Here is a 112,773-nt window from a genome sequence, read left to right on the forward strand (position 1 = left end):
CCCCCCACTCCGCCCCCACCCCCCCCCCCCCCCACACCACCACACACACCTACCACCACCCCCAACAGCTCGCCGCGCGCGCCCCCCCCCGCCCCCCCCCCCCCCCCCCCCCCCCCCACCGGCCTTGGGAGGATTTAGCGGGCTGCGGTCCAGCCCTTGTAGTCCTTCAGGTTCTCGGCCGTGATGAGCTTCGGGTCGAGCAGGACGGTCGGCTCCGCCGGCTTCTTGCCGGCCAACAGTTCGGCCGCCATCGTCAGCGACTGGCCGGCCATCACATAGGGATCCTGCGAGGCCGAGGCCTTGATCATCGAGGTGCCGGAGGAGAGTTCCTTCTCGATATCGGGCGCGCCGTCGACGGCGGTGAAGATGAACTCCGAGCGGTTGAGCTGCTTGGCGGCAAGCTGGGCGCCGATCGCCGTCGGATCGTTGATGGCAAACACCGCATCGATCTTGTCGAAGCGGGTGAGCAGCGACTGGAACACCTTCAGGCCGCCGTCGCGCGAGCCTTCGGCATTCTGGTCGTCGGAGAGGATCTTGATGTCGGGATGCTGCGCCAGCACGTTCTTGCAGCCCTTCACCCGCTCCAGAATCGACGACGATGCCGGTCCGTTGAGGATGACGTAGTCGCCCTTGCCGCCGGTGTGGTCGACCAGGTATTGGCAGGCCTCTTCGCCGGCCTTGACGTTGTTGGTCATCACGGTCACGTCGGCGCCCGGCGCCGAAACGTCGAAGGCGGCAACGACGATACCCGCAGCCTGTGCCTTCTTCACCGCCGGGGCGATCGCCTTGGCGTCGACGGCATTGAGCATGATCACGTCGACACCGGCGGCGATGAACGAATCGACCTGCGAGACCTGCTTGTTGAGGTCATAGTCGGCCGACACCGAGGTCACCTCGACCTTTGGGTTGATCTTCTTGGCCGCGTCCTCGATGCCCTTGATGGTGGCGACGAAGAAGGGATTGCCGAGCAGGCCGACCGAGATGCCGACCTTATTGAGGTCCTTGGCCGAAGCAGGCGCGATGGCGAGCGACGCGAGTGCGACGCCGCAGAGCAGTTTGGCGATGGTCTTCATTGCTTTCCTCCGATTGCCCCGCGCCTCTCACGGTGCGTTACATGAAACCGGTCGTTGACGCCGGCGACTAAGGTCAATCACGTTCTTGCTCCTGCCTGGAGCCTGTAGCGGTCGAGGGCGACCGCCACGATGATGACCAATCCCTTGATGATGTACTGCCAGATGTCGGAGACACCGGCCAAGATGAGCCCGTTGGAGAGCACCGCGATGATCAGGCCGCCGATCAGCGTACCCCAGATCGAGCCGACGCCACCGACGAAGCTGGTGCCGCCGAGGATGACAGCGGCAATGGCGTCGAGTTCATAGGACTGCCCGAGCTGCAGCCCGTTGGCGGCATAGAGCCGGGCCGCCGACATGGCGCCGCCAAGGCCGGCCAGCAGGCCGGAAATGCCATAGACGAAGAGCAGCACCAGCGGCACCTTGATGCCGGTCAGCCGCGCCGCTTCGGCATTGCCGCCGACGGCATAGATCCAGGTGCCTAGCACGGTGCGCTTGAGCACCAGCCAGGACAGCACCACCACCGACAGCGCGATGATGACCAGCCACGGAATGCCGAACAGCGAACCGTTGCCGATGAAATCGAACGGCAGGTCCGAATTGAACACCGTGGTGTCCTGGCCGAGCAGGCGGGCGACGCCGCGCACCGCGGTCAGCGAACCCAGCGTGACGATGAAGGGCGGCAGCTTGATATAGGCGATGAGCAGCCCGTTGATGAGGCCGAAGCCGAGGCCGACCAGAATGGCCGCCGGCACACCGAGCAAACCCCAGTCGGGCACCAGCGACACCATCACCGCCACCATCGCCGATGCGGCGAGGATGGCGCCGACGGACAGGTCGATGCCCCCGGTCAGGATGACGAAGGTCATGCCGGCCGCCAGCACGATGTTGATCGACGACTGCTGGGTGACAATCAACAGGTTGGTCTCGGTCAGGAAGCGCGGGTTCAGGAACTGGAAGCCGGCCGCCAGCAGGATCAGCACCGGCAGCATGCCAAGGGCAGCGAAAGCCGTGCGCAACCGTCGGCTCGTGCCGGTGGCCTGGCCGCCTGCGCTGATCTCGGTCGCCTTGTCGGTCATTGCTGAGCCGCTCCCGTTGCAAGTTCCATGATTTTCTCCTGGCTTAGCGGTTCGCCTTGCGATGCCGTCACCTCGCCCGATATCGTGCCGTCGCGCATCACCAGCACGCGGTCGGCAACGCCGATCACCTCGGGCAGTTCGCTGGAGATCATCAGGATGGCGATGCCCTGTTTGGCGAGATTGTCGATCAGCCGGTAGATTTCCGATTTCGCCCCGACATCGACGCCGCGGGTCGGCTCGTCGAGGATGACGACCTTCGGCTCGGTTTCGAGCAGGCGGGCGAGCAGCACCTTCTGCTGGTTGCCGCCCGACAGCGAGCCGGCATTGGCCTGCACCGAACTGGTGCGGATGGAGAGACCGGCAACGGCCTTGGAAGCGCGCCTTTCGGCGGCCGCGAAGTCGCGCAAGCCGCCGGCGCGCGAATCCCGCGCCAGCACGCCCATGCTGATGTTGTCGGAAATCGACATGTCGAGGAACAGGCCGAGTTCCTTGCGGTCCTCGGTCAGATAGGCGATGCCGGCATCGAGCGCCTCGCGCGGCGAGCCGATGGTTACAGGTTTGCCGTCGAGTTCCAGCGTGCCTGACACGCGCCTGTCGGCGCCGAAGATCAGCCGCGCAAGCTCGGTACGGCCGGAACCGACCAGACCCGCCAGCGCCAGCACCTCGCCCTTGTGCAGGTCGAACGAACAGTCTTTCAGGAGACGGCCGTCGGACATGCCACGCACCGAGAGCGCCACCGCGCGCTTTTCGTCCGGCGGCCGATGATCCTTCTTGTAGAAAGCCGACAGATCGCGGCCGACCATCATCGAGACGAGGCGCGAGGCGCTGAGGTCGGCACGTTCGAGCGTACCGACATAACCGCTGTCGCGCAGCACGCTGACGCGATCGGCAAGCTGGTAGACCTCTTCCATGCGGTGACTGATGTAGATGATGGCGATGCCTTGCGATTTCAGCGTCGCGATGACCTCGAACAGCCGGTCGGTCTCGCGCGAGGTCAGCGACGTCGTCGGCTCGTCCATGACGATGATGCGCGCATTGGTCGACAGCGCGCGGGCGATCTCGACCAATTGTCGCTCGCCGAGCGACAGGCTGGAGACCATGTCGCGGGCCGAAAAGGAGACGCCCAGACGCGCGATGATCTCCCTGGCGCGCCGGGTGCACTGGTCACGATCGACGATGCCGAAGCGTCGCGGCTCGTTGCCGAGGAAGATGTTCTGCGCCACCGTCAGATTGGGCGCCAGCGACAGCTCCTGATAGATCACCGCGACGCCGCTGGCGCGCGCCTTGATCGGATCGCCGGTCGCGGCCGGCATGCCGTCGATCAGGATCTCGCCACCGGCATCCGGCCGATAGGCGCCTGAAAGCACTTTCATCAATGTCGACTTGCCGGCGCCGTTCTCGCCCATCAAGGCGTGCAGCTCGCCGGCATGGACGCTCAGCGAGACATCGTGCAAGGCACGGATGGTGCCGAACGTCTTGGAGATGTGGCGCATCTCCAGCACCGGCTGGCGCACCGTCTCGGCCTTGGCAATCGCACTCATCGCGCGCCTCCCGCCACCGCACCAGCGACGCCCCGGTCCATGGTGGCGGCACGCCAATTGCCGCGATAGCCTGCCAACCCGGTGAAACGCGACGCGCGCACCGGCTCCGGAACTTCGGCGGCGAATTCGCGCCCAACGCTCTCGAAGGCGAGCGCCGCTGCACCGGTGGCACTGCCCTCCAGCGTGGCGCCCTGCAGGAAAGCCTGGTCGGGACGCAATTGCGCCAGCAGTCCGGCGAGCAGACCGCCCGTATTCAGCCCGCCATCGACGATCACCGTGTTGTTCGAATGGATGAGGTCGAGGCAGAGATCGACCATCAGCGCGACGTAGAGCAGCGCCGTAGCCGCGCGTTCCTCGACATTGGGCGCGCGCCCCGCCAGTCGGCCGGAATGCCCCGTCATCGGCCCGCCCGGCGCGAAGCTCGGCAGCGCCATGATGCCGGCATCGATCACCCGCTGCACCGCCGGGCCGGCGATCTCGCCTTGCCAGCCGGCGCTGATGGTTGCGAATTCACGCCCGCCCATGAAGCGGATGGTCGGCACTGGGCCGCCGCCGACATCGACATTGACCAGCATGTCGCGATCCCGGTCGAGCGCGTCGAGGGGACAGGACGGATTGAGCACGACGACCCAGGTGCCGGTAGAAACGACGGTGACCGGGCCAAGCTCCTGCCGGCGATAGGCATGCAGCGCCGCATTCGAGTCATGGACGCCGTTGTGGATGGCGATCGGGCTTGCCGCAGCGCCGAGGCGCTGCTCGCCGATAACGGTGCCGGCGCGCTCGAAGGCAGGCATCCGGTCACGCCAGCCCTGCGCGTCGACCAGCGAGGAAAAATCTTGGCGGCGCGGCGCCCACAAATGCGAATGGCAGCCGAGATAGGATACTTCCGAGACCGCCCGTCCGCCAAGGCGCCAGCTCCAGTATTGCGGATAGCCGAGGATCGATTTCGACGCAGCGAACGCGTCCGGATCGACCTCCTGCAGCCACAGCATATGGCGGCCGTAATTGAAGCCGAGCGGCAGCCGCGGCGAGAACGTCTCGGAAAAGTCAGGAATGCGGCGGTCGATCCGCGCGGCAATCTCGGCCGGCGGCTCTTGCTCGTAATCGAGGAGAGGATGCGTCAGCGCCGCCTCGTCCACCAAGGCAAAGGTGCAGCCATGGCCCGACACCATGACCCCTTCCACTCCATGACCATCGACCGCATCGGCAACGGCGCTGAGCGCCCAATGGTGGAGCGCCGCCTCGTCGAGCACGCTGAAGCCGTCTTGGCGCACCCATTTCGGCTGTGTCCGGCGCTCGTCGATGATCCGCCCGTCCTGGCCGAAGACGAACAGCTTCGAATTGGTCTTGCCGAAATCGAGGACAGCCACCTTCACTGGATGGCTCCCGAGGCTATCCGCACCATGACGCCGGCATCTTCCAGCATGCGCGCATCGGCGTCGGAGAGGCCGTCATCGGTGACCAGCGTGCCGATGCGGGAAAGCGGCAGCGCGACATTGCGAGCGTGGATCGACAGTTTTCGGCTGTCGGCCAGCACCACGATCTGGTCGGCGCAGAGGCTGAGATCGACGATCGAGCGTACCAGCAGCGGGTGCGATTCCATCACGCCTTCCTGGCCAAGGCCTTGCGCGCCGAGAAAGAATTTGGAGGCGTAGAAGGGCACGGCCTGGGTGAGCGAATGGATGATGCCGGGTTCGCGATGCAGATCACCGCCCGCAACCGTCAGGCTGCAATGGCCGTGGTCGCTGAGATAGGCCGCCAGCGGCATCGAGTTGGTGTAGAGGCGGATGTTGCGCTCGGCGAGCTTGACCCCGAGATGGAAGCAGGTCGAGCCGCCATGCACGATGACGGCGTCGCCGTCCCGCACCATGGTCGCCGCGAGCGCGGCGATCTGCCGCTTTGCCTCGACCGCAAGGTCGCGGTTCTCGTCATAGGGCCGGGCGTAGGCGACACCGGCCTGGGAAGCGCCGTCGAGCGCCGAGATGCCGCCATAGACCTTCCGCGCTTCGCCGGCTTCGTCGATCCTGTCGATATCGCGCCTGACCGTCGCGGCCGAAACGCCAAGCCGTTCCTGCAGCTCGCGCACCGAAGCGAACGGACGATCCCGCAGCAGTTCGACGATCTGACGCTGGCGGCCGGAGTCGCTCAATTCTTTCCTCCCGGATGCCATTTCCATGGCAGTTGGCGCAACTTACTCAACATTAGCCGGATTGCAAGCGGGTTTTGATGATACTAGATCACTATTGACGTAGATCACTCGTATCTGCGATATCAGCGCCAATTCGACCCCGGCAACGGGATTTCGCGCAGGACACGGCCGAGCCGTTGGAGGAAAAGCGCCATGGCGACCCAAGCTGACGCGCAGGAACTGGCGGCCTTGCGGGCGCTCTCGGCCAGCATCGGGCAGAGCCCGCATCTGACCCAGGCGGCAGGCGGCAACACCTCGCTGAAAGCCGGCGACACGCTGTGGATCAAGGCCTCCGGCACCTGGCTGAAGGACGCGCTGGTCGATGACATCATGGTGCCGGTGGCGATGGCGCCGTTGCTGAGAGCCGTCGAACAGCGCGATCGCGCCGCCGACCAGCCGCAGGGTTTCACCATTGCAGCGCTCAACCCGCGCGGCCTGCGGCCGTCGATCGAGACCACGGTGCACGCCCTGATGCCGCAGCGCGTGGTTCTTCACGTCCATTGCGTCGACACCATCTCACTTGCCGTGCAGGCCGATGGCGAGGCCGAGGTCGCCAGGCGGCTCGATGGCATCGACTGGGCCTATGTGCCCTATTTCCGGCCCGGCCTGCCGCTTGCACGCGGCATTGCCGAAAAACTGCGGCCTGGTGTCGACGTGCTGATCCTTGGCAATCACGGGCTGGTCGTCGCCGCCGAAACCGTCGCCGGGGCGGAGCTTCTGCTGCGCCGTATCAGGTCATTGCTGGCCCGGCCGGCGCGCGCGACCGCCGCACCCGACCTCGATGCCTTGGCGGCGCTTGCCGGCGACAGCTTCTACAGATTGCCGGCCGATGTCGAAGCGCATGCGGTTGCGCTCGACCCTGAGAGCCGCCGCATGGCGCAGGCCGGCAGCCTCTATCCGGACCACGTCATCTTCCTCGGCCAGGGCTCCATCGTGGCGAAACCGGGCGAGGCGGTGGCCGATGTCATTGCACGACTGGACACGTCGCCTGCGGCGATCCTGTTTCCCGGCGCAGGCGTGCTGATGCGCGGCGACGCCAGTGCCGGCGCCGATGCCATGCAACGCTGCCTCGCCGACGTGACCGCGCGGATCGACGTCGCAGCGCGGCTGAACTATCTCACCGCTTCCGAGAATGACGAGCTGGTCAACTGGGACGCCGAGCAATATCGCCAGAAGCTCAACGCGGCTGGCGGCTAGCATGGACATGATGCCACTTGTCATCGGCATCGACCTAGGCACATCAGGTGCGCGCGCCGTCGCCATGCGCCCGGATTTTTCCATAGCCGGGCATTCGGCCGTTCCACTCGACAGGTTTGGCCACGATGACCGAGCCCCCACGGCATGGTGGCAAGCGGTCAAGGCGGTGCTGACGGACCTGCTTTCCGGCATCGACCGCACGGCGGTCCGCGCCATCGCCATCGACGGCACCTCCGGCACGCTGCTGCCGGTCGACGCCGCCGGGCGGCCGCTGGCCGAACCGCTGATGTACAACGACAAGGTCGATGACGACGACATTCTGGCCGCGATCGACCGCACCGCGCCGGCTGCAAGTGCAGCGCACGGAGCGACATCCGGCCTCGCCAAGGCCCTGCGCTTCCAGCATCTGCCGGGCATTGCGGCGGTGCTGCATCAGGCCGACTGGATTGCCGGAAACTTCTCCGGCCGCTTCGACGTCAGCGACGAGAACAATGCCCTGAAGACAGGCTATGATGTCGAGGCCCGCCGCTGGCCGGAATGGATCGCCGCGACCGGAATGCGCGTGGAGTTGCTGCCGCGCGTGGTCGAGCCGGGCGAAGTCACCGGCGCCCTCACCGCGGAAGCCGGGGAACTGTTCGGCTTGCCGCGCGATGTGGCCGTCGTCGCCGGAACCACGGATGGCTGCGCCTCGTTCCTGGCGACCGGTGCTGCCGCGATCGGCGACGGCGTCACCGCGCTGGGATCCTCGCTGACCATCAAGATCCTGTCCGACCGGCCGATTTCGGCGCCGCGCTTCGGCATCTACAGCCACCGGCTCGGCAACGCCTGGCTGGCAGGCGGTGCGTCGAATTCCGGCGGCAAGGTGCTGGCTCAGCATTTTCCGCTCGCCCGTATCATCGAACTCAGCGCAAAAATCGACCCGGAGACCGACACCGGCCTCGATTACTATCCGCTTCCCGCCACGGGCGAACGATTTCCGATCGCCGATCCGGCGCTGCCGCCTCGCCTTGCACCCCGGCCGGCGGACGACGCCGATTATCTGAAAGCGATGTTCGAAGGCATCGCCGCGATCGAAGCGCTCGGCTATGACAGGCTTGCCGAACTCGGCGCGCCCGCGCTGATATCGGTCAGGAGCGTCGGAGGCGGGGCGGCGAACCCAGCCTGGACGGCAATCCGGCGGCGCAGGCTCGGCGTCGATTTCCTGCCCGCGCTTTCCGACGAGGCCGCCGCCGGCACGGCGCGGCTGGCGCTGATGGGTGCAAGCCGGGCAGGACTCCTATGAGCGCGAAAACGATCGAACGTCTCGACGGCATCGGGCCGCTGGCGGAGCGCTACGACGTGTTCCTGCTCGACCAGTTCGGCGTGCTGCATGACGGCACACGGCCCTATCCGGGCGCGGTGGCAGCGCTGTCGGCGCTGAAGCGCGCCGGCAAGACCGTGGTGCTGGTTTCGAACTCCGGCAGGCGGGCACGACCCAATGAAAGCCGGCTCATAAAACTCGGCTTCGAAGCGGGAAGCTGGGATCATTTCGTTTCTTCCGGCGAGGTGGCGTGGCGATCCTTCAGGGAGATGGCGATGTCGGGGAAGCTGCGCCCAGGGACAAAATGCCTGCTGATCAGCCGTGAAGCTGACCGCTCCGCGATCGAGGGCCTGCCTTTTGTGCTGACCGGGTCCGGCGATGAGGCCGAACTGGTAATGATCGCGGCCAGCGAGGGTGACCGCTTTGACCTCGACCATTATCGCAGGCTATTCGCGCCGGCTGCAGCGCGGCGGGTGCCGTGTTTCTGCACCAATCCCGACATCATCATGCTGACGGCCGTTGGCCCTCGCTTCGGCGCCGGCCGTCTGGCCGATCTCTATGAAAGCCTGGGCGGCAGCGTTACCCGAATAGGCAAGCCCGACAAGGCGATTTTCGACGCCGCGCTGGCGCTGGCCGGCGAGCCGGACCGTGGCACCGTGGTCTGTGTCGGCGACAGCGTCGAACACGATATATCGGGGGGAAACAGCACCGGCATCGCCACCGCGCTGGTGCTGAGCGGAATACTGGCGGACACACCGGATCTCGCCGCTGTTTTCGACGAACAGCAGGCCTGGCCGGACTACATCACGGAGAGCTTCAGCTTCCGCTGACCGCTTCCAGCATGCGCCGCGCGCTCTCCTCGTCGGTGATCAGGATGGTTGGGGCGATGAGGGTCATGGCGCCGAGCAGGGCTTCGGTTTTCTCCTCGCCACCGGAGGTGAGGATACGGATCGGCGCCTTGCGCAGACGATCGACATCCACCGACATCACGTGGCTGTTGACGGGATGGTCGACCAGATCGCCATTGCGGTCGAAGAAATGGAACAGGAGGTCACCAACGGCGCCACGCGCAAGCAAGGCCTCCCGATCCGCCTCCTTGAGAAAGCCGCCACGAGAGAAGGTGGTGGCGGAGGCGATCCCGCCGACGCTCAGCAGAACGGCATCGAGCACGTCGGCCATTTCGAAAATCTCCTGCAGGCCGCAGCGCTCGATCAGTGCGATCTTGGTCTCGACGCTGTCGACGACGGCTGGTGTCGGCATCAGATAGCCGTCGCCCTGGAATATCTGAGCGAAGCGCCAGGCGAACTCGGCTGGGTTGACCCGGCGCACGACGCCGACACCGCCAAGCAGCGAAATCACCTTGAAGTCGGTGAGCGACTTGGCGCTGATGAAGGGCAGGCTCGAGAACAGCGTCTGCCCCCAGCCGACGCCGACCCGCATCCCGGACTTCATCGTGTCCGACAGGAAACTGCCGGTCTTGGCGCTGATCGCTGGTATCGGATCAGCGTTGGGTGCCGAAAGCGGCGCCACCAGCGCCTGCTGCAGCCCGAACGTCTTCTCCAGCGCGCGCTCAAGCCGCACGATTTCCGACAATTCGCTCTCGATGGTGATCTTCACTTCGTTGCGCGCCCGGGCATCCGCCAGCATGCGCACGATGGTGACGCGACCGACGCCGAGCACGTCGGCGATCTCGTTCTGCGTCATCTGTTCGACGAAATACATCCAGGCGGCGCGAATCCTGAGGCGATCCGTCCGGCTTTCGCTGGCGACCTGCTCGGTTGCCTCGCCTCGACCGTCTTCGCTTTCGCCCTGTCGTCGTCTGCCCAAGTCTGTCTCTCCCCCTGCGGCGACGGACGAGCGCGCTGCCGCCGATTCTGCATGCTGGTCTAGTATCGCCTATTGATCTACCAATCGATAGGAACAATGTAGAGAGTGGCGGCTGCCCCGGTTGGCGGCTATCCGCAGCAAATTTCAAGGCGATCCGCGATGCTCCGACAAATCTCCGAAGATGTCCGCGTCAATCTGAAGGACCGGCTGCGGGAAGTCCGCGAAATCATCCGCCAGAGCCGCCATGACGGCAGCGGCGATGCCAGCATCCTGCGCGAAGCAACCAGCCATCTGCCGCCGTTTCCAGGCAAGGGCATCGAAGGCCTGCTCAGCCATGCCGCGAGTGCCGTCGACGAAGCGCTGTCGATCGCTGAAGCTTTCGTCCCGCATGAGCGCCCGATCAAGGTGGACGGCACGACGGTGAAGGGCCTCGGCACCTATTTCCCGGTCGGCAACGAGGATCGCCAACTGGACGCCGAACGCCTGTTCCGGCGCGATATGTATTATCTGACCAAGGCGGTTCTTGCCGGCCTGAACATCGACAATGCCCGCATCCACGAAGCCGATTTCGCGGCCGTCCATGCCACGATGCGCAAGCGGCATGGCGATCTGCTGGCCGCGTTGGCCGCGCCAGGTGCCGGACTGCAGGCAATCGCGGCCACCTGTTCGGCGCTGCTGGTCGAGTGCCTCGGCCAGCGTCCGGTCCGCTTTGCCGAAACGATGTCCGAAACGCCGGCGGTGGTGGGCAGCAGCGCGCTTGACGTAAGCTGCCTGGCACCGCTCGCTTTGGCCTGCGGCCTGGCGACCGCCGGCAGGGACGGCGCGCCGGAGCCGGATATGCTGGAGATCGCGATACTGGCGGCGGATATTCGCCACGACCGCATCGTTCAGGCCTGCGCCAAGGCAAACCCGATCGCTGAACTGACACCGGTGTTCGCCACCTTGCTTGCCCATCTGCCGTAGTTGGCCGGCCTGGGCTAGCCTTCAGCGGCCATGGCCATGATCGCTTTCTTGGCGCGCTGGATGGAAGCCGGGCTCATCGAGAGTTCGGTCAGCCCCATCTTCACGAATGTCGCAATGAGATCCGGACGGCCGGCCGCCTCACCGCACATGCCGACCATGATACCGGCGGCGACGCCGGCTTTTGCCGTCATTTCGATCGCCGACATGACGGCTGGATTGGTGACATCGTTGAGCTTGGCGACGGTCGGATTGAGCCGGTCCGCGGCCATGATGTACTGGGTCAGATCGTTGGTGCCGATCGAGAAGAAAGCGACCTCCTTGGCCAGCGTCGGGGCGATCAGCACGGCGGCCGGGGTTTCGATCATTACGCCGAGATCGAAGGTCGCATGCGGCACGCCTTCGGCTTTCAGCTCGGCCGTGCATTCGTCAACCAGCACGCGCGTCTGCCTGACCTCCGAGAGGTCGGACACCATCGGCAGCATCACCTTGATGTTGCCGTGCACGGCTGCGCGCAGCAGCGCCCGCAGTTGGCGCTTGAAGATGTCGGGCCGGTCGAGACACATGCGGATGCCGCGCCAGCCGAGGAAGGGGTTTTCCTCGTCGGGAAATTCGATGCCGGCAATCGGCTTGTCACCGCCGATGTCGAGCGTGCGTACAATGACCGGATAAGGCGCAAAAGCCTTGGCCAGCGCCGCATAGGTCTCGGCCTGCATGTCTTCCGAGGGCAGATGCATATGGCGCATGAACAAAAGCTCGGTGCGGAACAGGCCGATGCCCATGGCACCAGCCTCTTGCGCCGCTTCGATTTCCTCGAGTGAGCCGATATTGGCCGCGACCTCGATGATCCTGCCGTCGGCGAGCTTCGGCGTCACCGTCTTGAAGATGGTCAGGCCGGCGCGCTCCTTTGCCGCCGCTTCGACGCGGCCGGCGAAATCGGCACGGGTCGCCTCGTCGGGGTCGATGATCACATGGCCGGCATTGCCGTCGAGCGCGACGTCTCGCGCGGTGCGCAAGGCATTGACCTGGCCGCCGAGGCCGAGCACTGCCGGAATGCCGTGCGAGCGCGCGATGATGGCGATGTGCGAGGTGGCGCCGCCATGGCCGCACACCACGCCGCCGATACGCTTCAGCGGCGCGCGTGCCAGATCCCAGGCGCCGATGTCATCGGCAATCAGGATAGCCCCTTCGGGTATGTTTTCGAGGCTGACATCGTCTTGGCCCAGCAACACCAGGCAGATCTGCCGCCCGACCGCATGAACGTCATCCGCCCGCGCGTTGAGATAGTGATCGTCGACCGCGCTGAATTCGGCGGCAATGTTGGAGGCGGCGGTGATGACGGCGGAGACCGCGTCATTGCCGCCCTTGATCAGGCCCTCGGCCTCACCAGTCAGGCTGTCGTCGGCGGCGATATCGCGCAGCGCGGCGACGATGCCGCGGTCTCCAGCCGACAGGCTGTCCTGCGCCAACGCATGGTCCATGCGCGACTGGACCGCGCTGACAGCAGCGCGGAACCTGTCGATCTCGCCGGCGATCTCCTCGGCCTGCAACAGGCGGCCCTGTCCGGCAATATCAGGCGGGAAATGCGCAAAGGCCGGGCCGATGGCGAAACCTTCGCTCGCGGCCACGCCGCGCAAGCCGTTTGCTCGGCCAAGTACCGCCGGCGCGGATTCAGCCAATGCAGCGGGTAACACTTCCTGCCCGGCATCATTTGCCGGGCTCTGCGGCTCAGCTTCATCATCCAGGCCGGCCCTCGGATTTTCGAGATAGCCGATCAGCGCCTCGATGGCCTCGATGGCGTCGGCGCCGTTCGCCCGCACGGTGACTTCCTGGTTCTCCTTGACCGCCAGCAGCATCAGCTTGACCGAACTCTTGGCGCTGACCGCCTTGCCGTCCTTGACCAGCTCGACATCGGATTCGAAACCCTTGGCGAGCTTGACGAACCGGGTGGCGGGACGGGCGTGCAAACCTTCATGCACTCTGACGATGGTCGAGCGTTCCATGGCAAATACTCTGGTTTTGGGCGCCACTCCCAATATAGGCCGTGGCGCGAATGCTGTCAGGCGGCGATGGTGATGATCGCGCCGGTCTTCAGGGCGGCCACGAGCGCTTGCGGGTCGACCTGCGATGCGCAGATTTCGCCCGGCCTCTCGGCCTCGGTGGCGCCGTTGAACGAGATGACGACATGGCCCATTTCGAGCACCTTACTCCAGGCGCTGGAGCCAACCGCGGTGATGGTCGCTGAAACCGGGCCGAGGGTGATCGAAGCGCCCTTGGCGGGCGCTCCGTCACTCGGTCCTTGCTCCGTCTTGTGGAGCACCGAAACCTCGGCAAGCTCCGGCGGCGAGCCATCCGCAAACAGGATGACCACGCCCCCTTCGGCAAGGTCCGCCACTTCGGGTCCGATGGCAGTGACCCGTGTTCTCAATAGAACCGTCATATGGCGAACCTCATTTCTCAACTTTCCCTGGAGCAGTGAACCGCTCCATCTCTTTGTTTTGACGCAATTTCCAAGGGAAACCGCTATGCACTTTTCCAGGGAAAACCATTTCAGGTTTTCCCTGGAATTGCCTTAGAACACGATCAGGCTGACGACCCAGGCGATCAGCACCGAGACCGGGCCCATGATCTGGCGGCTGATCAGCACCGCCGGAACACCGATTTCGATCGTCTTCGGCTTGGCCTCACCGAGCGCCAGGCCGACGGGGACAAAATCGCAGCCCACCTGGGTATTGTAGGCAAACAGCGCCGGCAGTGCCATCGCCGGCGAAATTGTGCCGTTGGCGATCTGCGGGCCGATGATGGCGACGCCGATGACCTGTGCGATGACCGCGCCTGGCCCGAGGATGGGCGACAGGAACGGCAGGCCGCAGATCGCCGAGATGATCAGCAGGCCGACGATGTTGTTGGCCAGCGGACCCATCGGCTGCGCCAGCACATCGCCGATGCCGGTGTAGAGGATCAGACCGATGAGCATGGTCACGAAGGCCATGAACGGCAGCACGTTGCGGATGACCTGATCGATGGTGCGGCGGCCGGCATTGAAGAAGATGCCGACGATACGTCCCATGACCCGGCCGATCGTGCTGATGAGGCCGATCAGCCCACCCTCGCTTGGCAGCGGCTGTGGTGCCGCGGCCGCATTGTTGCTTGAACTCATCGCTGCTGCTCCCCCTGCAGTCGTGACCGTTTCGGATCCGTCCGCCATTGTGATGTTGGCCGGCTTCACGCCCGAAACGTAGATGTCCTCGGTGATGAACTGGGCCAGCGGCCCCGATTGACCGACCGGCGTCAGATTGACGGTCGGAATACGCTTGCGCGGATAGACGCCGCATCGTGCGGTGCCGCCGCAGTCGACGACGACAACCGCCATCTCGCTTTCGATCGGCGGCGCCCTGAAGCCGTCGACGGCTTCGCCACCGGTCATGTCGGCAATAAGCTGCGCCACCGGGTGAATGCCACCACCGGTGACGGAAACCACCTTGCTGCGCTGTTCGGTCGGCTCGATGACGAGCGGGCCACCCCAGCCGGTTTTGCCTTGGGTGATCCTTACGGCTTTGTATGTCTTGGCCATGATGTCCTCCCCGCCCTTACAGCTCGACGCCCTGGCGGCGTGCCATGATGGCGGTGATGCGTTCGGTCAGCATGCCCTTGAGCAGGATGACGACGAGGCCGACGATGGCGTACCAGATCGCCACCTTGACGTGGTAGCCGGCGACGACGACGCCCTTCTTTTCCAGCTCCAGCAGCGCGACGAGAATGCCGCCCCAGACGAAATACTCGCCGGGATTGATGTGCGGGAACAGGCCGAGCGGCGGGTGCACATAGGACACGGCCGCGTCATAGAAGGCCGGCTTGTGCTTTTCTTCCAGGAACGATCCGAACGTATAGGCCATCGGATTGGTGAGGAAGAACACCGCCAGCAGCGGCAACAGCGTGTAGCGCGTCAGCGCGATCCGGCCGGCGCCGCGCGCCAGGCCATGCACGCGCTCTTCGCCGACCAGTTCGGTGACGGCGTAGAAGGCCGTCATCAGCACCACCAGCGTCGGGATGATGCCGGTGACGAAGCCGGCGAAGACCTCGCCGCCCTTCTGGAAGATGCCGATGAAGTACTTGCCGATGGCGGTCAGCCAGCCGAGCTGCTCTTCCTGCTGGACGTCCTTCAGCTTTTCCTTGAACTGATCGACGGTGATCGGTCCGCTGTCCGCTTGTGCGAGGACAACGAGATGGTCGGAGGCATGCTCGACTGCGAGCTTGCCATGCAATGCGGCATCCGAGACCATGGCACCTGCGACATGCAGATTGTGCACGGCCATGTCGGCATGCTGCGCCAACAACGAAAATACAGACATTTCTCCTCCTTATGCCACCCGCCGGTTGATCCCAGTCGGTGCGCGGCGTCCTCTATCCCTTTGATTTAGAGCCCGAAATCCTCCGGCCCTAAGCCCTTGCTATGTTCAAGCCGGACAGGCCCGGCTTCTTCCCCGGCTCCGACCGTGTCTTGTCGATCTGCTCGATCGCCCGTTTCACGGCCTCGGCCACACCGGGTTCCCCCTCCCCCATGATTGCAGGGTTGGACCGGAGTTTATCGAGGGGAACACCCTCGAATTCTTCATGTCTTTTGAATTTGGTGAAGACGGAACGGCCGCTCATCACCATCAGGCGGCGCACGACCAGATCAGGCGTCACCACGACGAGCGCGATGGTGCCCTTGGCCAACCGGCCGCGAAAATTGCCGGCTCCGACGAAGCCATCCTTGTACTGGTCGGTGACGCCCCTGAAGACATCCGAATAGTGCCGCATCTGCAGCCAGACGCCGAGCGACTGCAGCGCCCACACGATAACCAGCAGAAGCAGTCCCCACTGCCAAATCGCCATTCGGTTCTCCTCCCGAAGCCTCAGTTGAACCGCACCTTGGACCGGCGCGTGACAACAGCAAAGTGAGAACATTTGTTTCCGAGAATGTCAATATGTATGATATTGGCCTCGGCTGCGGTCATCTACAAGGGCGCTGACCGATTTCGGCCGTGGCGCTGTTGTGCTAGGCTGACGGGAAACAGGATACGAGGAACATGGAGCTGCCCTTCAGGGACGAGCTGGCCTTGATGCCGGATCTTCGCCATCGGCTGCGGCAGCTGCGCTGGTTCCGCGCCACCTTTCGCGGCAGCGCCAAGGTGGTCTCGGACACGTTCGGCGTGCGCTTCGAGATCGACGAGGCCAAGCTCACCAGAGCCTTTCTCGACTGGGTCGAGATCATGGAAGCGCAGAAGCGCTTCGCCGCGATCGACCGCGCCGACTTCATCGTCTTTGCCGCCGGCCTCGTGCTGCGCGAGTTGATAAAACAGGCGCCGGCAAAAGAAATATCCGGCCTCACCCAACTGATCGAGACGGAAACGAACGCCGGCACGCTGGAAATCGTCCGCTTCTGGCCGGAGGGTTTCCTCTACACCAACTACTGCGTCTCGGTGATTTCGGCGATCCACGAGCAGGAATTCGGCACGGCACCCGGCATCGACAAATGCGCCGACGATTTGCGCACATGGTGGTCCTATCGCGAGAATGTGACCGAGATGCCGGCCTATGCGGTGGCTTTCCTCGACCGCTTTCTCGGCGCCGAACCGAACTGGATCACCCCAGATCGCGCGCAGTCCCGGCAAGCCATGCAACGGGCGCTCGGGTCTTCCCGTGCGAGCGATGCGTTGCGCCAGCTTTGAGCCCACTCTTCGCGCCCTCAAAAACGCACCCGCTATTGAACATTTGACTTTTTGCCGATAGCGATGTGCGAAAACTGACTCGAGAGGGAAACGCGTGGCGCAACCAAGGCCTATTATTTTCGATTGCGACGGCGTTCTTGTCGATAGCGAGCCTCTGGCCGCCCGCGCCTACGAGCGCGTCTACGAAAAGCACGGCATGCCCGGCGTCAACACCAGCATCATCGCCCAATGCATCGGCATGAAGCAGTCCGATATCATCGCCAGGATCAAGGATTTGACCGGGCACCAGTTTCCGGCGGCGGCGGACGGCGACATCTGGGCCGAGACCAAGGTGCTGTTCTCGCAGGAATTGAAGCCGACACCGGGAATCGCTGCGTTCCTCGGGACGCTTGCGGGCGACCGCTGTGTCGCCTCGTCCTCCTCCGTCGAGCGCATAAACCACAGCCTTGCCGTGACCGGGCTGGCGCGTTTCTTCGGCGATGCGATCTACAGCTCATCAATGGTCAAGAATGGCAAGCCGGCGCCGGACATCTTCCTGTTTGCGGCGGACAAGATCGGCGCCAATCCCGTTGACTGCATCGTCATCGAGGACTCGCCCTTCGGCATCCAGGGCGCGGTCGCCGCCGGTATGACCGCGATCGGCTACACCGGTGGCGGCCATACCTATGCCGAGCACGCTGCGCGGCTGACGGCTGCCGGTGCCGATTTCGTCTGCGCCGACTGGCAAGAAGTTAACCGGCAATTGTCCGGGCTTGGCGTGCCGGCCTAGGCTCTTAGCGAATGGGCAGTCCAAGGCGGACCCATTGGTCGGGCGGAATCACTGGCCCGACACGGAAATTGAAGGACAAGACCTTCGTTGCATCGGTGTCGACCTCGCACCGAAAACCCAGATGATACCATGTGGTTGTGGTGCGGAAGGCGACATCCGGAGCATCAAGGATATTGCCGGCCTTCAGCGGAACACTTGGGATCAACTCGGGGAAATAGGAGGCGTCCAGCAATTGCTGCTGCAACGCGCTGGCGCAAAGTTGGGCGGCCCGCTTGCCGCGAGGCACACCGGCCATCGAAGTCGTGGCCGACGTATCGCCGGTCGCGCCTTGCGAATAGAGTCTGTGAACACCCGGAAGGCCGGAATAAGTCCGCGACTTGGCAACGGCCACCTCCTTCGAGCTTGGCTTCCCGGCGTCCCCGCTTCCGGATTTCGAAACCTTTGACGGGCCGGGTTTCGGCGTATTTGCGGGTTTGGGTTTCGGCGCTTCTGCCGACGTGGGAAGCTCGATCTCACCTTCGCCGGCAGCCAATGGCGTTGGTGACGCTTCCGGCTCTTGTTTGTCTGCCAGCTGTTTGTCCATCTCCTGGGTCGGAGTTTCCGGCTTCTCCGTATCCTGTGTGGGCTCGGCCGATTTGTTCTCTGCCTGCTTCGGCGCAACAGGCGGCTTCGACGCGTCATCCTTGGTCGGCGACGGCGAGTTGTCCTGAGCGCTGCCCCCATCCAGGGATTTCCTCGGGCCGGTATCCTTGTCGCCGAACTGAAAAACGGGCTTCAGGACCTCGACTGGCGACGGCTTGCTCGGTTGCTTTTCCGGCGGAGATGGCTTTTCGACTTTCGGTTCCGGCGGTTTTTCAACCTTGGGTTCCGGCGGCTTTTCGGCTTTGGCTTCCTTTGGCGGTGGTACCGGAGCAGGTTTAGGTTTCGGCTGCTCGGGCGGAGGCACGAGCGCGACATTGACCGGCTGCTCCTCCTGCGGCTGTTGGGGAGGCACCGGCAGGCCGTAGATCAGGAACGCCGCGATGAGCGCATGCAGGATCAGCGATGCGGGCAAGGCCCACAGCAAAGTCCGACGCCGCTGACGTGTCTCGTCCTTCATCCTGACCGATGTGGAATGAAATAGCGGCGGCTTCAAGCATAAGGACTGCATTGGCGCAGTTTGACCGCTGACAGCTTGGTGATCTGGATGATCACACGCAGAAGGATCAGCCCAGAATCCTATCCAGAAACCGGTCGTCCAGCCGCGTTTCGCCGAACCAGTTCAGCCGGTTGATGCTGACGAAGCCGGCGTCGATCACCGCGTTTTCGTCGCCCGGCTGGCTGGCGTGAGCCCGACCGCGCGGGACCGTGATGACAGTGCGCCCGCCATCGCTCTCCACGATCTCGGCCGTGCGGGCGATCTTGTCGCGGCCAATGCGTGGCTGGCGGATTTCGGCCGGCAGCGCCGTCGGTAGGTTGACGCTCAGCCAATGGCCCTCCGTCGACCAGTCGGCGCGCGACTGCCAAAGCGAGGCAATCAGCGCTCCCAGCCATTGGTCGTCGCCATCGGTGAAATCAGGATCCTTCACACGCGAAAAGCCGATCGCCGGCACGCCCCAGAAGGTCGCCTCCCGCGCAATCCCGAGCGTGCCGGAATAGGCAAGGTCCTCGGCAACGTTGCGCCCGTTATTGACACCCGACAGCACAAGGTCCGGTTTCTCTGCGTCGGCAAACAGCCACGTCATCGCGCTCACCACGCAATCGGCGGGCGTGCCGGAACAGGAATACCAGCCCGGCCTGACATGCCGCATCGTCAACGGTCTGGCGATCGTCAATGACGAACCGGCAGCGGTGCGCTTGCCGTCGGGCGCGACCACCCACACATCGTCGCTCAACGCGCTTGCGGCTTTGACGAGACGGGCAAGCCCCGGCGCTTCGATGCCGTCGTCGTTGCAGACCAGGATTCTCATCGTTCTCTTGCCTCCGGCACCGGGATGCGCTGGCCGGTGCGGCATTGCGTGCGCAGCGACGGAATGTGGTTTTTGAGATCACCGAGAAGCTCGGCCGCGCAGGAGTGACCGAGTGCCGCGGGACGCCCGGCCTTCTCCCAGATGTCGACATTGCCCGACAGCGTAGGATGGGTCGGCATGCGCACCCAGTCCGCCCGGCCGGCCTTGTGCAGCAGATCGCCAGGCGAGCCTGACGGCAGATGCCCGGTGAGCAGCACCGGAAACCCTGCCTGACCGGCGCGCGGCAGCAGCCGTGACGACGGGCCGGCCTCGCCCATGCCGTCATCGGCAAGCAACGGCAGCGACGGCAGGGGATCAGCATCGGTCCAGTCGGCTGCGTCTTGCAGGCGGGCAAGCAGGAGTCCGGAAACGCCCGGCAACAGAGACGCGGTGGCGCCGATCTGCACTTCCAGCGATGAGCGCATGCCGGCATGGATGGCGAACGGCCCCGGCAAGGCCGCGATCAGCTCCAGCGACCGCCCCGAGAGTGGCGTCGGCAAAAGACATCCGTCCGAATGCCTCGCAACCCACTGCGAGATTTCGCGCGCCCGCGCCGCACCTGGCACGGGATCCGCGCCATAGGAAGCATCAAGAACAAGCAGGTCGCAGTGCGGGATCGTGTCCATCACAAAGACATTGCTGTCCGGCACCACATCGGCCGAATAGGCGACGCGGCTTTCGCCGTCGTCGACGGCAAACCAGACGCCGCCGACCACATGTCCCGATCGTCCCGTCCGGATCGTAAGATTGCCGCTCTTCAGCATGTCGCAAGGTTCGAACAATTCGATGCGATCTTCTGGAAAAGGGAACCGCCTGAAATCCTCGGGCTCAGCATAGCCGGCAAGCGTCGCCGGAGCCTCGTCGCGGGTCTCAGCCGTCATGAAAATCGGGCCGGCATAACCGCGCGCCAGAAGCCAGCTCAGCGCGCCGATATGATCCTCATGCGCGTGCGAGACGAACAGCGCGTCGATGTCGGCGATCGACCCGTTCAGCGCCGGATAATAGTCCGCGCCCGACGCGCCGACCTTGATGCCGACATCGAGCAGGATGCGATCGTTGCCGCTGCTGACAGCGAGGCTGGTGCGGCCTTTTTCCCCAAAACCGCCGAGCAGATCGAGCATCATCACGATGCTGCCCCTATTGCCGGGATCAGCCAGCCGGACCGTATCCGAAGACGCGCCCGGGCTCCGCTCTCCAGCACAACCGGGTCGGGCTGTTCGAAATGCAAGGTGAGGTCGGGACTGGTCAAAGGCGTGAATTCGATCCGCGCCGAACCACCCTGATAGATCACCCGTTTGACCAGGCCATCGAAGCCGGGACCGTCCGGCGACACGTCGAGATCGGTCGACCGGCAGCAGATCTTTGCCCCAGTTCGCGGCCGCTCGCCAGCCCGGCAGCGGACGACCAGTTCAGCGCCGAGAATCCGGACCTTGCAATGGCCCCTTTCTTCCGCGCTCAACACATCCGCGGGCAACAAAATGCCTTGGGAAATGAAGGACGCCACCATTTCATTTGCCGGCTCATGATAGAGCTCGGGCGGCGTCGCGAGCTGGGCAAGTCGCCCGCCGTCCATCACCGCGATCCGATCGGCCAGCGCCATCGCCTCGGCTTGATCATGGGTGATGTAGACGATGGTGGTGCCAGTGCGCTTGTGGAAGGACGCGAACTCGTCCTCCATCGAGGCCCTCAGATGCACATCGAGATTGGCGAGCGGCTCGTCGAACAGCACCAGCGAGGGCGCGGCGACAAGGCAGCGTGCGAGCGCCACGCGCTGGCGCTGGCCGCCGGAAAGATTGGCCGGCCTGCGCTCGCCCAGCCCTTGCAGATTGACCAAAGCGAGTGCGTCTTCAACCTTCTGGCGCGCGACCGCTTTGTCCAGCTTCGCCACCTTCAGCGAATAGCCGATGTTTTCGGCGACCGTCATGTGCGGCCACAGCGCATAATTCTGGAAGACGATGCCGACGCGCCGCTTTTCCGGCGCGACGCTGCCGCCCTTGCCCGAAACGACCTCGCTGCCGATGCGGATTTCGCCTGACGTCACTTTCTCGAATCCCGCGACCAGCCGCAGCAACGTCGTCTTGCCGCAACCGGAGGGGCCGAGCACTGCCAGGAATTCGCCGTCGGCGACGTCGATCGACACATCCTTGACGGCATCGAAATTGGCGAAGCTCTTGGTCACATTGTCCAGGCTCAATCGCGCCATGGCAGCACTCCGCTGGGAAGGTAGGGGGCAAGCAGATTGGTCACCAGCATCAGCACGAAGGTGACCGCGACGGTGATGACGGACATCGCCGCCGCGTAGTTGGAATCGCCGCCCTGCTCGAAGGAAAACATCACCACGCCGATCGTTTCCGAGCCTGACGACCACAGCAGCGCCGAGACGGTGAGCTCGCTGAGCGCCGTCATGAAGATCAGCAGGCCGCCGGCGATCGCCGCCGGTGCGACGAGCGGGAAGATGATCGTGCGCATGCGTGTGAACAGCCCGGCGCCCGCCACTTGCGCCGCCTCCTCCAGCGCCCGATCGATCTGGTGATAGCCGCTGATGGTCGGCCGCAGCGCCAGCACCAGGAAGCGGGCGAGATAGGCGTAGAGGATGATCCAGACGGTGTTGTAGAGCTGGATGCCGGTCAGCGGGATCGGCCGCAGGAACAGCAACAGCGAGGCGATCGCCAGCACCACGCCGGGCAAGGCATAGGGCAGCTCGACCGACAGATTGAGCAGCCGAACCCAGCGCTGCTTGCCCCAGGCGATCAGATAGCCGATCGGCACGGCGACTAGGACCGCGAAGAAGGCCGCCGCGATCGACAGCCAGAAGCTGTTGAAGAAGGCGCGGCTGGCCGCATCATGCTCGAACAGCACGAAGCGATAATTGTCGAACGTTGCCGTCTTGGCCGTGAGCGCGATGCCATAGCCCGGCACCAGCGATGTCAGCACCAGCCCGAACAGCGGCAGGATCAGCACCACGACGATCAACAGCCACATGCCCGCCTGGACGGCGGGCCGCCAACGGCCGAGCTCATAGGGCTCGGCCGCCAGCGAGGTGGAGCTGATGCGATAGTCGCGGCGGCGGCTCATGACCTCCTGGGCGAGGATGCCAGCCATGGCGATGACGCCGATCAGCACCGACAGGAAGGCGGTTTCGCCGAGCACGGCGGGACCGCCGCCGGCCAGCCGTTGATAGATCAAGGTCGGCAGCACGAGATAGTTGGCGGGAATGCCGAGAAAGGCCGGAATGCCGAAATTGCCGACGCAGGAGACGAAGGCCAGTGCGGCGGCCGCCATGATCGACGGCGTCATCAGCGGCAGCACGATGGTGACCAGCACGGTGAACCAGCCGGCGCCGCCGGCCCGTGCCGCTTCGACCAGCTCGCGCGGCAGCTTGCGCAGGCCGGCACGCACCAGCAGGAAGACCAGCGGGCCATACTGCACGCCGAGCAGCAGGATGATGCCCGAGGTGGAGTAGAGCGGGTTTTTGGTACCGAGCGGCGGTGCCGCCCCGAACAGTTTCAGGAATGGACTTGCCGGGCCGAACAATTGCAGCCAGGCCAGCGCCGTCACCTGCGGCGCGATCATCAAGGGCATGACGTAACAGAGCACCATGGCGCTGCGAGAGCGGATATCGGTCAGGGTGACGAGGACGGCCACCAGCGTTCCCGACAGCACCGCAAGCAGGGTGCCACCGATGCCGACGACCAGCGTGTGCCAGGTGGCGATCCAGGTCGCCGGGCTGGCGAGACCCGCTTTTATCGCGACGGTCGAGAGCGTGCCGCCGGGCGCCACGATCTCCTTGATCAGGCGCAGCATCGGCAGCAGCGAAAGCAGCACGATGACGACGGCCACCGCCGCCGTCAGGGCCATTTCCTGGCCCCGGCTTTCCCTGATCCGTGTTGACATGATTGTTTTTCCTGGGATCGATCGGCCGATGCGATCGGGTTTCGCCCGTCAGGGATGCCGCTGGGACGGCATCCCGCCGGGAATGCCGGCTCAGCCGCCGAACAGTTCCGAGAACTTCGCCTTGTCGGCGTCGGTCGTGGCGACGATTGCCTTGGTGTCGAACGGCATCACCTTGACCTTGACGCCTTCCGGCAGCCATTCGGGGCGGCCGACCGAAGCACGCGCCGGCAGATAGCCCATCGAAAGCGCCAGCTTCTGGCCGTCATCAGAAAGAATGAAGTCGACGAACTTCTTGGCGCCGTCCACGTTTTTGGCGGTCTTCATGATGGCAACCGGCTCAGTGACCGCCGGCACGCCTTCTGAGGGGAACACGAATTCGACCGGCGAGCCTTTCTTCTTGGCGTTCATCGCCATGAAATCGACCAGGATGCCATAGGGCTTCTCGCCTGATGCCACCGACTTCAGCACGGCGCCATTGCCGCGCACGCTGAGGGTGTTGTTGGTCTTCAGCTTCTGGAAGAAGTCCCAGCCATAGTTGGCGTCGCCGACAAAGCCCGAAAGCAGGTAGGCGGCCGCACCCGAATAGAGCGGGCTCGGCATGACCAGGCCATCGGTATAGGCCGGCTTGGCGAGATCGGCCCAATGCTCCGGCTTTTCGGCTGCGGCGGTGTTGTAGACGATGCCGGTGGTGATCAGCTTGCTGCCGAAATAGGTCTTGTCGGCGTCATAGGCATCCGCCTCGATGCCATCGAGCTTTGCCTCGGGATAGGGCAGCAGCCGGTCGTCCTTCTTCAACAGCTCCATGGAGACCGCGTCGGCGATCAAAAGCACATCGGGCTGCGGGCTGCCGGCGGCAAACTCTGCCGCCAACTTGGTCAGGATGTCGCTGGTTCCGGAGCGATAGATGGTCACGTCGATGCCGGGCTGCGCCTTCTTGAACGCATCCACGGTCTTGGCCGCGTCGGCTTCCGGCTGTGATGTATAGAGCGTCAGCGTTTCGGCGTTTGCCACGCCGGCAAACAAAGTTGCCGCGAGCGCCAGCTGGCTGGCCAGCAGCTTGATGAAATGCGTCTTCATGAGACCTCCTGTCTTGTCTGTGCATGACCGGTCCGGCTCCTGGCCGGTCCCCGTCTCTTCCTCCCTGCACGGCGCATATGACTGGTGGATGACACAGCGCGTGAAACCCACAAAATATGTTCATATGTACAATGTCAATTACAAATGAACAGGATTGTGCGACAATCGCGCGCCGGAGAAAGCCGGTATCAGTTGACATCAGGCCGGCGTTTCTCCGATGAGGCACCGGTCAGGCCACGGCTCATGAGGGACAGGAACCGATGACCACCGAAAAACCCCGACCGGCTCGCCCGGGATTGCCGATGGTCTCGTCGGATCTCAACGTCAAGACGGCTTGGCTCTACTATGTCGAAGGTTTCACGCAGGAGCAGATCGCCGAAAAGCTCGATGTCTCCAGGGTGAAGGTCATGCGCACGCTGGCCGCCTGCACCGCCGAGGGCATTGTCGTCACCATGATCAACGCGCCGACTGCCGGGCAGGTCGCGCTCGAACGGGAACTGGAAAAGCGCTGGGGTCTCAACGCCGCCGTCGTCATCCCGACGCCTTCGGTGCATGACCATCTGGAGAAGGCGATCGGCCATGCCGTCGCGGCCTATCTCGGCGAACAGATGCAGGACGGCATGACGCTGGCGATCGGCGGCGGCGCGACGCTGCATGCCAGCCTCGGCTTCCTTGCACGCCGGCAGTTGAAGCGCGCCTCGGTGGTGGCGCTCGTCGGCAGCCTGCCGCACTCGCAATGGATCAATCCATCCATCGTCGCCGCCAAGGTCGCCGATGTCTTCGAGGTCGACAGCTATCAGATCACCGCGCCGGTGATGGTGGACAACTCCTCGCTGCGCGATCTGCTGTGGGCGCAACCGACCCTGCAGGATGTGCGTCAACGCGCGGCCGCCGCCGACATCGCGCTGCTTACAGTCGGCGACATGTCGCCCGACGCCACTATCTTCCGGCACGGTATCGTGCCGTCGTCGCTGATCGCTCCGCTGAAAGCGAAGGGCGCGGTCGCCAACATGCTGTGCTATTTCGTCGACGCCGCCGGCAGGCTGGTCGACCACGAGGTCAACAAACGCGTCATGGCCATCGATCTTGATGTGGTCGGCCAGGTGCCGAATGTGGTTCTCGCCGCCGGCGGCAAGCGCAAGGTTGCGGCGATCCTCGCCGCGCTGAAGGCCGTCAGCACCAATGTCCTGATCACCGACAGCGATACGGCGACGGCACTGTTGGCCAGGAGCGGCTGAGCCGGCTCTCGGTTTAGATAAGCCCGCGCTCGCGCAAAAAATCCTCGACGCCGACATGGGTCATGGATTCGAATTCGGCGACCGCCTCCGCCACCCGCTTGCGCTGCGCCGCCAGCAGGGTGAACACCTGCTTCATCTCGCCGGAAACGCCAAAACGGCTCCAGCGCTCGGCGATGTGCGTGGGCAGGCCGATGTCGGCGCAGAACGCATCCAGGCTGTCATAGCCGAGGCTGGCGACAAGCTGCCTGGTCTCCTCCGCCGACATGCGCGGCTCGAAGGCGTGGTCGTGCAGGCGCTGCGCCACCAGCTTGATATCGGATGGCGACGCGCCCATGACCTTGCCGAACAGGGTTTTGACGTCAGATGGGTCGAATGCAGGCATATTTGGCCTCCCTGGATCGCAGTCCAGATAGAACATGGGTCAAGGGTCGGCGCCTGACAAGTCGTTTCTGTTTTAAGCCGGCGCATCATTCGGCGCCGGCTTCTGCTTGGTGGATCAGACCAGCAGGCCCATCGGATTTTCAAGGAGGTTCTTGAAGGCGACCAGCAGTTCGGCACCCAGCGCGCCGTCGACGGCGCGATGGTCGGTCGACAGCGTCACCGACATCACGGTGGCTATTCTGATCTCGCCGTTCTTGACCACTGCCCGCTCCTCGCCGGCACCAACGGCCAGGATGGTCGCATGCGGCGGGTTGATGACGGCGGCAAAGTCCTTGATGCCGAACATGCCGAGGTTGGACACCGCCGTGGTGCCGCCCTGATACTCTTCCGGCTTCAGCTTGCGGCTGCGCGCCCGGCTGGCCAGATCCTTCATCTCGTTGGAGATGGTGGACAGCGTCTTTTCGTCGGCATGCCGAATGATCGGCGTGATCAGCCCGCCCGGGATCGACACGGCGACGCCGACATCGGCATGCTTGTGCTTGACCATGGCGCTTTCGGTCCATGAGGCATTGGCATCCGGCACTGCCTTCAGCGCCATGGCCATCGCCTTGATGACCATGTCGTTGACCGACAGCTTGTAGGCGGGCGCATCGCCCTTATCGGTCTTCTTCACCGGGGCTGCGGCGTTGATCTGCGTGCGCAGCGCCAGCAGCGCATCGAGCTCGCAGTCGAGCGTCAGGTAGAAATGCGGGATGGTGGTCTTGGCCTCGACCAGCCGCCGCGCAATGGTCTTGCGCATATTGTCATGCGGGACGAGGTCGTGGGAGCCCTGTTCGAACAGTTTCAGCACCTGTTCGTCCGACATTGCCTTCACCGCAGGCGCAGGAGCGCCAGGAGCCTTGGCGGCAGGCGCCGCCTGGGCAGCACCTCCACCGGCAATCGCCGCGTCGACATCCGCCTTCACCACCCGGCCATGCGGGCCGGTGCCGGCAATGCTGGCAAGGGCAAGACCCGCCTCGCGGGCCAAGCGTCGGGCAAGCGGTGTTGCACGGCCGGCCGATGGCGATTCGCCAATCTCCCCCCTTGTGGGGGAGATGCCAAGTGGCGGCAAAGAGGGCAGGGCAGAGGGGGGCGTGACAGCATGCGACGCCGGCGGGACAGCGCGCCCCTCTGTCGGCTTCGCCGACATCTCCCCCACGGGTGGGGAGATTGGCGCTTTGTCCTGCTTTGTCGCAGCGACATCAGCCCCATAAGCCTCATCGTCAGCATAGATCCACGCGACGGCAGCGCCGACCGCAATATCGACACCTTCCTTGCCGCTGACATCGCGCAGGACGCCGCTGGCCGGCGCGTCGATCTCCATCGCCGCCTTGTCGGTCTCGATCTCGAACAGCACATCGCCCTTCTTGACGTGCGCGCCCTCCTCGGCGAACCAGCGCGAGATCTGTCCGGTCGCCATGTCCATGTCGACCTTGGGAAGAATGACTTCGGTCGGCATTTCTCAGCGAACCCCTTTCACGAGGTCGCGCGCGGCGGTGATGATGTCGGGAACCTGCGGCACCGTCGCTTTCTCAAGTTCCGGATTGTAGGGGATCGGCGTTTCGGCGCCGCCCAGCCGCACGATCGGCGCATCGAGATAATCGAAAGCCTCGCTCTCGGCGATCATGGCACTGACTTCGGCGCCGATGCCCAGCGTCTTGACCGCTTCGTAGACGCATAGCAGCCGCGACGTCTTCTTGACGCTGTCGATGACGGTCTGCTTGTCCATCGGCCGGATGGTCCGGAGATCGACGACTTCGACGTCGATGCCTTCGTTCTCCAGCGCGGCAGCTGCGTCGAGCGCCTTCTGCACCATGATCGAGGTGGCGACGATGGTCAGATCCCGGCCCTCGCGGCGGATATCGGCCTTGCCGATCGGCACGGTGTAATAGCCTTCGGGCACCGGTCCCTTCATCTTGTAGAGCAGCTTGTGCTCGAAGATCATGACTGGATCGGGATCGGCGACCGCCGCCAAAAGCATACCCTTGGCATCATAGGGCGTCGCCGGCTGGATGACTTTCAGACCCGGCACATGGCCGAGCCAGGCCTCGAGGCTCTGGCTGTGCTGAGCCGCCGCACCAGTCCCGGAACCGGCGGGAAAGCGCATCACCACGGGAACCGAAACCTCGCCGCCCAGCATGAAGCGCATCTTGGCCGCCTGGTTGACGATCTGCTCCATGGCAAGCGTGGCGAAATCGGAAAACTGGAACTCGAAGATCGGCCGCATGCCGGTGAGAGCAGCGCCCACCGCAACGCCCGCGCCACCCAGTTCCGAAATCGGTGTGTCGATGACGCGGTCAGCGCCGTAACGTTCGACCAGGTCGCCGGTGACCTGGAAGGCGCCGCCATAGACACCGATATCCTCGCCCATCAGGAAAACGCGTTCGTCCATGTCCATGGCGATCGCCATGGCTTCCTGGATCGCTTGGGCGTAGCTCAGTTCACGCACCATCGCGTCCATCACGCCTGCTCCGTATACACGTAATTTCCGGTCTCGCTGATATCGGGCGATGGGCTCGCATTGGCGAACTCGATGCCCTCGGCGATCTCTTGCGCCACGGCATCGCGAATGGCCTCGATGCCCTTGTCGTCGATGAAGCCGAATTCCCTGAGCTCGCTTTCGAACAGAGTGATCGGATCGCGGTTCGACATCCAGTCCTCGATCTCTTCCTTGGTGCGATAGCGGTTGCGGTCGCTCTTGGAATGGCCGCGATGGCGGTAGGTCTTGGACTCGATCAGCGTCGGCCCCTCGCCGGCGCGGGCTCGGGCGATAGCCTGATGAGACGCCTCAGCGACCTCGGAGAAGATGTTGCCGTTGACGATGACACCCGGCATCGAATAGGCGGCGGCGCGCTCGGCGATGTTCTTGACCGCGGTCGAGCGGGCCGTCGATGTCGACATGCCATAGCCATTGTTCTCGCAGACGAAAATGACAGGCAGCTTCCAGACCGCCGCCATGTTGAGCGCCTCGTGGAAAGCGCCTTCATTGTTGGCGCCATCGCCGAAGAAGGAGACCACGACCTTGCCGGTCTTCATCATCTTGGAGGACAATGCCGCCCCGACGGCGATCGGGATGCCGCCACCGACGATGCCATTGGCGCCGAGATTGCCCTTGCCGACATCGGCGATGTGCATCGAGCCGCCACGGCCCTTGCAATAGCCTGTGGTCTTGCCGAAGAACTCGGCGAACATGCGCTTGACCTCGGCACCCTTGGCTATGCAGTGGCCATGACCGCGATGCGTCGAGGTGATCTGGTCATCCTCGGCAAGCGGCATGCAGATGCCCATGGCGCTGGCTTCCTGGCCGATCGACAAATGCATGGTGCCGTGGATGAGACCGCGCGTGTAGCACTCCTCCGCGCCCTCTTCGAAGCGGCGGATCAGGTACATCTTATGGAGCACCTCCCTGAGCTGCTCGGCGCTGTAGTGGCGGTAGACGAAGGGCAGATTGGCGCGACTGTCAGTGACGGCTTTGCTGGCTGTGGCCATGATCACGCTCCCACGGACCCATAGACGAGCTTGTCCTGGCGGGCGCGCAGTTCGGCGATCTTGGAGCCCGCCGCGGGCGCTGCATTCGCGTAGGTTATGAGCTCGCCCTTCTTGATCGGCGCGGTGACCGAGCCGCCCTGCAGCAGGCCGCAGGGAATGGCCTTGGCGGCGCGCGCCTCAGGCGTCGTCATGATCCAGGCACGATAGCAATATTCGCCGATCGCATCGAGCTTCTCGCCGGGCTTCATGTCCTTCTTGGCCACGGCGGCGACTTCGGCCACCGGTTTGGCCAGCGGCACCATGTCGGCCTTGCCGTAGAGCACGACGCGCGCGCAGGTCAGCGGCACTTCGAGCGAGGTCAGGTGATAGGGACGATGGAAAGTGAAATACGGGCCCTTGCCCATCTTCAAATCTTCCATGCGCTCGGAGATGCGCGGATGCGACATATCGGCAACGACGAAGACGCCGGGCGCGACACCCTTGCCGATCGAATAGTCGACGACGCCGACCCTCGACAGCACGCCGCCATCCTTCTGCGGCACCAGCACCTTGGACAGTTCGCCAAGCGTCGCCGCCGGGCCATGCATGCCGGCCTTGTCTGGAATCAGGCCGGTGGCATTGGCGATTGTCGCCATCTCGACCATGGTCTTGGAGCCGTCGACGAATTCGACCAGCATCCGCACATTCATGTGCCGGCGCTTGGCTTCCTCCTCATAGTCGGGGGGAATGGCGTCGATGTTGAGCGGATTGTTCTTGCCCTTGCCTGCGGCAACGATCGGATGGCCCATGGCCGAAACGAATTCGATGAGTTCCATGCAGGAGGACGGCTCGTCGCCGGCGCCCAGCGAATAGGTGACGCCGAGCCGGTCGGCCTCGCTCTTCAGATAGGCGCCGATGGTGACGTCGGCCTCGACATTCATCATCACCAGATGCTTGCCATGTTCCATGGCGCGCAGCCCGATCTCGGCGCCGACGGCGGGAACCCCGGTGGCGTCGATGACGACGTCGATCAGATCGTTGTTGATGACCAGATTGGCGTCGTTGGTCACCGCGACCTTGCCGGCTTCCATCGCCGCCGTCATCGCGGACGCGCTCGAGACTTCGCGCGCGTGCCCGGTTTCCTGAAAGGCGATATCGACGGCCTTGCTGGCGGCAGGCAGGTTCAGTTCGGAAATGGCGCCGATCTCGATGCCCGACATATGGGCGACACGAGTGACGATGTCGGTTCCCATCTCGCCCGAGCCGATCAGGCCGATACGGATAGGCTTGCCCGACTTGGCGCGTTCCTCGAGATCGCGGGCAAGGCCCGTCAACGAAACATTGGAAGCCATACCGCTCGTTCCTCCCATAATGCAGGCTTGTTCGATTGCCTGACGGGTATTGAACATCTGTATTTCTGTCAAGACTAATGTCCAGATTCTCGTGCTTAAAACCACTTTCCCGGCAGCCCGAACCACGGAGGAAAACGAAGCTGGGAACCGCGCGGCGCGCAAAGACAGGTTCGCTCGCAGTCGCGCTGGAACAACGCCAGCGCGGAACGCTTTTTGGGATTATGGACGGCTGTGAAATAAAAATACCGGAATATAAAACTATAAAATTTATCTTTCATGGCGTGTTCTCGCGTGCTAGCGTCGCGTCACGACTGGAAATGGAGTGCGCTTCCTGGGGTGGCATTTTCCGGTCTGTTCCAAATAGGTCTGCCAAGGGACAGCGGTCGATGAAGACGAAAACGCCTGGCGGGAAGGCTGTGTCCGGAGAGACTGAGGTGGCCAGTGCGCTGGAAGCCAGGTTGCGTGAGGGCTGGCTGGATTTCGCCCGGACCGAGCAGGCAATTGCGCGATACCTGCTCGCCAACATCCATGACATTCCCTTTGAAACTGGCGCCACCATTGCCGTCGGCGCCGGTGTAAGCGAGGCAAGCGTCACCCGTTTCGTACGGCGTCTCGGTTACATCGATCTCAAGGAAATGAAGCGTGGCCTGCGCTCCGCACCGAAAGCCGGAGGCCCGGGCCTGGACAGTGCCGAGTTGCGTTTCCGCATCGGCGGCGAAAAGCGGGAGCGGTTGGCTCGCAGCCTGGAGATGGAGCAGCAGGCCTTGACCGCGGCCTATGGCCTTGCCCAGGGCGAGATGTGGTCCGAAATTGTTCATCTGCTGAGCACCTGTGATCGCGTGAACTGCGTCAGCTTCCAGGCAGTGAAGGGATTGGGGCTCGATTTCGCGACGCGTCTGCGCTGGGTGCGGAGCGATGTCCGCTTTGCCGAAGGTTTGGGCGGCACGTTCTCGGAAATCCTCACCGACAGCGGCGAAAATTCTTGTGTCCTGCTGATCGACACAGCGGAATACGCCGCGATGAGCTTTCGGCTTTGCGCCCAGATCAAGCGCCGGAAGATTCCTCTGATCATCGTTACCGACAAATACAGTCATTGGGCATCTGAATACACAAAACTGGCGCTCGAAGTATCGACGCGCGTCGACCTGTACTGGGATTCGACGGCCGCGATAAGTTCGGTTCTGAACCTCCTCACGCATTCCGTTGCCGAGAAACTCGGCAAATCGGCCGAGACGCGGATGAATGAGCTGGAGGATATCGCCGGGATCCTGCGGACCTTCCACAAGCCGCCACGGCGCGTCGCACGGCACATCAAAGAAGAAGGCGAAGAATGACGATGCATCACCCGTTGCTGAAACCGTGGACAGTCAGGGCAAGCGCATGAAGTTGACGGAATACGCCGCCTATGACGGCGTTGGTCTGGCCGATCTCCTGCGCAAGCGGGAAGTTACGCCGCGCGAACTGGGAAACTGCATCCTTTCAGGGATCGCCGCGGTCAATCCGCAGCTCAATGCCGTGATCGAAACCTATGCCGATGCGATCGAAGCGCTCGGCGAGGATCCCGGACCCGCACCTTTCCACGGCATGCCGACATTGACCAAGGATTTCCCCATCGAAGCCGGCCGGCCGGGAGAGTTCGGCAGCGTTCTTGCCAAGGGTTTCATCTGCGGCGACGATCACGCCTTCTGGGTGAAAATGCGATCCGGCGGCCTTGCCAATATCGGGCGCACCACCACGTCGGAATTCGGCATAGCGGCGGCAACCGAATCCTCCCTCTATGGTGCGACACGCAACCCCTGGGATACCAGCAGGGGTGTTTCGGGATCGAGCGGCGGCGCAGCGGCAGCCGTTGCCGCCGGCATCGTTCCCTTCGCGCAAGGCGCCGACGGTGGCGGCTCCATTCGCACCCCCGCCGCCTTTTGTGGTGTCGTCGGCCTGAAGCCGTCTCGTGGCCGGATCAGCGGTGCGCCGGAATCGAATGCGCCAATGCTGGGTCTCGCCATTTCATTCATGCTGACACGCTCGATCCGCGACACGGCGGCTTTGCTTGATCTGGGGTCTGGTGCGCTTCCCGGCGACAGCTATGAGATCGTCCCTCCAACCACCAGCTATGCCCAGGCGATCAAGACGCCACCAAAGGCTTTGCGCATCGCCCTGTGTACAACGTCCTGGTCCGGCTATCCGCTCGACGCCGAGGTGAAGGCGGCAGTTCTCGAAGTGGGCAAGAGGCTGGAGCAACTGGGCCACAAGGTCGTCGAAGCCGGGCCTGTGTTCGATTATGAGCGCTATCTGGCGGCACAGAAAGTGATCTGGGCAGCTTCTACGGCGCAGTCGCTCGACGAGTTGGCGGGCTTGCTGCGACGGCCAGTCGAAGAGGCCTGCCTGCAGCAGACGACACTTGCTGTCTATCGCCATGGCCGAACGCTGGACGCGGCAAGCCTGATCGCGGCCCTCGCTGTTTATGACCAGATCACGCGGACGGTTGGCGAATTCCTGGCCGTCCATGACGTGCTGGTGACGCCGACTTGCGCGATCTCGCCGGAGTTGCTCGGCACGTACAACCCGGATCGTCCCGGCCGCGACATCGATACGGTGTTCGCCGATCTGGCGCCGAAGGAGACGTTCAGCGCGCTCTTCAACGGCACTGGATCGCCGGCGATATCTCTGCCGCTCGGCTGGACGCAAAACGGCCTGCCGATCGGCGTGCAGTTTGTCGCCGCATTCGGACGCGACGATCTGCTGCTACGGCTAGGTGCGGTGCTTGAGGCCGACTACGCCTGGCACCAGCGCAAACCACCTGCCCACATCACCAAGACTGCTTGAACCAACAAGGACTGCTTGAACCAACAAGCATGGAACCGCCCCGGGAACATCATCAACGAAAATGGGAGATTGTCATGGACCGCAGAGTATTCCTCAAAAGTGCGGCGTTTGCCGGCTTCAGCATCGCGACGTTGCCGGCCACATTGCTTCGAGCCAATGCTGACGGCAGCAAGATACTGCGTATGGCCTATGGGGCCGAGGTTCTCACCCTGGACCCGATCAAAACCACTTACGGAGCCGATATCCTTATCCAGGGCATGATGTATGCACGCCTGCTGCATGCCAATGCCGATCGCACAGAAGTCGGCCCGGGCCTTGCCGAGAGCTGGGACATCGCGGATGACGGCAAGACCTATACCTTCCACCTGCGCGAGGCCAAATTTTCCGATGGGTCGCCGATCACGGCCGAGGACGTGGCGTTCAGCTGGAACCGCATGCGCTTCCAGAAGGATTCCGCCTATGCGGCGCCGTTTCAGCCCCTGACCAAGGTCGAGGCAAAGGACGCCAGGACAGTGGTGATGACGCTCGACCGCAAATTCACGCCCTTCCTGACGCTGACCGAAATCTGGAATACCGGCATCGTGCCGAAGGCAGCGGTCGAGAAAATGGGCGACGACGCTTTCGCCAAGGCGCCGGTCACATCAGGGCCGTTCAAATTCGTCGAATTGAAGCCGGGAGACCGCGTGGTCCTTGGCCGCAACGAGCATTATTACCGCCAAGGCGAGCCCAAGATCGACGGCGTCGAATTCCGCTATGTCCCGGACGACAACACCAGGGTCTCGATGTTGCAGGCGGGCGAACTCGACGTCTGCCTCGCAGTTCCGGCCCCGCGCATGGCCGAGTTGAAGGCCGCCGGCTTCCGGGCCGACCCTGAACCTTCGAGCACCACCTATGACATGCTGATCAACCATTCGGCAGAACCCTTCAACGACCTCAAATTCCGCCAGGCCGTCAGCTATGGCATCGACCGCACGGCCATCAATGCCGCGGTGACGCTGGGTCTCGGCACGCCGGCCAGTTCCATCATGAGCCCGACGCTCGATTTCTTCGACAAATCGCTGCCAGTCATTGCCCGAGACGTCGAAAAGGCCAAGGCCCTGCTGGCAGAATCCGGCAAGACCGGAGCCAGTTTCGAACTCATCCAGAATGCCGGAAGTGCCGACGAGGAAAAGGCGGCGGTGCTGATCCAGGCGCAGTTGGCGGAAGTCGGCATCACCGTCAACATTGCCAAGATCGATTCAACCCAGGCATGGACCCGCCTCGCCGATGGCGAGTATCAGGCGGAAATGAACTGGTGGTACAACGAGACGCGAGATCCCGACAACGCATTGCGCTGGTGCGTCTGGGGCGCGGGCGACAACAAGTCCTACTACACCCGCTACAACAACGAAACGGTCGACAAACTGATCGATGAAGCCTCGGGCGAGGCGGACAATGCCAAACGGGCCGAGCTCTATGCCCAGATCCAGAAGACCGTGGTGGACGAGGTGGCGCAGGTGGCGCTCTATCACCCGACGTGGCTCAACGCCTACGCCCCGAGCGTGAAAGGGTTGGTCCTGAACGTCGGCCTGCAATTCTCGTCCATCGGCGGGACCAGCCTGGATTGATCGGCACAGGATGCGAGACGGGGACGAGACACTTCGTCCCCGTCTCGCATCGATTTGACACCAGGATCCCGACCATGAATCGATTCTCCTTCGTGCTTAGACGGCCGATACAGTTGATCCCCGTGCTGCTGGGTATCAGTGTGATCACCTTCCTGCTGCTGCAAATGACACCCGGCGATCCGGTTCGCCTCATGCTTGGCCCCAAGGCCAGTCAGGAGGCGATCGAATTCGTGCGGGCGCGATACGGTCTCGATCAGCCCATCCCCGTGCAGTATTTCTATTACGTGCTGAATTGCCTGCGCGGCGATTTCGGTCAGTCGATCGCCTTCCGGGGTCCCGTCAGCGGCGTCATCGCGGCACGGATCGCGCCAACGGTTTTCTTGATCCTCTACGGCCTCGTGATCTCGCTGCTGTTGACATTCGCGCTCGCGGTCACCGCTGCCCGGCAGCGCGGACGGTGGATCGATCACCTCATCCGTCTCGTCTGCGTCGCGGGCGTCGGCGTGCCGTCCTACTTTGTCGGCCTGCTGTTGATCATGGGCTTCTGCCTGCGGCTGAAGATTTTCCCGGTATCCGGTTACGGACCGACCTTTATCAACAATCTGTGGCATCTGTTCTTGCCGGCCCTGACGATCGGTATCGGGGTGACGCCGATCCTCGCGCGCAATCTGCGCGCGACCTTCATTCAGCAGCTGGACAAGGATTACGCGATCGCCTGCCGCTCCAGGGGCCTGCCGGAAAGCTATATCTTTTCCCGACATGTATTCTGGAATTCCCTGTTGCCGACGGTCAATCTGCTGGGCGTCGTGGTCGCCTTCCTGATCGGCGGAACGGTCGTTGTCGAAAATGTCTTCAACATTCCAGGGCTCGGCAACCTGCTCATCCGCGGCGTTCTCACGCACGACCAGTTCGTCGTCCAGGCGGTGGCCCTGCTGCTTGCCGTAGGTGTCGTCATTTCGAATTTTGCCGTCGATGTCTTGACCGCCATTCTCGACCCAAGGGTGGAATTATGAGCGATGTGATGCAGGGCAGCGGCTCCTTGGCCATGGCGCGTATCCGGACGATGCCGGCAACCTTGATCATTGGCGGCGCCATCACCTTGGCCTGGATCGTCGTGGCCATTTTGGCGCCGGTGCTGACCAGTTTCGACCCGATCAAGGTCGATGTGATGCAGGCGCTGAAACCACCTGGCGCCGAGCATTGGTTTGGCACCGACGCCATCGGCCGCGATGTCCTGGCGCGGACACTGTTTGCCGCACGCTACGATCTCGCAATGGCCTTCTTCGGCGTCGTCGGTCCGATCATCCTGGGGACGATCATCGGCCTTATCGCCGGCTATCTGGGTGGCCGGATCGATGCCGCGCTGATGCGCATCCTCGAGGTCACCGTATCATTTCCCTATTTCGTCCTCGTGATCGCCATCGTGGCCGTGCTGGGACCCGGCCTCAAGAGCTACTTCATCTCGCTCACCTTGGTGAACTGGGTCAGCTATGCGCGACTTGTGCGGAGCCAGGCGCTGGTGCTGCGCGGCGTCGATTTCGTGCTGGCGGCACGTGGCATGGGTTTTGGGCATTTGCGCATCATGCTGTTCCACATCCTGCCGAATGCCATCGTCCCATCGATCGTCTTCGTCATGACCGATGCCGTGCTGGCCATCGTGCTCGGATCATCATTGGGTTTTCTCGGCCTCGGCGTACAACCGCCGACGCCCGAATGGGGCGCCATGATCGCGGATGGGCAGACCTACCTGACGACCGCATGGTGGATTGCGATCTTCCCAGGCATCGCCATCTGCCTTCTGGCGCTGGGCCTCTCGTTGACCGCTGATGGTCTCGCCCGCCTCCTGAACACGGAATCCTGAGATGAGCGACCTCGTCAGCGTCGAGAACCTCACCATCGACTTCGCCACCAATTTTGGCGACGTCCACGCCCTGCGCGGCGTCAGCTTTTCACTAAAAGCGGGAGAGGTCCTTGGGATCGTCGGTGAATCCGGATCGGGCAAGACGGTGGCCTGCAGAGCCATCCTCAAGCTGATTGCCGGCAACGCACTGGTGAAGTCGGGCCGGATCATGTTCGAGGGCAGCGATGTCCTCGCCATGAAGGATGCCGAGCTGGGCCGGCTGCGCGGCGGGCAAGCGGCGATGATCTTCCAGAACCCGTCGACGCATCTTGATCCGATCATGACGGTCGGGCGTCAGGTGGGCGAAGCGATGGTGGTCCATCAGGGCATATCCTGGCGGCAGGCCAATGCGCGGGCGGTCGGACTGCTCGAAGACATGCATATCAAGGACGCGTCAAGGCGCGCGGGCGCCTATCCTCACGAGCTGTCCGGTGGCATGCGTCAGCGGGTGATGATTGCGGCGGCCCTTGCCTGCGAACCGAAACTGCTGATTGCCGACGAGCCCACGACGGCACTTGATGTCACGGTGCAAGCTCAGATACTCGACCTGCTCCGCGGCATCCGGCGTGAACGCAACCTGTCGGTCATTCTGGTCTCCCACGACCTTGGCGTGATCGCGGAAATGTGCGACCGCGTCGTCGTCATGAAGGACGGTGCGGTGCTGGAAATCGGCTCGGTCGATCAGATCCTGCGTGACCCCGCCCATGAATACACGAAGCGCCTGATCGCTTCCCAACCCTCGCTGATGAAGCCGACCACGCATGCCTGCCCCGTGGCGACGGAACCGCATCTCCTGGTGAAGAACCTGTGCGTGAACTTCTACCCTGGGCAGAGCCTTGCGGCCTGGGCGACGCGCAAGCCGCCGCAAATCGTGCGCGCCGTCGACAATGTTTCGCTGGCATTGCGGCGCGGTGGGGCGCTGGGGATCGTCGGCGAGTCCGGTTCCGGCAAGAGCACCATAGCCCGGGCTATTGCAGGCCTTGTGCAGCCGCAACAAGGAGAGATCGAGGTGGACGGCCAATCGCTCGATCGCGCACTGAGGCAGCGCCGACCGGAGCAGGTTCGCAAACTGCAGATGGTGTTCCAGGACCCGTTCATGTCCCTCAACCCGGCGTTTACGGTTGCGCGAACTCTGGCCGAACCGCTGCGGCAACAGAACATCTGCCCGGAAAGAGACATCCCGGAGCGGATCCGTGAGCTGATGGAAAAAGTGGAATTGCCACGCCAGTTGCTGGACCGACGCACCACGCAGCTTTCCGGCGGCCAGCGGCAGCGCGTCGGCATCGCCAGAGCCCTGGCGCTGGAGCCCGAGATCTTGATCGCCGATGAAGTCACCTCCGCTCTGGACGTCACCATCCAGGCCCAGGTGCTCGGCCTCTTTGCGCGGCTGCGCCGCGAATTGTCGCTGACGCTGATCCTGATTTCCCACGATCTGGGCGTGGTGCGTTATCTCTGCGAGCACGTTGCGGTCATGCAGCACGGCAAGCTGGTTGAATACGGCAATACGGAAGACGTTCTGGATCGTCCGCAGCAGGCCTATACCCAAGAATTGATCGCCGCTATCCCGAAACTCTCGCGTCGAACGAGCAGCGGAATCCAACCAGGAGACACCCCGCTACTGGCCGCCGGAAGCAAATGCTAGACTAAAGCCTTCAGGGCCGAGCGTGATCGAGCACGGCAGCGTCAGCACCCAGGCAAGCAGCAAATTGCGTCGTGCGTTGCCGGAACGATGGCGGCGAACGGTTCCGGCTGCAATGGGGCGGCGCTGCGCACGCCGAAGCGGGCAGGAACCACTTCGCGCTGCCCGATTGTTCCAGCGGATGATCCGGTCTCGGAATGCCCGCCTCGCTGGAACTATATCCACCATGTCCCACTCCAGATGCATTGCAACAAAGAACTGGGAAGAACGCTATGGCCGCACGATGAACCCTGTGTGACGCCGGCGAACCGCGTTGATGCACAGGCCTGGCCGAAAAGCGGGTGGGCGACCTATTTGGCAATCTCGAGCAGGGACGATACCAACAGCTCTCGCTCGTCTTTCGACAGGACATCCGAATCGAAGAGGTTCATGCTGCGCAATCCCTCGATGGCGAGATAGCAGATCAGCAGCGATTTGAGATCCGGCGTTTCGCCCTTCAGCCGCTCGAAAAGCTGCCGCTTGAAGGTCTTTATCGGCATCATGAAATCGGGATCCTCGGCGATGGCCGAGAAGATCCAGGACGCCGACGGCTGCTTTTCCTCGCAATCATTGGCCGACAGCCTGATGTAGACGGCCAGGGGATTTTCGTCCTTGTCATTTGTGCGGGCGGCTTCCAGCGCGTGCTCGAACTCACGCAGATAGCCTTCGACCAAACCTTGCATCAATTTGGCCTTGGTCGGGAAGTTGTAGAGGAGCCCTCCTTTCGACACGCCGGCACGGCTGGCGACGGCATCCAGCGACAGGCTGCCTGGTCCGGATTCCCGGGCAACATCAGCCGCCGCGGCGAGAATCTTCTCGCGCGAATTCGGTCGTTGGGCTCTCATGGTGCCTCCCATCGCAAGCTTAGGCCCAATTGACAAGACCGTCCAGACGGTACAGTAAGACCGCCATTATTTGAAATCGGGACCCGCAGTCGATATGTGTCCCGATATCCGCGCTTCGCGCCGGATTTTCGACTGAGGGGACTTCCTTGTTCAAGCGCATACTCCGTATATTTATCATTGTTCTGGTTTTGGCCCTGCTCGTCGTCGTGGTCGGCGGCATCGTCGGCTTCAACTTCCTGCGTGACAACGGCATCAAGCAGTACTTCGCATCGATGAAGCCGCCGGCAGCAACCGTTTCGACAACCATCGCCAAGCCTTCGGCCTGGACGCCGGGCGTCGAGGCGATCGGTACGGTCAAGGCCGTGCGCGGTGTCGACCTGACGGTCGAGACCACCGGCATCGTCAAGGACATCCTTTTCCATGCCAACCAGAAAGTGGCCGACAATGCGGTTCTGCTGCAGCTCGATGACGCCGTCGAGCGCGCCGATCTCGACGCACAGAAGGCGCAGGCCGCGCTCGATCAGACATCGCTTGCCCGCGCCATCGAACTGACCAGGCGTGGCGTTGGCTCCGACTCGACGCTGGACACGGCGCGTGCGGCGGCCTCGGCCTCGGCGTCTCAGGTCACCAAGCTGCAGGCCGTGCTCGAGCAGAAGCAGTTGACGGCGCCTTTCGGCGGCACGGTGGGCATTCCGAGGATCGATATCGGCCAGTATCTGGCGCCCGGCACCGCCGTGGTGACATTGCAGGATCTCGACACGATGCGGGTCGATTTCTCGGTTCCCGAACAGCAACTCGCCTTGCTCAAGATAGGCCAGACGATTCGATTGGGCTTTGGCGGTGAGGACAGGCCATTCGCAGGCGCCATTCGCGGCATCGACCCGAAGATCGACTCGTCCAGCCGGCTGGTGAACATCCGGGCGGAAGTCGCCAATCCCGATGGCAAGCTGACCCCCGGCCAGTTCGTGCAGGTGCGTGTCGAGCTGCCCGAAGAGCAGAACGTGCTGACCCTGCCGCAGACGGCACTGACGACAAGTCTCTATGGCGACTACATCTTCGTGGTGCAGCCAGCCAAGCCCGCCGAGGCGGCGCCAGCTGCCAAGCCGGAGGAAAAACCCGCCGCGCCGGCAGCCGACAAATCGGCTGATGCCAAGCCTGCGGACACCAAGCCGGCCGATGCCATGAAGCCGGCGGCTGATGCTGCCAAGCCCACCGCCGATGCGGCAAAGCCGACTGACCAGGCTCCCGATGCGGCCAAGCCGGCGGCGGAAGGTGACAAGCCCGCGCTCGTGCTGTCGCAGGTGTTCGTCAAGCCCGGCCGCCGCAATCAAGGCATGGTCGAGATCGTCGAGGGGCTGAAGGCTGGCGACGAAGTCGTCACCGCCGGTCAGAACCGCCTCTTCAACGGCATGTCCGTCGTTGTGGACAACACCATCGACCCGACCAAATCGGCAAACAAGCAGGCCGACCAGCAATGAGCATTTCCGATCTCTTCATTCGCCGGCCTGTTCTTTCGACGGTCCTTGGCTGCATGATCCTGCTTCTGGGTTTCCAGGGCATCTTCAACCTGTCGATCCGGCAGTATCCGAAGGTCGACGAAACGGCGATCACCATCACCACGGCCTATCCGGGCGCCAGCGCCGATCTGATCCAAGGCTTCATTTCCGCCCCGATCGCGCGCGCCGTCGCCTCGACCGAAAACATCGACTACGTCACCTCGTCCAGCCGCCCGTCCTCCAGCACCGTGACGGTGCAGATGAAGCTCGGCTCGAACCCCGACGTCGCGCTGACCGAAGTGCTGTCCAAGGTCCAGGGCGTGCGCGGCACCTTGCCGGACGCATCGAAGGACCCTGTCATCGTCAAGGGCACCGGCCAGCAGTTCGCGATGATGTACATCTCGATGCAGAATCCGAACATGACGAAGGAGCAGCTGACGGAGTATATCGAGCGCGTCATCAGACCGCGCATGTCGACGGTCGAAGGCGTCGCCGACGTGCAGATCTTCGGCGCCCAGGAATACTCGATGCGCGTCTGGATCGATCCGGTCAAGCTTGCCGCGCGCGGCGTGACAGCCTCCGAACTGCTGACGGCGATCAACAATTCCAACTTCCTGTCGGCGCCCGGCAACACCCAGAACGAGTATGTCGTTTCCTCGATCACCGTGCGCTCGACATTGCAGACGCCGGAGGCCTTCGCCGAGCTGCCGCTGCGCTCGACTGACGGCAATGTGGTGCGGTTGCGCGACGTGGCCCGCGTCGAACTCGCCGCCGAGAACACCGACACCAGGGTCTCGTTCAACGGAAAGCCCGGCACCTTCCTCGCCATCTTCCCGACGCCGGCGGCCAATCCGCTGACCACGGCGGCGGCGCTCACCAAGCTGGTGCCACAGATTCAGGAGACACTGCCGAAGGGAATGACGATCGAGGTCGTCTACGACGCGACCGGGCAGATCAGCGCCTCGATCGAAGAGGTGTTCAAGACCATCGCCGAGGCGGTTGCCATCGTCATCGTCGTCATCCTTCTGTTCCTTGGCTCCTTCCGGTCGGTGATGATGCCGATCATCACCATCCCGTTGTCGCTGATCGGCGTCTGCTTCCTTTTGTTTGCGGTCGGCTACTCGATCAACCTGCTATCGCTGCTGGCCATGGTTCTGGCGATCGGCCTGGTCGTCGACGACGCCATCGTGGTGGTGGAGAACATCCATCGCCATATGGAAGAAGACCACATGTCGCCGATGCAGGCCGCGTTCAGCGGTATGCGCGAAATATCGTCGGCCATCGTTGCCATGACCATGACGCTGGCCGCCGTGTTCGCGCCGCTGGCCTTCACCGGCGGCCTGACCGGCGCGTTGTTCCGTGAATTCGCGGTCACGCTCGCCGGCTCGGTGGTGCTGTCGGGTGTCATTGCCATCACCATCACCCCGATGATGTCGGCACGCCTCTTGAAGTCCGGCACGCCGGGCCGTTTCCAGCGCATTGTCGACGGCACCTTCGCGCGCGTCGAGCATGTCTATGAACGGGCCGTCACCGGATCACTGAACTATCGCCCATTGACGCTGATCATCGTGCTTGCGCTTGTCGGCGTCACCGGCTTCATGTTCACCAAGACCTCAAGCGAACTGGCGCCGGAAGAAGACCAGGGCTTTCTGCTCTCGATTGTGACGGGGCCGCGTTATGCGACCTCCGATTACACCGAGACATACGTCAACCAGATCCTCGGCCTGGTGAAGGATATTCCCGAAACACGGGCGCAGTTCTCGGCCGTGGCCTTCGGCGGCACGACAAACAGCGCCTTCGTCGGCTATGCCTTCAAGGACTGGGCGGAACGTAAGCGCAATTCGAAGGAACTGCAGGCCGACATTACGGCCCGTATCGCCAAAGTGGCCGGTGTCGAGGCCTTCGTCTTTGCACCGCCGACGTTGCCGGGCTCCGGCGGCGGCCTGCCCATTTCCATGGTGGTGCGATCGACGGGCGCTTCCTCGGAGGTGTACGAGGTGGCCGAGCAGATCAAGAACAAGGCGCAGGCCTCCGGCCGCTTCATCGTCGTGCAGAATTCGATGGCCTATGACGCGCCGGAGGTGACGGTGACCATCGACCGCGACCGCGCCGCGGCGCTGAACCTGCCGATCGCCGATATCGGCCGCACGCTGACCTTGCTGGTCGGCGGCGCCGAAGTGGCGCAGTTCGACCGCGACTCCAACAGCTACGACATCATCCCGCAGGTGCCGCAAGAGTTTCGCGACAACCCCGACAAGCTCGGCGAATACTTCGTGCGCAGCGTGACGGGCGAGATGGTGCCGCTATCGGCGGTGGTCAAGATTTCGACCAATGCGGCGCCGGCGGCAATCGAGCAGTTCAACCAGCTGAATTCGTCGACGATTTCGGCGCTCCCGCTGCCCGGCGTCACCACCGGCGACGGGCTGAAGGCGCTGGAGGACATCGCCAAGGAGAGCCTGCCCGACACCTTCTTCCTCGACTATTCCGGTCAATCGCGGCAGGAAAAGGAACAGGGCAACACCATCCTGATCGCTTTCGCGGCCGCCGTGGTCGTCATCTATCTGGTGCTGGCGGCGCAGTTTGAAAGCTTCCGCGACCCGCTGATCATCATGATGGCGGTGCCGCTGTCGATCTTCGGCGCGATCGTGCCGCTCAATCTGGGCCTCGGCACGCTCAACATCTACACGCAGGTCGGCCTGATCACACTGATCGGTCTGATAACCAAGCACGGCATCCTGCTGGTCGAGTTCGCCAACCAGCAGCGTGAAAAACATGGCATGCGGCGGCGCGACGCCATCATCGCCTCGGCCAAGGTGCGCCTGCGGCCGATCCTGATGACGACAGCGGCGATGGCGCTCGGCGTGGTGCCGCTGATCACGTCCAGCGGCGCTGGTGCCGCGGCCCGCTATTCGATGGGCCTGGTCATCTTCACCGGCATCCTGGTCGGAACCCTGTTCACGCTCTTCGTCGTGCCCATGTTCTACACCTTCATCGCCAGCAAGGATCTGCCTCATTTGGCGGAGAAGCCGGACCCCAAGCTGATGCCGGCACTGCCGAGCTAGGGCGGTCGAGGGAGTCCCGCCCGGAAATGTGCAGGACAAATCGATGGAGGCAAAAGAAAGAGGCCGGGAATTTCCCGGCCTCTTTCTTTTTGGCTGGACTCGATACCCCGGTTCGAGCTTTGCTCGATACCGCCGGTTTGCGCTGTACTCGATACCACAGCGTTTTCCGGCGGGAGCCTTGAACAAGGCGCGACAGCATGCTGACACGCCACCGTTTCCAGCCTGCTACTTGACGATGACGATGCTGGTGTTGGTCGCCCCGAAGGTTTCGACGAGCTGGTAGAAATCGGCGGCGTTGTCGGGGTGCAGCCGCACGCAGCCATGCGACGCCGGCTGGCCGAGGCGCTTGATCGCATAGGTCGCGTGCACCGCATAGCCGCCGCTGAAGAAGACCGAGTGCGGCATCGGGGCGTTGTCGTATTTCTTCGAGTACCACATTTCATGCATGCGGGTCGGCTTGAACGAGCCGGTCGGCGTCACATGGGCCCGGTCGCCGGTGGAGACTTTCCAGGCGAAGGTCGGCCGGCCGTCGACGGAGACTTCCATGATCTGCTGCGAAAGCGAAACGCGCGCCACGATCTTGTTGGCGGCGTGCGCCGCACCCGAGCCGGCGCCGAGCAGCAGTGCTGCACCAGTCAAGACAGCGGCGGTGATGTTGATGAGCTTGGCGGAAATGGCGGTATGCATGATGAAGTCCCCTCTCTCTGCCGGTTAGGCCGGCTCCAATTCGATGGCCGCTTATCCCAACGTCATGTTTCGAGGAGATTTCGCAAAACACTCGTTTCTGTTTCGAATCTGTTTCCACTAGTTAACAAACGCCTCCTTATAAGCCTGGCTAGAACGGGCTCGGCAGGCCCGCCCAGCCAAGACCATGAGTCGGGAACATGAGTATCCGCCCCCAAACGAAAGTGCGAATTGGCGTCATGTGAAAGAACAACCGTCGGCATCGAAACCAACCTGCAACAAAGCGCGGCTCCTAGCGGCATGATCCGGATACGGGGTGCGAGCAAAGTTGACGCAACGAAAACAGCCGGTAACGAACATGGGAACGAAATCGAACGCGCTGTCCTGGCTTCTCAGGATCAGCATCGCGGCAGCGGTCATCGGCGGCGTCGGCACGGTTGCCGGCACCCCGCTGACAAGCCTCGGCGCGATGACATCAGGCGAGATTTCGACGCTGCATGCCGCACTGTTTTTCGCCACGGTCTGGATTGTTTCCAGCCTGCGCATCGCCCGGCTCAAGGCCCTCTGGCGGGTCGGCCTTAGGCTGACGGGTTTGCGCGGCGCCTCCGGCAACTTGCTGCCGAGAGGACCGAAGGCCCGCGCCGCGACGGGGGGCTCCGTGGGCGGCGCGGGCACTTCGGGGGTATCCTGAAGCGACCCGCAACAGGTTCATTTCTAGAGAATTGGCATTTTTGGGGAACTGCGACGATGAAAACGAAATTCGCTGCTTCGGTGCTGTCCGCACTGCTTTACGCGCAAGGCCTGCTCGGCTTTGCCGGTCTTGCCACCATGCTTCTCAGGGACCGCGCCCATGCAAGCGAACTCACCATGGGCAGTGACATGCCGGTGGGGCCATCGCTTTTGCTGGTACGCTGAGTATCAAGAGCATCGGGCCCAGAGATGGAAAATCCGATGCCCGAAAAAAGGGATTGCGCCAGTACCCGGCAGTCAGTCGGCGAATTGCCGCGGCGGATCGAACCGATAGCCGGCGCCACGTATTGTGGTGATGGAGTCGGTGTCGAGCTTGCGGCGCAGCCGCACGATGCGCGAATCGATCGAGCGATCGAAGGCGTCGGCGTTTTCGGCCGGTGCCGCGGCGATGATGTCGTCACGCGTGAGCACCTTGCGCGGACTGGCCAGGAACAACCTGAGCAGCGCCACCTGGCCGGGCGAGAGCTGTTCCTCGGAGCCGGAGCGATGCATGACCATGGCCGATCTCAGATCGACGGTCGCGTTTTCCAGCACGATCAGTTCCTGGGTGCCCCTGCCGCGGCGCGAAAGCAGGCCGCCGACACGGGCGGCCAGTTCACGGACATTGAGCGGGCTCTCGACGACGTCGGCCGCACCAAGCTCCAGCGCCAGCACCTTGTCGACAAGATCGGCCGGCCGGCAGATGAGGATAAAATCCGGTCCGCCCTCGCCGCCTCCTCCTTGGCCGCCATAACGTCTGAGCAGGTCCCGCCCCTCCGCCTGGCTGAGGCTGTCGCCGACGACGACGACGTCGATGCCCTTTCCCGACAGCAGCGATTCGGCCTCCCAGGGCTGGCGCGCCTGATGCACGTCGTGGCCGCGCCGCTCGAGATGGTCGGCGAGTTCGGTCGCCACCACTTCGGCTACCGAAACGAGCGCAATAACGGATCGTGCGGCCATCTTTTCCAACCGTTCCCTGGCAACCCGGATATGAGTGCTGGACATGATGTTTATACCCAATCTACTTTCCACTGAAAGTGGGAGCGAAAGCATCGTGCGGGCAAGAATTGTCATCGTCGAGGATGAGCCCGACCTCAGGGACGCGGTCGCAGAATATCTTGGCGCATCCGGCTATGACGTGGCCACCGCTGAAAGTGCTGCCGCGGCGCGCAGCCTCGTTGAAACGCAATCGTTTCATCTCGCCATTCTCGACATCGCCATGCCCGGCGAGGACGGCCTCTCGCTCGGCCGCTGGCTGCGTTCGAAACTGCCGATCGGCATCATCTATGCGACCGCGGCCGGCACCGCGCTCGACCGCATCGTCGGGCTGGAACTCGGTGCCGACGACTACATCGTCAAGCCCTACGAATTGCGCGAAGTGCTGGCCAGGGTGCGCAGCGTGTTGCGCCGGGTTCCCCAGCCGAAGGAGCTCCAGGACAACAAGGCCGGGACGGATCGCCGTTCCGTTACCTTCGGCCCCTTCCAGGCCGATCTCGACGGCAGGCTGGTCACCGGCGCCAATGGCGCGGTGATCGACATGGCCAAGAGCGAGTTCGACGTGCTGGAGATTTTCCTCACCCGCGCCAATCGGCTGCTGACCCGCGCCGCTATCTCCGAGGCGATCGGTTTCACCGAAGATCCGGAATCGTCACGCGCGGTCGACATTCGCATCATGCGGCTACGCAAGAAGATCGAGGCCGATCCCGCCAATCCGAAATTCCTGCGCACGGTGCGCGGCGAGGGCTATATCTTCTCGCTGCCGGCCGGCGACGGCAACTGAGCACCGGGCCAGAAGGATTCGGTTGCTCGCCAGCCGAAATTGGCACGACTCCGAATTGGCGCGACTCCGGAATGACGGCACAAGATGATCGCTGAAGCAGCAAGCACCGATATGCAAGGGTTCAGGCAGGGCGCGGCGATGGCGGCCGTGCGCGTCGTTCGCCGGCTTCGCGAGGCTGGCGACTGGCAGCGCGAGATGGACGGCATACTGGAAACGCTCTGCCGGGCCATGGATTGCCAGCGCGGCATCCTGTTTCGCTTGCGCGAACTGCCCGGCCAGGGCTTCGCCCAATCCGTCGCCGCCTATTGGATCGACCCTCTTTTCGGCGGCGAACTGGCGTCGCCAACCGTCATCATGCAATCGATCGTCAATTCCGACCCCCTGCTGGAGCGGCTTGCCGAGGACGAACGGCAAGGCAAGATCTTCGCCGGCCATACGCGCGACCTCGAAGGCTTCCTGAGGACCGATTTCGAGAAGCAGAACATCAAATCGTTCCTCTCGGTCTCGGTCTTCGCGCATGGCCATCTCTGGGGCACGCTGGCGGTCAATGACTGCGTCAACGAGCGTGCATGGACGGACGAGGAAGAGGCGACGCTGCATATCATCGCGCTGGCCATCGGCGACGCCATCGAGCGCTCGCCCTCCGACGCCCACGCCAGCGAGGTCATTCGCCGCACCATGCTGCAGGCCTCGCTCGACGCCATCGTCGTCATCGACGAGACCGGCTCGATCATCGAATTCAATCCGGCTGCCGAGAAGATGTTCGGCTTCCAGCGCAGCGACATCCTCGGAAAGGACCTGCTCGATACGATCGTGCCGATCTACTACCGCAAGGGCTATGCTTCGGGGGCCGAATACATGTCCGGCCGCGGCGCGCCGATGGTCGGCCAACGGCTCGAGACGGTGACCCAGAACGCCGCCGGCGAAGTGTTCCCGATCGAGCTGACGGCGACCGAGATGCGGGTTGCCGACCGCCGCCTGATCTTCGGCTCCATCCGCGACCTGCGCGACAAATTGCGCGCCGAGGAGGAGATCGGCCGGCAGCGCGAGAAGCTGCACCAGAACGAGAAGATGGCGGCGATGGGTTCGTTGCTGGCCGGCGTCTCGCACGAGCTCAACAATCCGCTGGCCGTGGTGGTGGCGCAATCGACGCTGCTGCACGAATTCGCTTCCGACCCGCAGACCAAGGTGCGCGCCGAGAAAGTCCGTGCGGCCGCCGAGCGCTGCGGCCGCATCGTCAAGAGCTTCCTGTCGATGGTCCGCCTCCATCCCGCGGCACAGGCCGAGACCGACCTCAACCAGGTGATCCGGTCGGCACTCGAAGTGACCGCCTATGGCGCGCGCTCGAGCGGCATCACCATCGACACCGATTTCGCCGCCGGCCCGCTGCTGGCCATGGCCGACGCCGACCATGTGACGCAGGTGGCGGCCAATTTCCTCATCAACAGCCAGCACGCTTTGGCCGGCATTGCCGGCGACCGGCTGATCAAGGTGCGGACGTTCCGCAGCGACCGCGGTCATCCCTGCTTCTCGGTCGAGGACAATGGGCCCGGCGTGCCGGAAACGATCCGCGGCCGCATCTTCGAATCCTATTTCACCACCAAGCCGGTCGGTGTCGGCACCGGCATCGGCCTGTCGATCTCGAAATCGATCATCGAGCGGCACAATGGCAATGTCTGGTTCGAGGAAGTGCTCCCGAGAGGCGCGCGCTTCGTCGTCCAGCTGCCGGCCATCGTGGCCGGCCTCGCCACCGCCGGCGACAACCAGCCGCGATCGAGCGGCCTGCGCCATGCCTTGATCATCGACGACGAGCCGGATGTCGCCGGCTCGCTCTCCGACATTCTCGAACTGATGGGCATCAAGTCACGGATCGTTCCTGTCTGGGAAACGGGCGCCGCCACTTTGAGCGGCCACATGCCGCCGGACATCGTCTTTTCGGACCTGCGCATGCCCGGCGTTAGCGGCATATCGATCTATCGCGAGTTGCTCGCCGAAAAGCCTGATCTGGCACGGCGTTTCGTGCTGGTCACAGGCGACCTGATCGGTGCGAAAGCCGAAATCGAGGCCCTGCCGGCACAGCAGCGGCCGCAGATCCTGGAAAAGCCGTTCAGCACACTGGACGTGCGCAGCGTGCTGTCCGCCATTGCCGAACAGGCGGTCTTGAAAGGATAAAGAAGAGGCCCCCGGGGGCGGGGGCCGAAGAAGAGCGCACTGGAGGGAGCGCTCGGGGAGTCCAGAGCATGATCCCAAAGCGGGAACGGTTTCGGATCATGCTTCGACAAAATCAGAAAATATTCGGCGTATCGGCCAAGGGTGCGGCATTGGCGATCATGCGGACGGCGCGGCTCTTGTGTGTTCCGGACTGTTCGGCGATGGCGCGCAGGCAATCGATACTCTCGGCACCCCATGCCTGGCCCTTGCAGGCGAAGTCGGTCACCGGCACCGGCAGACGCGCGGTCCTGGTCGTCGTCTGCGCGCCGTCGATGAGATTGGACGGCGGATTCAACGAAGCGAAGGCCGGCCCGATTGTCGGCGTGAACGCCATGCCGACGAAGGCGCAAGCAGCCAGCACCATGAACATCGCCATGGGGTGGTTGCTGGCCCGCTGGCGCAGCGCCAGTTTCGGACGGCGGTCATTGCGTTCTGGAGCCTGAAGGCGGCTCTCGCCGCGGATCGTCTGGATTTTCGCATGCATTGCCTTCCCCTTCGCTGAGTTTCTTTTGGCGGTGAAATGAACTTATCCGCACTTTGTAACGACGATGGGGTGGCGAAGGACTGGCACTGTAACGAGTTCGAAACAGCATTCGGGCGAAGTCGGGCAAAATCGGGCATAGCTTCGACGGCGCTCGGGCTCGAGGCGCAACCTGACCGATCTTGCCAAACAGTTTTTCGAAAAGACCAGGCTCAGGCCGGAGCCTGAATCTCGGCAATGATCTTGTGCGCGGCGATACGCCCGGCAATGATAGCGCCCTCGACATATCCCGGAAACGACGGCGAGAGTTCTGAACAGGCGAGATACACCGGGGGTGCTCCGGCAAGGATCGTTCGCTCGGCGTCTGTCGCTGTAACATCGACAACAAGATCGCTGTACGCGCCGCCGCTCCAGCGATCTCCTGTCCAGTCACGCAAACTGAAATCGATGACGTCGCCGGCACTCGGGCCAAAGGCTGCCGCCAACCGGCCGGTCACCTCCGCACGCAGTTCCGGCTCGCCGAGGTCGCGCCAGCGCAGCGCGAGCGGCCCGCCGACGAACACGACGAGCGCGGCATGCTCCACATCCTTGCCGGCGTCGCAGGCAAACAGTCCTGGCGGATCGAGCCACATCACCATGCCGTTCAAATCCCGCCCGCGCCAAAACGGTTTGGCATAGCGCACCAGGATCTTGATAGCCGCGCCGCTTTTCCAGGCGCCGAGCGCCCGCCCCAGTCCGGCCGGCAAGGCGGGGGCAAAGGCGAGCTCCGTCACCGTCGCCGGCGGGACGGCAACCAGAACCGCACGCGCCTCGACGGCACCCCCGGCCGAAACGACAAGAACACCTTGCGAACTGTGCTCGATGCGCGTGACCGGCTCGCTGAGCCGCAACCGATCGCCAAGGTCGCGGGCCAGATCGTCGGCCAGCGAATGCATGGTTTCACGCACGAAATATTGCAGCTCCGGTACCTCGTTAGTGACGCGTCGGTCATTGTCGATCAGATACCAGAGAGGAATCCGATCCAGCGCCATGCACCAGAGACCTTCGATCATCGAACGGAAGACGGCCCTGGCATCGGCCGAATCGCGCTGGCGGGCAAGCCAGTCGGCAACGGTCAGCCCCGCAATCGAGACGTCGTCCGGATCGATCCCGTTCATGCGCTCGCGGATTGCCATTGCCGCGTCATAGATCCGCTCTGCTCTTTGTACGGACATCGTCGGCTGGGTGATGAAATCGCCATCGACATAGGTTTCAACCAGCGTCTTGCCGCGCGCCTCGATCAGCGCCATCAATTCCGGCATGTCCTCGCACAGGAACTGGCCGCCACAATCGATCCGTTCGCCAAGTCCGTTCAGTCGGGACTCGACGCGTCCGCCGACGCGGTCGCGTGCTTCGAGCAGGATGAAATCGATGCCGGCCTTCTTCATCTCGAGCGCCGCCGACAGGCCCGTGAAACCCGCACCGACGATGACGACATCGGTTCGCTCGAATTCGCCGCCCTCATCCGTGAAGGTCTTCAGCATCCACCCAACCGCATCCGGCTTCCACAGACGAAGTATGTCCTTGTCGACATATGCCGGCGGGCCGCACACGCCATGCCGCAGGCTTGTCTCTAACCTATCGTTTTCTCGAGCATATTGAGCCAGTTGCGATAGGCGATTTTTTCGATCAGTGCGCGGCCGAAACCGCGTGCCGCCAATGCATCGATCAGCTTCGGCAGGCCGGCGACATCCCCGATGACGGCCGGGATCATGGCGCCGTCGAAATCGGAGCCAAGACCAACGCCATCCTCACCCAGCGCCTGCAGCAGCGAATCGATATGCCGCACCATGATATCGAGGCTGGTGTCGGCATTCATGCGACCGTCCTCGCGCAGGAAGCCTGTTGCGAAGTTCAGCCCGACCATGCCGCCGGTTTCGCGGATCGCGCCGAGCTGCCAGTCGGTCAAGTTGCGCGAATGGCCGCAGATCGCGTGCACGTTGGAATGGGTCGCGACCAGCGGCGCATCGCTGAGCGCCGCGACATCGCGAAAGCCCTTCTCGTTGAGATGCGACAGGTCGATCATGATCTTCAACTGGTTGCATGCCTTGACCAGCGCCTTGCCGGCATCGGTCAGGCCGGGTCCGGTGTCGGGCGAGGACGGGAAGCGGAACGGCACGCCGTGGCCGAAGGCGTTCGGACGGCTCCAGACGATGCCGAGCGAGCGCAGGCCGGCTTCATGCAGCACGTCGAGCATGGTGAGCTCGGGATCGATCGCCTCGACCCCTTCGATGTGGAACACCGCGGCGATCGAACCTTGCGCCATGGCATTGCGCACATCGCCGGCGCTGCGGCAGACGGTGAGCGCTCCGGTCCGTTCCAGCCTGAACAGGATCGAGGCCATGGCGATCGTCGAGGTCAGCGCCTCATTGCGCGGAACCTCGGGCGGCAGCGGTTCGGCGACGCTCGGCGCCAGGGGCACGGCGCCGCGCCTGGATTTCTCGACAGGCGGCGGAAAGATGGCGAACATGCCCCCGGCGAAGCCGCCGGCTTTCGCGCGTGGCAGGTCGATATGGCCGCCCGATTTCCCCTCGATGAACAGTTTTTCGACGTCCGTGTCTTTCGACTGATAGAGTCTGAGCAACGTATCGTTGTGGCCGTCGAAGACGGGAACGAGATCGGTTTCGGTCATTGGGGGATCATTCGGTTCGTTTGTCGGCGCGGCGGCTAGGATATATCCTATCTACTTAGGCAGGATGCGCCACCCGCGCAAATGCCAAAGCCGCCCCGGCAGGATGGCAGCCGCTTGCCGCGCCGTTTCCAAGCAACGAAATCCCTACCGCTTCAGCACGTCGGCCCATTCCTGATGGCGGCGGAACTGGGCGTTGGCGAACGGGCAGAGCGGGATGATCTTCTTGCCTGCCGCACGCGCATCCTCGACGGCGCGGGTGACGAGCCGAAGCCCGGCACCCTGGCCGCGAAAGACGTCCGGCACTTCGGTGTGGTCGATGATGATCTGGTGCTCACCGATCTTGGTGAAGGTCATCTCGGCCTCGGCGCCATCGGGTCCACGCAGGACATAGCGGCCCTTGGAACCGCGATCCTCAAGTTCGATCTCAGGCAGTTGTTCAGGCATCGCTATGCTCCTTGGGCAGCATCGGCAAAGAACCGCCGTGCCGCCTCGATCTCGTTTGGCCGCACCTCGTGCCCGCCATCGTGCCATTCCACTGTGACATCGGCGCCGTCGGCACGCAAATAGGCCTCGAGCCGCGTGGTCAGGTTCGGCGGACAGATCGGGTCGCGCTTGCCGGCGGTCATCAGGATATGGCGGCCGGCGAGGCTGCCCTTGACCTGCGGCTCGAACGGGATCAGCGGATGCATCAGCACCGACGCGTCGAACAGCGCTGGAATCGCGAACACCACGGAGGCCAGGACATTGGCGCCGTTGGAATAGCCGAGACCCAGCACGGATGACGGCTTCGCTGCTTCGACATGGGCCTTGACGAAGCCCGCCATCTTATCCGTCGCCCGCGCCAGATCGTCCATATCGTAGACGCCCTCGCCGGTGCGGCGAAAGAAGCGCGCGGCACCCTGTTCCAACACATCACCGCGCGGCGAGATGATGGTTGCCTGGGGCGCGAGATCGCGCCCCAGCGACAGAAGCTGGTTCTCATCGGCCCCAGTGCCATGGAAGACGAACAGCAATGGACCGCCCGGCGAACCGGGCAGCAGCTTGTGGATGTAAGCGTCCTTGCTCATGACCTCAGCCTTCCAGGCTCTGCAGATGCTGTTCAAGATACGGCCGCAGGTGCTGATGCTGCGACGGCAGCTTCAGCGCTTCGCCCAGATGAGCGGTATCCTCGTCGCGATCGAAACCCGGCTCGTTGGTGGCGACTTCGAACAGCACGCCACCCGGTGTGCGGAAATAGATCGCCCAGAAGTAGTCGCGATCGATCACCGGCGTCACCCCATAGCCCGTGTCCATCAACGCCTTGCGCACCTCGAGCTGCCTGGCGCGGTTCTCGACCGCGAAGGCGACGTGATGGACGGAGCCGGCACCGACATCGGCGAAGGCCGTGCTCGGCAGCGATTCGATGTCGATAACATCGGCGCCATTGCCGTTCTTCACCGCCAGCCGCCTGAGATTGCCGGACTTGTCGACTTCCTCATAGCCCATGAACTTCAGCAGCTCCTCAGTGGCGCCGCCATCCTTCAGCCTGAGCGATACCGAATGGAAACCGCGGATCGCCTGGTCGACCGGAACACCGCCTTTCGCCCAGGGCGCTCTGCCGTCGCCCTTGCCCTCGACCAGCGCGAAGCCGTCACCATCCGGTCCGGCAAAAGCCAGGCGCTTCTCGCCGAAGGTCTCTTCGCGCGAGAGGCCGGTGACGCCCTCATCGGCAAAACGTTTTTCCCAATAGGCAAGCGTGCCTTCCGGCACCGAGTAGACGGTGGTTCCGACTTCGCCGACGCCATGCCGGCCCTTGCCGATGTCGGGGAAAGGGAAATAGGTCATCACCGAACCCGGCGTGCCGGTCTCATTGCCATAATAGAGATGATAGACGTCGGGCGCGTCGAAATTGACAGTCTTCTTAACCCGGCGCTGGCCGAGTTTCCTGGTGAAGAAATCGTTGTTCTGGCGGGCATCCCTGGCCATCGACGTGACGTGATGCAGGCCCTTGATCTGGTCGAGCATTGTCTTGCTCCTTCCCTTGGTACTTGTGCGGCCCTCGCCGCTGTCCATGCCAATATGAGGACCCGAGCAGTTTACGCAAAGGCGGCAAACACAGAATGGACTGTGTCGCAAAAGTGAACGATGGAACAGAGTTCGTTCACCAATTGGCTCGCAGAGTCGGGCTTGCGCCGTGGCCAGAATTCGTTTCCATGAACGGCATTCGACATTCCGGGACAAAGGTATCGTGAGTGACTGGAAAAGCCAGGCGGCCCAACATTCTCCTGATCACATGCGATCAGTGGCGTGGCGATTGTCTGTCCGCAGCCGGTCATCCGGTTGTGCAGACGCCGAACGCCGACGCACTGGCCGGGGAGGGTGTGCTGTTCAAGCGGCACTATGGCGGCGCGGCGCCCTGCTCGCCCGCCCGCGCCTGCCTCTACACCGGTCTCTACCAGATGAACAACCGCGTCTGCCGCAACGGCACGCCGCTCGACGCGCGCCACGGCAACATCGCGCTCTCGGCTCGGGCCTTGGGCTATGATCCGACGCTGTTCGGCTACACCGACGTCTCGCTCGATCCGCGCCTGCTGGCCCCGGGCGATCCGCGGCTGCAAAGCTATGAAGGCGTGCTGCCCGGCTTTACGGTGCGCCAGTTGCTGCCGGAGCACCAGAAGCAATGGCTATCCTGGCTGGAGCTGCAAGGTGTCGACGCCAGCGCCGGCTCCCCCGACATCCACCGTCCGCTGGCCGACGGCGCCGGGACCACCATCAGCGACGCGCCGCCCGTCTACCGCGGGCAACAAACCCCGGCGGCCTTCCTGACCGGCGAATTCACGCGTTGGCTTGGCGAACAGGAGCACGCCGCGCCGTGGTTCGCGCATCTTTCCTTCATCAGCCCGCACCCGCCCTTCATTGCCCCGGAGCCCTACAATACAATGTACGATCCGGCTGACGGCGCGGCCTTCCGGCGCGCGGCAAGCTGGCAAGAAGAGGCGGGAAACCATCCCTACCTTGCCTATGATCTCGGCCGGCAGAAACAGATAAAATTCCGCCCAGACGCCAGAGGCAAGGTGCTCGACTGGAGCGAAGACGATTTTCGCCGCATCCGCGCGATCTATTACGGCATGATTTCCGAGGTCGACGCGCAGCTCGGTCGCGTCTGGCAAGCGGTTAAGGCCGCAGGCGCGTGGGATGACACCATCATCCTTCTGACCTCGGACCATGCCGAGATGATGGGCGACCATTTCATGCTGGGCAAGGGCGGCTATTTCGACGGCAGCTACCACATTCCGCTGATTGTCCGCGATCCGCGCCACGGCAAGGCTGCCGGCGGCCGTGTCGACAGCTTCACCGAAGCGGTCGACATTTTGCCGACCCTTCTCGACCTGCTCGGCGAAAAGCCCGCGCCGCATCTCGACGGCGCCTCGCTGAAGCCGTTCCTGAGCGGAGAAACCCCTGCGGCGTGGCGCGATGCCGCGCATTGGGAGTTTGACTTCCGCTCGATTGCCGCGGGCGAGGCCGAAAACCATTTCGGCATCGCCGCACGTCAATGCAACCTCGCCGTTATCCGCACGGAACATTTCAAGTATGTGCATTTCGGCGGCAACCTGCCGCCGCTGCTATTCGATCTGGAAAACGATCCGGGCGAGCTGGACAATCTCGCGGCCGACCCCAGTCATCTCACCGTGCGCCTGGAATTCGCCGAACGGCTGCTCGCCTGGCGGGCCGAACATCTCGACCAGTCGTTGGCACTGGCCGAATTGACCGAGAACGGCCTAGTCGGCCATGCCGCTGGCCTGCCACCTGGCCACACATAAATGAAGCCCGCGCTGTTGCCAGCGCGGGCTTCATTTGGCTGAACAGAATTACCTTACGATCATGCGCTGCTGATCGCGCTGTTCGGCATAGCTGCCCTTGTCATAGGCGGTTTGAGCCTCGAGCTGTTCCTTGGTGAAGGTCGTGTACAGGTATTTGTTGCCGTCCTTGTCGGTCATGAATTTGAGATTATCCATGCCGACCGCGACTTCCTTCTCGCCAATGCCAAGGAAGCCGCCGACGTCGACGATCACCGCGTCGGCCTTCTTGTCGGGCGCAAGCACGACATCGCCGATCTCGCCGACCCTGGCGTCGTTGGCGCCGTAGACAGTCGTGCCCTTCAAGTCATCGGCACGAATCTCGCCGACCGGCATCTCGGTCAACGTCGACTTGTCGATGGCGGCAGTCTGTGTCTGGTCGGGAGCCGAGGCGTCAGGGGTGGTCGCTGCCGGAGCTTCGGCGGTCTTGTCTGCCGGAGCGACAGCAGGAGCCGTGGTGTCAGAGGGCACAGCTGCCGGAGCGGTGGCCGCAGGCTCATTGGAAGCCGTCGTTGCCGGCGCCGGATCATAGGCCTTGCGGTCGAAATCCGGCTGCGCCTGCAGCTCTTCCTTGGTGGTCTGGGCGACCAGCCAGCGGTCGCCATCCTTCTCGGCCCACTGCGCCTTGGAGAAGTCATAGGTGACGTTCTTGGCGCCGAGACCAAGGAAACCACCAACGCCGATGACAAGGGACTCGGCCTTGCCTTCCCTAGTCAGCACGATGTCATTGACGTCGCCGATATTCTGCGCGTCGTCGCCGGTGCCGTTATAGACGTCTTCACCGATGATGTTGGTGGCAAGGTTACCGTCCGCGCGCTTCACCGGTTCCGCCGGTGCGGCGTTCATGTCGGCCGGCTTTTGTGCCGTATCCGTCGTAGCGGGTGCCGTCGGTGCGGCCGCGTCAGTCGATGCCGCAGGTGCAGGGGCCGGACTGTAGGGCTGGCTGTCGAATTCCGCCTGAGCGGTCAACTCGTCCTTGGTCGTCTGGGCTACCAGCCAGCGGTCACCATTCTTTTCGGCCCACTGCAGCTTACCGTACTCGAAGGCGACGCTTTTGGCACCGACGCCCAGAAAACCGCCAACGTCGATGACAACGGATTTCGCCTGCCCATCCTTGTCGAAGACGACGTCGCTGACCTCACCTATGTTCTCGGCATCATCGCCGGTGCCGTTATAGACGGACTCTCCTATGATGTTGGTGACTATGCTGCCCTCTGCGCGGACCGCTGCGGCGCCTGTCTCCTGAACGGCGGGGCTCTGCGCGGGCGCTGGGGTCGTCGCACTCTGCGCATAAGCGCCGGTGGCGATCAGCGTTGCGAGTGCAGTGGTGGCTAAAAGATTGCGGATCATGATAGTCTCTCCTCGTGCCTGATCTCATGCGCCGCGTCTTCGTTGGAAAATCGGACGCGGCATCTACAGGTTCACAACGTTGTGACCAGTCTGTTGTTCCGACAAAACCGCTGCCGTCCGGGAATCGAAACCACAGAAATATCGGGCCGCCGGGCCGCCCACGCGTAGCTAGGGAACCTTTCCGTGGCCGCCGCGTTTCAGCCATCGGCTGGGTGTGTCCCGGCCACTTTTGGCTGACATGGTGGAGCGGGGCATGAAATTCGCAGCGGTGCTGAACCGGGATGGCGGCACTTTGCGCACCACCGACCTCGCCGCATTCTCCAACCGGATGCATCAGACGCTGGAGACGGCCGGTCACTCGCTCAGCATCGAGATTGTCGCCGGCAAGGACGTGGTGGAAACGCTCGACAGCGCGGCGTCGCGTCGCTCGGTCGACATCGTGCTGGCGGGTGGCGGCGACGGGACCATTTCCGCCGCGGCTGCCCGGCTGATGGGCACGAAGAAGGCGCTAGCCATATTGCCGGCCGGCACCATGAACCTGTTCGCACGCGGGCTGGGCATTCCGCAGTCGCTCGACGGCGCGCTGAAATCCTTCGCCGACGGCGAAATCATCGCAGTGGACGTGGCGACGGCCAATGGCCAACCTTTCGTGCACCAGTTCTCGATCGGCATGCATGCGAAGATGGTGCAACTGCGCCAGAAGATGGAGTTCGGTTCGCGGTTGGGAAAGATCCGCGCCTCGGCCAAGGCGGCTTGGGCGACGATCAACAATCCACCTGCGATGAATGTGACGCTCAGCATCGGCGAAGCCGAAATGGCGGCCCGCATCACCGGCATCGGCGTCACCAACAATTTGTTCGGCGAAGGCCATTTGCCCTACGCCGACAATCCGGCGGGCGGCGTGCTTGGTGTCTATGTCACGGTGGCGAAGCAGCGCGCCGAACTGGTCAAGTTCTTCTTCAACGTGGCGCGCGGCAAATGGCGCGACAACGAACATGTCGAAATCCACCAGACGAACAGAACGGTGCTGAAAATCCATTCGAGCAGCCGCAAGTTTCGCGCCGTCATGGACGGCGAACTGGTCAGGCTTGACCGTGAAACGGTAATCGAAATCCAGCCTGGCGCGCTGAATGTACTGGTGCCGACGAGCGCGGCCCAATCGAGAGCCGCATGATACGATACGTTGCAACGAACAAATCGGCTTTAACCAGCAGGAGCCTGCTCGGTGGTGCTAGGTGTGGGGACATGCTGTTCATCACTGGTTGGCGCCTTGATCAACACACCATAGATCTCGGCAACGCCCCACGCGGCAAACACCAAAAGCAATGCGGCGATCAGGATTCGAAATCCATGCCAGCCCCATCGCCCCTGCCGCGCCTTGTTTTCTGGAATGATCTTGGCCATGCTCGATCCCTGTCTCATACTGCACCAACTGGCGCGCTCGGCAAATCATGGTCGGGTAACGGTTCCTCGCTAGGATGGTTCCGGAAATGCGCCCTGGCCTTGCACCAGCGCAAGCATGGGGCGGCGAAGACCGGGACGAGGCAATTAGGGTGACTGGCAAGACGCAAACAACACCCGATCTGCCGGCCGAAGTTGCGCGCGCAGTCAAGGATGTTGACCGGCTCGCTGTGCTGCACGGGTTGGAGATGCTGGATACGGCGCCCGACCCCGATTTCGACCGGGTCAGCAGCCTTGCCGCGGCGGTGATGCAGGCGCCGATGGCCCTGGTCACACTCGTCGACCTCGAACGGCAGTGGTTCAAATCCTGCTTCGGCCTGGACGAGACCGAAACGGCGACCCACGTCTCGTTTTGCGCCCATGCGATTTCCGCCGGCGACGAGCCCATGGTGGTCGTGGATGCAACGACGGACCCCCGTTTCAAGACCAACCGGCTGGTCACCGGAAAACATCATGTCCGCTTCTATGCCGGCGCGCCGATGATCGTGGCAGGTGCCCGCATCGGTACTCTGTGCGTGCTCGACCGCGAGCCGCATGGTTTTCCATCCCGCGCCGAGCTCGACCAGTTGAAGGCGCTCGCCAGCCTCGCCGCCAGCCTGTTCACCCTCAAGGATGCAACCCGCAGCGGCGCGATCGCCGAGGCCGCACTGGTGCGCGAGGAAAAACGACGCGCCATCGCACTCGATGCGGCGTCGCTCGCCAGTTGGGCATGGGACATCCGCACCGATATCATCGAATGCGACACATTGATGTCGGAGCTGTTCAGCCTGCCGCGCTCCAACCGGCTGCGCGCACGTGACATCCTCGCCGCCATCGATCCGCGTGACGTCTACCAGACCGAAACCCGCTTTCGCGACGCCCTGACCGGCAGCGACGACTATTTCGGCGAATACCGGGTGAAGGGCTTTCATCCGCCGCGCTGGCTCGCCACGCGCGGCCGTGTGATCGAGCGTGACGGCGACGGCAAGCCGACATTGATCTTCGGCGTCAACTACGACATCTCCGAGCTCAAGCTCGGCGACGAACGGCAACGGCTGCTGCTGCGTGAGCTCAACCATCGCGTCAAGAACACTTTGGCGACCGTCCAGGCGCTGGCAACCCAGACCGTGCGCCACGCCCGCCAGCCAAGCCAGTTCCTCGAGGCCTTCGGCGCCAGGCTTCAGGCCTTGGGCATCGCCCACAATCTGTTGTCGGACCGCGAGTGGCGTGGCATCGGCATCAGTGAACTCGTCCAAATCGAGGTCAAACCTTTCGAAACGGCCGAGCAGCCGCGCATGACGATCTCCGGCGACGACCTGCTGCTGTCGCCCGACCAGGCCATCGGGCTTGGCCTGATCCTGCATGAACTCGCCAGCAACGCGCTGAAATATGGCTCGCTGTCGGTGCCGTCAGGCAGGGTCGACCTCGGCTGGAGGATGCAAGGCAGGAGGGATGCCCGGCGTCTTGTGCTGACCTGGCGCGAAAGCGGCGGCCCGCAAGTCGCTCCGCCGGATCGGCACGGCTTCGGCTCGATCCTCATTCGCCGCAGCCTGGCCAAGGTCATTTCCAGCGAAGTGACCCATGAATTCCGGCCGGAAGGCGTGTTTGCCGAAATATCGACGCCCCTCGAAGAGCTGTCGAAGTGACCTCCCAACAGCTCTACTTCCGCTCGCTCTCATCCGGATCGTCGGATTTCACGTTCTCGCGGTAGATGGCGTAGGCCGCGAGTGCCACGGCCGGCCCCAGAATGACGCCGAGACCGCCTTTTCCCTTAAGCAGGCTCGGCAGCACGGCGAGTGCGGCGGTGATGCCGATCGCCTTCATGTCGGCATTGCGGCGCCGCGCCCGGCGCCGGGCGCGCGAGCCTGCCGATATCCGGTAGACCAGCAGGACAACCCCGGCAAGCACCAGAAAACCGACGCCGAACCCCAGTGCCGCGGCAAGCGGCCCATAGCGCATCGCCGTCCAGATATAGGCGGCCCCGACAAGAAAGCCGAGACCGCAAAGTGCGGCGGCCATGGCGATCACATAGACGATTGCCGCCGTGCGCGCCCGGTATATGGCGGCCACGGTCTCCCCCGAGGCGAGACCCGAGATCAGGGTTGCCAGCATTCCCATCCGAAGCGCGACTAGCGACGCGCGATGAGCGCGAAAAGGAAGCCGACGCCGGCGGCGATCGCCAGTGACGTCACCGGCTTTTCGCGTACACTTGCCATCATCTGCGCTTCGATGTCCTTGGCATTGCTGCGCAGGCTATCAAAGGCTGCTTCGCCCTGCGCACGCAACTGCTCGACCCCTTCCGTGGCTGCGCGGCGCGCGGTGCCATAACCATGCTCGCCGGTCTTGGCCAGTTGTTTGGTGAGCTTGTCGATGTCGGCCTTCAACTGCCTGATGTCGGCTTCCAGGTCCGCATTTGCACGGGCGTCGTTTGCGGTCTTTCCTGCGGCAGTGGCCATGGCTTAACTCCTTGTGATTGCTTGGTTTCAAACGCGCTGCCCGCCGCAAGGTTCCGGCATTGGGGACAAAGTAGCCGAAAACGCATCGGCGCGCACCCGGTCCGTCGGCTCCGGCAAGAGACGCTTCCTCAGATTAATGGCCGGCGCGCTTCACCCAGCCCTTCCCAGCCGGCGAGCCGCTTGAGGCCTTCATTGTCGGAGACCACGCAGCCGCCGTCGCGCCAGACGATCAGCTTGCGATCCATCAGCTTGCGGATCGTCTTGTTAGTGTGAACCAGCGACAGGCCGAGCGTATCGGCAATGTGCTGTTGCGTGATCGGTATCTGGACAGATTGGTTGCCATTCAGTCCGACGACCTTGGCGCGGCTGCCGATGAAGGCGATGAGATAGGCAGCGCGCTCGATCGCACTGCGGCGCCCGAGGCTGAGCAGGTTCTCGTCCAGCATCCGCTCTTCACGCGATGCGATCCAGGTGATGTCATAGGCCAGCCCGGGATGATTGCGGTACAGCTCATGCAGATATTCGCGCTCGAAAACACACAGCAGCATCGGCGACAGTGCCTCCACGGAATGCTGCATCTCGCCCATCACACTGCCTTGCAGGCCGATCAGATCGCCGGGCATGAGATAGTTGAGGATTTGGCGGCGGCCGTCCCGCAACAACTTGTAGCGAAACGCCCAGCCGGAGAGCACGGTGTAGAGATGGGCGCTATGGCTTCCCTCCACCAGCACCGTGCCACCCTTTTCGACTGCGAGTTCGCCCTTCTTGAATTTGCTGATGAAGGCCAGTTCCTGTTTTTCGAAATCGCGGAAAATCGGCAACGGCCGCAATGGGCAGTTCTCGCAAGGATATTGGCGGCTGGAGAAAGCGCTATTGTTCTGGACTGACATTTCGACCCCCTTCGAAAGCCCGCTCTTGGAGGAGCGCGTTTCCCGTTGCAAGGATTGAGATTCCGCCCGCTTGCCACATGTCTTTTTTAAATGACAGCAAGCGAATTAGCGATCATGACTCCGGCGTTTCAAGGAGTCTTTGCCTGTGCCCACATTGCTTGACGGATTGCGGATTCTGGTCCTGGAGGACGAATTTCTGATCGCCATGGATGTCGAGCAGCTTTGCCGCGACCATGGCGCCGATGAGGTGGTGATCGCCCGTGACCTGACCGAGGTCGATGGCCGCGAGGTCGCCACGCGATTCGATGCAGCCATTGTCGACTTGATGCTGGGCGGTGTCTCGACGATCGATTTCGCCTCCGGCCTGCGCGCGGCAGGCATACCTTTCGTGTTTGCGTCGGGCTATTCGGATGCAGAGGAGATCAAGGCATCGTTTCCGGGCGTCAGGCTGATTGGCAAACCTTATTCGGGTGAAGACCTCGTGCAAGCGGTCGCCGCGGCCTGCGGACGCGCTTGAGACACGATCGCGGTCAGCTTGCCGGCGAGCTCGTTACCTGGGCCGAAATTGCGTCCGGACCATACTCGTCCTCGCCTGATATTTTCAGGATCTCCTGCAAGCGCGTACGGGCTCGGCTGACGCGGCTCTTGATCGTCCCCACCGCGCAACCGCAGATCTCGGCGGCCTCCTCGTAGGAGAAACCAGACGCGCCGATGAGGATGATGGCTTCGCGTTGGTCCTCCGGCAATTGTTCCAGCGCCCCACGAAAATCCTTCAGGTCAAGCTGGCCGTGCTGAGCCGGATGAACGGCAAGCCTGGCCGTCATGATACCGTCGCTGTCCTGCACTTCGCGCCCGCGCTTGCGCATCTGCGAATAGAACTCGTTGCGCAGGATGGTGAAAAGCCAGGCCTTGAGGTTGGTGCCGGGCTGGAAGCTCTCATGCTTGTCCCAAGCCTTGACGAGCGTTTCCTGGACGAGGTCGTCGGCTTTATCGGCATTTTGAGTCAGCGACACGGCGAACGCGCGCAGACTTGGGATTGCCCCAAGCAGATCGGTCTTGAAGCCTTGGGAGACCGCGGCCATGCCTCAGTCCTTCTTCTGTGCGGGTTCAGCCTGTTCCAGCTGGCTAAGCAACTGGGAAAAGCGATCCGGCACATCGTCGGAGACCAGCGCGTCGTAATATTGTTTGAGTTTGCGTCCGATTTCGGAGTTCGGTCCAAGAGCATCACCAGAACCGTTCCGGCGCCTGCTCTCGGCGCCAGCCAGAATATCTTTCGTCATATCCTTCATTTTGCCCTTGTATTCCCAGCGCTCAAGCCGCTCTTATCATACTCAACACAACGCAAGCGGCGCCCTCGTCTGGTTGCCCATCCCGACCACAAACGCCACTCCCCGGCTTTTGTTCCGTCGAGGCGGAACTTTTTCAAAAAATCCGCGTTAACGTCAGGGCTTGCAGTCAGCTTGACCTATGCAATCACGTCATTCTGAGGGAGACGTCTTACCATGAGCTTATCCGCCACCATCGCACCACATCTGCCCTTCCTGCGCCGCTTCTCGCGGGCTGTTTCCGGGTCGCAAGAGAGTGGTGATGCGCTGGTAGCCGCGATGCTCGAGGCCATCATCGCCGATATCGAGATATTTCCCGAAGCATCGAGCGACCGCATCGCGCTGTACAAGGTTTTCGCCAAGCTGTTCACATCCGTCGCCATCCGCGTCCCGCAGGAGCAGGCGCAATCGGCGTGGGAACAGCGCACCGCCGCCAATCTGAATGCGATCGCGCCGCGGCCTCGTCAGGCCTTTCTGCTCGTGGCTGTCGAAGGCTTCAGCGAGGACGAAGCGGCTGAGATCCTCGACGTCGGCGACCAGGAGTTTTCAGAGCTGCTTGCCCAGGCGAGCAACGAGATATCCCGTCAGGTGGCAACCGACGTTCTGATCATCGAGGATGAACCACTGATCGCCATGGATATCGAAGAAATGGTAGAGAGCCTCGGGCACCGCGTCGTTGGAACGGCGCGCACCCATGCCGAGGCAGTGATGATGTTCGGCAAGACACGGCCGAAGATGGTGCTGGCCGACATCCAGCTTGCCGACGGCAGTTCCGGCATCGAGGCCGTGAACGAGATCCTGTCATCGACGTCGGTGCCGGTCATCTTCATCACCGCCTTCCCCGAGCGCCTCTTGACTGGCGAACGGCCGGAACCGGCCTTTCTGGTCACCAAGCCGTTCAATCCCGACATGGTCAAGGCGCTGATCAGCCAGGCACTGTTCTTTGACCGCCAGGCGAAAGCCGCCGCATAGTCGTGAATTGGGGAAGTGGTAATCGTGCCGCCTGATGCACGCGGGCGGCGACGGTGAAATTCCTGCGCGCTTCCTGCTTGAACGATTTGCAAGCTCGGTCTTTTTCGGCAAAGGGTGGGAACAAACCGCAGCCACCCACGTTTTTATCGCACCATTCGAAGGAGATGCATCATGCTTTACTGGGCGCTCGTATTTCTCGTCGTTGCGATCATCGCCGGCGCGCTTGGTTTCGGCGGCATCGCCGGTACATCTGCCGGCATAGCGCAGATATTGTTTTTCATCTTCCTCGCTTTCCTGGTCATTTCGCTTCTTGCGGGCCTGTTCAAACGGGCTTCATAACAACGAACGGCCGAACACTGGAAGCCGCACCCCTCAAACGGTTTCCAGCCACCGCCGGGCGGTGTCCTAAAGGACGCCGTCCGGCGGACCGTTTTTTGGCGGCGGGTTCGGGAAACCTGTTTGGAACCCATTCACCGGTGAGCCGTTCAGCCTGAATTGGGTGGACAGTTTGGCCGATGGGTTCCAGGACCGGAAACAGGAAGGACGACGTGCAAAGCGATGAAGTCATCGCCCTCCATCCTGCCGAAAGCGGCATGCAGCTCGGCCGCGCCCTTCTTCACGCGTTGCACAATGCCGGCATTTCCGTTCTCTACCAGGATCGCGAGATGAAAACCGTATGGGCGCGCAACATGCGTGCGCCCTGGGTTTCGGACACCACCGACAGCATCGGTATTCTGCCGGAGGCGCAGGCCGACCGCATCGGCGCGGCCAAGCGCGACGTCATTGCATCCGGCAACCCCCAACGTCTCGAGATCAGCGTTCCCGTCGAGGATGGCAGCCGCTGGTTTGAGGTCTGGATCGATGCCGACCACGGCGACGGCGGCACGGTGCAAGGCGTCGTCACCACAATGGTCGAGACGACCGAGCAAAAGCGCCGCGAGCAGACCCTGACGACGCTGTTGCGGGAGGTAAGCCATCGCTCCAAAAACCTGCTGGCGATCATCCAGAGCATAGCCACCCAGACCGGTCGCTACTCCGACAGCATCGGCGATTTCCTGACACGCTTTCGCGGCCGGCTGCAATCGCTGGCTTCGTCCCAGGATCTCGTGACCTCTTCCAACTGGCGGGGTGCAGCACTTCGCGAACTCGTATCGGGCCAGGTGGGCCGCTACGGCGGCGATCCGGTTCGCAGCCTGAGATTTCAGGGGGCAAACCCCTATCTCAATCCCAACGCTGCCCTGCATATCGGCCTTGCGATGCATGAACTCGCCGTCAATTCGGTGAGCTATGGCGCCCTGTCGCGGCCCGATGGATTCGTCGATGTTACAGCTAACCTGACCGCCGCCGACACGGGAACCTCCCTGTCCCTGACATGGGCCGAGGCAATCGGAGCCAGTGATGTTAGGCGTAGCGAGAAGCGCTTCGGCAGCGTCGCACTCGAACGGGTCGTGCCGACATCGCTGAACGGAACGGCGACGCTCGAAATCGCGGCTGGCCGTCTCGAGTACCGCCTTGTCGTTCCGCACGGCAATTTCGAGACGGATTGAGCGACCCGAGCTTCCTTAACCAGCTGTTCACCATAAAAGCAGATGCTGTTTTTCCCAGATACCGCTGGAACTTGTTGCATCACCGAACATTTCCGCAGCAGGATTGCAGCATGGTGCGGGAGGAATGCCTTGACGGTTGCCGACATGAACAGACTGGAGCAGGCCGCCCGGATTTCCATGGGCGAGTTTGAGGACTCCGAGGCATCCGCGCCACCGCTGGCCCCTGTTCCCAATGGGGCCTTGCGCCTTGTCGCGCTGGGCCTGCTGGCCGTGATCGCGGTGGTCGCCCTGTACCAATTGGTCTGAGGCCAGCTCGTTTCGGCCGGTGACAGAATCGATTGTCGCCCTCTTACTTCCCTGCCCGGCCCAGCGAGCCAGGAACTTTGGCGAATGTAGACCGTTACTATGGCGAGAGGACTTCCCGCCATGGAACATATCGCTGCATTGCTGCTGGTCATCGGTTGCTCGAACACGATGGCCGACTGCCGTGAACTCCAGGTGCCCAGAAGCGTTTTCGCGAGCGCCGAGCAATGCGTGGCCGAACGCCCGTTCGCCTTGGGCGACGTGCAAGGGCAGGCTGACAACATCGTCGCCAAATGCCTTGCCGTCGATCCGGCGCTTGAAGACGACTATGATAAGATCGTCTGGAATGTGCGCGCCGATGGTACGCTTGACGCGTCTTTGGCAATTTCCAGCCTCGTAATGGCGTCGAACGCGGCACGCCCAGAAAAAGACTATCTTCACCAACAATAGATTGCAGCAGCAAAGGCCGTCATTTCATGCTAAATGGCAGCTGGAGCTTTACCAAGTGAGGACAAAAAGTGAGGAGTGACTCTATGCGGAAGATGATTATTGCACTGGTTGCGGTGGTTGCCGTCAGCGGCTGCACCTCGACCGAGCAGGACGTGGTTGGCGGCGGCTTGATCGGCGCCGGTGTCGGCGGCTTGGTCGGCGGCGGCAAGGGTGCGCTGATCGGCGCGGCCGTTGGTGCCGGTTCCGGCCTGCTGGTGCGCAATCTGCGCAACGGCTATTGCCAATATCGCGATCATCGCGGCCGGATCTACACGGCTCGCTGCAACTAATTCGGCGATCATCGAAACGTCGATCCGGAGGCCGGTCCGCTGGCCTTCGGATTTTTCATGTCTGGACGCTTGATCCTTTTCGGGTGAAGGTCGCGCTCAGTTGGCGAGTGGAATTTTGATTTCCACGTTCAGCCCATTGGCCTGGTAATCGCGTTTAATCGTACCGCGCAGTTCGCGCGTCACGTTGAGATCGATCAGCTTGGTGCCGAATCCGGTCTTGGCTGGCGCTTCGAGTTTCGTCTGCCCGTTTTCGCGCCAATTGAGAGCCAGCGTCCTGTCGCGCCCGCGCCCTTCGACCGACCAGTCCACTTTCAGCGCGCCGACGGAATTGCCGGCTTCGCCGTATTTCAGCGCATTCGTCGCCAGTTCGTGGAAGGTCAGGCCGAGCGCTTGCGTCGTGGTTTCGTCGAGCAGCACCTGTGGTCCCGACAACAGCTCATCGGGTAGCTCCTTGCCGAACACCTGACCCAGCTCGATGCGCAGGAGATCGCCAAGATCGGCCTTCTGCCAGCGCGAGCGCGTCAGCATATCCTGGGACGCCGCCATCGCCTGCAGCCTGGCCGAGAAGGATGCGGAAAACTCGTTGACGTCGGTAGCCCGCGACGCCGTCTGGCGCGCGATAGCCAGCACCCTGGTAATCGAATTCTTGATGCGATGCTTCATCTCCTGCAGCATCAGGTCTTTTTCGATCAGGCTCTTTTCCGTCGTTTCGTGCAATCGCGACGCTGCCTCATAGGCCCGCTCCTGATAGCGCGCCACCAGCGCGATGGCGCCCGCCAACAGCAGGCCGAACAGCCCCAGCATCACCGGAATGGCGCGCGACGACGGCTGCGAGAAGGCGCTTGTCGGCCGGAACAGGACAGTCCACGGCCGTCCGGCGACGATGATCTTTCGGGTGACCAGCAGCCTGTCGCCGAAAGTCGACGCCGGCGGCGTCTCCGACCGGAACAGCAGATTATCGCCGTTCACGGCACCATCGCCATCATAGATTTCGGTGTTGACCGGCAGCAACGGCGACCGGCTGAGCGCGGTCTGGAACAGATCGCGAGCCCGAAAGGCCGCATACAGAAAACCGGCCGTCGAGGATCTCGAAGCATTGATGACGTCGGGAGCGGTTTCGACATTGAGCCGCACGAAAACGAAGAAGCCGGTGAACGTCTGCGCGGCGCCCGTGTCCTGGCCCAATTGCACCAGCCCGCTGGCGTGCTGCTGGTCGTCGGACATCGCCTTTTCGATCGCCACACGCCGCGCCGGTTCGCTGAACATGTCATAGCCGATGCCGGCTTGATTGGATGGATCCAGCGGTTCGAACAGCACGATAGGGGTGCGCCAGGGTTGAGTGGTATCCGGATAGATTGGATGACTGTCGCCATAATCGTGCAGCATATCGCGTTCGACCGTCGCCTCGTCGCCCGCCTTTGCCAGCCTGAGGAAGCCGATACCGCGCAAGCCGGCGAAATTCTTGTCGACATCGAGCGCGTTGAAGAACGCCTTGAACTCATTGCGAGAAATATCGCCATTGCGGGCGTCGAACAGGGCCTGCGTTGAGCGCAGCAGCGACAGATGCAGGTCGATGCGGCTCTCGATCCGGTTGAGCGCATCGTCGGCAGTCGCCTCGAACTTGATGCGCGCGGCTTCCTGCGTGGCGAAATAGGCAAAACCTGCCATCACCATGCTGATCAGCGCGACGGCGATAAAGGCGATGATCGGAAAAAGCTTCTTCAACGGATCGTGCGGTCCCTGAGCAATGTCGGACCTTTATGGGCAAGTCGCCGTGCCAACACAATGCCAAGGCCAAGCCATCCTTACGGCTGGCATATCACGTGTCCGGCAACCGCGATCTGGCTCGATCTCAGGCCGCTATCTTCAGCGCGCCCGGTCCGGGAATGGCGCCCGGCGGGCATTTGCCCAGAATGATCATCCCCAGCACCTCGTCCTGGGTGACATCGGTGGTGCGGGCGGTGCCGACGACCTGGCCGTTCTTCATGACGCAGACCCGGTCGGCAAGCTCGAACACATCGTGGATGTCGTGGCTGATCAGGAAGATGCCGATGCCGTCGGACTTGAGCTGCTTGACCAGTTCGCCGACCTGCGCCGTTTCCTGCGGACCAAGCGCCGCCGTCGGCTCGTCCATGATCAGGATGCGGGCGTTGAACAGGATCGCACGCGCGATCGCCACCGATTGCCGCTGGCCGCCCGACAGCTTGATCACCGGCTCCTTGAAGCGCTGGAACCGGGGATTGAGCCGACCCATCACCTTGCGCGCCTCGGCCTCCATGGCAACGTCGTCGAGCGTGCCCCAGGCGGTCATCAGCTCGCGGCCGAGGAACAGATTGGCGGCGGCATCGACATTGTCGGCCAACGCCAGCGTCTGGTAGATCGTCTCGATGCCATATTTCTTGGCGTCGCGTGGATTGGAGATCGATGCCTCCTCGCCGTTGACGAAGATCTGGCCCGAATCGCGCTTGTAGGCGCCGGACAGGATCTTGATCAATGTCGACTTGCCGGCGCCATTATGGCCGAGCAGCGCCACGACCTCGCCGGGGAAAAGATCGATCGAGGCGTCGTCGACGGCGCGGATGCCGCCAAACGCGATCGAGATGTTCCTCATGTCGATCAGCGCGGTGGCTGCAGGAGCAGTCTTGTCAATCATGGCATGCCCTCCTAGACGCGCTTGCGATAGACGGTGTCGAGCCACACGGCGATGACCAGTACGGCCCCGACGACGATGCTCTGCAGCGGCGAGTCGACGCCGAGCAGCACCATGCCGGACTGCAGCGACTGCATCAGCAGCGCGCCCAGCATGGCGCCGATGATCGTTCCCGATCCGCCGGCAAGCGACGTGCCGCCGATTACGGCGGCTGCAATGACCAGCAGTTCGTCGAGCGTTCCAAGCACGTTGGTGGCCGAATTCTGCCGGGCCGAGGAGATTGCCGCGGCGATCGTGGCCAGCACGCCCATGATCATGAACACCTTCATGGTGATCCAGCGCGTGTTGATGCCGGCGAGATTGGCCGCCTCGGGATTGCCGCCGATGGCAAAGACATAGCGGCCGAAGCGGGTGCGGTTGGTGATGAAGGTCATGACCAGCCCGACGGCGACCGCCATCAGCACCGGTATGGCGATACCGTGGGCGATGAACAGGCCGCCTTCGGGAAGGGTGATGTTGTTGGCGGCCGCATATCTGTTCACGATGCCGATCGGCCAGGGATAGGAATTGGCGAGCCAGACCGCGCCCATGATGGCGCCGCAGGTGACGACTCCGAGCAGCGTCTCGGCCCAGATCGGACGTAGCGGAAACCGGAAACGCTTGCGCTGCACCCGGCCGTTGAACAGCCCAAACACCACGGCGAGGCAGGCGACGATCCCGACGACCCAGCTCCAGGTCGCGCCGATCGATCCCGCCGGCCCGCCGCCCATCAGCTGAAAGGTGGCGTCGAGCGGCGCCACGGTCTGGCCTGACGTGACCCACCAGGCCGCACCGCGCCAGACCAGCAGGCCACCCAGCGTCACGATAAAGGCGGGCACTTCGAGATAGGCGATGACGAAGCCTTGAAAGGCGCCGATCAACAGGCCAAGCGCCAGGCCGATGACCAGCGCCAGGACCCAGATCCACGGATTGCCGAGTTCGAGCCCGACAAAGCGCACCAGGAAATGAACCTGAGCAAATCCCATTACCATGCCGATCAGGCCCTCGGCGGAACCGACCGACAGGTCGATGTTGCGCATGACGATGACCAGCACCATGCCGCAGGCCATGATGGCAACCGCGGATGTCTGCACCGACAGGTTCCACAGATTGCGCGGCGTGAGAAAGGTGCGGCTGTCGAAATCGAGCGGGTTGACGCCCAGGCGCAGGCTGGAAATGACATGCAGCCCAATCCAGATGACCAGCAGCGCACCGATCATGCCGAGCATGCGGGTGTCGATCTCGGTCGCCTTCAGGAACCGGGCGACGGCCCCGAGTTCCGACGCGCGCGCCGTATCGGCCTGTGGGTTGGACGTCGTATCGGTCATGATTTCCTCCCACCGACTGGCCGTCTGACGCGCATGCCGGAGCCCAGCCTAGAAGCTATCCGCATGATGCGGAAACACAAAAGTTTTTGAGAAAACGCCGCGGCTTTTGGGCCGCGGCGTTGAGAATGCAGGCACAAGCCAGCTTTTAGTTGCAGGCCGCGACGGTGCCGGCAGCGACGCCCGTGCAGACTTCTTCCTTCTTGATCCAGCCAGCGTCGATGACGAGGTTGAGATTGTCCTTGGTGATGGCAATCGGGGTCAGGAACAGCGACTTGACGGTGTTGCCGCCCGGCGTCGTGAAGTCCTTGGCGCCGGCAATGTCGCCGGTCTTCTTGCCGTCTGCGAGCTGCGAAGCGATCTCGGCGGCGGTCTTGCCGAGCTCACGCGCGTCCTTCCATACCGAAACGGTCTGCGTGCCGAGCGCGATACGGTTCAGCGCGGCGTGGTCGCCGTCCTGACCCGAGACCGGCACTGTGCCGGCAAGGCCTTGCGCCGTCAGCGCCGCGACGACGCCACCGGCGGTGCCGTCATTGGCCGCGACCACCGCGTCGACCTTGTTGTCGTTGGCGGTCAGGAACTGTTCCATGTTCTTCTGGGCGTTGGCGGGCAGCCAGCCATCCGTGTAGGCTTCGCCGACATTCTTGATCTTGCCGCTGTCGATGGCTTCCTTGAGCACTTCCATCGAGCCCGAGAACAGGAAGTCGGCATTGGGATCGGCACCGGAGCCCTTGATGAAGACGTAGTTGCCTTCCGGCTTGACCTTGAACACTTCGCGGGCCTGCATGCGGCCGACTTCCTTGTTGTCGAAGGTCAGATAGAAGACGTCCTTGTTTTCGATCAACCGGTCATAGCCGACGACCGGAATGCCTTCGTCCAGCGCCTTCTGCACCGCAGGGCCGATGGCCGAGGCGTCCTGCGCCAGGATGATCAGCGAATTGGCGCCCTGCGAAATCAGGCTTTCGACATCGGTGAGCTGCTTGCCGGGATTGGACTGCGCATCGGCGGAGATGTACTTGTCGCCGGCGGCCTCGATCGCCGTCTTCATGGCGGCCTCGTCGGTCTTCCAACGCTCTTCCTGGAAATTGGACCACGAAACGCCGACGACCTTGTCCTTCGCCTGCGCGACAGACGCGAGCGTCAGCGACATGGCGGCACCCGCCAGGATGGCGGCTGTGAATCTTTTCATATTATCCTCCCTGCGCCGCGTATGGCGCGACCAAACTGACCCGAGGGCCGGCACAGAAGCCCTATTTTTTCGAGCCTCGAAAAAACACTGGGCCAACGTCCGAACGCTGTCAACATCGATTCTGATGGATTTTGATGTCATTTCGAGTTTTTTTCGAGTCTCGGAATAAATAAATGACAGGGCGTGCAGCTTCTGCCAGTATTTACCTGCGTCACCGACAGCGTTCCAGGGCAGGAAGAACCGCGGCGACCGGGAGGACGTGAAAGAACATGTCGGTCGGAATCCGCCACGACGATCTGCGTCGCCGCAACCGGGCGATGGTAATTGCGGCCGTGCGCCAGGCCGGACAACCGTCCCGCACCGAAATCGCCGCGACCACAAGCCTCAGCCATTCGACCATCTCGGCGATTTCCTCCGACTTGATCGTCGAAGGCATCCTGACCGAAAGCAAGCCGAGCGAGGCCGGCTCGCTCAAACGCGGCCGGCCGCAGGTCGGCCTCAGCCTCAATCCGGAAGCGGCCGCGGTAATGACCGTGGTGCTGTCGCTGAACTTCCTCTCCGTCGCCGTCATCGACTATGCCGGCCAGGTAGTATCCGAGGAACAGCGCCGGCTGGACACGCTGACGATGTCGCGCGAGTCGCTGATCGGTGAATGCACGGCAATCGTGCGGCGCCGCCTGGCAGATCCCGACCTGGACGTGCGCAGCATCGCCCGCATCGCGCTGGCGATCCAGGGCATTACCGACACCCGTGCCCGCGCCATGCTGTGGTCGCCGATCACGCCGCACACCGATATCGCCTTCGCTGACATATTCGAAGACGCGTTCGGCATCCCCGCCATAATGGAGAACGACTGCAACATGATGGCGGTGGCGCTGCGGTGGCGCGACCCCGATCGTTACCGCGACGATTTCATCGCTATCCTTTTGTCGCACGGCATCGGCATGGGCCTGGTGCTGAAGGGCGAATTGTTCACCGGCACCCATTCCTCGGGCGGCGAATTCGGCCACATGATCCATCGGCCGAACGGCGCGCTCTGCCGCTGCGGACGGCGCGGCTGCGTCGAAGCCTATGCGGGCAATTACGCCATCTGGCGCAACGCCAGGCAGATGGGCGAGGATGCAGAACCCGTCGCCGATGTCAGCGACGCCGACATGCGCGCCCTGGCTGCCGCGGCCCGCGAAGGTGACGGACCCGAACGGGAAGCCTATCGCAAGGCTGGCGAAGCGCTCGGCTACGGCCTCGGCAGCCTGTTCGCGCTGATCGATCCGGCGCCCGTTGCCATGGTCGGCGTCAGCGCGGCCGCCTTCGACCTGATAGAGCCGGCACTGCGCGAGGCGATTGCCCAGACCGCCGGTGGCCAGCACTCAAAATCGATTTCCTTCGACACCGAGCCGAACGAACTGCCACTGATCCGCGAAGGCTGCGCCATGCGGGCACTGATCTTCGTCGATCAAGAGATTTTTGCGCCGGGCGTGCAGGCGAGAGGGAGCGCCGGAAAGAGCGTGGCGTGAGGACCAGGGTCAAAATTGCGCGGTCCGCAACATCTACCGCTCCTTGAAAGCGCGCGCGAAGGAATCGCGCATCGGCCGTACGAGATACTCGAAGAAAGTCCGTTCGCCGGTGCTGATGAACGCTTCTACCGGCATTCCAGGGTAAAGCTGCTCCGCTTTCACGCCGGGCGGCAAGTTGGCGGCAATCTTCAGCTTGGCGCGGAAATAGGGTTCATGCGTAGCCTGATCGATAAGCCGATCTGCGGAAACCTGTGTCACCATGGCTGAAATCTCAGGGGTGAGCCGCATGTTCAACGCTGATAGTCGCAGTCTTGCCGGCTGGCCGACACGAACCTGGTCAATGTCTTTCGGCGGCAGCCGTGCATCGACGATCAAGCCCGATGCCGTAGGCAGAATCTCCATGATCTTCTCGCCGGGGGCAATCACGCTGCCCTTGGAATTGTAGGTGGACGATACCACGATGCCCGCCGCCGGCGCCTTGATCGTCGTCCGCCGCAGCACTGCCTCGGATGCCCGCATCTGTTCGTCAATGTCAGCCAGCGAAGAACGTACCTCGTCGAGTTTCGTCAGGGCTTCCTCCACGCGTTGCGTGGTCAGGCGCTCTATCTGCTCCTGGGCTTCGACGATCTGGGTGTTGGCCGATGCAAGATTTGCCTCCAGCGCCCCTGCCTGCCCGACGAGATCGGCCTCGCTACGCAAAAGCTGTGAATATTCAGTGCGATTGGTGAGGCCCTTGTCCAAAAGGCTGGTCTTGATGCCGAGTTCTTTCTTCACGACTTCGGCCTGTTGCTCAATGGCCTGTTTCTGGGCCTGCAATCCGACAACAGACTGGCGATGCATGGCAACCCGTTGCCTGAGGATCGATTGTTCCGATCGAAATCGGGCGAGCCTGGCGTTGAATTCCTTCTGCTGTTCTTGAACCAGGACCTCGAAATTGTGTTGGAACGGTGCCGGCGCAGCCTCTGTGATTGGCGCAAGCCGATCCAACCCGTCGCGTTCCGCCTCCAGCCGCGAGGCGCTGGCCTTCAACGCGATCGACTGTCTCGTCAGCCGGTTGAGTTCGGCTTGCGCGGCTGTTCGATCCAGCAGGATCAGTTCCTGGGCCTGTTGCACCCGATCACCCTCATGGACGAGCAACTCTTGGATGATGCCGCCCTCGGGATGCTGGATGAGGATGTTCCCGCCTGTCGCCGAGATTGTGCCTTGCGTGATGACCGCGCCGGACAACGGTGCACTGACCGCCCAATAGCCAAAGCAACCCATCAATATCGCCATTGCCGCGTATCCGGCGAATGCCACCCGGCGAATGTCGGTGCGTGCTGTGCCTTCCCGGACGAGGCTCTGTGCTGTCATCTTCTACGATCCAAAGCGGACACTATGAGGGGTGCCGCGGTTCGTCGTTGCAAAAGACCCTGTCACCGCCATGCTGCGCTGTGGGGCAAGGCCGATGCCGGCGATTGGCTGCCGCATCACGTCGCCGCTTGGACCGAAGGCTTCGATCACTCCGCTGCGTAGAAGCATCACGCGGTCGCAGGCTGCGGCGACCGAAGGGCGGTGCGTTATCACGATTGTCGTAACGCCCGCCGCTTTCGCGGCGGCAAGCACTTCTTCGAGCGCGGCTTCGCCGCTGCCGTCGAGATGGGTACTGGGCTCATCCAGAACGAGAACATGCGGATTGCCGTAAAAAGCGCGCGCCAGCCCGATCCTTTGGCGTTCGCCGCCCGACAGTGTTCTGTCCGACGAACCTATTCTGGTCTGATAGCCGTCTCGCTGCTCCAGTATCAGCTCATGCGCCCGGGCATTCTTTGCTGCCTCGACGATAGAGGCGTCATTCGCATCGGGTTCAAAGCGGGCGACATTTTCCGCGATCGATCCGGGAAAGAGCTCCACCTCCTGAGCGAGATATCCGATATGCCGGCCAAGCTGCTTCTCGTCCCAGGTTCTGAGATCGGCGCCATCAATCCTGACGCAGCCGCTGGTTGCCTGAATCGCACCGACAAGTAATCTTGCCAGGGTGGACTTGCCGGCTCCGCTCGGACCTATTATCGCCACCGCTTCGCCTGCGCCGATGCGGAAGTTCAGTCTCTTGATGATGGGTTCGGTGCCGGGTGTGGCGTTCGGCGCGACAAAGATGAGGCCCTGCACGACAATTTCGCCGGACGGGTCCGGCAAGGTCAGTTTTTGCGCATGCGCCGGATGGGCGGAAAACGCCTTGTCCAAACGCTTCCACGATCGTCTGGCGTCGACGATCTGCCGCCATGACCCGATCAGTTGGTCGAGCGGCTGCAGCGCACGGGACGACACCAGGGAAGACGCGAAGATCATGCCGGCCGTCATCTTCCCTTGCAGCACGAGCCATGCTCCGACACCCAGTATTGCTAGCTGAAGCATCATGCGTACGGCTCGCGACGTTCCACTGAAAATCGCGTTGGCCATCGACGAACGGTCATGCAGGACTAGCGCCTCCGCCACGTGCCTTCCCCACACTCGCGCGGCGTTTTGGATCATGCCCATGGCGCGCAGCGTCTCTGCATTCCGGGCAAAGGCCTGCTCCGACAGGCTGGCAACAGCCGAGCGTTCCGCCGACAAGGCATCATTCTTGCCGATGGCAAACTGATTTGCCACGACCAGCGCAAGCAACAGACCAGATCCCGCCAGCGTAAGCCAGAACAGCAAAGGATGGATGAGGTACAGCAGGGCGAGGAAGAACGGAGCAAACGGCAGGTCGAACAAGACCGCCGCGCCACGTGACCTGATGAAGGCGCATACCGAGGCAAGGTCGCGCAGTGGAGGCAGGGCTGCTCCCCCGGCGTACTTAGCCTCCAGCGAGACGGCGAATGTCCTCGCGCCCAGTCTGTTGTCGACAATGGCTGCAACGCGCTGCGTGTAAACGGAGCGGACCGCATCGAGGAGACCGAGAAAGGCGAGTGCGAGAACCGCGATAGCAGAGAGGTAAAGAAGCGTCTCGACGCTGGAGGAAGGCAGGACGCGGTCATAGACCTGCAACAGATAAAGGGGGATCACCAATAGCAGGATGTTGATGAGGAACGAAAAAACACCGACATCGGCGATGGCGCGCCTCAAGACTGCCCGCAGATCAGACCGTGCAATCATTCCCGCGCTCCTAACGGCTCATGGCCCCAACATAAGGGCGTCGCTTAGACCGAATGGTCGCCGGCGATGTCCAAGGGGTGGTGCTGCAGGTCGTCCAGCGTATAGGCGCGGATGTAGTCGATCTTCATCTCCGCTGGCGTAGCCAGATGGTCAGGAGGCTGGCCGGCAATGCCGCCCACCGCGAGATTGGCCAGCATATACATGGGATCGTGCATGTCGGCCGGCGTCGCTGCTTGAGCGACCTTTACACCATCGTAGGTCCAGACAAGCTCATCCTTCGTCCAGAGCAGGCCATAGGTGTGGAAACCGTCGGTATCCGCAACGTTCACCGTTGACGAAACCTTCGTGTGCGCTCCCGTCTCATTGGAATGCGCCGTCATGTAGAGCGTGTTCGGGTCCTGGCCGCGCGTTTCGACAACGTCCAGCTCCGGCGGCCACGATCCGTCCTCCGGAAGCAGCCAGAACGCCGGCCAGGCTCCGGCTGTTTCAGGAAGATCCGCCCGCATTTCGAAATAGCCGTAGGTTTGCGAGAAGGTGTCGTGGGTCGTCAGGATCCCCGAGCTGTATTCGTAGTTGTTGATCAGAGGCTTGATGTCCTCCGGCGCCTGCGCGGCGGTGATGGTGAGGACGCCGTTCTCAACGCTGAACGGATGGACCGAACTCGTCGGGCCATAATTGGCGTCGATATACCACTGCAACTCACCATTGCTGCTCAACGTGCTGCCGTTCGGCGCTCCCCACCAGAAATTGGAATTCCAGGTGCCGTCCTGCCCGTCCCGAAGGCTCAGCGTGTTGAAATCGTCGGAGAAGGACAGCGTCATTGCGGACTTGTCTATCGGAAGTTCGAACTGGGTGGGCTGCAGCTTGTCGATGGTCGTATTCTTGAACACCAGGATTTCGTCGGATCCGAGGTTCAGCATCACGTTCGATTCCACTTGGACCATCTGTGAACGGACGGCATCGAACGAAGTGAAATCGTAGCCGTTAAGGCGGAGCGCATCGGTCGCACCGAAATCGAAGATAAGATCGCTTCCATTACCTTTGGAGATGGCGAAAGTATCGGCGCCATCGCCGCCGATCAGGACATCATTTCCCTTGCCGCCATCCAGCGTCTGGTGACCTGACCCGCCCTTGATGATGTTGTCCAACGCATTTCCGAACGCAAATCGGTTGGTGCCGGTAACGACGAGGTTCTCGAAATTGTCAGGGAGCTTGTAGCTCATCCATGTGTCGATCGTGTCGATCCCTGCCCCAGGATCCTCGACCACCTTGTTGTTGGTGGAATAGAGATGATAGTAGTCGTCGCCGGCGCCTCCGTGGATCGTGACAGTGACGCCGGTGTCTCCCCAGAAGGAGTCGTTGCCGGAGGTGCCATGCAGTTCCGGTCCAGACCCGGTGGCCGAGAACCAATGAGTGGAAGCGCCGGTGTAGGCAAGAGGGATGCCTTTGGCGTTTAAGACCGTGCTCATCAGAAATCCTTCCTCATGGTGTCCGACCTGGTCAAAGGTCCGGCGACCGCTCCCAAAGCAACGCTGCAAGGAACGAGATCGTTCCACGGAATCGTCATTCGATCCGAGACCGCAATAATCGGAAGGCGGATAATGAATAAGGAGGTGATGGCTCAATGTAAATTGAAGCAATTTAGTAAAATCGTATATTTATGCAGAACACACGTCGTTTAACGAACGTATATCTAAGTTAACTCAAATTTATTCTTGCATGGCTTTCTGGTCGGAGTCTGCGGGCAAGATGGCGACGTACCGCCAAGAGCGGTCATCCTCATCAGGTTTCGAATGACCGCATTTGGGCCAAAGCGTCACGTGCTCGCTCCCCATCGATGAGACGAGTGCAACATTCCACTCTTCGCGGCTGTTGGCGACCACGTGCTAATCGAGTTTTCCCGGTCACGATCTATCGGGACGGAACAGCCACCTAGTCTTCCCTGATCGCGTAACCCGCCCCACGGATGGTGCGGATGACATCAGGCATGCGGCCGTTGTTGACCGCCTTGCGCAGCCGGCCGACGTGCACGTCGACAGTGCGTTCGTCGATGTAAATCGTCTCGCCCCAGACATTGTCGAGCAGCTGGCTGCGCGAGAACACGCGGCCGGGGTGGCGCATCATGAATTCGAGCAGGCGGAATTCGGTCGGCCCGAGCCGGATCTCGCTCTTCTTGCGATAGACCCGGTGCGACTCGCGATCGAGCACGATGTCGCCGACCTTTAGCACGCTGGACAGCACTTCCGGCTTGGCCCGGCGCAGCAGCGCCTTGACCCTGGCCATGAACTCCGGCGTCGAGAACGGCTTGACCAGATAGTCGTCGGCGCCGGTCGACAGGCCGCGCACGCGGTCGCTTTCCTCGCCTCGCGCGGTCAGCATGATGATCGGCAGCCGCTCGGTCTCTGGGCGCATTCGCAGGCGCCGGCAGAGTTCGATGCCGGAAACCGCCGGCACCATCCAGTCGAGCACGAGAAGGTCGGGAACGTTCTCCTGCAGCCGGATTTCGGCCTCGTCACCGCGCGTCACCACCTCGACCTGGTAACCTTCGGATTCAAGATTGTAGCGGAGCAGCACGCCTAGCGGCTCCTCATCCTCCACCACCATGATGCGTGGTGCGATCATCGGCTGGTCACCCCTGTTATGCCGCTGGCGCGGACATTGCCGTCTCGTCCTGCTTCGGACGATTGGCTGGCAGCTGCGTGCCGGTCAAAACATAGTAGGCATTTTCGGCGATGTTGGTCACGTGGTCGCCGATCCGCTCGAGGTTCTTGGCGCAGAACAACAGGTGCGTGCACGCCGTGATGTTGCGGGGATCTTCCATCATGTAGGTCAGCAGCTCGCGGAACACCGAGGTGTATTTGACGTCGATGCGTTCGTCATTGTTTCTGAGCGTGGCAAGCGCTGCCGGGTCGGCGGCGGCGTACTCGTCGACGACCCCCTGCACCTGGATCAGCACCAGTTGCGCCATCGCGTCGATCGAATGCGAAAGGTCGTGCGGCGTGACACTCAGCCCGACAGTGCCGACGCGCTTGGCGATGTTCTTGGCAAGGTCGCCGATGCGCTCAAGGTCGCCGGCCATGCGGATCGAACCGACCACCGCACGCAGATCGTTGGCCATTGGCTGGCGCTTGGCGATCAGCGTGATGGCGCGATCGTCCAGCTCGCGCTGGCGTGCATCCATGATGGCATCATCGGAAACCACGCGCTGCGCCAGCGCATTGTCCGAATTGAGCAAAGCCCTGGTCGAGCCACTGACCATCGAGCGGGCGAGATCGCCCATGTCGCGGATCAGCTGGCTGATCTGCTCCAGATCCTCATCGAAAGATGCGACGGTATGTTCACCCATGATCTTCGTCCCTCGTATGCCTGAGCTCAGCCGAACCGGCCGGTGATGTAGTCCTGGGTGCGTTTGTCGTCGGGGGTGGTGAACATCTTGTCGGTGGCGCCCTCCTCGACCAGATAGCCTAGATGGAACATCGCGGTGCGCTGCGACACGCGCGCTGCCTGCTGCATCGAATGGGTGACGATGACGATGGTATAGTTCTGACGCAGTTCGTCGATCAGTTCCTCGACGCGAGCGGTGGCGATCGGGTCGAGCGCCGAACACGGTTCGTCCATCAGGATCACCTCGGGTGACACGGCGATGGCGCGTGCAATGCACAGACGCTGCTGCTGGCCACCGGAAAGACCCGTGCCAGGTTCTTGCAAACGGTCCTTGACCTCGTTCCAGATCGCCGCCTTCTTCAGGCTCGACTCTACGATCTGGTCCATGTCGGCCTTGCGCTTGGCCAATCCGTGGATGCGCGGACCATAGGCAACGTTCTCGTAGATCGATTTGGGGAACGGATTGGGTTTCTGGAACACCATGCCGACGCGCGCCCTGAGTTCGACGACATCGATGTTCTTGTCGTAGATGTCTTCTTCGTCGAGCGTTATCTTGCCGGTTACCCGTGCTGAATCGATGGTGTCGTTCATGCGGTTGAGGCAGCGCAGGAAGGTGGACTTGCCGCAGCCGGAGGGGCCGATCAGCGCCGTCACCTGGTTCAGGCGGACGTCGAGATCGACGTCGAACAGCGCCTGCTTCTCGCCATAGAACACGCCGACCTTGTCGCCGCGCATTTTGATTACTTCGTTCGACTTCATCTTGTCGCCCACTGCGTTTTCAAGGGACTGTTCGGTCATGATGTTCATACCAAGATGCCTTTTTTCTACCAGCGCCGCTCGAACCGACGCCGAAGCACGATCGCGGTGATGTTCATGGCCATGAGGAAGACGAGCAGGATGATGATGGCGCCGGACATACGCTCGACGAAGGCGCGTTCGGCCTCGTTCGCCCACATATAGATCTGCACCGGCAGCGCGGTGGCCGGATCGAAAGGCGTCGTCGGTGGATCGGCGACGAAGGCGACCATGCCGATCAGCAGCAGAGGCGCGGTTTCGCCGAGCGCACGCGCCAGACCGATGATGGTGCCGGTGAGGATGCCGGGCGCGGCAAGCGGCAGGATGTGCTGGAACACCATCTGCATCTTGGAGGCGCCAAGACCGAGAGCTGCCGAGCGGATCGACGGCGGCACCGCTGCAAGTGCGGCTCGCGTCGCGATGATGATCGTCGGCAGCGTCATCAGCGTCAGCACCAGGCCGCCGACGAAGGCGGCAGAGCGCGGCATGCCCAGGAAATTGATGAACACCGCGAGGCCGAGCAAGCCGAAGACGATTGACGGCACTGCGGCCAGATTGTTGATGTTGACCTCGATAAGGTCGGTAAAACGGTTCTTCTTGGCGAACTCCTCCAGATAGATGGAGGCGGCGACGCCGATCGGCAGCGCCAGGAGCAACACGATCACCATCATATAGAACGAGCCGATGATCGCCACGCCCATGCCCGAGGTTTCCGGGCGGCTGGAGGCGCCGTAGGTGAACAGGCCGCTGTTGAAGTGCTCGGCCATCGCGCCCTCGGCCTTGAGCTTGTTCATCCAGGTGATCTGCTGGTCCGAGACCTTGCGTCGCGCTTCCTCGACGCTGAGGTCGATCTGACCCTTGAAAGCCGAGTCGAGATTGGCGGCGGCGAGGATGTTGACGTCGCGCGTCGTGCCGATCACGGACGGATCGGCGGCAACGATGTCGCGCAACTGGACGCGGGCGCCTTCCGACAGGAAGCCCTTGAGCTGCTTGATCGCCGGCTTGTCGTCGGGATTGATGCCGAGCTTGGCCACCAGCGCGTTTTCGGCGAGCTTGCGATAATTCGCCTTGATCAGAACGCTCGGATCGGTTGCGCGTTTGCCGGAAGGATCGATCACCTTCTCGTCGAACGAGATCGGCAGTGATACCGTCGTCTGCCAGAAGGCGGTGTAGCCTTTCGAGACGATGGTGATCAGCATGATTGCCAGGAACGCCAGGCCTACGGAAATCGCCACGACGCCATAGATGCGGAATCGGCGCTCGGCAGCGTAACGGGCCTTCAGGCCGATGTCGCGGCGCGGATGGGCCGCCGCCCTGACCATCGTATCCATGGAAATGTCGGTCATTCGTACTGCTCCCGATATTTGCGCACGATGTAGAGCGCGACGATGTTCATCACCAACGTCAGCGCGAACAGCGTCAGGCCGAGCGCGAAGGCGACCAGCGTCTGCGGCGAATTGAACTCGAGGTCGCCGGTGAGCTGGTTGACGATCTTGACGGTGATGGTCGTCATCGCCTCGAACGGGTTGATGGTGAGGTTGGCGGCGACGCCCGCCGCCAGCACGACAATCATCGTTTCGCCGATAGCGCGCGAGGCAGTCAGCAGGACGGCGCCGACGATGCCGGGCAGTGCAGCCGGCAGGATCACCCGCTTGATCGTCTCGGAGCGGGTCGCGCCGAGGCCGAGCGACCCGTCGCGCATGGCGCGCGGCACCGCGGTTATGATGTCGTCCGAAAGAGAGGACACGACCGGGATCAGCATGACGCCCATGACCAGGCCGGCGGTGAAGATGCTCTGGCCCTGGATGAAGGGCGAACCGCCGGTCAGTGCCGCGGACAGGTCGCGCAGGAATGGCCCAAGCGTGACGACGGCGAAGATGCCGTAGACGATGGTCGGTATGCCGGCCAGCAGTTCAAGCGCCGGCTTGACCACCGAGCGCACCCTGGGCGTTGCGTATTCGGCCATGTAGACAGCCGACATCAGCCCCACCGGCACCGCAACCAGCAGTGCGACGGCGGCGATGTAGAGCGTGCCCGCAAGAAGCGGGATCAGGCCGAACTGGCCCTGGCTGCCGCCCGAACCGGCAGCGGCAAAACGCGGATCCCAGACGGTGCCGAAGAAGAAACTCATCGGCGAGACGCTTTCGAAGAAGGTGATCGTCTGGAACAGCATCGAAAGCACGATGCCGATGGTGGTCAGGATGGCGATGGTGGAGGCGGCAAGCAGCCCCCACAGCATCAGCCTCTCGACATTGTTGCGTGCCCTGGCGCGCGGCTCGATCTGCCTGAGCGCATAGAAGGCGCCGGCGATCGAGGAAACGAGAATGACAATGGCGCCGAACAGGCCGAGCCGGTCCTGGACCTTGTTCGCCTCGACGGCGATCGGGATCATGTAATCCTGCGTGTCGCTCGCCAGTGCCACACCCTTGGCGGCGAGCAGCGGCTGCAACTCGGCAAAGCTGGCAGGCATTGCGGCCAGTGTGCCCGCATCGAGTTTGCGCAGGCCCCTGGCGAGGCTCTTTACCAGGCTGACGTCCAGTGCCTCACTGGCAACCTTGCTGTCGACGGTGCGCTCGGGCAAGGCAGCGTGAATGTGTCGGTCCAGATAGATGGAAGACCCGACGGTCCAGACGGCAAGCAGCAAAAGAGCAGGCAGAACGGCGAGCAGGAAGGCCCACCAGCCATGATAATGGGCGCGCGAATGCGGCTTGACCTTGCCATTGTCCTGGGCCGCGGCACGTTGCCGGCCGATGAAAAAGGCAACCAGGCCGACGGCAACGACGATGGCCAGTACGAGCAAGGACGACATGGACCCACCCCAAGAGAAATTCTTACGCAGCCGCCATTGCGGCCTGCGATGAAACCGGGGCGCGGGATTGGCCCGCACCCCGGTTCGGCAGCTGATTACATCGACTTTCCGGCGGCGAAAGCGTCACGCTGGGCCTGACGCTCGGCATCCGGTGCAGCAACGAGGCCGTATTCGGCGAGCGGGCTTTCCGGGCCAACCATCTGGTCGTCAAGGAAGAACTCGACATATTCCTTGAGGCCGGGAACGACGCCCAGATGCGCCTTCTTGACGTAGAAGAACAGCGGGCGCGAGACGGGATACTTGCCGCTGGCGATCGTCTCGGTCGAAGGCACGATGCCTTCCACGGTGGCGACCTTCAGCTTGTCGGCATTGTTTTCATAGAAGGCGAGGCCAAACACGCCGACGCCGGTCTTGTTGGAGTCGATGCGGGCGAGCGTCTCGGTATAGTCGCCATCGATGTCGACGGCCTTGCCGTCCTTGCGGATGGCGATGCAGGTTTTGCCGATTTCCTTGTCGTCGGCAATGCCGGCAGCCTTGAGAGCAGCCTTGTCACAGCCGGCATCGAGGAGCTTGGTCTCGAACACTTCGCGCGTGCCGTGCTTTTCGCCCGGAATGTAGGCGGCGATGTCCCAGTCGGGCAGCTTCGGATTGACCTGGCTCCACTTGGTGTTCGGATTGTCGACCAGCTTGCCGTCGACGACCAGCTTGGCCGCGAGCGCCTTGTAGATGTCGGCGGGAACCAGCGCCCAATCCGGGCCCTTGATGTCGGTGGCGAAGACGATGCCGTCATAGCCGATCCGGACTTCCTGGACTTCTTTCACGCCGGCGTCGGCGCAGGACTTGAGTTCGTCCGCCTTGATCGGACGCGACGAGTTGGCGATGTCGATTGTGTCTTCGCCGACGCCCTTGCAGAATTCCTTGATGCCCGCGCCGCTGCCGCCGGATTCGACGACCGGGGTCTTGAAGTTGGTGAATGTTTCGCCGAACTGCTCGGCGACAATCTTGGCATAAGGTAACACGGTCGATGACCCGGCGACCTGGATCTGGTCGCGCGCAGCGGCGAAGCCGGACGTCGCGGCGAGCGCAAGCGCAGCGGCCGACGCCGTATAGAGGAATTTCTTCATGTGGCCTGCTCCTGTTCGGAAGATGGTCTCTCGGCGCTCGTCAGTCGGCACCCGCTGAGGCCAATAGCCTTCGATTATAACAGTCGCATGACAGTTTGATGTCACCCCGGTAACGCGTCATCGGGATGAGCAGAATGCCGCCTGGCCGGCACTCCCGACGCAGCCCGGCTTTGTCACCGGAATCAGGGACTTGCTCGATTCGGTCGAGGCTGGCCGGCGATTTGGAGATCAGCCGGCCTTTATGAAGAAAAGCCGGACGGGAGCGCGTTGCTCTCAGCCAGACGGTGTCGTGGCCGGGCCATCGCCGAAAACAGGTCCGTTGGGGTAGGTTGACGCTGTCTCATGCCGGCGGTCGCTGCTCCCGCCCGTAACTGGGAAGAGCGGAATTCGTATGTCGCCATTGTCTCGGCTGGATGCCGCCTTTCATATGGTGCGATCGCACCATAGTCTTGGCCGCTGACAGGGGCGCGAATCTTCGCCGTATTCCCGGCACTCGGGCAGAGCCGGCCTTATCCGGCGTTGCGCTGCGCCTGCCGGCTGGCGCCGACCCAGCGCTCGACCTTCTCGAGCAACGCCCGGGGACTGATCGGCTTGGGCAGATAGTCGTCCATGCCTGCCTCCAGGCAGCGCTCGCGGTCGCCCTTCAGCGCATGCGCGGTGACGCCGACGATCGGCACATGCGTGCCGGTTTCTTCCTCCAGCCGGCGAATGGCGGCGGTTGCTTCGAGACCGTTCATCTCCGGCATGGAGACATCCATCAGGATCATGCACGGGTTGAGCCGGCCAAAGGCGTCGAGCGCCTTGCGGCCATTGCCGACGATCTCGAAACCATAACCGGTCTCGCCGAGGATCTGGGTGAACACCATCTGGTTCACCTCATTGTCCTCGGCCACCAGGATATCCAGCCTGTCGCCGCCAGCCGCCACCGGTGGCCGGGGGCGAATCGAAGGCGGCTGCAGCAGCGCCCGCTGTTCGGACGGTGCCGAGGGCTGCGGCCGCGCAACATTGCCTGGAGTGGCGTCGGCCGCGAGCGGCTGCGTGTCGCCAGTATTGTGGCGATGCCGCTGGATGGTGGCGACCAGCGTTTCCAGCAGCACCGAAGAGCGCGCCGGCTTGATCAGCTGGGCATCGATGCCGAGATCGCGATAGCTGGTGTTGGCGAGCGACTGGTCGACCGAGGTCAGCATGATGATCGGCGTGCCGGCAAGACCGGCGGTGTTGCGCACGATCCGCGCCATTTCGGCGCCGCTCATTTCAGGCATCTGGTAGTCGAGCACGACGCAGTCGACCGGCACGCCATAGGCCGCGGCGGCGATCAGCACCTTGAGGCCTTCGGCGCCGCTTTCGGCCGCGCAGGAATCGAACGTCCACGATGTCATCTGTTCGGTCAGGATGGCCCGATTGACGGCATTGTCGTCGACGATCAGCACACGCGCACCGGTCACGTCGATCGGCATGATGCGCTGTCCGTTCTGCTGTCCGGCCCTCGGCAGCGTCACCGAGAACCAGAAAGTCGAGCCCTTGCCTTCCGCACTTTCGACCCCGATATCGCCGCCCATCAGCTCGACGAGCCGCGAGGTGATGGCGAGGCCGAGACCGGTCCCCTCGTGTCGCCTCGTCGAAGAGGTGTCGACCTGGCTGAATTTCTCGAACACCAGTTTCAGTTTTTCCTCGGGGATACCGATACCGGTATCGGTGACCGAGATCGTCAGCTTCGTTCCGGTTGGAACGCTCTCGCCGGTGACGTCGACCAGCACATGGCCTTCATCGGTGAATTTCACCGCGTTGCCGAGCAGGTTGGTGACGATCTGCCTGATACGGCCGACATCGCCGACGAACAGGCTCTCGAGCCGAGGCTCGACACGAACGATCAGCTCGAGATCCTTCTCCTTGGCCCGTGTGGACACCAGCGTCGCCACGTCCTCGATCGCCTCGGCCAGATTGAAGGGCGCCGGATCGAGCACCAGCTGACCGGCATCGATCTTGGAGAAGTCCAGGATGTCGTTGATGATGGTGAGCAGCGCATTGCCCGATTTCACGATGATGTCGGTAAACGTCTTCTGCTTCGGGTCGAGGTCCGATTTGGCCAGCAGTTCGGCCATGCCGAGCACGCCGTTCATCGGCGTGCGGATCTCGTGGCTCATATTGGCGAGGAATTCCGACTTGGCGCGGTCGGCGAGCACGGCGCGCTGACGCGCCTCGCGCAGTTCGGCCTCTCGCATCTTCAGCTCGGTTATGTCGGTGGTCGAGCCGATCAAATAGAGCGAGCCATCGGAGGCGATCATCGCGCCCTTGCGGGCGAATTGATGCCTGACGCTGCCGTCGGCCAACGTCACCGTCTCTTCGACCTCCTGGGTTTCGCCGGTGCGCAGCACGGCGAGGTCGCCATTGACGAAAGCCTCGCCATCCGGCCCGAAAATCTCGATGTCGGTCTTGCCGATAGCCTCTTCCTTGCGGAAGCCCGTGAGATCGCACCAGCCCTTGTTGACATAGAACTGCCGGAGATCGGAGCGCTTGGCGTAGATCGATACCGGCACGTTGTCGATCAGGCTGCGGAACACCTCGTTCTCGCGCATGCTTTCTTCCAGCGCACGCTCGCGCGCCTTGACGTCGGTGATGTCGGTGCTCGAACCGACCAGATGCACCGACCCGTCCAGCGTCACCAGGCGGCTCTTGCGCGTCATCAACTGCCGAACCGTACCGTCGCGATGGGTGACGGGTTCCTCGACCTCCTTGACGGCGCCCGTCACGACGACTTGCGTGTCGTCATGGCTGTAGCCATCGGCGTCCTGCGCACCGAACAACTGCCGGTCGGTGCGGCCGATGACATCCTCCTTGGCCAAGCCGGTGATCGCGCACCAGGCCTTGTTGACGAATTCGATGCTCAGGTCCTGCGCCTTGATGAAGGCGGCCACCGGCAACTCGTCCATCACGTGCCGGAACAGGTCGATCTGGCGCATCGAATCGCGCAATGCCGCCTCGCGGCTCTTGATCTCGGAGATGTCGACGCGAACACCGATGAAGGTGCCATCATCGGTCCGCATGTCGTAGACCTGGTACCAGCGGCCGTCGGGGTTATGACGCTCGTAGCAGGAATTGGGCAAGCGGTAGCGGGCGAGGATCGCATCCAGCCAGCGGTCATGGTCGCTGTCGTAGAGCTGGTCGACTTGTGGATCGCCGCTGTTGCGGAAATAGCCGTTCGCATGGCCCAGAACGAGTGCCTCGCGGAATGTGCAGCCGGGCTGCCATGCCGGCTTCAAGGCCGGCAGCGTATCCTGGATCTTGCGGTTGGCGAACACGAACCTGTCGTCGCTATCGTAGATGATCACGGCGGCCGGCAAGGATTCCAGAACGCTGGCGAGATGCTTGCGCGCATCCTGCGCCTCGGTCTCGCGGCGCTTCATGTCGGAAATGTCGAACAGGAAGCCGGCAACATAGTCGCGGCCGCTGGCCATGCCGACGCGGCTCTTCCTCACGATGCGCGATCGGCTGGCGCCATCGACCTCGAAATTCTCTTCCACTTCGTACGGCCGCCCGGTCGCAAGGACCTCACCTTCGCTCTGCTCGAAAAGCGCGACAGCGTTCGCCGGGAGGAAATCGCCGCCGGGCTTGCCGAGCATGGCTTGCGGCGTCTGGCCAAACAGAGCGGCGAACGCCTCGTTGACGAAGACGAAGCGCAGATGGTCGTCCTTGACGAAGATCGGATCCTTGACGGCGTTGATCACCGCCTCCGCCAGCCGCGCCTTCTCCAGCGCGTCGGCAAGTTCGGCCTCCCGGTCCTTCATGTCGGTGACGTCGACATAGGAGATCAGCCGCTTGCCGCCGGCCAGCGGCGCCATCGACGAGATCAGGGTGCGGCCGTCATTGCGCGGGAACTGCCGCGAGGCGGCGATCCCGGCCCTGATTTCCGCCTCGCGCTCTGCCACATGCCGCTGCCATGATGCATCGTCGGCACCAAACGGATCGATGTCGCGGCTGGCGTCCATCAGATCGCGGAAGCTGCAGCCGATCTCGGCGCGCCGGGCGTCGATCTGCCAGAAATCATAGAAAGCACGGTTGATGATCTCCGCGCGCATATTGGCGTCGAGGACGAGGACACCGATCGGCATCTGGTCGACCATGGTGCGGAGACTGGCGAAGGTCTCTGCGATCTTGGCATTGGCGCTTTTGATCTCCGCATCGCGCTGCTTGATCTCGGTAACCTCATAATAGGTCAGCAGCCGCCTGCCCCCGGACAACGCCGTCACCGAGAACATCATCGTCCTGCCGTTGGCATGGACAAATTCGCGCGGCGCGACGGATCCGGCGCGAATCTCGTCGAGGCGGGTGGCGAGGTAGCGCTGCCATTGCTGTTCGTCGATGTCGCCATAGATGCCGCTGCGGCGGTTGAGCTCCATCAACAGGCTGAACGGAGCGCCGACGCTAACAGCGCCGTCCGGAATCCTCGAGAGGTCGCGATAGGCCTTGTTGATGATCAGCGTGTCGAGCCTGGCATCGAGAAGCACGACGCCCATATGCATGGCGTCCATGGTCCGCTCGAGGTCGGCCAGATGCTGGTCGGGCTCGCCGTAGGCCGATGGTCCCGGCCCCGGATCTTTGAAGGCGCCCGCCAGTGCCGTGACGTTGCGGCCGATGCCGCGATAACCGGCAAATCTTCCTTCGTCGTCGAACTTCGGAAAGCCTGACGTCAAGACCCAGCGACAGTCGGCGTTGCCACCCTTGAGTTCGTAGACGAAGTCGCGAAAAGGCCGGTGCGCCTGCAGATCCTCCAGATGCGCGGCGCCACTGCGATCGCCGTTAAGGACCTGGTTGAGGAAGTCGAAGCGGAACCGGCCGAGCACGTTTGCCGGATCGGTGCCAGTGGCTGCCTGGTAGTTTTGCGAAAGCCAGGAGAAGCGCAGTTCGGCGTCGGTCTCCCAGATCCAGTCGGAACCGGCTTCAACGAGTTGGCGAAGCGCATCGTTCGAATCCATGCAAGAGGCGGACGATGATGCATCATCGCCATGCGCAGTGGATCTGCGAGGCTCGCGCTTGCCGCGCGCGCCGATTGTTTCGTTCGCTTCCGCCATGCCGTCCCCACCCCGAAAACCAAGGCCGAACCCTCCTCCGCGGTTCGTCGGCGGAATGTGCCCGAGAAGCATTAAGGATCCGCTAACCTTAACGGTTGGTTAGACAGGATTGGGCGGCAGGGTCTGCTTCATCCGCCCGGTTGTCGGCAGGGTCGAACCCGCTATATAAGCAACGGCAGGGGTATTGCTGATGCTTGGACGGATTGTGCCTTTTTTCATGGGGCTGGCGCTGCTTTTCGGCGGCGGTTGCTCTCGCAGTTATGACGGCACGGTCGTCATCCCGAGACCGCTCGATGTCCGGCGCATCTGGGATCGGCCGCCACCGAATGTCGACTACGGCCAATCCGAGGTCGAAAACGGCGCTTTTCCGGTGGCGCCGCAGCCACCCCGGCGTTTTTCCGAGCGCAAGGTCAGCCATGCCGCACCGAGACGGCACCAGACGAGGTTGCCTGCGTCGGCGTCCCTATCGGCGCCGGCGAAGCCGCTGACCTGCAGGAACGTCAGCGAGCCCGGCAAGAGAGCTCGCATGGTCTGTGATTAGATTGGAGCGGGTCTCTAAAAGCGGGATTCGATCAAACAAAACGCGATCCGCGGATAGCTCGGTTACCCGGCCTTCACAGGGAAGCAGCGCCTTTTTTCGGCTCCTTCGCTCCGAGCTTGTCGAGTGCAAGACGAACCTGACGCAGATCTTCCTGCCAACCGTCATCGTCGTCCATTGGACCCTCCGAGGCAGCCCGCTGCAACCCACGCGCCTCGGATTCGATCTCGCGCAGTTCGGCGATTTTCTGTTCGGTGGTCAGCGAGTCGTCCTCGACGATCTCCAGCACCCGCATTTCCCTGAACGTAGCCACGGCGTTCCTCCCGGCTGATGTCGATCACAACGCCGTGAGTGCCCCTCTGTTCCAGAGGGATCGCGCAACCGCATCGCAGCACGCACGCCGCCACCGGTGATCGCCGATCGGGGAAGACCGGCGATCATTCGGCCGGGAAAAATGCCGGGCCGACCACGCGCACCGGCCGCTCGCCGGCCTCGATCGAAAGGTGCTGGGCCGCACCTGGGGCTTCGGCATCGATCCCGGCGACGGCCGCAACCGTGCCGAGATCCGGCTTCGCCGTCGGCAGCGGAATAATGGCGTTGCGCATGTTGGCGGGCGTCACGGTCCTGGCTCGCAGTTCGGTGACCCGCTGGTAGTAGCGCTTGACGTCGCATGCCTTGAAATTCGCATCATCGCGATATCTGAAGGCTGCCGGCAGCTCGGTATAGGGTTTGCGCGTGTCGAGCGCGGTCATCTGGTCGGTTTCGAGGCTGGCGTCGCTCAACGTGTAGAGGTCGACGCTGGGGTCATCGCAGATGTAACGGCATTGATCGACCGTCTCCTTAAGATCGCCACTGGCGGCGAACTGCGACTTTGGCGCCGGGAAGAAATACCCGTCCGACAGACGCACGCAAAACAGCATCGCATTGCCGGCGAACGTGGTGGTCGCCGATTGGGTGCTGGGCGCGGCGCGCACAGGCCGTTGCTTTGCTGAAGGCGCACAGCCAAGCGCGACGAGGCGCGCCTGCAGGCCCGCTGTGTCGCGGCCCGAATTCCCGGCGGCAGCGATCCGGCGCTGCACATCCGAGCGGCTCCTGGCGAGATCGGCGCAGGCGTTGAAGAGACCACCAAGCGAACTTTTCGCCGTGCACTGGCGCTGTCTCTCGATAGTCTGGATGGCTGCAAGTTGCCGGCGCAACGGGGCAAGCTCCGGGCTTGCCCCGCCGCTGCGGCCAGCCGAAAGCAACTGGCTTCTGATCGCGCCGCAGCTGTCCGCGTAGGACGAAAGCGTACCGAACAAAACTGCCGCCAGTGAAATAAATGCGATCACCATGGAAGGCCAGAAACGGATCATCGGGACAACTTGGTCCTTTTTGCGGAGAACCTGGAATTTAGAGCCCATGACTTCAGCAAGCTTCAGCTACATGAGTAATTTCTAATAATCTAAAGAGTTTCAACCTGAAGGACCTATTGTCTATTGTACTACGTTACCTCATGTAAATTCGATATTACATTTTTATTTCAAGATTGAGACGAACCTCGAAAGAAAGCGCAAGCCTGACCGTGGCCGAGGATTTGCAACGCAACGGACCGAGATCAATGCGCCATTATCGCCAGGCGTTCGAAACCTTTGCCGGGCCTTCCGCGTTGAAGGACCAAAGGGAGATTGCAGATGTCGATCCACTTCACCGTCTCGGACCTGACAAGAAACCTGTTTCACTCGCTGGGGCTGGACCAGCGCGCGCCAAGGCCACTCAATCCCGAGCAGAGCCTGTTGCTGGAATGCTATCTGGCCGGCCAGGTTCCTGAATCAGCCTGGAGCGACTACGTCTTCGAGACGCCCGATCTTGCCCGGCATGCCGAGGCAAGGCGCAGTCACCACTGAGCGGCAGCGCCTATTTTGGAGAAGCGAATTGCAATGTGAACACGTTGCCGGCGATCCCTTGCGCCAGCTTCGCTGAGAAGGTCAGGGGCAGACAATTCTGCAGGGCGGTTGTCGCGGCGTCGACAAACGATTTCTTCGCCATGGCACCGCCTTCCACCTTGATGGCTGTCGGCCTCGGTGGGCCGATTAGCGTGCCGTCCCGCTTGAAGCTGAAGCTCAAGGTGACGCTGGCGGTTCCGGCATCCGCCGGCGGTGTCCAGCATGCCTGAATGGCGGTCCCGACATCGTTCATTGTGTTCAGTTCAGCCGCATTTGAAGGATGAACAGCACTCGCAGCATCACACCCACAACCGCAACCCGCTTCGCAACGCTTTTCATCGCCAGCCCTCATTTCGCGCCTGACCGACAATCCATGCCGGACTGCCGAAATGGATGGTAGGGTCAACGCCGGCGATGACAATATCTCTCCGCAAAAGTTGACGCCAAAAAAGCGACAGCGGCCGAGGCTTGCGTGGCCTGATCGCTGCTCGATCGCGCCCGGCGATAGAGCAATTCCAGGAAAAGTGTGAAACGGTTTTCCCGGGGAAAGCGCATGGCGCTTCCCTTGGGAATTGCGTTGAACAAAGAGACCGCGTGCGAAAGCAAAAAGGCCGGCATTGCGCCGACCTTTCCTATCGCTACGACGTTCTGCGCCAGTACATCCGTGGTCGCGGGCCGAAAGCGAATTGCCCCGCAGTAGACAGGGCTTTGGTTAACGCATCCTTAACCTCAGGCCTTGGCCTGCGACTTCACATGCGCGATATAGCCGCGCACGTCGCCGGCCGGCTCGCTATAGGCCTTGCCGAGCGTCTTCTCGATCGCCGCCACATAGTCCTTCGCCCATCGGGGCAAGGAATAGTCGACGACGGCCAGGAATTCGAGCGTCGCCGCCAGCCGGATATCGGCGATCGAAGGATGCTTGCCGCCGATGAACGGCTTGCCGTCCCTGAAGAAGCTGTGGAAGACCTCCAGCGGCTCGGCGATCGCGGCCATCGCCGCCTTCTGGGCCTCCGACTTCCTGTCGGGGTGCGCGTCGCTGTGGCCGACCTCGCCGGCATAATGCGGGAAGCCGAGCGCCGGGTAGGTGGCGCGCGCCACATAGGGGTAGAGCGTGCCGATCAGGTAGAACATGGCGCTGTCGACCATCGCCCGCTTGGCCGGCGCCTTCGGATAGAATTTCTCCAGTCCGTGCTTGTTGGCGAGATACTGCATGATGGCGCAGCTTTCCCACAGCACGCCTCTGGGGAGGCTCTTGTCCTCGATCATCGGTGTCAAATGGGCCGGGTTTCGCGCCATGAACTCCGGCGAACGGGTGTGGCCCCAGGCATCCGTCTCGGCATGGTCGAAACCGGCCGCGCGCGCAAACACCCGCACGGTCATGTTGTTGACGCTGGGCTTCAGCATGCTGAGCTTCAGCGCCGGCTTCTTGGCCGGCTTGGCCTTGGCCCTGGGCGCGGCTTTTCCCGTCGCCTTCACCGCAGGCCTAACGGCCGCCTTGGCTTTTGGCTTTGCCGCAGCTTTCGCCGCCGGCTTGGCGGCAGCTTTGGCCGCGGATTCCCCGGCAGTCTTCGTCGCTGTCTTGGCCATCTTATTCCTCCCTCTGGTCTGTTCAGTATGGGTTCTTCGCTGCCCGGTCCTCCGACAAGGTTGCGCGGGAACGCTCGACGAGCGCCTGGATCGCATCGGCGAGATGCACTTCGGCGATGTTGTAGTCGCCGCGCACGACCCGCAGCCTGTGCGCTTCCATCAGCACATCGGCATGGGTGAAGCCCGCTGGCGGTTCGAAGCGGTAGGACGCCAACTCGACCAGCAGGCCGAGCGGATCCTCGAAATAGATCGAATCCATGAAACCGCGATCCTTCACGCCGCTGTGCTTGATGCCGCGCTCGTCGAGCCGGGCGACCGCCTGCAGGAAGGTGACGCGCGACACCGAGAAGGCGATGTGGTGGACACAACCCGGATCGGTCGGCGTGCGCCGCTTCTCTGGTGTGCAGCTCTCGTCGGTGAAGATGGTGATCAGCCGGCCGTCGCCGGGATCGAAATAGAGGTGGCTTTCCCTCGGCTTGTCGAGATTGGGCTGTTCGAAGATGAACGGCATGCCGAGCACGCCTTCCCAGAAATCGATCGAGGTCTGGCGCCCGGCGCCGACCAGCGTGATGTGATGGACGCCCTGCGATTGCAGCTTCTGCATTGGTCTCCCTCCCGAGGCATCGACTGCCCGTCCGGATCTTGCCGGCACCCGGCGTTCTGCGCGCCGCTGGAGCCGTGCCCGAGGACCCATGACGCGATGCTAATGCAATCGGCGCCGCTGCGCCAGAAGCCACGAACGCGGCCAGGAATCGGAAGATTGGTGGAGAGATCTAGGAGATTCGTGGCCTAGGATCGAAAGTGAATTGCCTCAAAGCACGCTAGTCGAGAAATCTGATCCTCGTGAAAGACATCATCTCTCCCATGACGTTGCCGCTGTCATCGACCTGCTGCCCTTGCCCGACTGTAACCGTCACGCGTTTTCCCTTGTAGCGGGACGGCATCACGGTTTGCTCGTTCCAGCTTTCGCACTCGGGGGCGGAACACAGGCCGACCTGCTCGGCCTTCTTGCGGTCGACGATGGTCAGGTAACAATTGTCGCCGCATTCGAAACCTCGAATGGTGCCCGTGATCTTCCTATCTTTGGAGAAGGACGGACCACACTGGGCAACCAGGGACACGGAGACGAGGAGCGCCAAGGCCAGTTGTTTCATGCAGCCAACTTGCTGCAACATGCCGTGCGGCGCAAGCATCACATGGCAGGTACGCCCAAGGGGTCTCAAATCCTTATTCCTGCGCCCCAGTCGCTAAAGACAATTACGCGACGCCTCCGTTTATTGCCAAGTGACTCTTTACGTGTAGACTAGATCGTCCAACATTCTGGAGAAAAATCGTGGCTGAAGCCCTCTTACCTTATCTGCCGTCTCCAGGATCAATAACTAACGCCTTCGAGAAACTAAAAAGCGCCGCTACGCCAGAACGTGTAACGGGTGATTTTGTTGCAACTAAGCTGCAACTCAAGGGTGGAAGCGGTGCATCGATGCTGTCATTCCTCAAGAAGATTGGATTTGTGGGAAAAGATGGATCGCCAACCGATATCTACCGACGGTTTCGCGGAGGCGCTTCAAAGAAGGCTGCGGCTGATGCCATACGGTTTGGCTACAAGGCGCTGACGGACGCGAATGAATATTTTTACGACCTTAGTGACAAGGATCTCTTGGCGTTAATTCTACAAGTCACTGGGGCCTCTGCTGAAAGTCCTGTTCCAAAGTTGACTATGTACACACTAAAGAATCTTAAGATTTTCGCAGATTTTGAGACGGGCGACGATTCAGCACATGAAATTGCGGTTAATACTGCAAAGATGCCCCTAGCAGAGGCCGGCGGCAGTCGCGCAGCCGGCCTCGGTTTGAATCTTTCGTACACCATTAATTTGAACTTGCCAGCCACATCCGACCAAGCTGTCTTTAATGCTATTTTTAAGAGTCTAAAAGAGCACTTGTTGGCAAACAATGATTAAGTCGGCTCTTCACGAGATTAAAGCTTTTGGTATGTCCAACCAGATGCTAGTCGAGGACCTATCGAAGATCGAGAAATTCTATGCAATAGAGTTGGGACACACAACTAAATCGGACGAGCCAGGGGACGATATTTACTATCCGCAATTTGACATGGCGGTACGAGCTGAAGCCGCCCAGATGGGTCGGCACTATGCGGTGTTCTATTCGCTAGAGAAGTCGATACGGCAGCTAGTCTCGAAGGTGATCGAAGATGCTCATGGCTCGCCTTCGTGGTGGAGTTCGGCACGAGTACCACCTGCAATACAGACCGAGGTCGCCAACAGAATCCAGAAGGAAATTGACGCTGGCGTGACGCGGCGCTCCGAAGACGAACTGGATTATACGACCTTTGGTGAGCTGTCGGGCCTCATCACCGTAAACTGGGATATTTTTGGAGGTGCGATCTTCAATAGCAAGAAGGCTGTCGAGAAGGTCATGGCTAGTTTGAACGCTCTCAGAAATCCAATTGCGCACTGCTCTCCGCTAGCCGAGGACGAAGTTGTACGATTGCAACTAACCGTGCGTGATTGGTTCCGAATTATGAGCTAACTCAGGAAACCTCGCGAACCGCAATCGCCCACTCTTGTTGCACATTTCGACCCATTCCCCGACGAACGGAAGGCAACGCAGGATAGCCAAGCGCTTGAAAATCCTTGGTACGCCCAAGGGGAATCGAACCCCTGTTCCCGCCGTGAGAGGGCGGTGTCCTGACCGCTAGACGATGGGCGCGTTCAAGAACCGGCGATATAGGCTGAGCGCTGGGAAAAAGCAACTGGGGTTAGGCCGCTTTCCCTTGCCGAGGAAAAGCCGGCCGTCAGCCTATCGTTTCGGCTCGATCAGATCCCAGAGATTGCCATGCAGATCGGCGAAAACAGCCACCGTGCCATAGGGCTCGAAGCGCGGTGCTTCGCGGAATTCGACGCCCTTCTCCAGCATCGCCGCGTGGTCGCGGGCGAAGTCGTCGGTTTCCAGGAACAGGAAGACACGCCCGCCGGTCTGGTTGCCGATGCTTTTGCTCTGTGCCTCGTCGGAAGCCTCGGCCAGAAGCAGCCTGGCGCCCTGCCCGTTGGCCGGCGCCACTGTGACCCAGCGCTTGCCGCCGCCGAGATCGACATTTTCGACGAGCAGGAACCCCAGCCTCTCGACATACCAGGCGATCGCCTCGTCATAGTTGGCGACGACCAGGGCGACCGTGGCGACGCGACGATGCTCGGCGAACCCGCTCATCCCTGAGGCTTGCTCATTGGCCTGCTGCCGTTCATCGTTGCGGCTCGGTCACTTGTTGCGGATCGCAAAGCGGCCGATCAGGCGTCGCTCGGTGATGTCGTAGACGAAGATCGTGCGGCTGCCGTCGGCAAGCTCGGCATCGATCGAGACACGATTGCCGGACAGCGACTGGCTGACCACCTTGGCCCCGACCGGCAGCACGATGTCGCCGCTGACCGGTTCGCCGGCGGGTGTCTGGATATCGCCGGCCAGCGGCGGGTTCGCCGGCGGTGCATTGCGCGCTTTGTAGACAAGGGCGCCGATCACCACCATAAGGGCGAGGAACAGCAGGCCGAGATTGATCCCGACGAAGCGGACGAGTTTCCTGCGCACCTTTTCGACCTCGGGGTCGAGCGGCTTATCCTGGTCTTCTTCGGCGATCGGGCTGGCCATGGCAAAACAGTTCCGGAACGGTTTTTCAATGAGCGCTCATAGCGAAGAGGCCCCCGAATTGATAGAGGCGGTACCGACCGTGCTGGTGGCGGGCGCGGATGCGGCCGGCCTGCGCCTCGACCAGTGGCTGGCCGCAAGCCTTGGACCGGACATATCACGCAGCCGCGTGCAGATGCTGATCAGGCAGGGCGCGGTCTCGGTCGACGGCAAGCCTGTCGACGAGACCAAGCGCAAGATGGCGCCGGGCGAAAGCGTGTCGGTTACCATGCCGGAGCCGGAGCCGGCGGAGCCGCAGGGCGAGAACATCGCGCTAGACGTGCTCTATGAGGACGACGAGCTGATCGTCATCAACAAACCGGCCGGGCTTGTCGTGCACCCCGGCGCCGGCAACTGGACCGGTACGCTGGTCAACGCGCTGATCCATCATTGCGGCGACAGCCTTTCCGGCATCGGCGGCGTCCGGCGGCCAGGCATCGTCCACCGCCTCGACAAGGAGACCAGCGGCGTCATGGTGGTCGCCAAGACCGACCGCGCCCACAAGTCACTGTCCGAGGCTTTCGCCGATCACGGCCTGACCGGCGATCTCGAACGTGCCTATCTGGCGCTGGTCTGGGGGATACCGCAGAGGCCGACCGGAAGGGTCGACGCGCCGCTCGGCCGCGCCGCCGACCGGGTGCGCCGTGCCGTGGTGCCGGAAGGACGCGACGACGCCCGCCATGCGGTCACCCACTTCGCCGTGCAGGAGCGTTTCGGCGAGAGCCAAAAGGAGTTCGCCACGGCCAGCTTGGTCGAATGCCGGCTGGAGACCGGCCGCACCCACCAGATCCGGGTCCACATGGCACATATCGGCCATCCGGTGATCGGCGACCCCGATTATGGCCAGGCCTTCCGCACCAAGGGCAACCGGCTGCCCGAACCCTTGAAAAGTCAGGTCAAGGCATTTCCCCGGCAAGCTTTGCATGCCTGGCTCCTTGCATTTCGCCACCCCACTACCCATCTAACGATGAGGTTCGAGGCGCCGTTACCGAGGGACATGGAGGAACTCGTCAGCGGCTTCCGCAAGCTCTGAACTCGCCATCAAAAAACCTGACTGACATTGTTCACTTCACCATGACACACTGTTTCGTGTTGAACAAATGCCTGTCTTTTCTGGTTTTGTTCCTGTATAAGATCTGATGTCGCGGGCGAGCCTTTTGGTGCTCGCGTCACATGCCCGCCGCGTTTCGGGGGCATCACTCCAATAGAGAGGGGGCGCTATCATGGCCCAGTCACTACCCAGTATCGTTTCCGGCGAAGGCGGCCTCAGCCGCTACCTGGAAGAAATCCGCCGCTTTCCCATGCTGCAGCCGCAGGAAGAGTACATGCTCGCCAAGCGTTACGCCGAGCATGAAGACACCTCCGCTGCGCACAAGCTCGTCACCAGCCACCTCAGACTCGTCGCCAAGATCGCCATGGGCTATCGCGGCTATGGCCTGCCGATCGGTGAAGTGATCTCGGAAGGCAATGTCGGCCTGATGCAGGCCGTCAAGAAATTTGAACCCGAGCGTGGCTTCCGCCTCGCGACCTATGCCATGTGGTGGATCAAGGCCTCGATCCAGGAGTACATCCTGCGCTCGTGGAGCCTGGTCAAGATGGGCACGACCGCCAATCAGAAGCGCCTGTTCTTCAACCTGCGCAAGGTGAAGGGCAAGATCCAGGCGCTGGACGACGGCGACTTGAAGCCCGACCAGATCGCCGAGATCGCCACCAGGCTGAACGTTTCCGAAGCCGAGGTGGTGTCGATGAACCGCCGCCTGTCGGGCGACGCCTCGCTCAATGCCCCGATCCGGGCGAGCGAAGGTGAGTCCGGCGAGTGGCAGGACTGGCTGGTCGACGACCACGAAAGCCAGGAAGAGATGCTGATCGAGCAGGACGAGCTGGAAAACCGGCGCGGCATGCTGTCGGGCGCTCTTGCCGTGCTTAACGAGCGCGAGCGGCGCATCTTCGAGGCCCGTCGCCTCGCCGAGGAGCCGCTGACGCTGGAAGAGCTGTCGTCCGAGTTCGACATCAGCCGCGAGCGCGTGCGCCAGATCGAGGTGCGCGCCTTCGAGAAGGTGCAGGATGCGGTCAAGGCCGCCGCCAAGCGCCAGATCCAGGCGCTGCGCACCATCGAGGCACAGCCGGCGGCGTAAGGTTAGCTTCGGTTACAAAAATCAAAGCGGCGTCAGGAAACTGGCGCCGCCTTTTTTGTAGCGGACTGCAATGGTGGTTGGCGAAAGCGAAGGCGACATCCGATCTCCCCCCTTGCGGGGGAGATGTCCGGCAGGACAGAGGCGGGTGTGAAGGATCGCTACTTTTCGGCGTCAGTCACCCAACCGAAAGACTGAAGGCACAACCACAATTAGCTGACAGGTTGGCGGGACAGCACCCCCCTCTGCCCTGCCGGGCATCTCCCCCGCAAGGGGGAGATTGGCAACGTCGCCAACAGCCCCTCAAAGCCCATCCAGCGGAAACTTCAGGTACCGCCGGCCATTGGCTTCGGGTTCGGGCAGCCTTCCGCCATTCATGTTGACCTGCAGCGCATGCAGGATCAGCCTTGGCATCGGCAGCATCCTGTCGCGCGCCTCGCGCAGGGCGATAAACTCGACCTCGCTGCGGGCAGCGGCGAGATGGATGTTGGTCGCCTTCTGTATGGCGACCGTGCTCTCCCACAAAGGCTCGCGGCCGCCGGCCTGATAGTCATGGCCGACGAACACCCGCGTCTCGTCCGGCAACGCCAGAATGTCCTGGATCGAGCGCCAGAGCCGCGCGGCACTGCCGCCGGGAAAGTCCGTCCTCGCTGTGCCGCTGTCGGGCATGAACAGCGTGTCGTGGACGAAGGCGGCATCGCCGATCACATAGGTGACCGAGGCCAGCGTATGGCCAGGCGAGAACAGCACCTTGACCGGAAGCGTGCCGACCTTGAAGGTTTCGCCTTCACCAAACAGCCTGTCCCACTGCGAACCGTCGGCGGGAAAATCCGGCCAGTTGTAGATCGCTTTCCACAAATTCTGAACGTCGACGACCCTGTCGCCGATCGCCGTCGGCGCGCCGGTCTTCTCCCTCAGATAGTGTGCCGCCGAGAAATGGTCGGCGTGCGGGTGCGTGTCGAGGATCCATTCGACGCTCAGTCCCTGCTCGCTGATGAAGTCGAGCAGGACATCGGCATTCGTCGTTGCCGTAGCACCGGATTTCTCGTCGAAATCAAGGATCGGATCGATGATGGCGCATCGCTTCGCCGCCTGGTCGGCGACGACATACTGGATGGCCCCGGTCGGCTTGTCATAGAAGCCGCTGACCTGCGGCTTGGCCAAAGCTACGTCCAATTCCGGCTTCCCCAACTCTCGGTCGCCAGGAATGATTTTCTCTGACGACACCCGAGAGGAGCATGGTTGTCCGCTCGGGTGCGGCAGTCAAGTATCACTTGGCTCGCAAGGGCGAGAAGGCCAAAGATCGTTCCGAAGCGCCTGGGATCAGGCCGATGGCTGCTTGGTCTTCCGCAGATAGGGCAAAATGGTCTCGTAGGCGCCGAAGCGCTTGATCGCGTCTTCGTTGGAGACAGCAGCGGTGATGATAACGTCCTCGCCCTGCTTCCAATTCGCCGGTGTCGCCACCTGGTGCTTGGCGGTGAGCTGCATGGAATCGACCGCGCGCAGGATCTCATCGAAATTGCGCCCCGTGGTCATCGGGTAAGTCAGCACCAGCTTGATCTTCTTGTCAGGTCCGATGACGTAGACCGAGCGCACCGTGGCATTGTCGGCCGGCGTACGGCCCTCCGACGTCTCGCCGGCACCGCCCGGCAGCATGTCGTAGAGCTTGGCGACCTTGAGGTCCTTGTCGCCGATCAGCGGGTAGTTCACCGAATGACCGGTCGCCGTCTTGATGTCGTCCTGCCACTTGCCGTGACTTTCGACCGGATCGACCGAAATGCCGATGATCTTGACATTACGCTTCTTGAACTCGCCTTCGAGCCCCGCCATCGTGCCAAGCTCGGTCGTGCAGACCGGCGTGAAATTCTTCGGGTGACTGAACAGGATCGCCCAACCGTCACCGATCCAGTCATGGAATTTGATCGTCCCTTGCGTGGTCTCGGCGGTAAAATCCGGCGCAATGTCGTTGATACGAAGGCTCATGGTACATCTCCCCTGTAAACGGAACCGTCGGCAGCGAGGAACAGCACGCGGCAATCACGCCGACATCAAGCTGTCCCGCCCGGCATCGTTGCATCTTAGCGCAAAAATCGTGGCTGCAAGATAATATGAAACTCTTGTCGGCGGCAGGCGAGCATTTTTATGCTGCCGAATACGCTGCGCGCGTATGAGAGCCTGTTGGGCTGGACAGGAAAGGTTCCTGCCTCAGGTTTTGTTGACCGCCAGCGTCACAGCCAGGTCTTCCATGCGCTGTGCCAGCGCGCCGAGCGCGTTGTTCAGCACGCTATCGCTTTTGTCGGCCTTGGTCAGAGCCTCGTCGCGGGTCTTGCGCAGGGTCAGCACTTCGCTTTCCATGCCCTTGACGCGTTTCTGCAACTCCGAGAGTTCATCCATCACCATGATGCCGGCCATCACGGTCAGTCGCTGATCGCCGATCTCGCCGAACGAGTCCTTCAGGTGTGAAACATAGCGGTCGAAGCGTTCGGCAAGGTCGATCAGATGCTCTTCCTGGCCCTCGTCGCAGGCCATGCGATACTGCTTGCCGTCGATTGAAACCGTGACCTGTGCCATCGGGGCCAGCTCCTATCTGTCCAACACGGCGCGGATGGTTTCCATGGCGGTCACCAAACGTCGCGAGACTTCCTTGTTGGCATCTTCCAGCCGTTCGGCGCGCGCTTCGGAATTATCGAGTTCCTGCGCCAGCCGCGAGCGGTCGGCATTCATCCGCTGCACCTCGGCCTCGGCTTCGGAGTAGTCGCGTTCATGCTCGAGCTTGGCCGCGACGGCGTTTTCCAGCCCCTCGATGGCCTTGCCCAGCCTCGCGATGACTTCCTTGAGTGTGGCTTCCCCGGTCATGGCCTTCGTCCTGTGCCCTGCCCATCACCGAATCGTTCACGTTCAGAACGCGTTATCCCTGAAACATTAGGCACCGGGTGAAGGCAACGTCAACAAAGCTCTCGCGACTGTCCCCCGCTAACGCTAATGTAGGTCCGCCGCCGGCATCACAAGACCGGCAAATGTGCACCCGATTTGTTGACTAAAAGCCCGCGCCTGCTATGTGTCGCGCACCCTTTTCAAGGGCTCTCCCAAGCCCCCCAAACCCCCACTTCTGGAGGAACCATGACGTCGCGTGAACAACATGACCGGATGGCCAATGCGATCCGCTTTCTCTCCATGGACGCCGTCGAGAAGGCAAATTCCGGCCATCCAGGCCTGCCCATGGGCTGCGCCGATATCGCCACGGTGCTGTTCACGCGCTTCCTGAAATATGATCCCAAGGCCCCGCACTGGGCCGACCGCGACCGTTTCATCCTGTCGGCCGGCCATGGCTCAATGCTGCTCTATTCGCTGCTGCATCTGACCGGCTACGAAGACATGACCCTCGACCAGATCAAGCACTTCCGTCAGTTGGGCTCGAAGACCGCCGGCCATCCCGAATATGGCCATGCCGCCGGCATAGAGACGACGACGGGCCCGCTCGGCCAGGGTCTCGCCAATTCGGTCGGCTTCGCGCTCGGCGAGCGCCTCATGAACGCCGCCTTCGGCAACGATCTCGTCGATCATTACACCTATGTGCTGGCCGGCGACGGCTGCCTGATGGAAGGTGTTTCCCAGGAAGCCATCGCGCTTGCCGGCCATCTCAAGCTCAACAGGCTGATCGTCTTCTGGGACAACAACGACATCTCGATCGACGGCCCGGTCTCGCTGTCCGACAACACCGATCAGGTCGCCCGCTTCCAGGCCTCCGGCTGGAATGCCAGCCACATCGACGGCACCGATCCGGAAGCCATCGCTTATGCCATCGAAGCTGCCCGCCATTCCGACAAGCCGACGATGATCGCCTGCAAGACGACCATCGGCTTCGGCGCGCCAACCAAGGCTGGCACCAACAAGGCGCACGGCTCCCCCCTGGGCGCCGACGAAATCGCCGGCGCGCGCAAGTTCTTCAACTGGGATTCGCCGCCCTTCGAGATTCCAGCCGACATCCTTGACGCCTGGCGCACCGCCGGCAAGGCCGGCGTCAAGGCGCGTACAGACTGGGAAGGCCGCCTGGCCAAGGCCGATGCCAAGCTGAAGGCCGAGTTCGAGCGCCGCATCAGCGGCAAGCTGCCGTCCAATTTCGACGCCATCATCGCTGATTACAAGAAGAAGCTGTCGGCCGACAAGCCGAAGGTCGCCACCCGCAAGTCTTCCGAGATGGCGCTGGAAGTCATCAACGGCGCCGTGCCCGAGACCATCGGCGGCTCCGCCGACCTGACCGGCTCCAACAACACCAAGACCAGCCAGACCAAGAACATCACGTCGGACGACTATGGCCAACGCTATGTCCACTACGGCATCCGCGAGCATGGCATGGCGGCTGCGATCAACGGCCTGACGCTGCATGGCGGCCTCATCGCCTATGGCGGCACCTTCATGTGCTTCTCCGACTATGCCCGGCCGTCGATGCGGCTGGCCTCACTGATGGGCATCCGCTCGATCTTCGTCATGACCCATGATTCCATCGGTCTGGGCGAAGACGGCCCGACCCACCAGCCGGTCGAGCATCTGGCCGCATTGCGCGCCATTCCCAACCACAATGTCTTCCGCCCGGCCGACGCTGTGGAAACCGCCGAATGCTGGCAGATCGCCCTCGAGTCGGAAAAGACGCCGTCGACGCTGGCGCTGACACGCCAGAACCTGCCGACGGTACGCAACGAATTCGTTGCTGAGAATCTCAGCAGCCAGGGCGCCTACGAGCTGGCAGCCGCCAGCGGTGAAGCGGCGGTGACGATCTTCGCCACCGGCTCCGAGGTCGAGATCGCGCTCGGCGCCCGCGACCTGCTGGAAAAGCACGGCCATCCCACCCGCGTCGTCTCGGTGCCCTGCTTCGAACTGTTCGACCAGCAGAGCGACGACTACCGCAAGAAAACGATCGGCAACGCGCCAATCAAGATGGCGATCGAAGCCGGCATACGCCAGGGCTGGGATCATCTGATCGGCTCCGACGGCATCTTCGTCGGTATGACAGGCTTCGGCGCCTCGGGCACTATCGAGCAACTCTATCCGCATTTCGGCATCACCGCCGAAGCCGCGGCCAAGGCGGCGGAAGCCCGCCTGCATAACAAATAGGTTCAAGGTTCGGCGAAATCGCGTAAGGCGGCCTCGCCGGGCTGGACCAACTAAATCGATTTAAATCCACGTCGCTGCGGCTGGATTCTTTCCGCTTCCGCCGCTATGAAACTGCGGACCCATCGTCTGCCCTCCAACTCCCAGGGAGAGAATAATGACCGTCAGAGTTGCCATCAACGGATTCGGCCGCATCGGCCGCAACATCCTGCGCGCCATCCATGAATCCGGCCGCAAGGATATCGACGTCGTCGCCGTCAACGACCTCGGCCCGGTCGAGACCAACGCGCACCTCTTGCGCTATGACAGCGTGCATGGCCGCTTCCCGCATGAAGTCTCGGTTTCCGGCGACCAGATCACCGTCGGCAAGGAGACGTTCAAGGTCACCGCGATCAAGGATCCGACCCAGCTGCCGTGGAAGGAACTCGGCATCGACATCGCGCTCGAATGCACCGGCATCTTCACCGCCCGTGACAAGGCAGCGGCACACCTGACCGCCGGCGCCAAGCGCGTCATCGTCTCGGCTCCGGCCGAAGGCGCCGACCTTACCGTTGTCTACGGCATCAACCACGACCAGCTGACCAAGGACCACATCGTCATCTCGAATGCCTCCTGCACCACCAACTGCCTGGCCCCGCTGGCAGCCGTGCTGCACGAGACGGTCGGCATCGAAAAAGGCATGATGACGACGATCCATTCCTACACCGGCGACCAGCCGACGCTGGATACCATGCACAAGGATCTCTACCGCGCCCGCGCCGCTGCCCTGTCGCAAATCCCGACCTCGACCGGCGCGGCCAAGGCGATCGGGCTGGTGCTGCCCGACCTGAAGGGCAAGCTCGACGGCATCTCGATCCGCGTGCCGACCCCGAACGTCTCGGTCGTCGACTTCAAGTTCATCGCCAAGCGTTCGACCACGGTGCAGGAGATCAACGACGCGGTGATCGCCGCCTCCAACGGCAAGCTGAAGGGCATTCTCGGCGTCACCCATCACCCGAACGTGTCGATCGACTTCAATCACGATCCGCGCTCCTCGATCGTTGCGCTCGACCAGACCAAGGTGATGGACGGCAACTTCGTTTCGGTGCTGTCCTGGTACGACAATGAATGGGGGTTCTCCAACCGCATGGGCGACACCGCGGTCGCTTTCGGCAAGACCATCGCCTGATCGCAAAGCTTTCTTTTCGAGACCTGAAACGCCCGGCTTTGTCCGGGCGTTTTTCATGAGGGCGGCTTGCGCCTTTCCAAATTGTGTCCTGGACGCCAAAACATCCAAAAATCAGCGGCATAGGCCAAAAAGCCACCCTGCCGCCTTGCACTGGTCACGTCTTCGCCCCACTCTCTCGCAAAGCAGGAGACAGACGAATTTGAGGGGCTGATTTCAGGATGGAGCATGCGATCTATCTCGTCACGCTGGTCGGCACAGCGCTTGTCGTCGCCGCCGCGTTTTCGAGCCTGATCGCCTTCCGCTTCGGCGCCCCTCTTCTGCTCCTGTTTCTCTGCATTGGCCTCGCCACCGGCACCGACGGACTCGGTATCCAGTTCGACAACGCCCGCATCGCTTATTTTGCCGGCTCACTGGCGCTGGCCGTCATCCTGTTCGATTCCGGTTTCGGCACGCCGCTCAACGCCTTGCGGCAGGCTGCAGGCCCGGCGTTGTCGCTGGCGACCTTCGGCGTAATTCTGACCACCGGCCTGTTCGGCGCCGCCGCCCATTATCTGCTCGATCTCACCTGGCTGGAATCCTTCCTGCTCGGGGCTGCCGTCGCCTCCACAGATGCGGCGGCCGTGTTCTTCCTGTTGCGAGCCGGCGAGATCAATCTGCGCGAACGCGTGCGCTCGACGCTGGAGGTGGAATCCGGCACCAACGACCCGATCGCCATCTTCCTGACCATCACGCTGGTAGAGATCATCGCCGCCCACGCCAACCCCGAGACCAATGTTCTGGTCACCAGCCTGTTCCTCGGCTTCCTCCTCAATATGGGCCTCGGTGCAATCGTAGGCGTGCTGGGCGGTCTCGCCATCGTGCGCCTCGTCGACCGGCTCAATCTCGACCACGGCCTGCTGCCGATCTTCGTGCTGACCTTGTCGCTGATGGTGTTTGCAGCAGCCGGCGCCATTGGCGGCTCAGGCTTCCTGGCGGTGTATATCGCCGGCCTTATCGCCGGCAATTCCGACATCCGAGCCGTCACCATCCTCAAGCGTTTCCAGGACGGCATGTCGTGGCTGGCGCAGATCATCATGTTCCTCATCCTCGGCCTGTTCGCGACGCCGTCGCAGTTTCCGGCGATCATGGTGCCGGCGGTGCTGCTCGGCCTATTCCTGATGTTCGTGGCGCGGCCAGTCGCCGTCTGGCTCTGCCTGATCCCGTTCCGTCTGCCGCGCCCCGAAGTCGCCTTCATCTCGTGGGTCGGCCTGCGCGGCGCGGTGTCGATCCTGCTCGCCATCACCCCGCTGCTCGGCGGGCTGGAAAACGGCCGTGTCATCTTCAACAGCGCCTTCATCATCGTGCTCGTGTCGCTGGTCATCCAGGGCTGGACGGTCGGACCGCTGGCGCGCCGCCTCGGCCTGATCGTGCCGGCACGGCTCGGACCGCTGGACAAGGTCGAGCTGGAACTGCCGGGCTCGGCCCATCACGAGCTTCTCGCCTATCGGGTCGCACACGGCAGCCCGGTGGCGCGCGGCGAGCGCATCCCGCGCTGGGCACGGCCCTCGCTGGTGCTGCGCGACGGCCGCTCGATGCGCTTCCAGGACATGGGCCGGCTCGCCGCCGGCGACCAGGTCTATATTTTCGTGCCGGACCGCTATCCGCGCCTGCTCGACAAGCTGTTCGCCAGCCGTGCCGTGGTCGATCCCGAGGATGCCGATTTCTTCGGTGCGTTCGCGGTCGACCCCGCGCGCTCAGCCGCCGAACTGGAAGCGGCCTATACGCCGGGCCTGACCGAAGCGGAGCAAAAGCTCACCGTTGGCGCGCTGGTCACGGCGCGGCTCGGCGGCCATGCCGAATATGCCGACCGCGTCCTGCTCGGCCCGATAGAACTGATCGTCCGCGACGTCGACGACAAGGGCAAGATCATAGGCCTCGGTCTGTCTTTCGAGCCGACCGCGCCGGTGGCGCGGGTGCCGGTCTTCCTCAGTGCCGGCGAAATCGGCGATCGGCTTTCCGCCTTCATCCGCAACTGGCGCAAGCCGACCGAGACGCAGGAGGCCGAGGCGCGGACGGACGAAAAACCGGCCCCGGAGCCAGCGCCGGAAAAGGCAGCAACCGAAAGCTGACAAACCGCTATTGAGCGCTGCCATTCATCCGCCCCGCCGGCGCAAGATCGTACCCACTTCAAAATTTCGGTTCGAGCGCGCCCTAAGCCTTGCATCGTCACCGATGCGGGGTATGGTCCCCCGGTTTTTCGCGAAAGGAACCCGCATGGCCGCCTTCAAGACACTCGACGATATCGGCAACATCAGCGGCAAGCGCGTGCTGGTGCGCGTCGACCTCAACGTGCCTGTCGCCGACGGCAAGGTCACCGATGCCACCCGCATCGAACGCATCGCACCGACTATCGCCGAGCTATCGGCCAAGGGCGCCAAGGTCATCCTGCTCGCCCATTTTGGCCGCCCCAAGAATGGCCCCTCGCCCGAATTCTCGCTGGAGCCTATCGCCAGGGCGACAGCCGACGTGCTCGGCCGTCCCGTCGGTTTCGCCTCGGATTGCGTCGGCGACACGGCCGGAAGCGCTGTCGCCGCCATGAACAAGGGCGACGTGCTGCTGCTCGAAAACACCCGCTTCTACAAGGCCGAGGAGAAGAACGAGCCGGCCTTCACGGAAAAACTCGCCGCCAATGGCGATATCTTCGTCAACGACGCCTTCTCGGCCGCGCACCGCGCGCATTCTTCGACGGAGGGGCTGGCGCATCTGTTGCCGGCTTTTGCCGGCCGCACCATGCAAGCCGAGCTTGAGGCGCTGGAGAAGGGCTTGGGAAAACCGGTTCGTCCGGTCGTCGCCATTGTCGGCGGCGCCAAGGTCTCGACCAAGATCGATCTGTTGATGAACCTGGTGAAGAAGGTTGATGCCCTCGTCATCGGTGGCGGGATGGCCAACACCTTTCTTGCCGCGCGTGGCACCAATGTCGGCAAATCGCTGTGCGAGCATGATCTCGCCGCGACCGCCAAGCAGATCATGATCGAGGCGGCCGAGGCCGGCTGCGCCATCATCCTGCCGGTCGACGGCGTCGTCGCCAGGGAGTTCAAGGCGGGCGCGGCCTGCGAGACCGTCGCTATATCGGATGTGCCGGCCGACGGCATGATCCTCGATGTCGGCGCCAAAACCGTGACGGCCATCGGCGAATGGATCGACCGCGCCGCGACACTGGTCTGGAACGGCCCGCTCGGCGCCTTCGAGATCGCGCCCTTCGATCATGCGACGGTGGCAGCTGCCAAGCACGCGGCGTCGCGCACCAAGGCCGGCAAGCTGGTCTCGGTCGCCGGCGGTGGCGATACGGTGGCGGCGCTCAACCATGCCGGCGTCGCCGACGACTTCACCTATGTCTCGACCGCCGGCGGCGCTTTCCTGGAATGGATGGAAGGCAAGCCGCTGCCCGGCGTCGACGTCTTGAAGCGCTGAGGCTCCGAGGCGATCAACACTCGGAGAGCGAACAAGGCCGCCCGAGGCTTTCAATCGATTCGAGCTTTCCGATGCCATTCCTTTGGCGGTAGACTTCCGTTAAGCGCGGAACAACCGTTTCAGGAGAAGCCACAATGAGCGAACGTCTCGAAGACATTGCCGCTGCGATCGTCGCCGATGGCAAGGGCCTGCTGGCCGCCGACGAAAGTTCGGGCACCATCAAGAAGCGCTTCGACGTCATTGGCGTCGAATCGACAGCCGACAGCCGCCGCGATTACCGCGAGATGATGTTCCGCACCAGGGAGGCAATGACCCGCTACATCTCCGGCGTCATCCTCTATGACGAGACGATCCGCCAGAAGGCCGCCGACGGCACGCCGCTGGTCGACATCATCAAGGCGGCCGGCGCCATCCCCGGCATCAAGGTCGATGCAGGCGCCAAGCCGCTGGCCAGGTTTCCCGGCGACACCATCACCGAAGGCCTCGATGGCCTGCGCGAGCGCCTTGCCGACTACTACAAGCTCGGCGCCCGCTTCGCCAAATGGCGCGCGGTGATCGACATCGATGTCGCCAAAGGCGTGCCTTCGGGGACCTCGATCGGCTCCAACGCCCATGCGCTCGCCCGCTATGCCGCTCTTTGCCAGGAAGCCGGCATCGTGCCGATCGTCGAACCGGAGGTGCTGATGGATGGCGCCCACGACATCGACACATGCTACGAGATCAGCAAGGTGATTTTGCTCAAGCTCTATAGCGAACTCTACGCGGCGCGCGTCGTGCTGGAAGGTACTATCCTGAAACCGAACATGGTGCTGGCCGGCAGGAAATCAGGCAAGGTGAGTGGCCCTGAAGAAGTCGCGGAAAAGACTATAAAGCTGTTCCGCGAAACCGTACCGGCAGCGGTGCCGGGCATCGCCTTCCTCTCCGGCGGCCAGGAGGACGAGGAGGCGACCGCTAACCTCAACGCCATCAACGCCATCGGGCCGCACCCGTGGAAGCTGACCTTCTCCTATGGTCGCGCGCTGCAGGCCGCGCCACAGAAAGCCTGGAGCGGCAAGGCCTCGAACGTCGCCGTCGGTCAGGCTGCCTTCACCCATCGCGCCCACATGAACCATCTGGCAGCGCTCGGAAAATGGAAGGCGAGCCTGGAACAGGCCGCCTGACCACAGTCCTTTCTTCCTCCTTCGAACCCGGGCCGATGCGCCCGGGTTTTTTGTTTGTGACTTGCCGGGCTTGGGGCGGAGCCTCTCCGTCCTTATTTCCTCTCGGGCGATGTCGGGTTGTGCTCATCCCGAACGTCCTTGGAATGACACTTCAGGGAGAGGTTCATGCATCGCAACAAGGTCGTTTCGCGCGAAGACTGGTTCCAGGCGCACAAGGCGCATCTGGCGCGCGAGAAGGAACTGACGCGGCTCCGCGAGCGGATCGCGGCTGAGCGGCGTGAATTGCCCTGGCTGAAGATCCGGAAGGACTATGTCTTCGAGACCGGGCAAGGGCCGAAGAGACTGGCCGACCTGTTTGCCGGCAACAGCCAGCTGATCGTCTATCACTTCATGTTCGGGCCGGGCTGCGTCAATCATTGCGAGGGCTGCTCATTCCTTGCCGACCATATCGACGGCGCCAATCAGCATCTGCGGCATCACGACGTGTCGCTGGTCGTGGTTTCGCGCGCCCCACTGGCGGAACTTCTGCCTTACAAGCAGCGCATGGGCTGGAAGTTCGACTGGGTGTCGTCCTATGCCTCGGATTTCAACTTCGACATGCAGGTCTCCTTCACCGACAAGCAGATCGCCGCCGGCGACACCACCTACAATTTCGAGACCCGTCCACGGACATCGAAGGAGCTTCCCGGCACCAGCGTTTTCTACCGGGACGAGACCGGCGACATCTTGCTCACCTTCATGTCGCGCGCCCGCGGCGGCGAGGCGCAGATCGGCGCCTACGACTATCTCGACATGACGCCGAAGGGCCGCAACGAGAACGGCCCCTATCACGGACTGATGGATTGGGTGCGGCTGCACGATGAATATCAGGGCAAGCAAGCGGGGCAGGCGAGTTGCTGCGATTGAAGAGCGTTCCCGTCGACCAAAACATGCGCTAAGGCTGCCGCTGATCGTTTTACGGTACTGCTATGCGCTTCCCGGCCCTACTCACCTGGCTCGCCTTCCCGGTCTATATTTGGCAAGGCCTCGGCGTGCGACGCCGCACCACGCGCA

At 62.6% G+C, this 112,773-nt stretch carries 107 protein-coding genes and 1 tRNA gene (1 of these 108 only partly in view); 43 read left to right on the forward strand and 65 right to left on the reverse strand.

Annotation, left to right across the window (positions count from 1 at the left end; genetic code table 11):
• Positions 1 to 134: 134 nt before the first annotated feature.
• The 5 genes from NKH97_RS22305 to NKH97_RS22325 form a co-directional block, all read right to left on the reverse strand.
• Positions 135 to 1,073 (reverse strand): ABC transporter substrate-binding protein, encoded by a 939-nt coding sequence (locus NKH97_RS22305; RefSeq protein WP_027038073.1) that lies wholly within the window; start codon positions 1,071 to 1,073, stop codon positions 135 to 137.
• A gap of 77 nt (positions 1,074 to 1,150) precedes the next feature.
• Positions 1,151 to 2,149, reverse strand: a complete 999-nt coding sequence (locus NKH97_RS22310; protein WP_352611812.1) for an ABC transporter permease subunit — start codon at positions 2,147 to 2,149, stop codon at positions 1,151 to 1,153.
• The gene (locus tag NKH97_RS22315) at positions 2,146 to 3,690 is read right to left on the reverse strand and encodes a sugar ABC transporter ATP-binding protein (RefSeq protein WP_352442064.1); all 1,545 of its coding nucleotides are present in this window, start codon (positions 3,688 to 3,690) and stop codon (positions 2,146 to 2,148) included. The genes NKH97_RS22310 and NKH97_RS22315 overlap by 4 nt, the downstream gene beginning before the upstream one ends.
• Positions 3,687 to 5,066: an FGGY-family carbohydrate kinase gene (locus NKH97_RS22320; RefSeq protein WP_352722413.1), complete on the reverse strand. Its 1,380-nt coding sequence runs from the start codon at positions 5,064 to 5,066 to the stop codon at positions 3,687 to 3,689. Before NKH97_RS22320 ends, NKH97_RS22315 begins: the two co-directional genes overlap by 4 nt.
• Positions 5,063 to 5,839, reverse strand: coding sequence for a DeoR/GlpR family DNA-binding transcription regulator (locus tag NKH97_RS22325; protein WP_127266683.1), 777 nt, complete (start codon positions 5,837 to 5,839; stop codon positions 5,063 to 5,065). The genes NKH97_RS22320 and NKH97_RS22325 overlap by 4 nt, the downstream gene beginning before the upstream one ends.
• Before the next feature lie 192 nt (positions 5,840 to 6,031).
• Here NKH97_RS22325 and NKH97_RS22330 point away from each other — a divergent pair, with 192 nt between their 5' ends.
• The 3 genes from NKH97_RS22330 to NKH97_RS22340 are packed head-to-tail and all read left to right on the forward strand — an operon-like array spanning position 6,032 to position 9,205.
• Positions 6,032 to 7,075: a class II aldolase/adducin family protein gene (locus NKH97_RS22330; protein WP_352442062.1), complete on the forward strand. Its 1,044-nt coding sequence runs from the start codon at positions 6,032 to 6,034 to the stop codon at positions 7,073 to 7,075.
• 7 nt (positions 7,076 to 7,082) lie between these two features.
• Entirely contained in the window at positions 7,083 to 8,357 is a 1,275-nt protein-coding gene (locus NKH97_RS22335; protein WP_352442066.1) for an FGGY-family carbohydrate kinase, read from the forward strand.
• A complete protein-coding gene (locus tag NKH97_RS22340; protein ID WP_352442061.1) occupies positions 8,354 to 9,205 on the forward strand; it encodes a TIGR01459 family HAD-type hydrolase in 852 nt (283 codons plus the stop codon). The genes NKH97_RS22335 and NKH97_RS22340 overlap by 4 nt, the downstream gene beginning before the upstream one ends.
• On the opposite strand, the gene NKH97_RS22345 is transcribed toward NKH97_RS22340, so the two are convergent.
• Positions 9,192 to 10,202: a sugar-binding transcriptional regulator gene (locus tag NKH97_RS22345; protein WP_127269653.1), complete on the reverse strand. Its 1,011-nt coding sequence runs from the start codon at positions 10,200 to 10,202 to the stop codon at positions 9,192 to 9,194. The two genes, NKH97_RS22340 and NKH97_RS22345, sit on opposite strands and share 14 nt — an antisense overlap.
• 159 nt (positions 10,203 to 10,361) lie before the next feature.
• Here NKH97_RS22345 and NKH97_RS22350 point away from each other — a divergent pair, with 159 nt between their 5' ends.
• Positions 10,362 to 11,165 carry a hypothetical protein gene (locus tag NKH97_RS22350; protein WP_023811046.1) on the forward strand — a complete coding sequence of 268 codons (804 nt, stop codon included), beginning with the start codon at positions 10,362 to 10,364 and terminating at the stop codon, positions 11,163 to 11,165.
• Between the two features lie 14 nt (positions 11,166 to 11,179).
• Here the strand turns inward: NKH97_RS22350 and ptsP are convergent, their stop codons facing one another.
• The 5 genes from ptsP to NKH97_RS22375 form a co-directional block, all read right to left on the reverse strand.
• Positions 11,180 to 13,165: a phosphoenolpyruvate--protein phosphotransferase gene (gene ptsP, locus NKH97_RS22355; RefSeq protein ID WP_352798814.1), complete on the reverse strand. Its 1,986-nt coding sequence runs from the start codon at positions 13,163 to 13,165 to the stop codon at positions 11,180 to 11,182.
• Between the two features lie 56 nt (positions 13,166 to 13,221).
• On the reverse strand, positions 13,222 to 13,602 hold the full coding sequence (locus NKH97_RS22360; protein ID WP_352798815.1) for a PTS glucitol/sorbitol transporter subunit IIA: 381 nt from the start codon (positions 13,600 to 13,602) through the stop codon (positions 13,222 to 13,224).
• 132 nt (positions 13,603 to 13,734) lie between these two features.
• Positions 13,735 to 14,736: a PTS glucitol/sorbitol transporter subunit IIB gene (gene srlE / locus NKH97_RS22365; RefSeq protein WP_027038062.1), complete on the reverse strand. Its 1,002-nt coding sequence runs from the start codon at positions 14,734 to 14,736 to the stop codon at positions 13,735 to 13,737.
• Positions 14,737 to 14,752: 16 nt separating this feature from the next.
• Complete coding sequence (srlA, locus tag NKH97_RS22370; RefSeq protein ID WP_013529328.1) at positions 14,753 to 15,514, reverse strand: PTS glucitol/sorbitol transporter subunit IIC; 762 nt, start codon at positions 15,512 to 15,514, stop codon at positions 14,753 to 14,755.
• Positions 15,515 to 15,602: 88 nt separating this feature from the next.
• Entirely contained in the window at positions 15,603 to 16,040 is a 438-nt protein-coding gene (locus NKH97_RS22375; RefSeq protein WP_023811041.1) for a transcriptional regulator GutM, read from the reverse strand.
• 194 nt (positions 16,041 to 16,234) lie between these two features.
• On the opposite strand from NKH97_RS22375, the gene NKH97_RS22380 reads away from it, so the two are divergent.
• Both NKH97_RS22380 and NKH97_RS22385 read left to right on the forward strand, forming a co-directional pair.
• Positions 16,235 to 16,876, forward strand: a complete 642-nt coding sequence (locus NKH97_RS22380) for a hypothetical protein (RefSeq protein WP_023811040.1) — start codon at positions 16,235 to 16,237, stop codon at positions 16,874 to 16,876.
• A 94-nt stretch (positions 16,877 to 16,970) separates the two neighbouring features.
• The gene (locus NKH97_RS22385) at positions 16,971 to 17,645 is read left to right on the forward strand and encodes an HAD family hydrolase (RefSeq protein ID WP_352798816.1); all 675 of its coding nucleotides are present in this window, start codon (positions 16,971 to 16,973) and stop codon (positions 17,643 to 17,645) included.
• A gap of 4 nt (positions 17,646 to 17,649) precedes the next feature.
• Here the strand turns inward: NKH97_RS22385 and NKH97_RS22390 are convergent, their stop codons facing one another.
• From NKH97_RS22390 to NKH97_RS22415, 6 genes are all read right to left on the reverse strand, one after another.
• Entirely contained in the window at positions 17,650 to 18,744 is a 1,095-nt protein-coding gene (locus tag NKH97_RS22390) for a DUF930 domain-containing protein (RefSeq protein ID WP_352798817.1), read from the reverse strand.
• Between the two features lie 106 nt (positions 18,745 to 18,850).
• Positions 18,851 to 19,594: a 5'/3'-nucleotidase SurE gene (locus NKH97_RS22395; RefSeq protein ID WP_352776309.1), complete on the reverse strand. Its 744-nt coding sequence runs from the start codon at positions 19,592 to 19,594 to the stop codon at positions 18,851 to 18,853.
• Positions 19,591 to 20,757: an MBL fold metallo-hydrolase gene (locus NKH97_RS22400; RefSeq protein ID WP_352776316.1), complete on the reverse strand. Its 1,167-nt coding sequence runs from the start codon at positions 20,755 to 20,757 to the stop codon at positions 19,591 to 19,593. Before NKH97_RS22400 ends, NKH97_RS22395 begins: the two co-directional genes overlap by 4 nt.
• Complete coding sequence (locus NKH97_RS22405; RefSeq protein ID WP_352776310.1) at positions 20,757 to 21,836, reverse strand: ABC transporter ATP-binding protein; 1,080 nt, start codon at positions 21,834 to 21,836, stop codon at positions 20,757 to 20,759. The genes NKH97_RS22400 and NKH97_RS22405 overlap by 1 nt, the downstream gene beginning before the upstream one ends.
• The gene (locus NKH97_RS22410; RefSeq protein ID WP_352798818.1) at positions 21,824 to 23,527 is read right to left on the reverse strand and encodes an ABC transporter permease; all 1,704 of its coding nucleotides are present in this window, start codon (positions 23,525 to 23,527) and stop codon (positions 21,824 to 21,826) included. The genes NKH97_RS22405 and NKH97_RS22410 overlap by 13 nt, the downstream gene beginning before the upstream one ends.
• A 90-nt stretch (positions 23,528 to 23,617) precedes the next feature.
• Positions 23,618 to 24,604, reverse strand: a complete 987-nt coding sequence (locus NKH97_RS22415) for an ABC transporter substrate-binding protein (protein WP_352798819.1) — start codon at positions 24,602 to 24,604, stop codon at positions 23,618 to 23,620.
• Positions 24,605 to 24,864: 260 nt separating this feature from the next.
• On the opposite strand from NKH97_RS22415, the gene NKH97_RS22420 reads away from it, so the two are divergent.
• Positions 24,865 to 25,842, forward strand: coding sequence for a sugar-binding transcriptional regulator (locus NKH97_RS22420; protein WP_352798820.1), 978 nt, complete (start codon positions 24,865 to 24,867; stop codon positions 25,840 to 25,842).
• A gap of 13 nt (positions 25,843 to 25,855) precedes the next feature.
• On the opposite strand, the gene NKH97_RS22425 is transcribed toward NKH97_RS22420, so the two are convergent.
• The 5 genes from NKH97_RS22425 to NKH97_RS22445 form a co-directional block, all read right to left on the reverse strand.
• On the reverse strand, positions 25,856 to 26,224 hold the full coding sequence (locus NKH97_RS22425; protein ID WP_352798821.1) for a hypothetical protein: 369 nt from the start codon (positions 26,222 to 26,224) through the stop codon (positions 25,856 to 25,858).
• A 114-nt stretch (positions 26,225 to 26,338) separates the two neighbouring features.
• A complete protein-coding gene (locus NKH97_RS22430; protein WP_352798822.1) occupies positions 26,339 to 27,721 on the reverse strand; it encodes a pyruvate dehydrogenase complex dihydrolipoamide acetyltransferase in 1,383 nt (460 codons plus the stop codon).
• Positions 27,722 to 27,724: 3 nt separating this feature from the next.
• Positions 27,725 to 28,723 (reverse strand): alpha-ketoacid dehydrogenase subunit beta, encoded by a 999-nt coding sequence (locus NKH97_RS22435; RefSeq protein WP_023811031.1) that lies wholly within the window; start codon positions 28,721 to 28,723, stop codon positions 27,725 to 27,727.
• Positions 28,723 to 29,751: a thiamine pyrophosphate-dependent dehydrogenase E1 component subunit alpha gene (locus NKH97_RS22440; protein WP_023811030.1), complete on the reverse strand. Its 1,029-nt coding sequence runs from the start codon at positions 29,749 to 29,751 to the stop codon at positions 28,723 to 28,725. Before NKH97_RS22440 ends, NKH97_RS22435 begins: the two co-directional genes overlap by 1 nt.
• 2 nt (positions 29,752 to 29,753) lie before the next feature.
• The gene (locus NKH97_RS22445) at positions 29,754 to 31,082 is read right to left on the reverse strand and encodes an NAD(P)H-dependent oxidoreductase (protein WP_023811029.1); all 1,329 of its coding nucleotides are present in this window, start codon (positions 31,080 to 31,082) and stop codon (positions 29,754 to 29,756) included.
• 386 nt (positions 31,083 to 31,468) lie between these two features.
• On the opposite strand from NKH97_RS22445, the gene NKH97_RS22450 reads away from it, so the two are divergent.
• From NKH97_RS22450 to NKH97_RS22475, 6 genes are all read left to right on the forward strand, one after another.
• Positions 31,469 to 32,416 (forward strand): MurR/RpiR family transcriptional regulator, encoded by a 948-nt coding sequence (locus NKH97_RS22450; protein WP_352798823.1) that lies wholly within the window; start codon positions 31,469 to 31,471, stop codon positions 32,414 to 32,416.
• 46 nt (positions 32,417 to 32,462) lie between these two features.
• Positions 32,463 to 33,905, forward strand: coding sequence for an amidase (locus NKH97_RS22455; protein WP_023811027.1), 1,443 nt, complete (start codon positions 32,463 to 32,465; stop codon positions 33,903 to 33,905).
• 74 nt (positions 33,906 to 33,979) lie between these two features.
• Positions 33,980 to 35,512 carry an ABC transporter substrate-binding protein gene (locus NKH97_RS22460; RefSeq protein ID WP_050592685.1) on the forward strand — a complete coding sequence of 511 codons (1,533 nt, stop codon included), beginning with the start codon at positions 33,980 to 33,982 and terminating at the stop codon, positions 35,510 to 35,512.
• Positions 35,513 to 35,586: 74 nt separating this feature from the next.
• Entirely contained in the window at positions 35,587 to 36,525 is a 939-nt protein-coding gene (locus NKH97_RS22465) for an ABC transporter permease (RefSeq protein WP_023811025.1), read from the forward strand.
• Positions 36,522 to 37,373, forward strand: coding sequence for an ABC transporter permease (locus NKH97_RS22470; RefSeq protein WP_236383514.1), 852 nt, complete (start codon positions 36,522 to 36,524; stop codon positions 37,371 to 37,373). Before NKH97_RS22465 ends, NKH97_RS22470 begins: the two co-directional genes overlap by 4 nt.
• Position 37,374: 1 nt before the next feature.
• Entirely contained in the window at positions 37,375 to 39,054 is a 1,680-nt protein-coding gene (locus NKH97_RS22475) for a dipeptide ABC transporter ATP-binding protein (RefSeq protein WP_352798824.1), read from the forward strand.
• Between the two features lie 347 nt (positions 39,055 to 39,401).
• On the opposite strand, the gene NKH97_RS22480 is transcribed toward NKH97_RS22475, so the two are convergent.
• A complete protein-coding gene (locus NKH97_RS22480) occupies positions 39,402 to 39,935 on the reverse strand; it encodes a TetR/AcrR family transcriptional regulator (RefSeq protein ID WP_023811021.1) in 534 nt (177 codons plus the stop codon).
• 146 nt (positions 39,936 to 40,081) lie between these two features.
• On the opposite strand from NKH97_RS22480, the gene NKH97_RS22485 reads away from it, so the two are divergent.
• Positions 40,082 to 41,413 (forward strand): efflux RND transporter periplasmic adaptor subunit, encoded by a 1,332-nt coding sequence (locus NKH97_RS22485; protein WP_352798825.1) that lies wholly within the window; start codon positions 40,082 to 40,084, stop codon positions 41,411 to 41,413.
• Positions 41,410 to 44,493 carry an efflux RND transporter permease subunit gene (locus NKH97_RS22490; RefSeq protein WP_023811019.1) on the forward strand — a complete coding sequence of 1,028 codons (3,084 nt, stop codon included), beginning with the start codon at positions 41,410 to 41,412 and terminating at the stop codon, positions 44,491 to 44,493. Before NKH97_RS22485 ends, NKH97_RS22490 begins: the two co-directional genes overlap by 4 nt.
• A gap of 225 nt (positions 44,494 to 44,718) precedes the next feature.
• Here NKH97_RS22490 and NKH97_RS22495 read toward each other — a convergent pair whose 3' ends face one another.
• Positions 44,719 to 45,180 carry a L,D-transpeptidase gene (locus NKH97_RS22495; protein WP_352798826.1) on the reverse strand — a complete coding sequence of 154 codons (462 nt, stop codon included), beginning with the start codon at positions 45,178 to 45,180 and terminating at the stop codon, positions 44,719 to 44,721.
• A gap of 355 nt (positions 45,181 to 45,535) precedes the next feature.
• Here NKH97_RS22495 and NKH97_RS22500 point away from each other — a divergent pair, with 355 nt between their 5' ends.
• Together NKH97_RS22500 and NKH97_RS22505 are read left to right on the forward strand one after the other, a co-directional pair.
• A complete protein-coding gene (locus NKH97_RS22500) occupies positions 45,536 to 45,868 on the forward strand; it encodes a hypothetical protein (RefSeq protein WP_023811017.1) in 333 nt (110 codons plus the stop codon).
• A 56-nt stretch (positions 45,869 to 45,924) separates the two neighbouring features.
• Positions 45,925 to 46,092, forward strand: a complete 168-nt coding sequence (locus NKH97_RS22505; protein ID WP_023811016.1) for a hypothetical protein — start codon at positions 45,925 to 45,927, stop codon at positions 46,090 to 46,092.
• Between the two features lie 72 nt (positions 46,093 to 46,164).
• On the opposite strand, the gene NKH97_RS22510 is transcribed toward NKH97_RS22505, so the two are convergent.
• The gene (locus tag NKH97_RS22510) at positions 46,165 to 46,866 is read right to left on the reverse strand and encodes a winged helix-turn-helix domain-containing protein (RefSeq protein ID WP_352798827.1); all 702 of its coding nucleotides are present in this window, start codon (positions 46,864 to 46,866) and stop codon (positions 46,165 to 46,167) included.
• Between the two features lie 46 nt (positions 46,867 to 46,912).
• Between NKH97_RS22510 and NKH97_RS22515 the strand changes: the two genes are divergently transcribed.
• Together NKH97_RS22515 and NKH97_RS22520 are read left to right on the forward strand one after the other, a co-directional pair.
• Positions 46,913 to 47,686, forward strand: a complete 774-nt coding sequence (locus NKH97_RS22515) for a response regulator (RefSeq protein WP_352611813.1) — start codon at positions 46,913 to 46,915, stop codon at positions 47,684 to 47,686.
• 84 nt (positions 47,687 to 47,770) lie between these two features.
• The gene (locus tag NKH97_RS22520; RefSeq protein ID WP_352733900.1) at positions 47,771 to 49,858 is read left to right on the forward strand and encodes an ATP-binding protein; all 2,088 of its coding nucleotides are present in this window, start codon (positions 47,771 to 47,773) and stop codon (positions 49,856 to 49,858) included.
• Positions 49,859 to 49,970: 112 nt separating this feature from the next.
• Here the strand turns inward: NKH97_RS22520 and NKH97_RS22525 are convergent, their stop codons facing one another.
• The 6 genes from NKH97_RS22525 to NKH97_RS22550 form a co-directional block, all read right to left on the reverse strand.
• Complete coding sequence (locus NKH97_RS22525; RefSeq protein ID WP_352798828.1) at positions 49,971 to 50,381, reverse strand: hypothetical protein; 411 nt, start codon at positions 50,379 to 50,381, stop codon at positions 49,971 to 49,973.
• A 209-nt stretch (positions 50,382 to 50,590) separates the two neighbouring features.
• Positions 50,591 to 51,901 (reverse strand): flavin monoamine oxidase family protein, encoded by a 1,311-nt coding sequence (locus NKH97_RS22530; protein ID WP_352798829.1) that lies wholly within the window; start codon positions 51,899 to 51,901, stop codon positions 50,591 to 50,593.
• A gap of 89 nt (positions 51,902 to 51,990) precedes the next feature.
• A complete protein-coding gene (locus NKH97_RS22535) occupies positions 51,991 to 53,049 on the reverse strand; it encodes a dipeptidase (protein ID WP_352798830.1) in 1,059 nt (352 codons plus the stop codon).
• Positions 53,050 to 53,193: 144 nt separating this feature from the next.
• The gene (locus tag NKH97_RS22540) at positions 53,194 to 53,493 is read right to left on the reverse strand and encodes a GNAT family N-acetyltransferase (RefSeq protein WP_023811010.1); all 300 of its coding nucleotides are present in this window, start codon (positions 53,491 to 53,493) and stop codon (positions 53,194 to 53,196) included.
• A 2-nt stretch (positions 53,494 to 53,495) separates the two neighbouring features.
• Positions 53,496 to 54,116, reverse strand: coding sequence for an alpha/beta hydrolase (locus tag NKH97_RS22545; RefSeq protein WP_352798831.1), 621 nt, complete (start codon positions 54,114 to 54,116; stop codon positions 53,496 to 53,498).
• A 4-nt stretch (positions 54,117 to 54,120) separates the two neighbouring features.
• Positions 54,121 to 55,053, reverse strand: a complete 933-nt coding sequence (locus tag NKH97_RS22550) for a VOC family protein (RefSeq protein ID WP_352798832.1) — start codon at positions 55,051 to 55,053, stop codon at positions 54,121 to 54,123.
• A gap of 227 nt (positions 55,054 to 55,280) precedes the next feature.
• Here NKH97_RS22550 and NKH97_RS22555 point away from each other — a divergent pair, with 227 nt between their 5' ends.
• Positions 55,281 to 56,849: an alkaline phosphatase family protein gene (locus tag NKH97_RS22555; protein ID WP_352798833.1), complete on the forward strand. Its 1,569-nt coding sequence runs from the start codon at positions 55,281 to 55,283 to the stop codon at positions 56,847 to 56,849.
• A 48-nt stretch (positions 56,850 to 56,897) separates the two neighbouring features.
• Here the strand turns inward: NKH97_RS22555 and NKH97_RS22560 are convergent, their stop codons facing one another.
• On the reverse strand, positions 56,898 to 58,235 hold the full coding sequence (locus tag NKH97_RS22560; protein WP_352798834.1) for a PRC-barrel domain-containing protein: 1,338 nt from the start codon (positions 58,233 to 58,235) through the stop codon (positions 56,898 to 56,900).
• Between the two features lie 253 nt (positions 58,236 to 58,488).
• On the opposite strand from NKH97_RS22560, the gene NKH97_RS22565 reads away from it, so the two are divergent.
• On the forward strand, positions 58,489 to 59,409 hold the full coding sequence (locus NKH97_RS22565; protein ID WP_352798835.1) for a diacylglycerol/lipid kinase family protein: 921 nt from the start codon (positions 58,489 to 58,491) through the stop codon (positions 59,407 to 59,409).
• Positions 59,410 to 59,438: 29 nt separating this feature from the next.
• Here the strand turns inward: NKH97_RS22565 and NKH97_RS22570 are convergent, their stop codons facing one another.
• Positions 59,439 to 59,639: a hypothetical protein gene (locus NKH97_RS22570; protein ID WP_127295178.1), complete on the reverse strand. Its 201-nt coding sequence runs from the start codon at positions 59,637 to 59,639 to the stop codon at positions 59,439 to 59,441.
• A gap of 149 nt (positions 59,640 to 59,788) precedes the next feature.
• On the opposite strand from NKH97_RS22570, the gene NKH97_RS22575 reads away from it, so the two are divergent.
• Positions 59,789 to 61,321, forward strand: coding sequence for a sensor histidine kinase (locus tag NKH97_RS22575; protein ID WP_352798836.1), 1,533 nt, complete (start codon positions 59,789 to 59,791; stop codon positions 61,319 to 61,321).
• Between the two features lie 13 nt (positions 61,322 to 61,334).
• Here NKH97_RS22575 and NKH97_RS22580 read toward each other — a convergent pair whose 3' ends face one another.
• The 3 genes from NKH97_RS22580 to NKH97_RS22590 form a co-directional block, all read right to left on the reverse strand.
• On the reverse strand, positions 61,335 to 61,793 hold the full coding sequence (locus NKH97_RS22580; RefSeq protein WP_352442049.1) for a hypothetical protein: 459 nt from the start codon (positions 61,791 to 61,793) through the stop codon (positions 61,335 to 61,337).
• Between the two features lie 11 nt (positions 61,794 to 61,804).
• Positions 61,805 to 62,131, reverse strand: coding sequence for an ElaB/YgaM/YqjD family protein (locus NKH97_RS22585; RefSeq protein ID WP_023811001.1), 327 nt, complete (start codon positions 62,129 to 62,131; stop codon positions 61,805 to 61,807).
• 128 nt (positions 62,132 to 62,259) lie between these two features.
• Positions 62,260 to 63,021 carry a Crp/Fnr family transcriptional regulator gene (locus NKH97_RS22590; protein WP_256747408.1) on the reverse strand — a complete coding sequence of 254 codons (762 nt, stop codon included), beginning with the start codon at positions 63,019 to 63,021 and terminating at the stop codon, positions 62,260 to 62,262.
• 205 nt (positions 63,022 to 63,226) lie between these two features.
• Between NKH97_RS22590 and NKH97_RS22595 the strand changes: the two genes are divergently transcribed.
• Positions 63,227 to 63,538 carry a response regulator gene (locus NKH97_RS22595; protein ID WP_050592687.1) on the forward strand — a complete coding sequence of 104 codons (312 nt, stop codon included), beginning with the start codon at positions 63,227 to 63,229 and terminating at the stop codon, positions 63,536 to 63,538.
• 13 nt (positions 63,539 to 63,551) lie between these two features.
• Here the strand turns inward: NKH97_RS22595 and NKH97_RS22600 are convergent, their stop codons facing one another.
• Both NKH97_RS22600 and NKH97_RS22605 read right to left on the reverse strand, forming a co-directional pair.
• Positions 63,552 to 64,103, reverse strand: a complete 552-nt coding sequence (locus NKH97_RS22600; protein WP_013529285.1) for an RNA polymerase sigma factor — start codon at positions 64,101 to 64,103, stop codon at positions 63,552 to 63,554.
• A gap of 3 nt (positions 64,104 to 64,106) precedes the next feature.
• Entirely contained in the window at positions 64,107 to 64,310 is a 204-nt protein-coding gene (locus tag NKH97_RS22605) for a NepR family anti-sigma factor (protein WP_023810998.1), read from the reverse strand.
• Positions 64,311 to 64,523: 213 nt separating this feature from the next.
• On the opposite strand from NKH97_RS22605, the gene NKH97_RS22610 reads away from it, so the two are divergent.
• The 6 genes from NKH97_RS22610 to NKH97_RS22635 all read left to right on the forward strand — a co-directional run bounded on the left by NKH97_RS22610 (position 64,524) and on the right by NKH97_RS22635 (position 67,947).
• Positions 64,524 to 65,318 carry a response regulator gene (locus NKH97_RS22610; protein WP_023810997.1) on the forward strand — a complete coding sequence of 265 codons (795 nt, stop codon included), beginning with the start codon at positions 64,524 to 64,526 and terminating at the stop codon, positions 65,316 to 65,318.
• Between the two features lie 171 nt (positions 65,319 to 65,489).
• Positions 65,490 to 65,657, forward strand: coding sequence for a DUF1328 domain-containing protein (locus NKH97_RS22615; RefSeq protein WP_013529282.1), 168 nt, complete (start codon positions 65,490 to 65,492; stop codon positions 65,655 to 65,657).
• A 176-nt stretch (positions 65,658 to 65,833) separates the two neighbouring features.
• The gene (locus NKH97_RS22620) at positions 65,834 to 66,865 is read left to right on the forward strand and encodes a sensor histidine kinase (protein WP_164893021.1); all 1,032 of its coding nucleotides are present in this window, start codon (positions 65,834 to 65,836) and stop codon (positions 66,863 to 66,865) included.
• Positions 66,866 to 66,994: 129 nt separating this feature from the next.
• Positions 66,995 to 67,171 carry a hypothetical protein gene (locus NKH97_RS22625; RefSeq protein ID WP_127295168.1) on the forward strand — a complete coding sequence of 59 codons (177 nt, stop codon included), beginning with the start codon at positions 66,995 to 66,997 and terminating at the stop codon, positions 67,169 to 67,171.
• 120 nt (positions 67,172 to 67,291) lie between these two features.
• Positions 67,292 to 67,618 (forward strand): hypothetical protein, encoded by a 327-nt coding sequence (locus NKH97_RS22630; protein ID WP_023810995.1) that lies wholly within the window; start codon positions 67,292 to 67,294, stop codon positions 67,616 to 67,618.
• Positions 67,619 to 67,701: 83 nt separating this feature from the next.
• Entirely contained in the window at positions 67,702 to 67,947 is a 246-nt protein-coding gene (locus NKH97_RS22635; RefSeq protein ID WP_023810994.1) for a YMGG-like glycine zipper-containing protein, read from the forward strand.
• A 96-nt stretch (positions 67,948 to 68,043) separates the two neighbouring features.
• On the opposite strand, the gene NKH97_RS22640 is transcribed toward NKH97_RS22635, so the two are convergent.
• The 4 genes from NKH97_RS22640 to xylF form a co-directional block, all read right to left on the reverse strand.
• Positions 68,044 to 69,672 (reverse strand): CHASE domain-containing protein, encoded by a 1,629-nt coding sequence (locus NKH97_RS22640; protein ID WP_128305027.1) that lies wholly within the window; start codon positions 69,670 to 69,672, stop codon positions 68,044 to 68,046.
• Positions 69,673 to 69,799: 127 nt separating this feature from the next.
• Positions 69,800 to 70,600 (reverse strand): ATP-binding cassette domain-containing protein, encoded by an 801-nt coding sequence (locus NKH97_RS22645; RefSeq protein ID WP_023810992.1) that lies wholly within the window; start codon positions 70,598 to 70,600, stop codon positions 69,800 to 69,802.
• Between the two features lie 11 nt (positions 70,601 to 70,611).
• Entirely contained in the window at positions 70,612 to 71,964 is a 1,353-nt protein-coding gene (locus NKH97_RS22650; protein WP_023810991.1) for a sugar ABC transporter permease, read from the reverse strand.
• Between the two features lie 145 nt (positions 71,965 to 72,109).
• Positions 72,110 to 73,150, reverse strand: a complete 1,041-nt coding sequence (xylF, locus tag NKH97_RS22655) for a D-xylose ABC transporter substrate-binding protein (RefSeq protein ID WP_023810990.1) — start codon at positions 73,148 to 73,150, stop codon at positions 72,110 to 72,112.
• Positions 73,151 to 73,419: 269 nt separating this feature from the next.
• On the opposite strand from xylF, the gene NKH97_RS22660 reads away from it, so the two are divergent.
• Positions 73,420 to 74,664 carry an ROK family protein gene (locus NKH97_RS22660; RefSeq protein ID WP_128305026.1) on the forward strand — a complete coding sequence of 415 codons (1,245 nt, stop codon included), beginning with the start codon at positions 73,420 to 73,422 and terminating at the stop codon, positions 74,662 to 74,664.
• A 33-nt stretch (positions 74,665 to 74,697) separates the two neighbouring features.
• Here the strand turns inward: NKH97_RS22660 and NKH97_RS22665 are convergent, their stop codons facing one another.
• From NKH97_RS22665 to NKH97_RS22710, 10 genes are all read right to left on the reverse strand, one after another.
• Entirely contained in the window at positions 74,698 to 76,017 is a 1,320-nt protein-coding gene (locus tag NKH97_RS22665) for an HlyD family type I secretion periplasmic adaptor subunit (protein WP_128305025.1), read from the reverse strand.
• Between the two features lie 3 nt (positions 76,018 to 76,020).
• A complete protein-coding gene (locus NKH97_RS22670) occupies positions 76,021 to 77,778 on the reverse strand; it encodes a type I secretion system permease/ATPase (protein WP_352629262.1) in 1,758 nt (585 codons plus the stop codon).
• A gap of 44 nt (positions 77,779 to 77,822) precedes the next feature.
• Positions 77,823 to 79,247 (reverse strand): endo-1,3-1,4-beta-glycanase EglC, encoded by a 1,425-nt coding sequence (eglC, locus tag NKH97_RS22675; protein ID WP_352798841.1) that lies wholly within the window; start codon positions 79,245 to 79,247, stop codon positions 77,823 to 77,825.
• Between the two features lie 463 nt (positions 79,248 to 79,710).
• The gene (gene phoB, locus NKH97_RS22680; RefSeq protein ID WP_010911896.1) at positions 79,711 to 80,400 is read right to left on the reverse strand and encodes a phosphate regulon transcriptional regulator PhoB; all 690 of its coding nucleotides are present in this window, start codon (positions 80,398 to 80,400) and stop codon (positions 79,711 to 79,713) included.
• 16 nt (positions 80,401 to 80,416) lie between these two features.
• A complete protein-coding gene (gene phoU, locus NKH97_RS22685; RefSeq protein ID WP_127413489.1) occupies positions 80,417 to 81,124 on the reverse strand; it encodes a phosphate signaling complex protein PhoU in 708 nt (235 codons plus the stop codon).
• A gap of 26 nt (positions 81,125 to 81,150) precedes the next feature.
• Positions 81,151 to 81,969, reverse strand: a complete 819-nt coding sequence (gene pstB / locus NKH97_RS22690) for a phosphate ABC transporter ATP-binding protein PstB (protein ID WP_013529271.1) — start codon at positions 81,967 to 81,969, stop codon at positions 81,151 to 81,153.
• A 17-nt stretch (positions 81,970 to 81,986) separates the two neighbouring features.
• Positions 81,987 to 83,303 (reverse strand): phosphate ABC transporter permease PstA, encoded by a 1,317-nt coding sequence (pstA, locus tag NKH97_RS22695; RefSeq protein WP_352798837.1) that lies wholly within the window; start codon positions 83,301 to 83,303, stop codon positions 81,987 to 81,989.
• Positions 83,300 to 84,766, reverse strand: a complete 1,467-nt coding sequence (gene pstC, locus NKH97_RS22700) for a phosphate ABC transporter permease subunit PstC (RefSeq protein WP_127295148.1) — start codon at positions 84,764 to 84,766, stop codon at positions 83,300 to 83,302. Before pstC ends, pstA begins: the two co-directional genes overlap by 4 nt.
• Positions 84,767 to 84,861: 95 nt before the next feature.
• Positions 84,862 to 85,890: a PstS family phosphate ABC transporter substrate-binding protein gene (locus tag NKH97_RS22705; RefSeq protein WP_023810982.1), complete on the reverse strand. Its 1,029-nt coding sequence runs from the start codon at positions 85,888 to 85,890 to the stop codon at positions 84,862 to 84,864.
• Positions 85,891 to 86,399: 509 nt separating this feature from the next.
• On the reverse strand, positions 86,400 to 90,959 hold the full coding sequence (locus NKH97_RS22710) for a PAS domain-containing protein (protein ID WP_352722438.1): 4,560 nt from the start codon (positions 90,957 to 90,959) through the stop codon (positions 86,400 to 86,402).
• Between the two features lie 190 nt (positions 90,960 to 91,149).
• On the opposite strand from NKH97_RS22710, the gene NKH97_RS22715 reads away from it, so the two are divergent.
• Positions 91,150 to 91,500, forward strand: a complete 351-nt coding sequence (locus NKH97_RS22715) for a hypothetical protein (RefSeq protein ID WP_027037074.1) — start codon at positions 91,150 to 91,152, stop codon at positions 91,498 to 91,500.
• Between the two features lie 73 nt (positions 91,501 to 91,573).
• Here the strand turns inward: NKH97_RS22715 and NKH97_RS22720 are convergent, their stop codons facing one another.
• Positions 91,574 to 91,810: a hypothetical protein gene (locus NKH97_RS22720; RefSeq protein ID WP_013529265.1), complete on the reverse strand. Its 237-nt coding sequence runs from the start codon at positions 91,808 to 91,810 to the stop codon at positions 91,574 to 91,576.
• A 124-nt stretch (positions 91,811 to 91,934) separates the two neighbouring features.
• The gene (locus NKH97_RS22725) at positions 91,935 to 92,849 is read right to left on the reverse strand and encodes a DUF2865 domain-containing protein (protein WP_128305018.1); all 915 of its coding nucleotides are present in this window, start codon (positions 92,847 to 92,849) and stop codon (positions 91,935 to 91,937) included.
• Positions 92,850 to 93,167: 318 nt separating this feature from the next.
• Here NKH97_RS22725 and NKH97_RS22730 point away from each other — a divergent pair, with 318 nt between their 5' ends.
• Entirely contained in the window at positions 93,168 to 93,380 is a 213-nt protein-coding gene (locus tag NKH97_RS22730; protein WP_023810978.1) for a hypothetical protein, read from the forward strand.
• Positions 93,381 to 93,390: 10 nt separating this feature from the next.
• On the opposite strand, the gene NKH97_RS33340 is transcribed toward NKH97_RS22730, so the two are convergent.
• The 4 genes from NKH97_RS33340 to NKH97_RS22755 form a co-directional block, all read right to left on the reverse strand.
• Complete coding sequence (locus NKH97_RS33340; RefSeq protein WP_502897089.1) at positions 93,391 to 93,771, reverse strand: UCP034077 family protein; 381 nt, start codon at positions 93,769 to 93,771, stop codon at positions 93,391 to 93,393.
• A gap of 377 nt (positions 93,772 to 94,148) precedes the next feature.
• A complete protein-coding gene (locus tag NKH97_RS22745) occupies positions 94,149 to 95,006 on the reverse strand; it encodes a glutathione S-transferase family protein (RefSeq protein ID WP_352750507.1) in 858 nt (285 codons plus the stop codon).
• Between the two features lie 22 nt (positions 95,007 to 95,028).
• Positions 95,029 to 95,610 (reverse strand): VOC family protein, encoded by a 582-nt coding sequence (locus tag NKH97_RS22750; protein ID WP_352442033.1) that lies wholly within the window; start codon positions 95,608 to 95,610, stop codon positions 95,029 to 95,031.
• Positions 95,611 to 95,827: 217 nt separating this feature from the next.
• The gene (locus tag NKH97_RS22755; RefSeq protein WP_352750509.1) at positions 95,828 to 96,160 is read right to left on the reverse strand and encodes a hypothetical protein; all 333 of its coding nucleotides are present in this window, start codon (positions 96,158 to 96,160) and stop codon (positions 95,828 to 95,830) included.
• 179 nt (positions 96,161 to 96,339) lie between these two features.
• Between NKH97_RS22755 and NKH97_RS22760 the strand changes: the two genes are divergently transcribed.
• Together NKH97_RS22760 and NKH97_RS22765 are read left to right on the forward strand one after the other, a co-directional pair.
• Positions 96,340 to 96,966: a DUF5343 domain-containing protein gene (locus tag NKH97_RS22760; RefSeq protein ID WP_352798838.1), complete on the forward strand. Its 627-nt coding sequence runs from the start codon at positions 96,340 to 96,342 to the stop codon at positions 96,964 to 96,966.
• Between the two features lie 31 nt (positions 96,967 to 96,997).
• A complete protein-coding gene (locus NKH97_RS22765; protein WP_352750512.1) occupies positions 96,998 to 97,555 on the forward strand; it encodes a Swt1 family HEPN domain-containing protein in 558 nt (185 codons plus the stop codon).
• A gap of 105 nt (positions 97,556 to 97,660) precedes the next feature.
• On the opposite strand, the gene NKH97_RS22770 is transcribed toward NKH97_RS22765, so the two are convergent.
• The 3 genes from NKH97_RS22770 to NKH97_RS22780 form a co-directional block, all read right to left on the reverse strand.
• Positions 97,661 to 97,735, reverse strand: a tRNA-Glu gene (locus NKH97_RS22770).
• 90 nt (positions 97,736 to 97,825) lie between these two features.
• Positions 97,826 to 98,233, reverse strand: a complete 408-nt coding sequence (locus NKH97_RS22775) for a VOC family protein (RefSeq protein ID WP_023810974.1) — start codon at positions 98,231 to 98,233, stop codon at positions 97,826 to 97,828.
• 48 nt (positions 98,234 to 98,281) lie between these two features.
• Entirely contained in the window at positions 98,282 to 98,665 is a 384-nt protein-coding gene (locus NKH97_RS22780; RefSeq protein ID WP_013529257.1) for a fimbrial protein, read from the reverse strand.
• Between the two features lie 28 nt (positions 98,666 to 98,693).
• On the opposite strand from NKH97_RS22780, the gene NKH97_RS22785 reads away from it, so the two are divergent.
• A complete protein-coding gene (locus tag NKH97_RS22785; protein WP_352750515.1) occupies positions 98,694 to 99,734 on the forward strand; it encodes an RluA family pseudouridine synthase in 1,041 nt (346 codons plus the stop codon).
• A gap of 190 nt (positions 99,735 to 99,924) precedes the next feature.
• Complete coding sequence (gene rpoH, locus NKH97_RS22790) at positions 99,925 to 100,836, forward strand: RNA polymerase sigma factor RpoH (protein WP_352611781.1); 912 nt, start codon at positions 99,925 to 99,927, stop codon at positions 100,834 to 100,836.
• Between the two features lie 300 nt (positions 100,837 to 101,136).
• Here the strand turns inward: rpoH and NKH97_RS22795 are convergent, their stop codons facing one another.
• The 4 genes from NKH97_RS22795 to NKH97_RS22810 all read right to left on the reverse strand — a co-directional run bounded on the left by NKH97_RS22795 (position 101,137) and on the right by NKH97_RS22810 (position 103,689).
• Complete coding sequence (locus tag NKH97_RS22795; RefSeq protein WP_352750517.1) at positions 101,137 to 102,009, reverse strand: MBL fold metallo-hydrolase; 873 nt, start codon at positions 102,007 to 102,009, stop codon at positions 101,137 to 101,139.
• A 147-nt stretch (positions 102,010 to 102,156) separates the two neighbouring features.
• Positions 102,157 to 102,816, reverse strand: a complete 660-nt coding sequence (locus NKH97_RS22800) for a peroxiredoxin (RefSeq protein ID WP_127260439.1) — start codon at positions 102,814 to 102,816, stop codon at positions 102,157 to 102,159.
• 222 nt (positions 102,817 to 103,038) lie between these two features.
• Positions 103,039 to 103,404: a cell division protein ZapA gene (locus tag NKH97_RS22805; protein ID WP_352750519.1), complete on the reverse strand. Its 366-nt coding sequence runs from the start codon at positions 103,402 to 103,404 to the stop codon at positions 103,039 to 103,041.
• A gap of 12 nt (positions 103,405 to 103,416) precedes the next feature.
• A complete protein-coding gene (locus NKH97_RS22810; RefSeq protein ID WP_013529251.1) occupies positions 103,417 to 103,689 on the reverse strand; it encodes a DUF4164 domain-containing protein in 273 nt (90 codons plus the stop codon).
• A 264-nt stretch (positions 103,690 to 103,953) separates the two neighbouring features.
• Between NKH97_RS22810 and tkt the strand changes: the two genes are divergently transcribed.
• From tkt to NKH97_RS22845, 7 genes are all read left to right on the forward strand, one after another.
• Complete coding sequence (tkt, locus tag NKH97_RS22815) at positions 103,954 to 105,945, forward strand: transketolase (RefSeq protein WP_352798839.1); 1,992 nt, start codon at positions 103,954 to 103,956, stop codon at positions 105,943 to 105,945.
• A 154-nt stretch (positions 105,946 to 106,099) separates the two neighbouring features.
• Positions 106,100 to 107,110 (forward strand): type I glyceraldehyde-3-phosphate dehydrogenase, encoded by a 1,011-nt coding sequence (gene gap, locus NKH97_RS22820; protein WP_352442027.1) that lies wholly within the window; start codon positions 106,100 to 106,102, stop codon positions 107,108 to 107,110.
• Between the two features lie 218 nt (positions 107,111 to 107,328).
• Positions 107,329 to 109,218: a potassium/proton antiporter gene (locus NKH97_RS22825; protein WP_352442026.1), complete on the forward strand. Its 1,890-nt coding sequence runs from the start codon at positions 107,329 to 107,331 to the stop codon at positions 109,216 to 109,218.
• A 145-nt stretch (positions 109,219 to 109,363) separates the two neighbouring features.
• Positions 109,364 to 110,560 (forward strand): phosphoglycerate kinase, encoded by a 1,197-nt coding sequence (locus tag NKH97_RS22830; protein WP_352442025.1) that lies wholly within the window; start codon positions 109,364 to 109,366, stop codon positions 110,558 to 110,560.
• 134 nt (positions 110,561 to 110,694) lie between these two features.
• On the forward strand, positions 110,695 to 111,720 hold the full coding sequence (locus NKH97_RS22835; protein ID WP_352442024.1) for a class I fructose-bisphosphate aldolase: 1,026 nt from the start codon (positions 110,695 to 110,697) through the stop codon (positions 111,718 to 111,720).
• Positions 111,721 to 111,885: 165 nt separating this feature from the next.
• Complete coding sequence (locus tag NKH97_RS22840; protein WP_127296844.1) at positions 111,886 to 112,626, forward strand: DUF899 domain-containing protein; 741 nt, start codon at positions 111,886 to 111,888, stop codon at positions 112,624 to 112,626.
• A gap of 62 nt (positions 112,627 to 112,688) precedes the next feature.
• Positions 112,689 to 112,773, forward strand: partial view of an SGNH/GDSL hydrolase family protein gene (locus tag NKH97_RS22845; protein WP_352442022.1) — the start only. It continues 683 nt past the right edge of the window; 85 of the gene's 768 nt are visible here — the first part of the coding sequence; its start codon is at positions 112,689 to 112,691; its stop codon lies off the right edge, out of view.

This window comes from Mesorhizobium sp. M0870 (assembly GCF_040319775.1).
GTDB lineage: Bacteria > Pseudomonadota > Alphaproteobacteria > Rhizobiales > Rhizobiaceae > Mesorhizobium.

Excerpts from the sequence above, each read along its gene's own strand:
- NKH97_RS22530 (WP_352798829.1), bottom strand. The coding sequence starts at position 51,901 with ATGCTGAAGACCTTCACGGATGAGGGCGGCGAATTCGAGCGAACCGAT.
- NKH97_RS33340 (WP_502897089.1), bottom strand. The coding sequence starts at position 93,771 with ATGAGGGCTGGCGATGAAAAGCGTTGCGAAGCGGGTTGCGGTTGTGGG.
- NKH97_RS22310 (WP_352611812.1), bottom strand. The coding sequence starts at position 2,149 with ATGACCGACAAGGCGACCGAGATCAGCGCAGGCGGCCAGGCCACCGGC.
- NKH97_RS22525 (WP_352798828.1), bottom strand. The coding sequence starts at position 50,381 with ATGCATGCGAAAATCCAGACGATCCGCGGCGAGAGCCGCCTTCAGGCT.
- NKH97_RS22785 (WP_352750515.1), top strand. The coding sequence starts at position 98,694 with ATGAGCGCTCATAGCGAAGAGGCCCCCGAATTGATAGAGGCGGTACCG.
- NKH97_RS22565 (WP_352798835.1), top strand. The coding sequence starts at position 58,489 with ATGAAATTCGCAGCGGTGCTGAACCGGGATGGCGGCACTTTGCGCACC.
- NKH97_RS22505 (WP_023811016.1), top strand. The coding sequence starts at position 45,925 with ATGAAAACGAAATTCGCTGCTTCGGTGCTGTCCGCACTGCTTTACGCG.
- NKH97_RS22725 (WP_128305018.1), bottom strand. The coding sequence starts at position 92,849 with ATGATCCGTTTCTGGCCTTCCATGGTGATCGCATTTATTTCACTGGCG.
- NKH97_RS22390 (WP_352798817.1), bottom strand. The coding sequence starts at position 18,744 with ATGAAGGACGAGACACGTCAGCGGCGTCGGACTTTGCTGTGGGCCTTG.
- NKH97_RS22510 (WP_352798827.1), bottom strand. The coding sequence starts at position 46,866 with ATGGCCGCACGATCCGTTATTGCGCTCGTTTCGGTAGCCGAAGTGGTG.
- NKH97_RS22550 (WP_352798832.1), bottom strand. The coding sequence starts at position 55,053 with ATGCTCGACCAGATCAAGGGCCTGCATCACGTCACGTCGATGGCCAGG.
- NKH97_RS22670 (WP_352629262.1), bottom strand. The coding sequence starts at position 77,778 with ATGATTGCACGGTCTGATCTGCGGGCAGTCTTGAGGCGCGCCATCGCC.
- NKH97_RS22830 (WP_352442025.1), top strand. The coding sequence starts at position 109,364 with ATGGCCGCCTTCAAGACACTCGACGATATCGGCAACATCAGCGGCAAG.
- NKH97_RS22570 (WP_127295178.1), bottom strand. The coding sequence starts at position 59,639 with ATGGCCAAGATCATTCCAGAAAACAAGGCGCGGCAGGGGCGATGGGGC.
- NKH97_RS22600 (WP_013529285.1), bottom strand. The coding sequence starts at position 64,103 with ATGGCCGCGGTCTCCCAAGGCTTCAAGACCGATCTGCTTGGGGCAATC.
- NKH97_RS22590 (WP_256747408.1), bottom strand. The coding sequence starts at position 63,021 with ATGTCAGTCCAGAACAATAGCGCTTTCTCCAGCCGCCAATATCCTTGC.
- NKH97_RS22560 (WP_352798834.1), bottom strand. The coding sequence starts at position 58,235 with ATGATCCGCAATCTTTTAGCCACCACTGCACTCGCAACGCTGATCGCC.
- NKH97_RS22750 (WP_352442033.1), bottom strand. The coding sequence starts at position 95,610 with ATGCAGAAGCTGCAATCGCAGGGCGTCCATCACATCACGCTGGTCGGC.
- NKH97_RS22595 (WP_050592687.1), top strand. The coding sequence starts at position 63,227 with ATGGATGTCGAGCAGCTTTGCCGCGACCATGGCGCCGATGAGGTGGTG.
- NKH97_RS22705 (WP_023810982.1), bottom strand. The coding sequence starts at position 85,890 with ATGAAGAAATTCCTCTATACGGCGTCGGCCGCTGCGCTTGCGCTCGCC.
- NKH97_RS22410 (WP_352798818.1), bottom strand. The coding sequence starts at position 23,527 with ATGTCAACACGGATCAGGGAAAGCCGGGGCCAGGAAATGGCCCTGACG.
- NKH97_RS22435 (WP_023811031.1), bottom strand. The coding sequence starts at position 28,723 with ATGGACGCGATGGTGCGTGAACTGAGCTACGCCCAAGCGATCCAGGAA.
- NKH97_RS22645 (WP_023810992.1), bottom strand. The coding sequence starts at position 70,600 with ATGATTGACAAGACTGCTCCTGCAGCCACCGCGCTGATCGACATGAGG.
- NKH97_RS22650 (WP_023810991.1), bottom strand. The coding sequence starts at position 71,964 with ATGACCGATACGACGTCCAACCCACAGGCCGATACGGCGCGCGCGTCG.
- NKH97_RS22710 (WP_352722438.1), bottom strand. The coding sequence starts at position 90,959 with ATGGCGGAAGCGAACGAAACAATCGGCGCGCGCGGCAAGCGCGAGCCT.
- NKH97_RS22765 (WP_352750512.1), top strand. The coding sequence starts at position 96,998 with ATGTCCAACCAGATGCTAGTCGAGGACCTATCGAAGATCGAGAAATTC.
- NKH97_RS22585 (WP_023811001.1), bottom strand. The coding sequence starts at position 62,131 with ATGGCCACTGCCGCAGGAAAGACCGCAAACGACGCCCGTGCAAATGCG.
- NKH97_RS22305 (WP_027038073.1), bottom strand. The coding sequence starts at position 1,073 with ATGAAGACCATCGCCAAACTGCTCTGCGGCGTCGCACTCGCGTCGCTC.
- NKH97_RS22420 (WP_352798820.1), top strand. The coding sequence starts at position 24,865 with ATGACCACCGAAAAACCCCGACCGGCTCGCCCGGGATTGCCGATGGTC.
- NKH97_RS22380 (WP_023811040.1), top strand. The coding sequence starts at position 16,235 with ATGGAGCTGCCCTTCAGGGACGAGCTGGCCTTGATGCCGGATCTTCGC.
- NKH97_RS22455 (WP_023811027.1), top strand. The coding sequence starts at position 32,463 with ATGAAGTTGACGGAATACGCCGCCTATGACGGCGTTGGTCTGGCCGAT.
- NKH97_RS22780 (WP_013529257.1), bottom strand. The coding sequence starts at position 98,665 with ATGGCCAGCCCGATCGCCGAAGAAGACCAGGATAAGCCGCTCGACCCC.
- srlA (WP_013529328.1), bottom strand. The coding sequence starts at position 15,514 with ATGTCTGTATTTTCGTTGTTGGCGCAGCATGCCGACATGGCCGTGCAC.
- NKH97_RS22465 (WP_023811025.1), top strand. The coding sequence starts at position 35,587 with ATGAATCGATTCTCCTTCGTGCTTAGACGGCCGATACAGTTGATCCCC.
- NKH97_RS22445 (WP_023811029.1), bottom strand. The coding sequence starts at position 31,082 with ATGGCTTCCAATGTTTCGTTGACGGGCCTTGCCCGCGATCTCGAGGAA.
- NKH97_RS22635 (WP_023810994.1), top strand. The coding sequence starts at position 67,702 with ATGCGGAAGATGATTATTGCACTGGTTGCGGTGGTTGCCGTCAGCGGC.
- NKH97_RS22425 (WP_352798821.1), bottom strand. The coding sequence starts at position 26,224 with ATGCCTGCATTCGACCCATCTGACGTCAAAACCCTGTTCGGCAAGGTC.
- NKH97_RS22475 (WP_352798824.1), top strand. The coding sequence starts at position 37,375 with ATGAGCGACCTCGTCAGCGTCGAGAACCTCACCATCGACTTCGCCACC.
- NKH97_RS22500 (WP_023811017.1), top strand. The coding sequence starts at position 45,536 with ATGGGAACGAAATCGAACGCGCTGTCCTGGCTTCTCAGGATCAGCATC.
- NKH97_RS22660 (WP_128305026.1), top strand. The coding sequence starts at position 73,420 with ATGTCGGTCGGAATCCGCCACGACGATCTGCGTCGCCGCAACCGGGCG.
- tkt (WP_352798839.1), top strand. The coding sequence starts at position 103,954 with ATGACGTCGCGTGAACAACATGACCGGATGGCCAATGCGATCCGCTTT.
- NKH97_RS22665 (WP_128305025.1), bottom strand. The coding sequence starts at position 76,017 with ATGACAGCACAGAGCCTCGTCCGGGAAGGCACAGCACGCACCGACATT.
- NKH97_RS22745 (WP_352750507.1), bottom strand. The coding sequence starts at position 95,006 with ATGGCCAAGACAGCGACGAAGACTGCCGGGGAATCCGCGGCCAAAGCT.
- NKH97_RS22330 (WP_352442062.1), top strand. The coding sequence starts at position 6,032 with ATGGCGACCCAAGCTGACGCGCAGGAACTGGCGGCCTTGCGGGCGCTC.
- NKH97_RS22470 (WP_236383514.1), top strand. The coding sequence starts at position 36,522 with ATGAGCGATGTGATGCAGGGCAGCGGCTCCTTGGCCATGGCGCGTATC.
- ptsP (WP_352798814.1), bottom strand. The coding sequence starts at position 13,165 with ATGGAACGCTCGACCATCGTCAGAGTGCATGAAGGTTTGCACGCCCGT.
- NKH97_RS22415 (WP_352798819.1), bottom strand. The coding sequence starts at position 24,604 with ATGAAGACGCATTTCATCAAGCTGCTGGCCAGCCAGCTGGCGCTCGCG.
- NKH97_RS22540 (WP_023811010.1), bottom strand. The coding sequence starts at position 53,493 with ATGCCTGAACAACTGCCTGAGATCGAACTTGAGGATCGCGGTTCCAAG.
- srlE (WP_027038062.1), bottom strand. The coding sequence starts at position 14,736 with ATGGCCAAGACATACAAAGCCGTAAGGATCACCCAAGGCAAAACCGGC.
- NKH97_RS22805 (WP_352750519.1), bottom strand. The coding sequence starts at position 103,404 with ATGGCACAGGTCACGGTTTCAATCGACGGCAAGCAGTATCGCATGGCC.
- NKH97_RS22615 (WP_013529282.1), top strand. The coding sequence starts at position 65,490 with ATGCTTTACTGGGCGCTCGTATTTCTCGTCGTTGCGATCATCGCCGGC.
- NKH97_RS22605 (WP_023810998.1), bottom strand. The coding sequence starts at position 64,310 with ATGAAGGATATGACGAAAGATATTCTGGCTGGCGCCGAGAGCAGGCGC.
- NKH97_RS22400 (WP_352776316.1), bottom strand. The coding sequence starts at position 20,757 with ATGATGCTCGATCTGCTCGGCGGTTTTGGGGAAAAAGGCCGCACCAGC.
- NKH97_RS22835 (WP_352442024.1), top strand. The coding sequence starts at position 110,695 with ATGAGCGAACGTCTCGAAGACATTGCCGCTGCGATCGTCGCCGATGGC.
- NKH97_RS22340 (WP_352442061.1), top strand. The coding sequence starts at position 8,354 with ATGAGCGCGAAAACGATCGAACGTCTCGACGGCATCGGGCCGCTGGCG.
- NKH97_RS22490 (WP_023811019.1), top strand. The coding sequence starts at position 41,410 with ATGAGCATTTCCGATCTCTTCATTCGCCGGCCTGTTCTTTCGACGGTC.
- NKH97_RS22460 (WP_050592685.1), top strand. The coding sequence starts at position 33,980 with ATGGACCGCAGAGTATTCCTCAAAAGTGCGGCGTTTGCCGGCTTCAGC.
- NKH97_RS22580 (WP_352442049.1), bottom strand. The coding sequence starts at position 61,793 with ATGGGAATGCTGGCAACCCTGATCTCGGGTCTCGCCTCGGGGGAGACC.
- NKH97_RS22800 (WP_127260439.1), bottom strand. The coding sequence starts at position 102,816 with ATGAGCCTTCGTATCAACGACATTGCGCCGGATTTTACCGCCGAGACC.
- NKH97_RS22610 (WP_023810997.1), top strand. The coding sequence starts at position 64,524 with ATGAGCTTATCCGCCACCATCGCACCACATCTGCCCTTCCTGCGCCGC.
- xylF (WP_023810990.1), bottom strand. The coding sequence starts at position 73,150 with ATGAAAAGATTCACAGCCGCCATCCTGGCGGGTGCCGCCATGTCGCTG.
- NKH97_RS22715 (WP_027037074.1), top strand. The coding sequence starts at position 91,150 with ATGCTTGGACGGATTGTGCCTTTTTTCATGGGGCTGGCGCTGCTTTTC.
- NKH97_RS22520 (WP_352733900.1), top strand. The coding sequence starts at position 47,771 with ATGATCGCTGAAGCAGCAAGCACCGATATGCAAGGGTTCAGGCAGGGC.
- NKH97_RS22495 (WP_352798826.1), bottom strand. The coding sequence starts at position 45,180 with ATGCATACCGCCATTTCCGCCAAGCTCATCAACATCACCGCCGCTGTC.
- NKH97_RS22630 (WP_023810995.1), top strand. The coding sequence starts at position 67,292 with ATGGAACATATCGCTGCATTGCTGCTGGTCATCGGTTGCTCGAACACG.
- NKH97_RS22620 (WP_164893021.1), top strand. The coding sequence starts at position 65,834 with ATGGGTTCCAGGACCGGAAACAGGAAGGACGACGTGCAAAGCGATGAA.
- NKH97_RS22840 (WP_127296844.1), top strand. The coding sequence starts at position 111,886 with ATGCATCGCAACAAGGTCGTTTCGCGCGAAGACTGGTTCCAGGCGCAC.
- NKH97_RS22315 (WP_352442064.1), bottom strand. The coding sequence starts at position 3,690 with ATGAGTGCGATTGCCAAGGCCGAGACGGTGCGCCAGCCGGTGCTGGAG.
- phoU (WP_127413489.1), bottom strand. The coding sequence starts at position 81,124 with ATGGGTGAACATACCGTCGCATCTTTCGATGAGGATCTGGAGCAGATC.
- NKH97_RS22450 (WP_352798823.1), top strand. The coding sequence starts at position 31,469 with ATGAAGACGAAAACGCCTGGCGGGAAGGCTGTGTCCGGAGAGACTGAG.
- NKH97_RS22535 (WP_352798830.1), bottom strand. The coding sequence starts at position 53,049 with ATGACCGAAACCGATCTCGTTCCCGTCTTCGACGGCCACAACGATACG.
- NKH97_RS22480 (WP_023811021.1), bottom strand. The coding sequence starts at position 39,935 with ATGAGAGCCCAACGACCGAATTCGCGCGAGAAGATTCTCGCCGCGGCG.
- NKH97_RS22360 (WP_352798815.1), bottom strand. The coding sequence starts at position 13,602 with ATGACGGTTCTATTGAGAACACGGGTCACTGCCATCGGACCCGAAGTG.
- phoB (WP_010911896.1), bottom strand. The coding sequence starts at position 80,400 with ATGATCGCACCACGCATCATGGTGGTGGAGGATGAGGAGCCGCTAGGC.
- NKH97_RS22350 (WP_023811046.1), top strand. The coding sequence starts at position 10,362 with ATGCTCCGACAAATCTCCGAAGATGTCCGCGTCAATCTGAAGGACCGG.
- NKH97_RS22810 (WP_013529251.1), bottom strand. The coding sequence starts at position 103,689 with ATGACCGGGGAAGCCACACTCAAGGAAGTCATCGCGAGGCTGGGCAAG.
- NKH97_RS22375 (WP_023811041.1), bottom strand. The coding sequence starts at position 16,040 with ATGGCGATTTGGCAGTGGGGACTGCTTCTGCTGGTTATCGTGTGGGCG.
- NKH97_RS22545 (WP_352798831.1), bottom strand. The coding sequence starts at position 54,116 with ATGAGCAAGGACGCTTACATCCACAAGCTGCTGCCCGGTTCGCCGGGC.
- rpoH (WP_352611781.1), top strand. The coding sequence starts at position 99,925 with ATGGCCCAGTCACTACCCAGTATCGTTTCCGGCGAAGGCGGCCTCAGC.
- NKH97_RS22775 (WP_023810974.1), bottom strand. The coding sequence starts at position 98,233 with ATGAGCGGGTTCGCCGAGCATCGTCGCGTCGCCACGGTCGCCCTGGTC.
- gap (WP_352442027.1), top strand. The coding sequence starts at position 106,100 with ATGACCGTCAGAGTTGCCATCAACGGATTCGGCCGCATCGGCCGCAAC.
- NKH97_RS22440 (WP_023811030.1), bottom strand. The coding sequence starts at position 29,751 with ATGGCCACAGCCAGCAAAGCCGTCACTGACAGTCGCGCCAATCTGCCC.
- NKH97_RS22395 (WP_352776309.1), bottom strand. The coding sequence starts at position 19,594 with ATGAGAATCCTGGTCTGCAACGACGACGGCATCGAAGCGCCGGGGCTT.
- pstC (WP_127295148.1), bottom strand. The coding sequence starts at position 84,766 with ATGTCGTCCTTGCTCGTACTGGCCATCGTCGTTGCCGTCGGCCTGGTT.
- NKH97_RS22730 (WP_023810978.1), top strand. The coding sequence starts at position 93,168 with ATGTCGATCCACTTCACCGTCTCGGACCTGACAAGAAACCTGTTTCAC.
- NKH97_RS22430 (WP_352798822.1), bottom strand. The coding sequence starts at position 27,721 with ATGCCGACCGAAGTCATTCTTCCCAAGGTCGACATGGACATGGCGACC.
- pstA (WP_352798837.1), bottom strand. The coding sequence starts at position 83,303 with ATGACCGACATTTCCATGGATACGATGGTCAGGGCGGCGGCCCATCCG.
- NKH97_RS22825 (WP_352442026.1), top strand. The coding sequence starts at position 107,329 with ATGGAGCATGCGATCTATCTCGTCACGCTGGTCGGCACAGCGCTTGTC.
- NKH97_RS22515 (WP_352611813.1), top strand. The coding sequence starts at position 46,913 with ATGTTTATACCCAATCTACTTTCCACTGAAAGTGGGAGCGAAAGCATC.
- NKH97_RS22335 (WP_352442066.1), top strand. The coding sequence starts at position 7,083 with ATGATGCCACTTGTCATCGGCATCGACCTAGGCACATCAGGTGCGCGC.
- NKH97_RS22755 (WP_352750509.1), bottom strand. The coding sequence starts at position 96,160 with ATGAAACAACTGGCCTTGGCGCTCCTCGTCTCCGTGTCCCTGGTTGCC.
- NKH97_RS22405 (WP_352776310.1), bottom strand. The coding sequence starts at position 21,836 with ATGGCGCGATTGAGCCTGGACAATGTGACCAAGAGCTTCGCCAATTTC.
- pstB (WP_013529271.1), bottom strand. The coding sequence starts at position 81,969 with ATGAACATCATGACCGAACAGTCCCTTGAAAACGCAGTGGGCGACAAG.
- eglC (WP_352798841.1), bottom strand. The coding sequence starts at position 79,247 with ATGAGCACGGTCTTAAACGCCAAAGGCATCCCTCTTGCCTACACCGGC.